The organism is Telluria sp. ZB4P34, assembly GCF_059686055.1.
In genome coordinates this window covers 1-110,641 of sequence record NZ_JCASIF010000005.1, presented here as the reverse complement: position 1 = coordinate 110,641, position 110,641 = coordinate 1, and the positions used below count along the sequence as shown (strand labels likewise).

At 65.5% G+C, this 110,641-nt stretch carries 111 protein-coding genes, 1 other RNA gene and 1 riboswitch (1 of these 113 cut by a window edge); of the genes, 65 read left to right on the top strand and 47 right to left on the bottom strand.

All coding sequences use genetic code 11. The annotated features are described in order from the left end of the window. Positions 1 to 662 carry the 3' portion of a glycoside hydrolase family 97 protein gene (locus tag AC56KL_RS11320; RefSeq protein ID WP_497180255.1) on the top strand. Its footprint begins 1,384 nt before the window's first position, so the window shows 662 of its 2,046 coding nt (coding positions 1,385–2,046); its start codon lies off the left edge, out of view; its stop codon occupies positions 660 to 662. A 131-nt stretch (positions 663 to 793) separates the two neighbouring features. On the opposite strand, the gene AC56KL_RS11315 is transcribed toward AC56KL_RS11320, so the two are convergent. Continuing rightward, the gene (locus AC56KL_RS11315; protein ID WP_497180254.1) at positions 794 to 1,276 is read right to left on the bottom strand and encodes a glutathione peroxidase; all 483 of its coding nucleotides are present in this window, start codon (positions 1,274 to 1,276) and stop codon (positions 794 to 796) included. Between the two features lie 158 nt (positions 1,277 to 1,434). On the opposite strand from AC56KL_RS11315, the gene AC56KL_RS11310 reads away from it, so the two are divergent. Then, on the top strand, positions 1,435 to 3,780 hold the full coding sequence (locus AC56KL_RS11310) for a TonB-dependent receptor domain-containing protein (protein ID WP_497180253.1): 2,346 nt from the start codon (positions 1,435 to 1,437) through the stop codon (positions 3,778 to 3,780). Positions 3,781 to 3,866: 86 nt separating this feature from the next. Here the strand turns inward: AC56KL_RS11310 and AC56KL_RS11305 are convergent, their stop codons facing one another. The 7 genes from AC56KL_RS11305 to AC56KL_RS11275 form a co-directional block, all read right to left on the bottom strand. Further along, positions 3,867 to 5,588, bottom strand: coding sequence for a methyl-accepting chemotaxis protein (locus tag AC56KL_RS11305; protein ID WP_497180252.1), 1,722 nt, complete (start codon positions 5,586 to 5,588; stop codon positions 3,867 to 3,869). A gap of 29 nt (positions 5,589 to 5,617) precedes the next feature. Next, complete coding sequence (locus tag AC56KL_RS11300) at positions 5,618 to 6,085, bottom strand: chemotaxis protein CheW (protein WP_497180251.1); 468 nt, start codon at positions 6,083 to 6,085, stop codon at positions 5,618 to 5,620. Positions 6,086 to 6,358: 273 nt separating this feature from the next. Then, positions 6,359 to 7,309: a MerR family transcriptional regulator gene (locus AC56KL_RS11295; protein ID WP_497180250.1), complete on the bottom strand. Its 951-nt coding sequence runs from the start codon at positions 7,307 to 7,309 to the stop codon at positions 6,359 to 6,361. A gap of 128 nt (positions 7,310 to 7,437) precedes the next feature. Next, a complete protein-coding gene (locus tag AC56KL_RS11290; RefSeq protein ID WP_497180249.1) occupies positions 7,438 to 9,147 on the bottom strand; it encodes a methyl-accepting chemotaxis protein in 1,710 nt (569 codons plus the stop codon). Positions 9,148 to 9,171: 24 nt separating this feature from the next. Next, positions 9,172 to 9,636: a chemotaxis protein CheW gene (locus AC56KL_RS11285; RefSeq protein WP_497180248.1), complete on the bottom strand. Its 465-nt coding sequence runs from the start codon at positions 9,634 to 9,636 to the stop codon at positions 9,172 to 9,174. A 412-nt stretch (positions 9,637 to 10,048) separates the two neighbouring features. Then, positions 10,049 to 11,185, bottom strand: a complete 1,137-nt coding sequence (locus AC56KL_RS11280; RefSeq protein ID WP_497180247.1) for a PilT/PilU family type 4a pilus ATPase — start codon at positions 11,183 to 11,185, stop codon at positions 10,049 to 10,051. A 23-nt stretch (positions 11,186 to 11,208) separates the two neighbouring features. Next, a complete protein-coding gene (locus AC56KL_RS11275; protein ID WP_497180246.1) occupies positions 11,209 to 12,252 on the bottom strand; it encodes a type IV pilus twitching motility protein PilT in 1,044 nt (347 codons plus the stop codon). Positions 12,253 to 12,328: 76 nt separating this feature from the next. Between AC56KL_RS11275 and AC56KL_RS11270 the strand changes: the two genes are divergently transcribed. Next, positions 12,329 to 13,033, top strand: coding sequence for a YggS family pyridoxal phosphate-dependent enzyme (locus AC56KL_RS11270; protein ID WP_497180245.1), 705 nt, complete (start codon positions 12,329 to 12,331; stop codon positions 13,031 to 13,033). A gap of 8 nt (positions 13,034 to 13,041) precedes the next feature. Beyond that, positions 13,042 to 13,860: a pyrroline-5-carboxylate reductase gene (gene proC, locus AC56KL_RS11265; protein WP_497180244.1), complete on the top strand. Its 819-nt coding sequence runs from the start codon at positions 13,042 to 13,044 to the stop codon at positions 13,858 to 13,860. A 101-nt stretch (positions 13,861 to 13,961) separates the two neighbouring features. On the opposite strand, the gene AC56KL_RS11260 is transcribed toward proC, so the two are convergent. From AC56KL_RS11260 to ubiA, 4 genes are read right to left on the bottom strand one after another with little or no spacing between them, the layout of a single operon-like run. After that, positions 13,962 to 14,264 carry a hypothetical protein gene (locus AC56KL_RS11260; RefSeq protein WP_497180243.1) on the bottom strand — a complete coding sequence of 101 codons (303 nt, stop codon included), beginning with the start codon at positions 14,262 to 14,264 and terminating at the stop codon, positions 13,962 to 13,964. Then, entirely contained in the window at positions 14,254 to 14,631 is a 378-nt protein-coding gene (locus tag AC56KL_RS11255; protein ID WP_497180242.1) for a phage holin family protein, read from the bottom strand. Before AC56KL_RS11255 ends, AC56KL_RS11260 begins: the two co-directional genes overlap by 11 nt. A 1-nt stretch (position 14,632) precedes the next feature. After that, the gene (locus AC56KL_RS11250) at positions 14,633 to 14,953 is read right to left on the bottom strand and encodes an ElaB/YgaM/YqjD family protein (protein WP_051933362.1); all 321 of its coding nucleotides are present in this window, start codon (positions 14,951 to 14,953) and stop codon (positions 14,633 to 14,635) included. A gap of 54 nt (positions 14,954 to 15,007) precedes the next feature. Continuing rightward, a complete protein-coding gene (ubiA, locus tag AC56KL_RS11245; protein ID WP_497180241.1) occupies positions 15,008 to 15,862 on the bottom strand; it encodes a 4-hydroxybenzoate octaprenyltransferase in 855 nt (284 codons plus the stop codon). 154 nt (positions 15,863 to 16,016) lie between these two features. Here ubiA and AC56KL_RS11240 point away from each other — a divergent pair, with 154 nt between their 5' ends. Together AC56KL_RS11240 and AC56KL_RS11235 are read left to right on the top strand one after the other, a co-directional pair. After that, complete coding sequence (locus tag AC56KL_RS11240) at positions 16,017 to 17,021, top strand: SMP-30/gluconolactonase/LRE family protein (protein ID WP_497180240.1); 1,005 nt, start codon at positions 16,017 to 16,019, stop codon at positions 17,019 to 17,021. Between the two features lie 25 nt (positions 17,022 to 17,046). Then, on the top strand, positions 17,047 to 17,496 hold the full coding sequence (locus AC56KL_RS11235) for a YaiI/YqxD family protein (protein WP_497180239.1): 450 nt from the start codon (positions 17,047 to 17,049) through the stop codon (positions 17,494 to 17,496). Between the two features lie 186 nt (positions 17,497 to 17,682). On the opposite strand, the gene AC56KL_RS11230 is transcribed toward AC56KL_RS11235, so the two are convergent. Next, a complete protein-coding gene (locus AC56KL_RS11230; protein WP_497180238.1) occupies positions 17,683 to 18,633 on the bottom strand; it encodes a hydrogen peroxide-inducible genes activator in 951 nt (316 codons plus the stop codon). 187 nt (positions 18,634 to 18,820) lie between these two features. Between AC56KL_RS11230 and AC56KL_RS11225 the strand changes: the two genes are divergently transcribed. Then, the gene (locus AC56KL_RS11225) at positions 18,821 to 20,011 is read left to right on the top strand and encodes a PilT/PilU family type 4a pilus ATPase (RefSeq protein ID WP_497180237.1); all 1,191 of its coding nucleotides are present in this window, start codon (positions 18,821 to 18,823) and stop codon (positions 20,009 to 20,011) included. 16 nt (positions 20,012 to 20,027) lie between these two features. Then, positions 20,028 to 20,501, top strand: coding sequence for an adenylyltransferase/cytidyltransferase family protein (locus tag AC56KL_RS11220; protein ID WP_497180236.1), 474 nt, complete (start codon positions 20,028 to 20,030; stop codon positions 20,499 to 20,501). An 83-nt stretch (positions 20,502 to 20,584) separates the two neighbouring features. On the opposite strand, the gene AC56KL_RS11215 is transcribed toward AC56KL_RS11220, so the two are convergent. Next, the gene (locus AC56KL_RS11215) at positions 20,585 to 21,289 is read right to left on the bottom strand and encodes a PEP-CTERM sorting domain-containing protein (RefSeq protein WP_497180235.1); all 705 of its coding nucleotides are present in this window, start codon (positions 21,287 to 21,289) and stop codon (positions 20,585 to 20,587) included. 401 nt (positions 21,290 to 21,690) lie between these two features. Next, a riboswitch (cyclic di-GMP riboswitch) is annotated at positions 21,691 to 21,776 on the top strand. An 88-nt stretch (positions 21,777 to 21,864) separates the two neighbouring features. On the opposite strand from AC56KL_RS11215, the gene AC56KL_RS11210 reads away from it, so the two are divergent. Further along, complete coding sequence (locus AC56KL_RS11210) at positions 21,865 to 23,670, top strand: S8 family serine peptidase (RefSeq protein WP_497180234.1); 1,806 nt, start codon at positions 21,865 to 21,867, stop codon at positions 23,668 to 23,670. 188 nt (positions 23,671 to 23,858) lie between these two features. Here AC56KL_RS11210 and AC56KL_RS11205 read toward each other — a convergent pair whose 3' ends face one another. The 3 genes from AC56KL_RS11205 to ggpS all read right to left on the bottom strand — a co-directional run bounded on the left by AC56KL_RS11205 (position 23,859) and on the right by ggpS (position 28,070). Continuing rightward, complete coding sequence (locus tag AC56KL_RS11205) at positions 23,859 to 24,308, bottom strand: ester cyclase (RefSeq protein WP_497180233.1); 450 nt, start codon at positions 24,306 to 24,308, stop codon at positions 23,859 to 23,861. Between the two features lie 307 nt (positions 24,309 to 24,615). Next, the gene (locus AC56KL_RS11200; RefSeq protein WP_497180232.1) at positions 24,616 to 25,731 is read right to left on the bottom strand and encodes a mechanosensitive ion channel family protein; all 1,116 of its coding nucleotides are present in this window, start codon (positions 25,729 to 25,731) and stop codon (positions 24,616 to 24,618) included. A gap of 29 nt (positions 25,732 to 25,760) precedes the next feature. After that, positions 25,761 to 28,070, bottom strand: coding sequence for a glucosylglycerol-phosphate synthase (ggpS, locus tag AC56KL_RS11195; RefSeq protein ID WP_497180231.1), 2,310 nt, complete (start codon positions 28,068 to 28,070; stop codon positions 25,761 to 25,763). Between the two features lie 296 nt (positions 28,071 to 28,366). On the opposite strand from ggpS, the gene AC56KL_RS11190 reads away from it, so the two are divergent. Beyond that, entirely contained in the window at positions 28,367 to 29,740 is a 1,374-nt protein-coding gene (locus tag AC56KL_RS11190) for a DUF389 domain-containing protein (RefSeq protein WP_497180230.1), read from the top strand. Between the two features lie 6 nt (positions 29,741 to 29,746). Here the strand turns inward: AC56KL_RS11190 and AC56KL_RS11185 are convergent, their stop codons facing one another. From AC56KL_RS11185 to AC56KL_RS11165, 5 genes are all read right to left on the bottom strand, one after another. Next, positions 29,747 to 30,445 carry a potassium channel family protein gene (locus AC56KL_RS11185; RefSeq protein WP_497180229.1) on the bottom strand — a complete coding sequence of 233 codons (699 nt, stop codon included), beginning with the start codon at positions 30,443 to 30,445 and terminating at the stop codon, positions 29,747 to 29,749. Continuing rightward, positions 30,435 to 31,763, bottom strand: coding sequence for a TrkH family potassium uptake protein (locus AC56KL_RS11180; RefSeq protein ID WP_497180228.1), 1,329 nt, complete (start codon positions 31,761 to 31,763; stop codon positions 30,435 to 30,437). The genes AC56KL_RS11185 and AC56KL_RS11180 overlap by 11 nt, the downstream gene beginning before the upstream one ends. A gap of 158 nt (positions 31,764 to 31,921) precedes the next feature. Beyond that, positions 31,922 to 32,494: a PEP-CTERM sorting domain-containing protein gene (locus tag AC56KL_RS11175; RefSeq protein WP_497180227.1), complete on the bottom strand. Its 573-nt coding sequence runs from the start codon at positions 32,492 to 32,494 to the stop codon at positions 31,922 to 31,924. Positions 32,495 to 32,693: 199 nt separating this feature from the next. Next, positions 32,694 to 33,164, bottom strand: coding sequence for a tRNA (uridine(34)/cytosine(34)/5-carboxymethylaminomethyluridine(34)-2'-O)-methyltransferase TrmL (gene trmL, locus AC56KL_RS11170; RefSeq protein ID WP_497180226.1), 471 nt, complete (start codon positions 33,162 to 33,164; stop codon positions 32,694 to 32,696). Positions 33,165 to 33,188: 24 nt separating this feature from the next. Then, complete coding sequence (locus AC56KL_RS11165) at positions 33,189 to 33,956, bottom strand: phosphoribosyltransferase family protein (RefSeq protein ID WP_497180225.1); 768 nt, start codon at positions 33,954 to 33,956, stop codon at positions 33,189 to 33,191. A 117-nt stretch (positions 33,957 to 34,073) separates the two neighbouring features. On the opposite strand from AC56KL_RS11165, the gene AC56KL_RS11160 reads away from it, so the two are divergent. The 7 genes from AC56KL_RS11160 to AC56KL_RS11130 all read left to right on the top strand — a co-directional run bounded on the left by AC56KL_RS11160 (position 34,074) and on the right by AC56KL_RS11130 (position 39,994). After that, positions 34,074 to 34,964, top strand: coding sequence for a methyltransferase domain-containing protein (locus tag AC56KL_RS11160; protein WP_497180224.1), 891 nt, complete (start codon positions 34,074 to 34,076; stop codon positions 34,962 to 34,964). A 322-nt stretch (positions 34,965 to 35,286) separates the two neighbouring features. Beyond that, positions 35,287 to 36,477 carry a cytochrome c oxidase subunit II gene (coxB, locus tag AC56KL_RS11155; RefSeq protein ID WP_497180223.1) on the top strand — a complete coding sequence of 397 codons (1,191 nt, stop codon included), beginning with the start codon at positions 35,287 to 35,289 and terminating at the stop codon, positions 36,475 to 36,477. Between the two features lie 40 nt (positions 36,478 to 36,517). Continuing rightward, entirely contained in the window at positions 36,518 to 38,122 is a 1,605-nt protein-coding gene (gene ctaD / locus AC56KL_RS11150) for a cytochrome c oxidase subunit I (RefSeq protein WP_497180222.1), read from the top strand. A gap of 2 nt (positions 38,123 to 38,124) precedes the next feature. Next, entirely contained in the window at positions 38,125 to 38,235 is a 111-nt protein-coding gene (locus AC56KL_RS11145) for a cytochrome oxidase small assembly protein (protein ID WP_497180221.1), read from the top strand. A gap of 1 nt (position 38,236) precedes the next feature. Beyond that, a complete protein-coding gene (locus tag AC56KL_RS11140; protein WP_497180220.1) occupies positions 38,237 to 38,815 on the top strand; it encodes a cytochrome c oxidase assembly protein in 579 nt (192 codons plus the stop codon). Further along, entirely contained in the window at positions 38,816 to 39,037 is a 222-nt protein-coding gene (locus AC56KL_RS11135) for a DUF2970 domain-containing protein (protein WP_497180219.1), read from the top strand. Positions 39,038 to 39,136: 99 nt separating this feature from the next. Beyond that, the gene (locus tag AC56KL_RS11130; RefSeq protein WP_497180218.1) at positions 39,137 to 39,994 is read left to right on the top strand and encodes a cytochrome c oxidase subunit 3; all 858 of its coding nucleotides are present in this window, start codon (positions 39,137 to 39,139) and stop codon (positions 39,992 to 39,994) included. Between the two features lie 195 nt (positions 39,995 to 40,189). Here AC56KL_RS11130 and AC56KL_RS11125 read toward each other — a convergent pair whose 3' ends face one another. Beyond that, positions 40,190 to 40,390, bottom strand: coding sequence for a twin transmembrane helix small protein (locus tag AC56KL_RS11125; protein ID WP_497180217.1), 201 nt, complete (start codon positions 40,388 to 40,390; stop codon positions 40,190 to 40,192). Positions 40,391 to 40,483: 93 nt separating this feature from the next. On the opposite strand from AC56KL_RS11125, the gene AC56KL_RS11120 reads away from it, so the two are divergent. The 8 genes from AC56KL_RS11120 to map all read left to right on the top strand — a co-directional run bounded on the left by AC56KL_RS11120 (position 40,484) and on the right by map (position 46,958). Then, the gene (locus tag AC56KL_RS11120) at positions 40,484 to 41,188 is read left to right on the top strand and encodes an SURF1 family protein (RefSeq protein WP_497180216.1); all 705 of its coding nucleotides are present in this window, start codon (positions 40,484 to 40,486) and stop codon (positions 41,186 to 41,188) included. Then, entirely contained in the window at positions 41,151 to 41,774 is a 624-nt protein-coding gene (locus tag AC56KL_RS11115) for an SCO family protein (RefSeq protein ID WP_497180215.1), read from the top strand. Before AC56KL_RS11120 ends, AC56KL_RS11115 begins: the two co-directional genes overlap by 38 nt. Positions 41,775 to 41,796: 22 nt before the next feature. Further along, positions 41,797 to 42,957 (top strand): COX15/CtaA family protein, encoded by a 1,161-nt coding sequence (locus AC56KL_RS11110; RefSeq protein ID WP_497180214.1) that lies wholly within the window; start codon positions 41,797 to 41,799, stop codon positions 42,955 to 42,957. Between the two features lie 89 nt (positions 42,958 to 43,046). After that, complete coding sequence (cyoE, locus tag AC56KL_RS11105; RefSeq protein ID WP_497180416.1) at positions 43,047 to 43,940, top strand: heme o synthase; 894 nt, start codon at positions 43,047 to 43,049, stop codon at positions 43,938 to 43,940. Positions 43,941 to 43,943: 3 nt separating this feature from the next. Continuing rightward, positions 43,944 to 44,546, top strand: a complete 603-nt coding sequence (locus tag AC56KL_RS11100; protein WP_497180213.1) for an SCO family protein — start codon at positions 43,944 to 43,946, stop codon at positions 44,544 to 44,546. Between the two features lie 67 nt (positions 44,547 to 44,613). Further along, complete coding sequence (locus tag AC56KL_RS11095) at positions 44,614 to 45,681, top strand: AI-2E family transporter (protein ID WP_497180212.1); 1,068 nt, start codon at positions 44,614 to 44,616, stop codon at positions 45,679 to 45,681. Positions 45,682 to 45,951: 270 nt separating this feature from the next. Continuing rightward, positions 45,952 to 46,194: a ParD-like family protein gene (locus AC56KL_RS11090; protein WP_497180211.1), complete on the top strand. Its 243-nt coding sequence runs from the start codon at positions 45,952 to 45,954 to the stop codon at positions 46,192 to 46,194. Continuing rightward, positions 46,191 to 46,958 carry a type I methionyl aminopeptidase gene (gene map, locus AC56KL_RS11085; RefSeq protein ID WP_497180210.1) on the top strand — a complete coding sequence of 256 codons (768 nt, stop codon included), beginning with the start codon at positions 46,191 to 46,193 and terminating at the stop codon, positions 46,956 to 46,958. The genes AC56KL_RS11090 and map overlap by 4 nt, the downstream gene beginning before the upstream one ends. 11 nt (positions 46,959 to 46,969) lie before the next feature. Here map and AC56KL_RS11080 read toward each other — a convergent pair whose 3' ends face one another. The 4 genes from AC56KL_RS11080 to nhaR all read right to left on the bottom strand — a co-directional run bounded on the left by AC56KL_RS11080 (position 46,970) and on the right by nhaR (position 51,268). Then, a complete protein-coding gene (locus AC56KL_RS11080) occupies positions 46,970 to 47,950 on the bottom strand; it encodes a hypothetical protein (RefSeq protein ID WP_497180209.1) in 981 nt (326 codons plus the stop codon). Positions 47,951 to 48,045: 95 nt separating this feature from the next. Beyond that, a complete protein-coding gene (locus AC56KL_RS11075) occupies positions 48,046 to 48,804 on the bottom strand; it encodes a TerC family protein (RefSeq protein WP_497180415.1) in 759 nt (252 codons plus the stop codon). Between the two features lie 140 nt (positions 48,805 to 48,944). Then, the gene (locus AC56KL_RS11070; protein WP_497180208.1) at positions 48,945 to 50,291 is read right to left on the bottom strand and encodes a hemolysin family protein; all 1,347 of its coding nucleotides are present in this window, start codon (positions 50,289 to 50,291) and stop codon (positions 48,945 to 48,947) included. 68 nt (positions 50,292 to 50,359) lie between these two features. After that, positions 50,360 to 51,268 (bottom strand): transcriptional activator NhaR, encoded by a 909-nt coding sequence (gene nhaR, locus AC56KL_RS11065; protein ID WP_497180207.1) that lies wholly within the window; start codon positions 51,266 to 51,268, stop codon positions 50,360 to 50,362. 146 nt (positions 51,269 to 51,414) lie between these two features. On the opposite strand from nhaR, the gene AC56KL_RS11060 reads away from it, so the two are divergent. The 4 genes from AC56KL_RS11060 (at position 51,415) to AC56KL_RS11045 (ending at position 54,493) form a co-directional block, all read left to right on the top strand. Further along, positions 51,415 to 52,461, top strand: coding sequence for a DUF475 domain-containing protein (locus AC56KL_RS11060; protein WP_497180206.1), 1,047 nt, complete (start codon positions 51,415 to 51,417; stop codon positions 52,459 to 52,461). Between the two features lie 124 nt (positions 52,462 to 52,585). Beyond that, the gene (locus tag AC56KL_RS11055) at positions 52,586 to 53,161 is read left to right on the top strand and encodes a TerD family protein (protein WP_497180205.1); all 576 of its coding nucleotides are present in this window, start codon (positions 52,586 to 52,588) and stop codon (positions 53,159 to 53,161) included. Positions 53,162 to 53,187: 26 nt separating this feature from the next. Beyond that, positions 53,188 to 53,883 carry a TIGR00266 family protein gene (locus AC56KL_RS11050; RefSeq protein ID WP_497180204.1) on the top strand — a complete coding sequence of 232 codons (696 nt, stop codon included), beginning with the start codon at positions 53,188 to 53,190 and terminating at the stop codon, positions 53,881 to 53,883. A gap of 25 nt (positions 53,884 to 53,908) precedes the next feature. Further along, positions 53,909 to 54,493, top strand: a complete 585-nt coding sequence (locus tag AC56KL_RS11045; protein ID WP_497180203.1) for a TerD family protein — start codon at positions 53,909 to 53,911, stop codon at positions 54,491 to 54,493. Positions 54,494 to 54,548: 55 nt separating this feature from the next. Here AC56KL_RS11045 and AC56KL_RS11040 read toward each other — a convergent pair whose 3' ends face one another. From AC56KL_RS11040 to AC56KL_RS11030, 3 genes are all read right to left on the bottom strand, one after another. After that, positions 54,549 to 54,764: a helix-turn-helix transcriptional regulator gene (locus tag AC56KL_RS11040; RefSeq protein WP_497180202.1), complete on the bottom strand. Its 216-nt coding sequence runs from the start codon at positions 54,762 to 54,764 to the stop codon at positions 54,549 to 54,551. 3 nt (positions 54,765 to 54,767) lie between these two features. Next, positions 54,768 to 55,199 (bottom strand): hypothetical protein, encoded by a 432-nt coding sequence (locus AC56KL_RS11035; RefSeq protein ID WP_497180201.1) that lies wholly within the window; start codon positions 55,197 to 55,199, stop codon positions 54,768 to 54,770. 103 nt (positions 55,200 to 55,302) lie between these two features. After that, a complete protein-coding gene (locus tag AC56KL_RS11030) occupies positions 55,303 to 57,378 on the bottom strand; it encodes a PAS domain-containing sensor histidine kinase (protein WP_497180200.1) in 2,076 nt (691 codons plus the stop codon). 226 nt (positions 57,379 to 57,604) lie between these two features. Between AC56KL_RS11030 and AC56KL_RS11025 the strand changes: the two genes are divergently transcribed. The 3 genes from AC56KL_RS11025 to AC56KL_RS11015 are packed head-to-tail and all read left to right on the top strand — an operon-like array spanning position 57,605 to position 60,182. Continuing rightward, complete coding sequence (locus AC56KL_RS11025; RefSeq protein ID WP_497180199.1) at positions 57,605 to 58,012, top strand: GntR family transcriptional regulator; 408 nt, start codon at positions 57,605 to 57,607, stop codon at positions 58,010 to 58,012. Next, positions 58,009 to 58,758 carry an ABC transporter ATP-binding protein gene (locus AC56KL_RS11020; protein ID WP_497180198.1) on the top strand — a complete coding sequence of 250 codons (750 nt, stop codon included), beginning with the start codon at positions 58,009 to 58,011 and terminating at the stop codon, positions 58,756 to 58,758. The genes AC56KL_RS11025 and AC56KL_RS11020 overlap by 4 nt, the downstream gene beginning before the upstream one ends. After that, complete coding sequence (locus AC56KL_RS11015; protein WP_497180197.1) at positions 58,755 to 60,182, top strand: TMEM134/230 family protein; 1,428 nt, start codon at positions 58,755 to 58,757, stop codon at positions 60,180 to 60,182. The genes AC56KL_RS11020 and AC56KL_RS11015 overlap by 4 nt, the downstream gene beginning before the upstream one ends. Positions 60,183 to 60,184: 2 nt before the next feature. Here AC56KL_RS11015 and AC56KL_RS11010 read toward each other — a convergent pair whose 3' ends face one another. From AC56KL_RS11010 to AC56KL_RS10995, 4 genes are all read right to left on the bottom strand, one after another. Next, positions 60,185 to 61,075 (bottom strand): bile acid:sodium symporter family protein, encoded by an 891-nt coding sequence (locus tag AC56KL_RS11010; RefSeq protein ID WP_497180196.1) that lies wholly within the window; start codon positions 61,073 to 61,075, stop codon positions 60,185 to 60,187. A gap of 132 nt (positions 61,076 to 61,207) precedes the next feature. Further along, positions 61,208 to 62,482 carry a GGDEF domain-containing protein gene (locus AC56KL_RS11005; RefSeq protein ID WP_497180195.1) on the bottom strand — a complete coding sequence of 425 codons (1,275 nt, stop codon included), beginning with the start codon at positions 62,480 to 62,482 and terminating at the stop codon, positions 61,208 to 61,210. 165 nt (positions 62,483 to 62,647) lie between these two features. Then, positions 62,648 to 64,393 carry a gamma-glutamyltransferase gene (gene ggt / locus AC56KL_RS11000; protein WP_497180194.1) on the bottom strand — a complete coding sequence of 582 codons (1,746 nt, stop codon included), beginning with the start codon at positions 64,391 to 64,393 and terminating at the stop codon, positions 62,648 to 62,650. Positions 64,394 to 64,415: 22 nt separating this feature from the next. After that, complete coding sequence (locus AC56KL_RS10995; RefSeq protein WP_497180193.1) at positions 64,416 to 64,817, bottom strand: hypothetical protein; 402 nt, start codon at positions 64,815 to 64,817, stop codon at positions 64,416 to 64,418. A 209-nt stretch (positions 64,818 to 65,026) separates the two neighbouring features. Between AC56KL_RS10995 and AC56KL_RS10990 the strand changes: the two genes are divergently transcribed. The 5 genes from AC56KL_RS10990 (at position 65,027) to AC56KL_RS10970 (ending at position 68,355) form a co-directional block, all read left to right on the top strand. Then, positions 65,027 to 65,551 (top strand): arsenate reductase ArsC, encoded by a 525-nt coding sequence (locus AC56KL_RS10990; protein WP_497180192.1) that lies wholly within the window; start codon positions 65,027 to 65,029, stop codon positions 65,549 to 65,551. Between the two features lie 10 nt (positions 65,552 to 65,561). After that, positions 65,562 to 66,071 (top strand): arsenate reductase ArsC, encoded by a 510-nt coding sequence (locus AC56KL_RS10985; protein WP_497180191.1) that lies wholly within the window; start codon positions 65,562 to 65,564, stop codon positions 66,069 to 66,071. 89 nt (positions 66,072 to 66,160) lie between these two features. After that, positions 66,161 to 66,493, top strand: coding sequence for a helix-turn-helix domain-containing protein (locus AC56KL_RS10980; protein ID WP_497180190.1), 333 nt, complete (start codon positions 66,161 to 66,163; stop codon positions 66,491 to 66,493). Positions 66,494 to 66,551: 58 nt separating this feature from the next. Next, positions 66,552 to 67,580 carry a phosphate ABC transporter substrate-binding protein PstS gene (gene pstS / locus AC56KL_RS10975; protein ID WP_497180189.1) on the top strand — a complete coding sequence of 343 codons (1,029 nt, stop codon included), beginning with the start codon at positions 66,552 to 66,554 and terminating at the stop codon, positions 67,578 to 67,580. 130 nt (positions 67,581 to 67,710) lie between these two features. Continuing rightward, positions 67,711 to 68,355 (top strand): winged helix-turn-helix transcriptional regulator, encoded by a 645-nt coding sequence (locus AC56KL_RS10970; RefSeq protein WP_497180188.1) that lies wholly within the window; start codon positions 67,711 to 67,713, stop codon positions 68,353 to 68,355. A gap of 6 nt (positions 68,356 to 68,361) precedes the next feature. Here the strand turns inward: AC56KL_RS10970 and AC56KL_RS10965 are convergent, their stop codons facing one another. Next, positions 68,362 to 69,867, bottom strand: a complete 1,506-nt coding sequence (locus tag AC56KL_RS10965; RefSeq protein ID WP_497180187.1) for a dienelactone hydrolase family protein — start codon at positions 69,865 to 69,867, stop codon at positions 68,362 to 68,364. 146 nt (positions 69,868 to 70,013) lie between these two features. Here AC56KL_RS10965 and AC56KL_RS10960 point away from each other — a divergent pair, with 146 nt between their 5' ends. Both AC56KL_RS10960 and AC56KL_RS10955 read left to right on the top strand, forming a co-directional pair. Continuing rightward, positions 70,014 to 72,746 carry a bifunctional diguanylate cyclase/phosphodiesterase gene (locus AC56KL_RS10960; RefSeq protein WP_497180186.1) on the top strand — a complete coding sequence of 911 codons (2,733 nt, stop codon included), beginning with the start codon at positions 70,014 to 70,016 and terminating at the stop codon, positions 72,744 to 72,746. 61 nt (positions 72,747 to 72,807) lie between these two features. Beyond that, on the top strand, positions 72,808 to 73,371 hold the full coding sequence (locus AC56KL_RS10955) for a manganese efflux pump MntP (protein ID WP_497180185.1): 564 nt from the start codon (positions 72,808 to 72,810) through the stop codon (positions 73,369 to 73,371). 6 nt (positions 73,372 to 73,377) lie between these two features. Here the strand turns inward: AC56KL_RS10955 and AC56KL_RS10950 are convergent, their stop codons facing one another. Continuing rightward, positions 73,378 to 74,196: a helix-turn-helix domain-containing protein gene (locus AC56KL_RS10950; RefSeq protein ID WP_497180184.1), complete on the bottom strand. Its 819-nt coding sequence runs from the start codon at positions 74,194 to 74,196 to the stop codon at positions 73,378 to 73,380. A gap of 135 nt (positions 74,197 to 74,331) precedes the next feature. On the opposite strand from AC56KL_RS10950, the gene AC56KL_RS10945 reads away from it, so the two are divergent. Then, positions 74,332 to 75,102 carry an isocitrate lyase/PEP mutase family protein gene (locus AC56KL_RS10945; RefSeq protein WP_497180183.1) on the top strand — a complete coding sequence of 257 codons (771 nt, stop codon included), beginning with the start codon at positions 74,332 to 74,334 and terminating at the stop codon, positions 75,100 to 75,102. 50 nt (positions 75,103 to 75,152) lie between these two features. On the opposite strand, the gene AC56KL_RS10940 is transcribed toward AC56KL_RS10945, so the two are convergent. The 4 genes from AC56KL_RS10940 to yghU form a co-directional block, all read right to left on the bottom strand. After that, entirely contained in the window at positions 75,153 to 75,368 is a 216-nt protein-coding gene (locus tag AC56KL_RS10940; protein WP_497180182.1) for a hypothetical protein, read from the bottom strand. A gap of 198 nt (positions 75,369 to 75,566) precedes the next feature. Further along, the gene (locus tag AC56KL_RS10935) at positions 75,567 to 76,202 is read right to left on the bottom strand and encodes an exopolysaccharide biosynthesis protein (RefSeq protein ID WP_497180181.1); all 636 of its coding nucleotides are present in this window, start codon (positions 76,200 to 76,202) and stop codon (positions 75,567 to 75,569) included. 167 nt (positions 76,203 to 76,369) lie between these two features. Beyond that, the gene (locus AC56KL_RS10930) at positions 76,370 to 76,849 is read right to left on the bottom strand and encodes a VOC family protein (RefSeq protein WP_497180180.1); all 480 of its coding nucleotides are present in this window, start codon (positions 76,847 to 76,849) and stop codon (positions 76,370 to 76,372) included. A 121-nt stretch (positions 76,850 to 76,970) separates the two neighbouring features. Beyond that, positions 76,971 to 77,807 (bottom strand): glutathione-dependent disulfide-bond oxidoreductase, encoded by an 837-nt coding sequence (gene yghU, locus AC56KL_RS10925; RefSeq protein WP_497180179.1) that lies wholly within the window; start codon positions 77,805 to 77,807, stop codon positions 76,971 to 76,973. A 186-nt stretch (positions 77,808 to 77,993) separates the two neighbouring features. Between yghU and AC56KL_RS10920 the strand changes: the two genes are divergently transcribed. Together AC56KL_RS10920 and AC56KL_RS10915 are read left to right on the top strand one after the other, a co-directional pair. Continuing rightward, positions 77,994 to 78,752, top strand: a complete 759-nt coding sequence (locus AC56KL_RS10920) for a hypothetical protein (RefSeq protein WP_497180178.1) — start codon at positions 77,994 to 77,996, stop codon at positions 78,750 to 78,752. A gap of 114 nt (positions 78,753 to 78,866) precedes the next feature. Then, complete coding sequence (locus AC56KL_RS10915) at positions 78,867 to 79,406, top strand: DUF1993 domain-containing protein (protein ID WP_497180177.1); 540 nt, start codon at positions 78,867 to 78,869, stop codon at positions 79,404 to 79,406. 112 nt (positions 79,407 to 79,518) lie between these two features. Here AC56KL_RS10915 and AC56KL_RS10910 read toward each other — a convergent pair whose 3' ends face one another. Then, on the bottom strand, positions 79,519 to 80,094 hold the full coding sequence (locus tag AC56KL_RS10910) for a hypothetical protein (RefSeq protein WP_497180176.1): 576 nt from the start codon (positions 80,092 to 80,094) through the stop codon (positions 79,519 to 79,521). A 548-nt stretch (positions 80,095 to 80,642) separates the two neighbouring features. Between AC56KL_RS10910 and AC56KL_RS10905 the strand changes: the two genes are divergently transcribed. After that, the gene (locus tag AC56KL_RS10905; RefSeq protein WP_497180175.1) at positions 80,643 to 81,170 is read left to right on the top strand and encodes a GNAT family N-acetyltransferase; all 528 of its coding nucleotides are present in this window, start codon (positions 80,643 to 80,645) and stop codon (positions 81,168 to 81,170) included. Between the two features lie 95 nt (positions 81,171 to 81,265). On the opposite strand, the gene rpoH is transcribed toward AC56KL_RS10905, so the two are convergent. The 4 genes from rpoH to ftsY all read right to left on the bottom strand — a co-directional run bounded on the left by rpoH (position 81,266) and on the right by ftsY (position 85,203). Next, positions 81,266 to 82,156 (bottom strand): RNA polymerase sigma factor RpoH, encoded by an 891-nt coding sequence (gene rpoH / locus AC56KL_RS10900; RefSeq protein ID WP_497180174.1) that lies wholly within the window; start codon positions 82,154 to 82,156, stop codon positions 81,266 to 81,268. A 473-nt stretch (positions 82,157 to 82,629) separates the two neighbouring features. Further along, positions 82,630 to 83,553 (bottom strand): permease-like cell division protein FtsX, encoded by a 924-nt coding sequence (gene ftsX, locus AC56KL_RS10895; RefSeq protein WP_497180173.1) that lies wholly within the window; start codon positions 83,551 to 83,553, stop codon positions 82,630 to 82,632. Then, positions 83,550 to 84,227: a cell division ATP-binding protein FtsE gene (locus AC56KL_RS10890; protein WP_497180414.1), complete on the bottom strand. Its 678-nt coding sequence runs from the start codon at positions 84,225 to 84,227 to the stop codon at positions 83,550 to 83,552. Before AC56KL_RS10890 ends, ftsX begins: the two co-directional genes overlap by 4 nt. Before the next feature lie 25 nt (positions 84,228 to 84,252). Continuing rightward, complete coding sequence (gene ftsY, locus AC56KL_RS10885; RefSeq protein WP_497180172.1) at positions 84,253 to 85,203, bottom strand: signal recognition particle-docking protein FtsY; 951 nt, start codon at positions 85,201 to 85,203, stop codon at positions 84,253 to 84,255. Between ftsY and AC56KL_RS10880 the strand changes: the two genes are divergently transcribed. Beyond that, positions 85,202 to 85,612 (top strand): hypothetical protein, encoded by a 411-nt coding sequence (locus tag AC56KL_RS10880; protein ID WP_497180171.1) that lies wholly within the window; start codon positions 85,202 to 85,204, stop codon positions 85,610 to 85,612. The two genes, ftsY and AC56KL_RS10880, sit on opposite strands and share 2 nt — an antisense overlap. Positions 85,613 to 85,629: 17 nt before the next feature. Next, positions 85,630 to 85,821, top strand: coding sequence for a hypothetical protein (locus AC56KL_RS10875; protein WP_497180170.1), 192 nt, complete (start codon positions 85,630 to 85,632; stop codon positions 85,819 to 85,821). 130 nt (positions 85,822 to 85,951) lie between these two features. Here the strand turns inward: AC56KL_RS10875 and AC56KL_RS10870 are convergent, their stop codons facing one another. Further along, positions 85,952 to 87,655 (bottom strand): thiamine pyrophosphate-binding protein, encoded by a 1,704-nt coding sequence (locus AC56KL_RS10870; RefSeq protein ID WP_497180169.1) that lies wholly within the window; start codon positions 87,653 to 87,655, stop codon positions 85,952 to 85,954. Positions 87,656 to 87,817: 162 nt separating this feature from the next. On the opposite strand from AC56KL_RS10870, the gene AC56KL_RS10865 reads away from it, so the two are divergent. The 5 genes from AC56KL_RS10865 to AC56KL_RS10845 all read left to right on the top strand — a co-directional run bounded on the left by AC56KL_RS10865 (position 87,818) and on the right by AC56KL_RS10845 (position 91,848). Next, complete coding sequence (locus AC56KL_RS10865; protein WP_497180168.1) at positions 87,818 to 88,924, top strand: S41 family peptidase; 1,107 nt, start codon at positions 87,818 to 87,820, stop codon at positions 88,922 to 88,924. Positions 88,925 to 89,003: 79 nt separating this feature from the next. Beyond that, positions 89,004 to 89,342: RNase P RNA component class A (gene rnpB / locus AC56KL_RS10860), an RNA gene on the top strand. 54 nt (positions 89,343 to 89,396) lie between these two features. Beyond that, positions 89,397 to 90,884 (top strand): glycerol kinase GlpK, encoded by a 1,488-nt coding sequence (gene glpK, locus AC56KL_RS10855; protein ID WP_497180167.1) that lies wholly within the window; start codon positions 89,397 to 89,399, stop codon positions 90,882 to 90,884. Positions 90,885 to 91,032: 148 nt separating this feature from the next. Then, positions 91,033 to 91,551, top strand: coding sequence for a DUF6622 family protein (locus AC56KL_RS10850; protein WP_497180166.1), 519 nt, complete (start codon positions 91,033 to 91,035; stop codon positions 91,549 to 91,551). Positions 91,552 to 91,587: 36 nt separating this feature from the next. After that, a complete protein-coding gene (locus AC56KL_RS10845; protein ID WP_497180165.1) occupies positions 91,588 to 91,848 on the top strand; it encodes a hypothetical protein in 261 nt (86 codons plus the stop codon). 12 nt (positions 91,849 to 91,860) lie between these two features. Here AC56KL_RS10845 and AC56KL_RS10840 read toward each other — a convergent pair whose 3' ends face one another. Further along, entirely contained in the window at positions 91,861 to 92,811 is a 951-nt protein-coding gene (locus AC56KL_RS10840) for an AAA family ATPase (RefSeq protein WP_497180164.1), read from the bottom strand. A gap of 471 nt (positions 92,812 to 93,282) precedes the next feature. Between AC56KL_RS10840 and mraZ the strand changes: the two genes are divergently transcribed. The 15 genes from mraZ to ftsZ all read left to right on the top strand — a co-directional run bounded on the left by mraZ (position 93,283) and on the right by ftsZ (position 110,470). Next, positions 93,283 to 93,711, top strand: coding sequence for a division/cell wall cluster transcriptional repressor MraZ (gene mraZ, locus AC56KL_RS10835; protein WP_497180163.1), 429 nt, complete (start codon positions 93,283 to 93,285; stop codon positions 93,709 to 93,711). Then, positions 93,698 to 94,705 (top strand): 16S rRNA (cytosine(1402)-N(4))-methyltransferase RsmH, encoded by a 1,008-nt coding sequence (gene rsmH, locus AC56KL_RS10830; RefSeq protein WP_497180413.1) that lies wholly within the window; start codon positions 93,698 to 93,700, stop codon positions 94,703 to 94,705. Before mraZ ends, rsmH begins: the two co-directional genes overlap by 14 nt. Further along, a complete protein-coding gene (gene ftsL / locus AC56KL_RS10825) occupies positions 94,702 to 94,974 on the top strand; it encodes a cell division protein FtsL (RefSeq protein ID WP_497180162.1) in 273 nt (90 codons plus the stop codon). The genes rsmH and ftsL overlap by 4 nt, the downstream gene beginning before the upstream one ends. Beyond that, positions 94,971 to 96,758, top strand: coding sequence for a peptidoglycan D,D-transpeptidase FtsI family protein (locus tag AC56KL_RS10820; protein ID WP_497180161.1), 1,788 nt, complete (start codon positions 94,971 to 94,973; stop codon positions 96,756 to 96,758). The genes ftsL and AC56KL_RS10820 overlap by 4 nt, the downstream gene beginning before the upstream one ends. Further along, positions 96,758 to 98,290 carry a UDP-N-acetylmuramoyl-L-alanyl-D-glutamate--2,6-diaminopimelate ligase gene (locus AC56KL_RS10815; protein ID WP_497180412.1) on the top strand — a complete coding sequence of 511 codons (1,533 nt, stop codon included), beginning with the start codon at positions 96,758 to 96,760 and terminating at the stop codon, positions 98,288 to 98,290. The genes AC56KL_RS10820 and AC56KL_RS10815 overlap by 1 nt, the downstream gene beginning before the upstream one ends. Continuing rightward, entirely contained in the window at positions 98,291 to 99,658 is a 1,368-nt protein-coding gene (locus AC56KL_RS10810) for a UDP-N-acetylmuramoyl-tripeptide--D-alanyl-D-alanine ligase (protein ID WP_497180160.1), read from the top strand. 1 nt (position 99,659) lies between these two features. Next, positions 99,660 to 100,829: a phospho-N-acetylmuramoyl-pentapeptide-transferase gene (gene mraY / locus AC56KL_RS10805; protein ID WP_497180159.1), complete on the top strand. Its 1,170-nt coding sequence runs from the start codon at positions 99,660 to 99,662 to the stop codon at positions 100,827 to 100,829. 16 nt (positions 100,830 to 100,845) lie between these two features. Beyond that, positions 100,846 to 102,345 carry a UDP-N-acetylmuramoyl-L-alanine--D-glutamate ligase gene (gene murD, locus AC56KL_RS10800; RefSeq protein WP_497180158.1) on the top strand — a complete coding sequence of 500 codons (1,500 nt, stop codon included), beginning with the start codon at positions 100,846 to 100,848 and terminating at the stop codon, positions 102,343 to 102,345. After that, entirely contained in the window at positions 102,345 to 103,562 is a 1,218-nt protein-coding gene (ftsW, locus tag AC56KL_RS10795) for a putative lipid II flippase FtsW (protein ID WP_497180157.1), read from the top strand. The genes murD and ftsW overlap by 1 nt, the downstream gene beginning before the upstream one ends. Next, positions 103,559 to 104,641 carry an undecaprenyldiphospho-muramoylpentapeptide beta-N-acetylglucosaminyltransferase gene (murG, locus tag AC56KL_RS10790; protein ID WP_497180156.1) on the top strand — a complete coding sequence of 361 codons (1,083 nt, stop codon included), beginning with the start codon at positions 103,559 to 103,561 and terminating at the stop codon, positions 104,639 to 104,641. Before ftsW ends, murG begins: the two co-directional genes overlap by 4 nt. A 10-nt stretch (positions 104,642 to 104,651) precedes the next feature. Next, a complete protein-coding gene (gene murC, locus AC56KL_RS10785; RefSeq protein ID WP_497180155.1) occupies positions 104,652 to 106,040 on the top strand; it encodes a UDP-N-acetylmuramate--L-alanine ligase in 1,389 nt (462 codons plus the stop codon). A 4-nt stretch (positions 106,041 to 106,044) separates the two neighbouring features. Beyond that, positions 106,045 to 107,031, top strand: coding sequence for a D-alanine--D-alanine ligase (locus AC56KL_RS10780; RefSeq protein WP_497180154.1), 987 nt, complete (start codon positions 106,045 to 106,047; stop codon positions 107,029 to 107,031). Between the two features lie 6 nt (positions 107,032 to 107,037). Next, complete coding sequence (locus AC56KL_RS10775) at positions 107,038 to 107,862, top strand: cell division protein FtsQ/DivIB (RefSeq protein ID WP_497180153.1); 825 nt, start codon at positions 107,038 to 107,040, stop codon at positions 107,860 to 107,862. A gap of 13 nt (positions 107,863 to 107,875) precedes the next feature. Next, the gene (ftsA, locus tag AC56KL_RS10770; protein ID WP_497180152.1) at positions 107,876 to 109,108 is read left to right on the top strand and encodes a cell division protein FtsA; all 1,233 of its coding nucleotides are present in this window, start codon (positions 107,876 to 107,878) and stop codon (positions 109,106 to 109,108) included. A gap of 171 nt (positions 109,109 to 109,279) precedes the next feature. Next, positions 109,280 to 110,470 (top strand): cell division protein FtsZ, encoded by a 1,191-nt coding sequence (gene ftsZ / locus AC56KL_RS10765; RefSeq protein WP_497180151.1) that lies wholly within the window; start codon positions 109,280 to 109,282, stop codon positions 110,468 to 110,470. Positions 110,471 to 110,641: the final 171 nt, after the last annotated feature.

Genomic DNA, 110,641 nt, shown 5'->3' with positions numbered 1-110,641 from the left:
CCCACGAACCGGTGAAGGACACCGGCCTGCGCCGCACCTATCCGAACTGGCTCACGCGCGAAGGCGCGCGCGGGGTCGAGTATAACGCCTGGGGCAATCCGCCCAACGGCGTGGACCACGAGGCCAAGCTGGTGTTTACGCGCATGCTGAGCGGGCCGATGGACTACACCCCGGGCATCCTGAGCCTGGTGGGCGCGGACGGCAAGGCCTTCAACTCGACCCAGGCCAAGCAGCTGGCGAATTTTGTCGTCATCTATTCGCCGATCCAGATGGCGGCCGACCTGCCGGAGAACTACGAAAAGTATCCGGCTGCGTTCAAGTTCATCCGCGACGTGCCGACCGACTGGGCCGAGACCCGCGTCATCCATGGCGAAGTGGGGCAGTACTCGACGATCGCGCGCAAGGACCGCAACAGCCAGGACTGGTACGTCGGCGCCGTGACCGACAGCGAGGCCCGCACGCTGCCGCTGCCGCTGGAGTTCCTCGACAAGGGCAGGCGCTACCTGGCCGAGATCTACCGCGACGGCGACGCGGCCGACTACCGTAGCGAACGCCGCTTCGACCTGGCGACGGAAACCAGGACCGTCACTGCCGCCGATACGCTGCAGCTGCGCCTGGCGCCCGGCGGCGGCCAGGCGATCCGCTTCGTTCCGCAGCAGTAAGCCAGGAAATAGGGTGGTCGGCTTGTCCGACCGCGCGTTCAACGCAACGATGCGTCGTGGCTGAGCATGCTCTGGCTGGACGCGCGGTCGGCAGAGCCGACCACCCTACAGAGGCAGCGGCCAGCGCGTTTTTATTGCGCCAGCAGCTGCTCGATGTCCCCGGCGATCTCGTCCGGGGTGGTCTGCGGTGCGTAGCGCCTGACCACTTCGCCGTCGCGCCCCACCAGGAACTTGGTGAAGTTCCACTTGATGGCTTCGGTACCGAGCACGCCGGGCTTCTCGCCCTTCAGGTGCCTGAACAGCGGATGCGCATCCTCGCCGTTGACGTCGACCTTGGCGAACATCGGAAAGCTCACCCCATAGTTCTTTTCGCAGAAGGCGCCGATCTCGGCCTCGCTGCCCGGTTCCTGCTTGCCGAACTGGTTGCAGGGAAAACCCATCACCACCAGACCGCGCTCGCCGTACTGGCGGTGCAGCGCTTCCAGTCCCTTGTACTGCGGCGTGAAGCCGCAGGCGCTGGCGGTGTTCACGATGAGCAGCACCTTGCCGCGGTAAGTCGCCAGCTCGACCGGCTTGCCGTCCAGCGTAGTCGCACTGAAATCGAATACGTTCATGTTCGCGATCCCCGTTTGAAAACCGGAAGTGTATGTCATCCCGATACAACACGTATGCATGCACAAATCGACCGATTGTCTGCTTGTTATCTTTTGTTACAAACATCGAGAAGTTGGCATGCGACAATCGCAATCGCCCAAACTGTCGAGCAGCCTTCATGTCCAAGATTCTTCCTGTCGTACCTTCTTCGCTTCACCCACGCCGTTCCCTGATCGCCCACCTTGTTGCAGGTACCCTGCTGGCCCCGTTTGCCGCCAGCGCGCAGCAGGCGCCGGCCGCGCAGGCGCCCGTCAAGCAGGAAGCTGCGAAGCCCGCAGCGGCGGCCGCCGTCCAGGCGCAGCCGGCCCAGGCGCCCGCAGCAGCCCCGGTCCAGGCCCCCGCCGTCGAGTCCACCGTGACTGTCAGCGCCGCCCGCACCCAGAACCGCATCGACCGCCAGAGTTATGACGTCAAGGCCGATCCGGCCACCTCGAACGACACCGTCGCCGACACCCTGAACAAGGTGCCGTCGGTAGGCGTCGATGCGGACGGCAACGTCACGCTGCGCGGCCGCAACAACGTACAGATCCTGGTGGACGGCAAGCCGGCCGCGATGTTCCAGGGCGAGAACCGCGCCGCCGCACTCAATGCGCTGCCGGCCGCCGACCTGGAATCGGTGGAAGTCATCAACAACCCCGGCGCGCAATTCGGCAACGAAGGCGGCGGCGGACCGGCTATCAACCTGGTGATGCGGCGCGAGCGCAGCCCCGGCGGTTTCGCCGTGGTGAACGGGAACGCCGGTACCGAAGGGCGCTACAACACCTCGGCCTTCGGCAGCTATACCAAGGGCCGCTACAGCCTGCAGGGCGCGCTGTTCCGCCGCCAGGACAAGCGTGAATCCACGGGCGAGACCCGCCGCGAGCGCATCGACCCGGTTACCGGCGCGGTGGCGCGCAGCACCCAGGACACGGACGGGGTCAACCGCATGCAGGCGACCGGTTTCAATGGCGGCGCCACCTACAACCTCGGCGACAAGGACGTGGTCGGCGCTACCCTGAACTATTCGGAAACCTCGAACGAGAGCGAATCGTCGCAGCGCTACCGCAGCACCACGGCCGCCGGCATCGTCGACAACCAATACCTGCGCACCGGCCTGAGCGAATCGAAGAACCGCAACTACGGCCTGGGCGCGCGCCTCGACCACAAGGGCGAGGCCCCGGGCGAAGTCTTCAAGCTCGACCTGCGCCTGTCCGGCACCGACATGGATGGCGCCTCGCGCTTCAACAACGCCTATGCCGTGCGTCCGCCTGGCGCCAGCGCGGCCAACAGCCGCCAGGCCAACCTGACCGACACGCGCATCGCCGACTTCACCGGCGACTACGAGCTGCCGGGCGAGCGCGGCGTGCTGAAGCTGGGCTACAAGGTGGCGCGCAACAGCAGCGCCTTCGACAATGCCTACTTCGACATCAACGGCTCCGGCCTTGAAAGCGTGAACCGCAACCGCACCAACCGTTTCGAACTGACCGACGTCACCTACGCGCTGTACGGCACCTACCAGTGGCGCATCGACGAGAAGTGGGGCGTGCTGGGCGGCCTGCGCGCCGAGTATGCGGATCTCGACATGAACCAGGTCACCACCGGCCAGCGCGCCAGCAACCATTATTTCGATGCGATCCCGAGCGCCTTCGTCACCTATGGCCTGTCCGACGACACCACGCTGCGCCTGAGCTACGCGCACCGCATCCGCCGGCCGGGCGCTGGCGACCTGAACCCCTTCGTGGTCTACCGCGACGAGCTGAACGTCTCGTCGGGCAATCCGAACCTGCAGCCGGCCAGTACCGACTCGCTGGAACTGGGCATCGAGACCAAGCTGGGCAAGGTCGACACCAACGTGCGCCTGTACATGCGCCACGAGAGCGACCTGATTTCCGAGCGCCGCTTCCTGCAGGCCAACGACGTGCTCCTGACCACGCGCGAGAATGCCGGCAGCAGCCGCTCGGGCGGCGTCGAATTCAACTTCAGCGGCCGCGCCACGCCGAAGCTGATGGTCAACGTGAACGGCAACGTCGGCTATACCGAGCAGACCGTGCTGGGCAGCGCGCTCGACGACAAGCGCAGCGCGACCTCGGTGAGCGGACGCGCGCGCTTCATGTACCAGCTGAACCCGGCCAACACCTTCATGCTGATGCTGAACGCCCAGGGCAAGACCCTGTTCGGCGAAGGCTACCGCCAGCCGCAGCGCACGGCCGACCTGAACTACCGCCACAACCTCACGCCGGCCCTGACCCTGACCGTCAACATCAACGACCTGTTCGATTCGCAGAAGATGGAGATGATCACGGAAACCGACCGCCTGCGCGAGTACAGCGTCCGCCGCGTCGGCGGCCGCATGGCCTTCGTCGGCCTGTCCTACCGCTTCGGCAGCTTCGGCAACGCCGGCAACCGCCGTCCGATGTTCATGGGACCGGGCGGTCCGGGTGGCCCGGGTGCAGGCAGGCCGGTGTTCATTGGTCCGGGCCACTGATACGCGGGGTCGAATGAAAAGGCGTGGCGGGACGCTCTGCCTGGCGTCCTGCCGGAAGTCCGGTCAGCGCCCGCCGGCGCCCGGGCTCAGAAGGTTTCCCATTCCTCTTCGCGCGCTGCGGCCTTGCGCGGAGCTGGGCGCATGGTATCGCGGGCCGCTGCTGCCGGCGGCGCTGCCAGGCGCGTCGCTGGCTTGGCGTGCGTGGTGCGCGCAGCCGCGGCCGCTGGCCTGGCCAAGCCCGGCGCCGCTGTATCGAGCTTGAACACCGATACCAGATCGGCCAGCTTGCCAGCCTGTTCCTGCAGCGACTCGGCCGCGGCGGCCGCTTCTTCCACCAGCGAGGCGTTCTGCTGCGTGACCTGATCCATCTGGGTGATGGCCACGTTGATCTGCTCGATTCCCGACGTCTGCTCCACGCTGGCGGAGCTGATCTCGCCCATGATGTCGGTGACGCGGCGCACGCTGTCGACAATCTCGGTCATCGTAGCGCCCGCATGGTCCACCAGCTTGGCGCCGGCGTCGACTTTCGACACCGAATCGTCGATCAGCGACTTGATTTCCTTGGCAGCCGCCGCCGAGCGCTGGGCGAGAGTGCGCACTTCCGACGCCACCACCGCGAAGCCGCGGCCCTGTTCGCCGGCGCGCGCCGCTTCCACGGCGGCGTTCAGCGCCAGGATATTGGTCTGGAAGGCGATGCTGTCGATGACCCCGATGATGTCGACGATCTTCTTCGACGACGTGTTGATCGAGGCCATGGTGTCCACCACCTGCGACACCACTGCGCCGCCGCGCGCCGCCACTTCCGAGGCCGAGCTTGCCAGACCATTGGCCTGGCGCGCATTCTCCGCGTTCTGTTGCACGGTGGAGGTCAGTTCTTCCATCGACGACGCGGTTTCTTCGAGCGAGCTGGCCTGTTCCTCGGTGCGCGAGGAGAGGTCGAGGTTGCCGCTGGCGATCTGGGCGGAAGCCGAAGCGATCGCATCGGTACCATGGCGTACCTGGCCGACGATCTGGCCCAGACTGTCGCGCATGGTCTTCATCGCAAACAGCAGGCTCGACTTGTCGCCCGCACGCAGCGCCACATCGGTACTGAGATCGCCCGCGGCGATGCGCCCGGCGATCTCGCCGGCATAGGCAGGTTCGCCGCCCAGCTGACGGGTCAGGCCGCGAGTGATCAGGGCGCCCAGGCCAATGCCGAAAGCAGCGCTGCCCAGCACCAGCACGAACATCAGGGTACGGCTGGATTCGTACAGCGCGGTCGCATCGCTTGCGGCGGCCTGTGCATTCTGTTCCTTCTGGCGGGTGAGTTCGGTCAGCCGGTTGTCGACCTCGTTGGCGGTCGGCGCCATGGTAGTGAACAGGTAGTCCACCGAGCTGCGGGATTCCTGCAGCGAATCGGCCAAGGCGAGCTTGGTCGCCTCGGCGATATGCGCCTCATAGCTGCGCAGGTGCTGGTCGAGTTCGCCGAACATGCGCTTGCCACTCTCCGTGACGAACAGCGGACGGGCCTTGTCGAGGTTCGCCTTGAGCTGGGTGCGTGCGGTCTCGACATTGGCGATTGCTGCCTGGCGGTCCTTGTCGGCAGAAGCCAGCAGGACGTTGCGCAGCGCGCGGCCGACATAGATCAGGTTGATGTTCGCTTCCTTGACGTAGGAGATGCCGAGCAGCTCGCGATCGTACAGCCTGTCGTTGGCCTCGTTGATGCGCGACATATTGAAGATGCCGATGCCGGCCACGATGGCGCCGAGCAGGGCCAGGGCAAGGAAGCCTGCGATCAGGCGGGTACCGACCTTCATTCGATTGAGCATGGGGAGTTTCCGGTTGGGGTTGATGGAGTTCAGGCGGCGAGGCGCGCGATGAGGCCGAGTTCCTCGGACGACATCAGGCGCTCGATGTCGAGCAGGATCAGCATGCGCTCGTCGATGGTGCCGAGCCCGAGGAGGAAATCGGTGTCGAACGCCGTGCCCATGGCCGGCGCCGAGCGGATATCCTCGGGGCCGAGCTGGATCACGTCGGAGACGCTGTCGACCACCATCCCGATGATGCGCCCGCCGATGTTCAGCACGATGACGACGGATAGCTGTTCGGTTGCGGAGCAGTCGATACCGAAGCGAAGGCGCAGGTCGATGATGGGCACGATGATGCCGCGCAGGTTGACGACGCCCTTGATGAAGTCAGGTGCGTTGGCAATCCGGGTGATCGGGTCGTGACCGCGGATTTCCTGCACCTTCAGGATATCGACACCGTATTCTTCGGCGCCGAGTCTGAAGGCGAGGGCTTCCAGGCTTGTTTCTTTGATGCTCATGATGGTGTCCAGAAATGCGCTGTAAGGGAGTACAGCGTTGCAGCCGAACCATATCAGCACACTCATCTGGTTCCAAGCGGCAATATTTTATGTCCACGCCTGAAAAGTTATTCCAGGTTTATCGTTGTGTTGCACAACTCAGGATGAGCTGATCGCTTTCGATAATTCCGACAGTTGAGCAGTCATTTGTGCAGGACAAGTTCTACCAGCACCGTCCTGGCTTTTTTCGGGTGCTGTTTCAGCCGCACAACAAACTGATGTCAAACGCACTGATCAGGGATGCAGCCGGCGCTGTGCTGCGTGCACAATATGGGAAGCCTGCCAGCGACGCAGGGCTGGCTCGATGGCGTCGAGCGAATGGAAAGTGTCGATCCCTGTTTCCAGGTTCGCAGCGCGTACGCCACCGCCGCCGAGCCACAGGGCGCACGCCCCCGGCAGGGCGGCGCGCAGGCTTGCTGCCTGCCGTACCATGCTTCTGCGTGGGAAATGCGAACTGAACGACAGGGCGACGATGTCGGCACAGGTCTCGCCTGCAGCTGCAGCCACTTCGGCCGGGGGCATTTCGCTGCCGAGCTGCACGCAGTTCACCCCGAGGGAGGTCATGATTGCTTCGGCCATCAGGATGCCCAGCACATGGGTTTCACCGGGCAGGGTCGCCAGCACGACCCTGGGGCGGCCATCGCCCGCCGCTCGCACGGCCGCCTGCTTCGCATGCAGGGTGGCGGTCGCCAGCTGCGAAAACAGGTGCTCGCAGCGCACCGGCAATTCACCCCGGTTCCATGCCAGGCCGACCTCGGTGACCAGCGGGGCCAGGAATTCGATGACGAAGCGGCGCAGCCCGAGGTCCAGCAAGCGGTGCTGGAACAGCCCGTGCAATTCGCTTACCCGATAGTCGCGCAGCAGGCTGAAGACAGGGCGGTAGTGTTCGGGAACGCCTGCGGACACCGGAAGGATGGCCTGGAGTGCCGGTGCGCCGGACGCCACCGCGCCGGCAAGGATCTTGCCGGGACGCAGACCCTGATCGATGAGACGGCGCACGGCGTGCAGGCGCTCGACCTGGCCGGGTGGGTAGACCCGGTTGCCATTGCGGTCGCGCAGGGGCTGCGGGAAGCCGTAACGTGTTTCCCACATCCGCAATGTGGCCTGGCGGATGCCGGTTTGCCGTTCGACTTCATTAATTGGAATCAGGTCGTCGATGGACGGCGGATCGCCACTGGTACGCATGCTGGCAGCCTCCATTCTGTTGGAGTCTACCTTAACGGAAACGGGAGGGTACCGGCGCACGGCGGCCCATCCCGTCGGCGCAGCCGGCGAGGCAGGCGCCGCCGCGCATCGTCCGGTCGTTCAGGGCCTCAGAAGGTTTCCCACTCTTCCTCGCGCACGGGCGCAGCCGCTGCCGGGCGCGTTGCGGGACGCGCCACCGACCGGCCGGCCGGTGCAGCCAGGCGTGTCGCGCCCGTGCTGCGCGCGGCAGGGGCGGGCGCGGGGCGCGCCTGGGCCTGTGCGTCGAGCTTGAACACGGCGACGAGCCCGGACAGCTTGCCGGCCTGGTCCTGCAGCGATTCGGCCGCTGCCGCCGCTTCTTCCACCAGCGAGGCGTTCTGCTGGGTCACCTGGTCCATCTGGCTGATGGCCATGTTGATCTGCTCGATGCCCGACGTCTGCTCCATGCTGGCCGAGCTGATCTCGCCCATGATGTCGGTGACGCGGCGCACGCTGTCGACGATTTCGTCCATCGTGGCGCCGGCATGGTTCACCAGCCTGGCGCCGGTGTCGACCTTGGCTACCGAATCGTCGATCAAGAGCTTGATTTCCTTGGCCGCCGCAGCCGAGCGCTGGGCCAGGGTGCGCACTTCCGACGCCACCACGGCGAAACCACGGCCCTGTTCGCCGGCGCGCGCCGCTTCCACGGCCGCATTCAGCGCCAGGATGTTGGTCTGGAACGCGATGCCGTCGATGACGGCGATGATGTCCACGATCTTCCTGGACGATTCGTTGATCGAGGCCATGGTATCGACCACCTGCGACACCACGGCGCCGCCGCGCCCGGCGACTTCCGAAGCCGAGGTGGCCAGCCCGTTGGCCTGGCGGGCATTGTCGGCGTTCTGCTGGACGGTCGAGGTCAGTTCTTCCATCGACGACGCGGTTTCTTCCAGCGAGCTGGCCTGTTCTTCGGTGCGCGAGGACAGGTCCATGTTGCCGCTGGCGATCTGGCGCGATGCCGAGGCGATGGCGTCGGTGCCGTTGCGGACTTCGCCGACGATCTGCGCCAGGCTGTCGCGCATGGTCTTCATGGCGTACAACAGGCTCGAGCGGTCATCCTGGCGCAGCGCCACGTCGACGCTGAGGTCGCCCGCGGCGATGCGGCCGGCGATCTCGCTGGCATAGGCCGGTTCGCCGCCCAACTGGCGCGTCAGGCTGCGGGTGATCAGCACGCCCAGGCCGATGCCGGCGGCGGCGCTGCCGAGCACCAGCATCAGCATCATCGTGCGGCTCGACTCGTACAGGGCGGCTGCCTCGCTCGCCGCTTCCTGCGCATTGCGTTCCTTGATGCGGGTGATGTCGGTCATGCGACCATCGAGCTCGTTGGCCTTGGGCGCAACGGTGATCAGCAGGAAGTCGACCGACGCGCGGTTCTGCTGCAGACCTTCGGCCAGGGCACGGCGCGTGGTCTCTTCCACCAGCGCTTCGTACTCGCGCGTGCCGCTGTCCAGCTCGGCGAAGCTGCGCTTGCCCTGTTCGGAGAAGAACAGGCTACGCGCCTTGTCGAGGTTGGCGTTCAGCTGGGTGCGGGCGGTGGCGATCCCGGCGACGGCCGCGTCGCGGTCCTTCTCGGTCCCGGCCAGGAGCAGGCTGCGCACGGCGCGTCCCATGTAGACCAGGTTGATGTTGGCCTCCTTGACGTAGGAGATGCCGAGCAGCTCGCGTTCGTAGAGGCGATGGGTGCGCTCGTTCATCTGCGCCATGTTGAAAATGCCGACCGCGGCCACGCCTGCGCCGAGCAGGGTCAGGATGAGGAAGCCTGCGATGAGGCGGGTGCCGACCTTCATTTGCTTGAACATGGTGATTCCGTAGTAAATTAAGGGTTATGCCGCGAGGCGGTCGATCAGGCCGAGTTCGGTGGACGACATCATGGCTTCGATGTCGAGCAGGATCAGCATGCGTTCGTCGATGGTGCCGAGGCCGAGCAGGAAGTCGGCGCCGAACGTGTTGCCCAGATCCGGCGCGGGGCGGATGTCCGCCGGGCCGAGACGGACCACGTCTGAGACGGCATCCACGACCATGCCGATGACGCTCCCCAGCACGTTCAGGATGACGACGACCCTGGGCTGCCCCTCGACAGCTGCAATGCCGAAGCGCAGGCGCAGGTCGACGATGGGCACGATGTTGCCGCGCAGGTTGACGATGCCTTCGATAAAGTCGGGTGCATTGGCGATGTGGGTGACGTGATCGTGCCCGCGGATCTCCTGCACCTTCAGGATATCGACGCCGTACTCTTCCTGGCCGAGCCGAAAGGCGAGTACCTCGATGCCGGTGTTTTCTGTGGTCATGCAATAGCTCCCTCAAGCGCGCGAATGGCTTGAAACAGATGGAATGTCTTCTTTGAAAATCGCGGCAGATTCCATGACACCAGCAAATAGTTACATTTACTTTAAACTAAGTTGCTTATTGGAATGATTGCCAGACGGCATTATCCATCATATTTGTCATTTATCACAGAGGAATTCAATTACTTTGACGATTTGATTGTTTCTACATGCATAGTTTTGTTACGTAAAGATACATGGCAAAGCAAGCCTGCGGTCGGGGCAGGCAAGGGCATACGCACCGGGGCAATTCGCTGCCGGCGAGGCGTCAATTTCTGCGCAGGAGAGTGATCCGCCGCCGGCGGAGTCGGGAGGGAAGGCAGGTGGACAAAAGGGACGGCATCGATGCCGTCCCGCCAGGGCAATACGGGCGCGCTCAGACGATCCCGAGGTGGTCCATCCCGGTCGAGAAATCGCGATTCTTCGCGTGCTTGCTGTTGAGCTTGATGTTCAGGCGCAGGTCGTTCACCGAGTCGGCGTTGCGCAGCGCATCCTCGTAGCTGATCTTGTCCGCCTCGTACAGGTCGAACAGGGCCTGGTCGAAGGTCTGCATGCCCAGCTCGCGCGACTTCTTCATGATCTCCTTGATCTCGTGGACATCGCCCTTGAAGATCAGGTCGGAGATGAGCGGGGAGTTCAGCAGGATCTCCATCGCCACCACGCGGCCCTTGGTTTCCTTCTTCGGCACCAGGCGCTGCGAGATCAGGCCCTTCATGTTGAGCGACAGGTCCATCAGGAGCTGCTGGCGGCGCTCTTCCGGGAAGAAGTTGATGATGCGGTCGAGCGCCTGGTTCGAGCTGTTGGCGTGCAGGGTGGCCAGGCACAGGTGGCCGGTCTCGGCGAAGGCGATCGCGTGTTCCATGGTTTCGCGGTCGCGGATCTCGCCGATCTGGATCACGTCCGGGGCCTGGCGCAGCGAATTCTTCAGGGCCGCTTCGAAGCTGTCGGTGTCCACGCCCACTTCGCGCTGGGTGATCACGCAGTTCCTGTGCGGGTGGACGAATTCGACTGGATCCTCGATGGTGATGATGTGGCCGTAGCTGTTCTCGTTGCGGTAGCCGACCATGGCCGCCAGCGTGGTCGACTTGCCGGAACCCGTCGCGCCGACCATGATGACCAGGCCGCGCTTGGTCATGATCACGTCCTTCAGCACCGGCGGCAGGTCGAGGTCCTCGAAACGCGGGATGGTGGTGGTGATCACGCGCAGCACCATGCCGACGCAGCCCATCTGCATGAAGGCCGAGACGCGGAAGCGTCCCAGGTCGCCCGGGCTGATCGCGAAGTTCGATTCCTTGGTCAGTTCGAAGCCGGCGGCCTGCTTGTCGTTCATGATGGCGCGCGCCAGGTCGGCCGTGTGGTTGCCGGTCAGGGGCTGGCTCGACACCGGCGTCATCTTGCCGTCGATCTTGATCGCCGGCGGGAAGCCGGCCGTGATGAACAGGTCCGAGCCGCCTTTGCTGGTCATCAGGCGCAGCAGGTCGAACATGAACTTGGATGCCTGGTCGCGTTCCATCGTTGCTCCTCGCTTTTCTCTTATTAACCCGGGAAATTCTCGGGAATCTTCGCGGCCGAGCGGGCAGCGGCGCTGGTGATCACGTTGCGGCGCACCAGGTCGGTCAGGTTCTGGTCGAGCGTCTGCATGCCGACGCTGCTGCCGGTCTGGATGCTGGAATACATCTGCGCGATCTTCGCTTCGCGGATCAGGTTGCGGATCGCCGGGGTGCCGATCATGATCTCGTGCGCCGCCACGCGGCCTGCGCCGTCCCTGGTCTTGAGCAGGGTCTGCGAGATGACGGCCTGCAGCGACTCCGACAGCATCGCGCGCACCATTTCCTTTTCTTCGGCCGGGAACACGTCGACGATACGGTCGATGGTCTTGGCGGCCGAGGAGGTGTGCAGGGTGCCGAACACCAGGTGGCCGGTTTCCGCCGCCGACAGGGCCAGGCGGATGGTTTCCAGGTCGCGCAGCTCGCCCACCAGGATGCAGTCCGGGTCTTCGCGCAGCGCCGAGCGCAGCGCGTTGTTGAAGGACAGGGTGTGCGGGCCGACTTCGCGCTGGTTGATCAGGCACTTCTTCGATTCGTGCACGAATTCGATCGGGTCCTCGATGGTGAGGATGTGGCCGTACTCATTCTCGTTGAGGTGGTTGACCATGGCCGCCAGCGTGGTCGATTTACCCGAGCCGGTCGGGCCGGTCACCAGCACCAGGCCGCGCGGCTTGAGGGCCAGCTCGCTGAAGATCTTCGGCGCGTTCAGTTCTTCCAGCGACAGGATCTTGGACGGAATGGTGCGCAGCACCGCGGAGGCGCCGCGCTCCTGGTTGAAGGCATTGACGCGAAAGCGCGCCAGGCCGGGAATCTCGAACGAGAAGTCGCACTCCAGCACTTCCTCGTACTGCTTGCGCTGGCCGTCGTTCATGATGTCGTAGATCATCCCGTGCACGTCCTTGTGCTCGAGCGGCGGCAGGTTGATGCGGCGGACGTCGCCGTGCACGCGGATCATCGGCGGCAGGCCGGCCGAGAGGTGCAGGTCCGAGGCCTTGTTCTTGACCGAGAAGGCGAGTAATTCAGAAATGTCCATTTATAATCCCTGTGCCGTGAGTAGAGCCAGGCGATGCGCCGATCTCGACCCAAAATATTTCCTATAGAAAATCATTATGTCCATAATCGCTGAGAACTTGCAAGCTGTCGAAGCGACAATCGGGGCCGCCTGCGCCACGGCCGGAAGGGCCAGGAGCGAGGTTCGATTGCTGGCCGTTTCCAAGACCTTCCCTGCGGAAGCCGTGGTCGACGCGATGGCGGCGGGGCAGCGCACCTTCGGCGAAAACTACCTGCAGGAGGCGCTCGACAAGATGCAGGAAGTGGCGCGCCTGCAACCTCAAGCGCCCGTGGAATGGCATTTCATCGGCCCGATCCAGAGCAACAAGACGCGTCCGATCGCCGCCAGCTTCCAGTGGGTGCATACCGTGGAGCGCCTGAAGATCGCCCAGCGCCTGTCCGAACAGCGCCCGCCCGAGCTTGGACCGCTCGACATCTGCCTGCAGGTGAACATCAGCGGCGAGGCCAGCAAGAGCGGCGCCAGTGAAGCGGAACTGCCGGAGCTGGCGCGCCAGGTGGCGGCCCTGCCGAACCTGCGCCTGCGCGGACTGATGGCGATTCCCGCGGCGAGCAACGACCCTGTGCAGCAGCGCGCCGCGTTCGCGCGCCTGCGCAGCCTGCTCGAGGCCCTGCGCGCGGGCGGCCTGCCGCTCGACACCCTGTCGATGGGCATGTCGGGCGACCTCGAAGCCGCCATCGCGGAAGGCGCCACGACCGTGCGCATCGGCAGCGCCATCTTCGGCGCCCGCCATTACGAGCAATAAAGGAAAACATGAAGATTGCATTCATCGGCGGCGGCAACATGGCCATGGCCCTGATCGCCGGCCTGGCCGGACAACTCACGGGCGCCGGCAGCCTGCACGTGGTGGATCCGAGCCCGGAAGCGCTCGAGCGCCTGGCCAGCCAGTACGGCGTCAGCACGGCGGCCTCCATCGACGTGCAGGTGGGCGCCGCCGACATCGTCGTGCTGGCCGTGAAGCCGCAGCAGATGCGCGAGGTCGCCGCCAGCCTCGAGCCGCTGCTCGGCGCGCAGCCGCTGGTGCTGTCGATCGCGGCGGGCATCCGCATTGCCGACCTGTCGCGCTGGCTGGGCGGCTATAAGCGCATCGTGCGCTCGATGCCGAACACGCCGGCCCTGATCGCCATGGGCATCACCGGCATGGTGGCGGGAAGCGAGGTGGGGACGGCCCAACGCGCGGCGGCCGACAAGGTCATGCGCGCGGTCGGGCAGACCGTATGGCTGGACGACGAACACCTGATCGACCCGGTGACGGCGGTGTCGGGCAGCGGCCCGGCCTACGTCTTCTACTTCCTCGAGGCGATGCAGCAGGCGGCGCGCGAGATGGGCCTGGACGCGGAGCAGGGCAGGCAGCTGGCGCTGGCCACTTTCACCGGCGCAGCCCAGCTGGCGGCGCAATCGAGCGACCCGGTCGAGGTGCTGCGCCAGCGCGTGACCTCGAAGGGCGGCACCACGCATGCGGCGATCAGCAGCATGGAGGAGGCGGGGGTGAAGGAAGCGATCGTCGCGGCCATGAAGGCGGCCGCCGCGCGCGGACGCGAGCTCGGGGACGAGCTGGGGAAGGATTCGTAGGGTGGTCGGCTTCGCCGACCGCGCGTCCCACTCACGGATGCCATGCCGCGACGCGTCTACCGTTTGAACGCGCGGTCGGCAGAGCCGGCCACCCTACCGGTCTAGTGAACCTCGAAGCCCCGCCACCTGAGCACCGGCAGCAGCCTCTGGGCGAACTTGTAGGCGGAGACGGCAGCCGTGACGCTGCCCACCGCCCATTTCGGCTTCGTGATGAACAGGCCAGCCGCGATGCCGCCGACGATCAGCGCCGTCTTCCTGTGGCGGATCGCATAGGCCGGAATCAGGCCCAGCGTCTGCGGCGAAGAGAGCATGGCCACTTGCTGCGCCACCTGTGCGCGCTGGTCGGCGCACCTGGACACCAGCGCCTCGCGGCGGGCGGCCAGTTCCGTGGAGTTAGATGCCATCTGCCTGCCCTCCCTTGAGCGCCTCGGCGTCCTTGCGCAGTTCCGCCAGGGTGGCCGGCAGCATTGGCGGACGCTGGGCCAGGCCGGCGCGCAGCTTCGCCACCGCGAACAGGGTGCCGACGATGAACAGCACGGCCATGCCGCCGACCGCCGCCAGGCGGTGGGTGTCCCAGAACAGCACCAGTACGAACAGGATGACCAGGCCCATCGCGAACAGCCCCAGCACCGCGGCCGCGATGGCCCACGCGAGGTAGCCGAACAGGCGGTGCGCGCCTTCCTGCAGTTCGATGGCGGCCAGCTCGAGGCGCGTGCGCGCCAGGTCGAGCACGTTGGCCGCAATCCGTCCAACCGCCGCCGTGATGCTCATGTTAGCGGCGGGCGATCAGCATGCCGATCACGACGCCGACGGCGGCGCCCAGGCCCACGGACTTCCATGGGTTCTCGTGCACGTACTCGTCGGTGACGCGCGCCGCTTCCTTGGTCTTCTCGACCACGGTGTGCTGGTACTCGCCCAGGCTTTCCTTGGCGACCGACAGGGTCTGCTCGAACTTCGCCTTGGCCGCCTTCAGCTCGTCGCCAGTCAGTTGCCCGCCGTTGCGCAGCCAGGCTTCGGCGTCCTGGATCACGGTCTTCAGGTCCGACATCAGTTGCTCGCGGGTGCCGGTTTGGGTAGGGATCTTTTCCATCATGGTGGGCCTCGTCAAAGGTGGAACAAATAAGGGTGAAATGCTTTTTGTGCAATATTACCTGAATGCATAGTCTAGCGCGACACCAATGAACAGTGCGGCGCCCAGCCAGTTGTTGTGCCGGAAAGCCTTGAAGCAGGCCATGCGCTCGCGGTGGCGGATCAGGGTGTAGTGGTAGAGCGCAATGCCGGCCGCGACCACGATGCCGCCGACGAACCACCAGCGCAGGCCCAGGTACCAGCCGCACACCAGGTCGATCGCCAGCGCGGCGCCGTAGCACAGCATGACGGCGGCCACGTCGAAGCGCCCGAAGGTGATGGCCGAGGTGCGGATGCCGATCTTGAGGTCGTCGTCGCGGTCGACCATCGCGTATTCGGTATCGTAGGCAACGGCCCAGAACACGTTCGCCACCAGCAGCCACCAGGCCACGGCCGGCACCGTGTCCTGCACGGCGGCGAAGGCCATCGGGATGCCGAAGCCGAAGGCGATGCCGAGATAAGCCTGCGGGATGGCAAAGAAACGCTTGAAGTAGGGATAGGTGCCGGCCACGACCAGGGCCGCCACCGACAGCTGCTTGGTGAGCGCGTTCAGCGGCAGGATCAGGAGAAACGAGACCAGCGAGAGCACGGCCGCCACCATCACCGCTTCCCAGCCGCGGATCTTGCCGCTGGTGAGCGGGCGGTCGACGGTGCGCTTGACGTGCTTGTCGAAGTCGCGGTCGGCGTAATCGTTGATGGCGCAGCCGGCGGAACGCATCAGGGCCGTGCCGAGCACGAAGATGGCCAGCACCTCCGGTTCCGGCACGCCGCCCGAGGCCATCCACAGCGCCCATAGGGTGGGCCACAGCAGCAGCAGGATGCCGATCGGCTTATCGGCCCGGATCAGGCGGAAGTAGAGGGCCAGCTTGTTCATGAATCGTCGTGTCTTGTCTTGCAAGAACTGTTGAGCAGAAGAAGGGATTCTAAAGCTTTGTCGCTATCGGTGTGAGCGATTGGTGACCCGGATCGCAGTGGCGCTGGCCGAAAAATCACAGGCCCGATCCGGACTTCTCTATTACCATATAGGCATGCCTACTCAACCATTCAATATTCCTGTCGCCAGCATCCGCCCGTCCGTGCAGCAATCGCATCCTGTGCATGGACGAGCCTTGCCGGCCCGCGCAGTCCGCCTGGGCTGCGCCGCCCTTGCCCTGGCGGCGACAAAGGCCCTTGCCGCGTCCTGCGGCGCTCCGCCCTCGGGCGAACTGAAGGCCGAGCGCATTGCCGCGGTCGCGGCCTCGCGCGCCGGCCCTGGCTTGTACGAGGGGCCGGTGTGGATCAAGGATGCGCTCTACTTCTCCGACTTCGGTTTCGACAAGGGTTTTCCGTCCCGGGTGCGCAAGCTGGAGGAAAACGGCACGGTCGGCACCGCCATCGAGGACAGCGGCAGCAATGGGCTCGCCGTGGACGCCGGCGGCCGCCTGATCGCAGCGAGCCACAAGGACAAGGCGCTCGTACGCCACGACCGGGACGGCAAGCGCGTGGTGCTGGCCGCCGGTTTCAAGGGCAAGGTATTCAACTCGCCGAACGACATCGCCATTGCGCGTGACGGCACGATCTACTTTACCGATCCCGACTGGCAAAAGGCGGCCGCGCCCGGCGGACAACCTGTCACGGGCATCTACCGTGTCGCTACGGATGGCAAGGTGACGCTCGTGGACGGCACGCGTCCCAACCCCAACGGGATCGCACTGTCGCCTGCCGGCGACGTCCTGTACGTGAACGCCAGCGACAAGCTGTTGATGGCCTATCCCATCGTCAAGGGCGTGCCGCAGGCCGGGCGGGCGCTGGTGAGCGGGGTGGAGGAACCGGACGGCATGACGCTCGATTGCCACGGCAACCTGTACGTGACCGAGCATGGGTCGCAACGGGTGCGCGTGTTTTCGCCGCAAGGCAAGCAGCTGGCGACCATTCGGGTGGACGCCAACATCACCAATGTGGCCTTTGGCGGCAAGGACGGCAAGACCTTGTACATGACCGGCGCGGGCGCACTGTGGCGTCTGCCGCTCGACGTGAGCGGCATGCCTTATTGAGTTTCCACTTCGGGTCCGATCACACATGCACATCTGGGTCGATGCGGACGCCTGCCCGGGCGTCATCAAGGACATCCTGTTCCGCGTTGCGGAGCGCTTGCAGCTGAACCTCACGCTGGTCGCCAACCAGCTGATCAAGGTGCCCGGCTCGCGCGTCATCCGCGCGCTGCAGGTGCCCGCGGGCGCGGACGCGGCCGACGCCGAGATCGTGGCGCGCGTGCAGGCCGGCGACATCGTCGTGACGGGCGACATTCCGCTGGCGGCACAGGTGCTGGACAAGGGCGGGTTGCCGCTCAATCCGCGCGGCGAGTGGTACACGAAGGACACCATCGCCCAGCAGCTGACGATGCGCGCCTTCATGGAAGAGCTGCGCGGCAGCGGCGTCGATACGGGCGGGCCGGCGGCCTTCAGCCAGGCCGACAGCCGGAATTTCGCGAATGCGCTGGACCGGCAATTGGCGCGCTCACGCTCGTAGGGTGGGCGGCTCCACCCGGCAGCATGATCTAACTGCGCCTTCAATGCCGGCCGCGCGTTCAACTACACGATGAGCAGACGCAGGGGCCATTCTCGCGCTGCTTGAACGCGCGGCCGGCATCCCATGCGCAGGCGGATCACAGTGCAGGGTAGAGCCGCCCACCCTACGAAAGCCAAAGCGCCTTGATCAGGCTGCCGCTTCGAGACTTACCATCTCCACACCCGGCAGGGGGCATTCACCCACCGCGTGCGCCACCGCGTCGATCGCCGCTCGGCGCGTAAAACTCTTGCGCCAGACGAGGACGACCCGGCGCGAGGGCGCCGGCGTGGCGAAGGGCACGTAGGTCAGCAGGCCGTTGGGGTCGTGCATGTCGGCCACCGAGGCGCGCGGCAGCACGGTCAGGCCGATCCCGCTCGCCACCATGTGGCGGATGGTCTCCAGCGAGGAGCCTTCGAAGGTGCGCTGCATGCCCCCATGTCCCATCGCGGGAGCTGAATAGCGCGCCATCTCCGGGCACACTTCCAGCACCTGGTCGCGGAAGCAGTGTCCCGCGCCCAGCAGCAGCATGGTCTCCAGCTTCAGGTCGTCGGCCGGGATTTCCTCGCGCCCGGCCCAGGGGTGCGAGCGCGGCATCGCGACCACGAAGGGTTCGTCGTACAGGGTCTGGATCGACATGCCGTGCTCGGGCAGCGGCAGCGCCACGATGGCGGCGTCGAGCTCGCCCTGGCGCAGCAGTTCGAGCAGCTTGTGGGTGTAGTTCTCCTGCAGCACCAGCGGCATTTGCGGCACCGTGTCGATCAGGCGCTTTACCAGTGGCGGCAGGAGGTAGGGCCCGATGGTGTAGATCACGCCCAGGCGCAGCGGCCCGGCCAGCGGATCCTTGTTCTGCCTGGCGAGCTCCTTGATGGCGGCGGTCTGCTCCAGCACGCGCTCGGCCTGGGCCACGATCTGCGCGCCCAGCGGCGTGACCGACACTTCGGAACCGCCGCGTTCGAACAGGGTCACCCCCAGCTCGTCCTCGAGCTTCTTGATGGCGACGGACAGGGTGGGCTGCGCAACGAAGCAGGCTTCGGCCGCATGGCCGAAGTGTCTGGCGCGCGCGACGGCGACGATGTATTTCAGCTCGGTCAGTGTCATAGGCTTTCCGGTCCCAGGATGCCGCGGCTGTCACGGTGGTGATCGCGCTCATCCTGACGCAATGTTGGCTTTTAGTCAGCCGGGATTCCCTATTCTATCGAAATCAGGGAGGAGTCACCTTGGCCGGGCTTCCGAGTCGATATAATTGCCGGGCAGGATGTCATTCCTGCGCTCTTGAGAGGCCCGCATGTCTTCGACCTTCGGCCCGGCGGAAGCCCAGGCCTATATCCACAAGCTGCTGACGGTGATGCACCACCAGGGCGGCTCCGACCTGTTCATCTCCAGCGACTTCCCGCCCAGCATGAAGCACCAGGGCGCCATGAAGGCCCTGAGCCAGCAGCGCCTGTCCGGCGAGGTCACGCGCGCGCTGGCCCTGTCCCTGATGAACGAGCGCCAGCGTCTTGAATTCGAGGCCGAGATGGAGTGCAACTTCGCGATCTCGCTGCCCGGCGTGTGCCGCTTCCGCGTGAACGTCTTCGTGCAGCAGCAGAGCGTGGGCATGGTGGTGCGCACGATCGCCTCCGAGATCCCGAACTTCGAGAAGCTCGAGCTGCCGGAGGTGCTGAAGGACGTGGTGATGACCAAGCGTGGCCTGGTGCTGGTGGTCGGCGGCACCGGCTCCGGCAAGTCCACCACGCTGGCGGCGATGATCGACTACCGCAACAGCCATTCGGCCGGCCATATCATCACCGTGGAAGACCCGGTCGAGTACGTCCACAAGAACAAGAACTGCCTGGTCACGCACCGGGAGGTGGGCGTGGACACGCATTCCTGGCACAACGCCCTGAAGAACACGCTGCGCCAGGCGCCGGACGTGATCCTGATCGGCGAAATCCGGGACACCGAAACCATGGAACACGCGATCGCCTTCGCCGAGACCGGCCACCTGTGCCTGGGCACGCTGCACGCGAACAATGCCAACCAGACCCTGGACCGCATCATCAACTTCTTCCCGGAAGAGCGCCGCAACCAGCTGCTGATGGACCTGTCGTCGAACCTGCGTGCCGTGGTGTCGCAGCGCCTGGTGCGCACGGAGGATGGCAAGGGGCGCAAGGCGGCCATCGAGATCCTGCTGAATACGCCGACCATCGGCGAGATGATCCTGAAAGGGAACTTCCAGAACATCAAGGAGATCATGCACAAGTCGCGCGAGCTCGGCATGTGCACCTTCGACCAGGCCTTGTACGAGCTGTACAACAAGGGCTACATCGGCTACGACGAAGCGATCCGCAACGCCGACTCGGCCAACGGCTTGCGCCTGCAGATCAAGCTGTCGGGCGAGCGCAAGGGGCCGGGCGACGACGCCGGCCGCGCGAGCGCGCTGTCGATGGCGATCGAAGAAGACGCGCCGGAAGACGACGCACCCACCAACACCTGAATCTGCAGACAAGCGTATGCCAGCATTTGAAAACAAGATCTGCACGCGCGCCGAACTGGCGCAGCGTATCGCCGCACTGCCCAAGCCGGTGGTGCTCACCAACGGCGTGTTCGACATCCTGCACCGCGGTCACGTGACCTATCTCGCGCAGGCGCGCGAGCTGGGGGCGTCGCTGGTGGTGGCGGCCAATACCGACGCCTCGGTCAGGCGCCTGGGCAAGGGCGACGACCGCCCGCACAATACCCTGGCCGACCGCATGGCGGTGCTGGCCGCGCTGGAATCGGTCAGCCTGGTGGTGGACTTCGACGAGGACACCGCCCTCGAGGTGGTGCTGGAAAGCCGGCCCGAGGTCTATGCCAAGGGCGGCGACTACGACATGACGGCGATTCCGGAAGGGCAGGCCGTGCTGGGCTACGGCGGGCGTGCGGTCGCCATCGACTTCGCGCACGACCGGTCGACCACCAAGCTGGTGGCCAGGATCAGGGGCTAGCCCGGGGCGGCAGCGCGACAAAGCCCGCCTGCCCTTGCACAGGCGGGCTCCGGCTCACGGCGCTTGGCACGCCGTTGCCCCGTTTATGCCTTGCGGCGGCGGCGCAGCACAGTCAGGCCGGCAATGCCAAGGCCGAGCAGGGCGACGCTGCCCGGTTCCGGCACTTCTTCCTCTCCGCCGCCGCCTTCGTCCAGCCCCACTACATAGAAGCTGTCAGGACCGCCCGTGGCGCCCGACAGGGAAGCCGACAGGCCGATCCGGTTGCTGGCGCTGACATACTGTTGTGCGGCTGCAGCCTGGGCAGCATCCAGGCTGAACGCGAAGCCGGATTTGCCCTGGCCGCTCTGCGTCGACGGGAAGGTGTACGACTTGTCCAGGTCAGCGAAGAACAGCGCCGGTCCGCCTGTGTTCGAGAAGATCGACAACCTCAGCGAATTGAGCGTGATGCCGTTGGCATTGGCATTCCCTGGCTCGTTGGCATTGAAAATGATAACCAGCTCGCTTGCGTCCGTGATATTCAGAAAATCAAACGAGAACGTGGCGTTATGGGTGGCGGAATTGCCATTCGACTGAACATTGCCGGAGGTTTGGTCAGCACTTCCTGAGCGGAACACCGAACCCGACGTCTGGCCATTGCCGTTGTTCTTCAGGGTAAGCACCGTGTTGACCTTGCCGAATCCGCTGCCTGTATCGGTAATGGTGCCGGTATTGATCAGCGAGGCATGGCTTGCGGCGGAGGCCGTGAACAGGGCTGCAAGTGCGAGCAGCTTGAATTTTCCAAGTTTCATATATTTCCTTTCAGAGACACAAATTTCTAAAGTAAAACTTGATAGAAGAAAATCTTGCAACTCATTGAAATAAAAAGAATTTATTAGTCGCAAGGCTTATTCAAACCAGCTTAGTAATGCAGGATTTATGCCAAGGAAAATAAGGCCTTAATAATCAGCGATTTAATTTTATTGATGAGCAGCTGTATTTACGGTGATGTTAAATTTATCGACAATATCGATTCATCAACTTTTCTATCAATAAATAAATGTTTTTAATCTTTATGGAAACTAATTGAGATTCTCATAAGGGCTATTTAATATTATGCAATATTGCATATCTAATCCGGATTTTCTGAAACGAAAATATCCTGTGCGCAATAAATGTCTTGCGCTGGATAATTGCTTTGGCTAATATTTATTCCTGAAAAAGGCAAACCGCACGAAAGCGCGGGACGCAAAGTCACGGTCTACCGGGCAGATGCCCCATGACGGCAGGACTGCCAGATGCAAGTCACGCTTCCCCCGGATGATGGTCTGTTGGGAAGGTGCGTGGTGTTGCGGCAGTCCTGTCAATCACTAACAGGAAAAATGCAATGACCACTCCCCACTACGCCCTGGCACTGCGTGTCTTGACCCTGGCCGTCCTCGGCGCCAGCTCTTCCGTCGCCACCGCCGCGCCGCAATCGGGTGACGAGTTGCTCGTCAAGGGGCGCATGCTGGTCGAGGTCCGCGATGGCGTGACGACTGATGCGCTCGGCAAGATGATCGAGACTCCCGGCCATAAGCGCTACAAGCTCGGCCAGAGTGGCATCTATATCGTCGATCTGCCTGCACAGGCGTCCGAGCGCGCTGTGCTGGCCCGCCTGAAGCACAATCCGCACGTCAAGTCTGCCGAACAGGATCGCCTGGTGCCGAGCGCACTTGCAGTGAACGATCCCTACATCGGCAGCGCGTGGCACATTGGCAAGATCGGGGTCCCGGGCGCCTGGGACCTGACCGAGGGCAGCGGCGTCACCATCGCGATCCTGGATTCGGGCATCGATGCAGCGCATCCGGATCTGGCCGCCAACCTCGTGGCCGGCTACAACGTGTATGACAGCAACACAAACGTGGCCGACGTATGCGGCCACGGCACCTCGGTGGCGGGCGCCGCCGCGGCATTGAACAACAATGCCCTGGGCGTAGCCGGGGTGGCGGGACGGTCGCGCATCATGCCGGTGCGCGTCGCTTACAAGAAAACCGACGGCACTTGCTATGCCGCTTACAGCACCGTTGCACGCGGCGTGATTTATGCCGCGGACAACGGCGCCCGTATCGCCAACGTCAGTTATGCCGGCATCATGACCAGTTCCACCGTGACCAGCGCAGCGAACTACATGAAATCGAAAGGCGGCCTGGTGTTCGTTTCGTCAGGCAATACCGGCACCGATCAGGGATATGCAGCGAACAGCGCCATGATCGTGGTGAGCGCGACGGATAGCAGTGACCGGCGCGCCAGCTGGTCCAGCCACGGCAGCTCCGTGACGCTCGCCGCGCCCGGCAGCGGCATCTGGACCACCCGGATGGGCAACGCCTATGCCGCCGTGAACGGCACCTCGTACGCGAGCCCGGTGGCGGCCGGTGTCGCCGCCCTGATGATGGCCGCCGCCCCGGGCCTCAGCAACAGCCGCATCGAAAGCCTGCTGGTCGCGACGGCGGTCGATCTCGGCACGGCGGGACGTGACAACTACTTCGGCCATGGCCGCGTCAATGCGGCTGCCGCGGTCCAGGCCGCGCGCGCAGCCGCCGCGCCGGTCGTCGACAGCACGGCGCCGGCTGCCGCGATCCAGGCGCCGCTGGGCAGCAGCACGGTGTCCGGCCTGGCGGCGGTCGATGTCGCCGCCAGCGACAACATCGGCGTTGTCCGGGTCGAATTGCAGGTCAACGGCACCACGGTCGCCAGCGACACCACGGCGCCCTATGCCTTCAGCTGGGACTCGACCGGTGTGGCGAACGGGATGGCCAACCTGGTTGCTGTCGCCTACGACAATGCCGGCAACGCAGGCCGCTCGACGACCGTCGCCGTCAACGTCGCCAACGCCACCACGACCACGACCACGACTACGACTACGACCAGGGACACCATCGTGCCGACCGTCCGTATCGTCAACCCGGTCTCGGGCGCGGTGTCGGGCATCGTCAACGTCAGCATCACTGCGACCGACAACCTGCCCGCATCCGCGTTGAGCCAGGAGCTGGTGATCGATAACGTGACCGTGGCACGCGGCACCGGCGGCACCCTGGCGTACAGCTGGGACACCACCAAGACCCCGACCGGCAGTCGCCAGGTCCGGGTCATGGTGCGTGATGCCGCCGGCAATACCGGCCGCGCGAGCGTGAACGTATCGGTGCGGCGCTAAGCACCCCCTGTGACGCGTTTCCCGAACGCCCGGTGCGCCGCATCGGGCGTTTTTCATGGAGCGCCTGCTGGCCGGGATCGAAGGGAAGCAGCTGCATGCCGATCGCACCAGGCGCCGACCCGTATGCAGATCCAGGCCTCAAGCCACCAGCCGCCGGTGGCTGAGGCGCCGGCCGGGGCGGGGAGGCCTTAAATCGGCCGCGCCGCGCGGCTGTCGACGAAGGAGGGCGGCAGCGCGCCGATCTGCTGCAGCACGCCCAGGCGGTCCGCCTGCAGCCAGGCCCGCACGATCAGGCCGTCGCGCACCTGGTAGATGACGTTGCCTTCCTGGGTGACGACCGCATGCGTCGGCGGCAGCCCGGCGAAGCGGCCCGCATGCGGCGCGCGGAAGGTCCAGCGCACCGCCACCCGGTCGTCTTCGCCGAACACTTCGTGCAGCTCGAAGCGCACTTCCGGGAAGCCGGTCAGCACGGCGGCGATCGAGGCCCGGAATTCGGCCGGTCCGTGTTCGCCGCGCGGACCCGTGAAATCGGGCGCGACCAGCGCCTGCAGCGCATCCAGTTTCCTCGCATTGATGCAGTCGTACAGGGTGCGGACCAGCTTCTTGTTGTACTCCACGACCGTCATTGCAGCAATCATCGTCTTCTCCCGGGGTAGTCAAACGGTGCTGCACAGCGTAAGAGTTCAAGCCGACTTGAAGTCAAGGGAAATTTACGGCGGGGCGCGGTATCGCGAGGCGCTGCTGGTGCGAGCTCGACGCTGTCGGCCGGTACTGCGGGACGCGCAAGCTGGCCGCCGACCTTGCCGCGCAGGCGCCAGGCTCACCGTCGGGCTCGGCGCCGGGCAAGCCTGTGCGCGCCGGCGCCCGCCCGCTGCGAAGCGGTCGATCTTCGCGGGGCCGGACGCGGTCGACATCATCAGGTGGGCAGAAGTTGCGGGCGCAGCGTCAGCCTTGCGTCCCGGGCAGCGGGTAGGAGGACGCTGAGGTGTCGAGACCCGCTTCCGTACGCGCCAGCCGGATCTCCGGATTGGCCAGGTGCAGGGTCTGGGTCGGATAGGCGAAGCCGATGCCTTCCTGCTCGAAGCGCTCGAACAGGAAGATATTGATCGCCTGCTGCACGTCCATGTAGGTGGCGTAGTCCGGGGTCTGCACGATGTAAACGATCTCGAAGTCGAGCGACGAGGCGCCGTAGGACTTGAAGTGGGCGCGGTCGAACTTCGCCTGCGGCTGCGCATCCACCGCTTCGCGCAGGATGCCCGGGATGGCCAGCAACTGCTGCTTCGTGATCTCGTAGACGACGCCGATGCTGAACACGATGCGGCGGGTCTGCATCCGCTTGAAGTTGCGGATCCGGCTCTGGAGCAGGTCGCTGTTGGAGAACACGATCTGCTCGCCGCCGAGACCGCGGATGCGGGTGGTCTTCAGGCCGACGTATTCCACATTGCCCGAGAGGTCGTCGACGGTGATGAAGTCGCCCACCACGAAGGGTTTGTCCAGCACGATCGAGAGCGACGAAAACAGGTCGCCCAGAATATTCTGCATGGCCAGCGCAACGGCAACCCCGCCGATGCCGAGGCTCGCCACCAGGGTCGTGATGTTCACGCCGAAGTTGTCGAGGATCATCAGGATGATCACGGCCCAGATGAAGGTGCGCGCCACGAAGCCCAGCGCCGCGGTCGACGTGGTGGCCGCCGCATCCTGGCCGCTGCGGCGGGTGCGGTAGATCTGCAGCCAGCCGTGCACGCCGACGTCGCCCCAGCGCGCCATCTGCAGCAGCAGGGCGGTCACGACCACGTGCGACAGCAGGGTCGCGGTCTTTGGCGGCAGGGTGAGCCAATGCGAGCCGACGTACAACCCGACCACGAGCATGAACACCGGATGGGTAGCGGCGAGCACACGGGCGGCCAGGTCGTCGACCCAGGTGCTGGTATGGGTGGCAAAGGCCTCGATGCGCCGCACCAGGAGGGCGCGGGCAGCGTGCAGCACGATATACGTGGCAATGGCGATGCCGGCGGCAATCGTCCATGTGAACAAGTCATTATTCCAAATCAGATAATTCATCGTCATCCGTTTTCCTTCGATACACCCGCTTAGGCTGCCATGCGCTGGACCATGTGCGGCGCACGGCTGGCCTCGACTGCAGCCAGGAAATCCTCGCCCCAGCGCACCACGTCGTGCTCGCGGGCGATCATCGCCATGCGCCCGGTGCGATAGGCGCGTTCGTCTTCTCCCATGGTAAGGGCCTGGTGCAAGGCGGCGGTCATCGCGTTGCTGTCATACGGGTTGGTAAGGAGGGCGCCATGCAGTTCGACCGCTGCCCCGGCGAACTCGGACAGGATCAACACGCCCGACTTTCCCGCTGCTTTTTTCGCCGCGACGAATTCCTTTGCCACCAGGTTCAGGCCGTCGCGCAGCGGGGTGATCCAGGCAATATCGCAGGCCGCATAGTGGGCGATGACCTCGTCGAAGGGCAGCGAGCGGTAGAAATAGCGCACCGGCACCCAGTTCAGGGTCGAAAAGCGGCCGTTGATGCGGCCGACCGTGCGGTCGACCTCGATGCGCAGGCTTTCGTAGATCTCCATGCCAGGCGCAGCCGGGGTGATGATGTTCAACAGGGTCGTCTTGCCGATGTGTTCCGGATGCGTTTCAAGCAGGCGTTCGAAAGCCTGCAGCTTTTCCAGGGTGCCTTTGACGTAGTCGAGCCGTTCGATCGAGACGATGCCGGTGGCGCCGCCCAGGTAGTCGCGGATGGCCTGGGTCTGCTGCGCCACCGGCGCGCTGCCGACCAGGCCTTCGATCATGGCCACGTCGGTGCCCACCGGGTGTGCGCCCAGGCCGATGCGGCGCCCGCCCGCTGCGATCGCAGTGGTGGTGGTGTCGACACCCAGGGCGCAGCCGTAGGTCAGGAAGCGGGGGGCGCAGGGCGCCGTGCCGAGCACGTCGACCGGCGCGAACGAGCGCACCGCGTCGACGAAGTTCTCGACGTAGCGCGGGATGTGGAAACCTATGTAGTCGCATTGCAGCAGGCTGCCGATGATGTCGCGGCGCCATGGCACGATGTTGAACACGTCGCTCGACGGGAAGGCGGTGTGGTGGAAGAAGGCGATCCGCAGGTCGGGACGCAGCGGGCGCAGGAAAGCCGGCACCATCCACAGGTTGTAGTCATGCACCCAGGCCACTGCGCCGGGCGCCGCCTCGCGCGCCACCTGCTCGGCGAACAGGCGGTTGACCTCGAGGAAGCGCTCCCAGTGATCCTGGCGGAATTCCGCCTTGTCCGGGAAGGAAAAGATGATTGGCCAGAACGCTTCCTTGGAAAACTTCTTGTAGAAGATGTCGATATCCTCGCCGGTCAGGGGGATGCGCGCCGCCTGCAGCTGCGGATAGCGCTCGGCATCGACCGCGACATGGGTCTCGAAATCTTGCGGTGTACGGCTGGGCTGCTGCGACCAGGCCACCCAGGAGCCGGTCCGCTCGCCGGCGAAGAAGCGCAGCAGGGTCGGCATGATGCCGTTCGGGCTCTTCGGACGCCGGCGTACGGGTTCGCCATCCACCATCGCCTCGTCGTAGGGCAGGCGGTGGTACACCATCACCAGCCCGGCGCGCCCGGCGGCAGGCTGGACCACGGCCGCGTGCGCGCCGTCGTCGAGCGCGCCATGGTGGCGCAGGCCTTCGAGGATGCCGTCGCAGCCTTCGCCGCCGGCCACGTAGGCCAAGGGATGCTTGCGCACGCTTTCGACCAGGGCCGGTTCAGCGTGGCCGACCACGACGCCGTGCAGGCCGGTAGCGAACATCGACAGGTCGTTCAGGGTGTCGCCGGCGACCACGATGCAGGAGGGATCGACGCCGATCGCTTCCGCCAGGCGCAGCACGGCCGGACCCTTGCCGACGCCGCGCGGCAGCACGTCGAGATAGCAGCCGGCCGACAGCAGCAGGTCGCAGCCGAGCGCATCGACGGCAGCACGCAGCGCCGGCGTCACGTCGCTCTCGCCGACCAGGAAGGAGCAGCGCCGTTCCTGCGGCACGCTCTGGCGCTGCAGGCCGGGAAAGCCGGCCAGCGCCTTGAGCACCGCCTGCGAACCGGGCCAGCGCGCGGCGATCTCCTGCTGCAGATCGCCGACCGGACGCAGTTCGCGGTCGACGATGGTGGCGCCGACGTCGGCAATGATGTAGTCGGGGGCTGGAATGGTGGGGTCGCTCAGCAGGGGCAGGATCGATTCGAGCCCGCGTCCGGTCACGAACACGAGGAGGGCGCCGGGCGCCCGGGTGGCGCCGAACAGTTCGCGCACGCGGCGGCGCGCTTCCTGGCTGCCGGCCAGCAGGGTGCCGTCGAGGTCGGTGGCCAGTACGAAGTGTGCGGGAGTGGGGCCGGGGCCGGGGTGTCGGGGGACTGCAAACGTCATCGTCTTCATCCTTTCAGGGCGATGTGTTCGGCGCGGGGCGCCGACCTGGTGGACGTGCGGCGCGGCTGCACGAGGCGAACGCAATCGCGCGCAGGGAGCGGCGATTGCCAGGGAAATGGTGTGGCACGGGTGTGCCGGACGACGCCAGCAAGGGCGTCAGTCCGTTAATGTAACAGAAACAATACATTTGGACAAATGCAAATCCCTCGCAGGAATTGAATTCGGGGCTTTTGGGCGCAGGCGCGCTGGTATCATGGCGGGCTGCGCCGCTGGCGCGATCCGACCAGACCGATGACATGAGCGAAACCGAAAAATTCTTTGCCCCCCAGAGCGAAGGGCCCATTACCCACCGTTTCAGCCTGCTGCTCGACAAGGCGGACGACGACGTGATCGATTCGAGCCTGCGTTCCGGCATCGAGCTGCGCGGGGCCACGCCATGGATCCTGATGTTCGCGATCCTGGTGGCGTCGATCGGCCTGAACATCAATTCGCCGGCGGTGATCATCGGCGCCATGCTGATCTCGCCGCTGATGGGGCCGATCGTGGGCATCGGCTACGGCATCGGGATCTACGATTTCGCGCTGATTCGCCGTTCGCTTGCCAACCTCGGCATCGCCGCCGTGATCAGCCTGGCCACCTCGACCCTGTACTTCCTCGTCACGCCACTCGACGAGGCGCAGTCGGAACTGCTGGCGCGCACCACGCCGACCTTGTGGGATGTCCTGATCGCGCTGGCCGGCGGCCTGGCCGGCATCATCGGCATGACCCGGCGCGAAAAATCGAACGTGATTCCGGGCGTGGCGATCGCGACCGCACTGATGCCGCCGCTGTGCACGGCAGGCTACGGGCTCGCCAACGGCAACTGGGCCGTGTTCGGCGGCGCGTTCTACCTGTTCTCGATCAACTGCGTATTCATTGCGGTCTCCACCGTGATCGTCATCGAATACCTGCGCCTGCCGCACCGCAAATTCGTCGATCAGCGGGTCGAGCGCCGGGTCAAGCGCACCCTGTTCACGGTCGTACTGCTGACCGCGTTGCCCAGTATCTACCTGGCGATCCAGCTGGTGGACAACGAAGTGTTCGGCCACCGTGCGCGCGCCTTCGTGCGCCAGGAATTCAGCGGCGGGAGCGCCCATGTGGTCGACATCCAGCTCAATCCCGTGCAGCGGCGAATCGAACTGACCCTGATCGGCAGCCGCATGCCGGCCGCGGCGATTGCGGCGATCGAGAAGAAGCTGCCCCAGGCCGGCCTGGAGAGCGCATTGCTGGTGGTTAACCAGGCCGAGGACAGCCGGGTCGATGTCGGCGTGCTGAAGGCCGATATCCTGGCCGAGATCTACCGCGATACCCAGCAGGGCCTGCGCGAACGCGACGCTACCATCGCGCAGCTGCGCCAGGCCCTGGCGCAACGCGACGCCTGGCGCCAGACCGCTGCCGACATCGGCGCCGAATTCGTCGCCCAGTATCCTCGCTGCGCCGACGTGCTGATGGGTGTGGCGCTGGACGCGGCGGCCGAGGGGCAGGCTGCCGCCGAAGTGCCGACCCTGACCGCACGCTGCGCGCGCGCGCTAGCGCCTGCAGACCTGCAGCGGGCCCAGGCCTGGCTGGTGGCGCGCACCAAGTCCCCGGGGGCGCGCCTGTTCCTGGCGCCGCCGCAGCGCCGGCGCTGATCCCGCCTACTTGCGCTTGCGGCCGGCGGCGAACAGCTCGATGTTCTTGGTCGGGCCGGACACGATCAGCAGATCGTTGGGGAGGATGCGGGTCTCCGGCTGGGCATGCTGGAAATCCTCGTTGGCGCGCTTGACGCCGACCACCGTCACGCCATGGCGCGAGCGCACGTGCGACTCCGCCAGGGTCTGGTGATGGGTGTCGGGCGGCGCATGGATCTTGGCGATGGCGAAACCGTCCTCGAATTCGATGAAGTCCATCATGCGCCCGGTGATCAGGTGCGCCACCCGCGCGCCCATGTCCGCCTCGGGGAAGATCACGTGGTGGGCGCCGATGCGCTGGGCGATCTGGCCATGCTCGGGCGTCTGCGCCTTCACCCAGATGTCCTTGATGCCGAGCTCGGTGAGCACCATCAGCGTCATCAGGCTGGCGGCCAGGTTCGAACCGATCGCGACGATGGCGTGCGAGAAATCGGCCACGCCCAGCTGCAGCATGATGTTTTCGTTGGTGGAGTCGGCCTGCACCGCATGGGTCAGCCGGTCGCCCCAGAATTGAACCAGGTCTTCCTTCTGGTCGATGCCCATGACGTCGTGGCCCAGGCGCATCAGCGACTGGGCCACGGCGCCGCCAAAGCGTCCGAGGCCGATGACGACGACGCTGTCGCTCGTCGAAAAGGCGAACTGTTCTGTAAAAATCCTACCCAACAATTGGATGTTCCTCCGGATAACGATAAGGCATGCGCCGTTCGCCCAGCACGAGCGAGGTGGCGAGCGTGATGGTGCCGACCCGGCCGATGAACATCAAGAGGGCCAGCAGCAGCTGGCCCGCGGGCGGCAGGTCGTCGGTAATGCCGGTCGACAGCCCCGCGCTGCCGAAGGCGGCGATCACCTCGAAGATGATCTGGTCGGTCGGGAAGTGCGTCAGCCGCAGCAGGATCACGGTACCGACGGCGACGATGATGCTGCCGAGGACCAGCACCGTGATGGCCTGGCGCTGGGCCGAGGCGCCGACCCGGCGCCCGAAGGCTTCGGTATCCGGGTGTCCCTTGGCTTCGGCAATGACCAGCAGGGCCAGGATGACGATGGTGCCCACCTTGACCCCGCCCGCCGTGCCGCCGCTGCCGCCGCCGATGAACATCAGGAAGTAATGGACGGCCCAGGTTTCGGGCGTGAGCGCGCCGATGTCCACCGTATTGAATCCGGCGGTGCGGGCCGCCACGGACATGAACATGCTGTTCAGGAGTTTGTCCGCCACCGAGAAGGAACCCATCGTGCGCGCGTTGTTCCATTCCAGCAGCAGCACTGCAAGGAATCCGCCCACCAGCAGGATGAGCGAGCCGGTGAGCGTCAGCTTGGTATGCAGGGACCAGTGCCGCGGGTCGCGGAAACGGAAGCGCAGGTCGTGCAGCACCGGGAAGCCGATGCCGCCGATGACGATGGCGATCATGATCGGCGCCAGCACCAGGGCGTCGCCCGCGTAGCGCACCAGTCCGTCCGCATGGGTCGAAAAGCCGGCATTGTTGAACGCCGATGCGGCGTGGAACAGCCCGCTCCAGGCGGCATCTTCCCACGCGAGGCCATGGCCGAGGTGCAGCCTGAGCGTGAGCAGCACGAACAGCAGCAGCTGGCAGGCCACGGCAACCTTGAACACGATCTTTGCCACACTCGAAATGTCGCCGAGTCCGAGCAGGCGGGTTTCGGTCTGGGTCATCATGCGGGTGCGCAGCCTGGGTGAACGGTTGACCATCAGCCCGAGCAGCGTGGCGGCCGTCATCAGGCCGAATCCGCCGAGCTGGAACAGGAACATGATGAGGGCTTGCCCGAAGCCGGACCAGTACGTGCCCGTGTCCACGATGGCCATGCCGGTCACGCACACCGCAGACACGGAGGTGAAGAAGGCGACCACGAAGGGCGCCGGCAGGCCGTCGGCGCGCGCCGCCGGCAGCATGAGCAGCAGCGTGCCGGCCAGGATCGCCAGCAGGAAGCCCAGGGCGACCGCCCGTGCGGGATGGATGAGGGTTTTCATGCGCGCATCCGCTGGAAGGCGCGAAGTAGGGCGGTATCGATTCGGGAGTCCATGGTCTCGGGGCCTGGCCGGTCCTTACCGGCACTCATTGCCTTGCGTCACCCGAACCCTAGCACATCGCCGGGAGCGGTGCCGCAAAAACCGCTCCCGGCGTGATCCTACCGGGGCCGGTTGCGACGGGCGCGCCAGCCCACGCCGAGCAGGCCGGCGGCCAGCATCGCCCAGGTATGCGGTTCGGGCGCCTGCGACATGATGGTCAGCCGGGTATCGCTGGTCCAGTACAGGTGGCGCTCGGTGGTCAGGCTGGGGTTGAAATCGTAGGCATAGTGCTGGTCGCCGGTGGTGATCAGGCGGCCGCCGCCCACCCAGCCTTCGGGGTCCTGGCCGTAGCTGCCGACGCTGAAGCTCAGGCCGGCATCCTGTGAAAACGAGAAGCTGGTGGCGCCGCACTGGTAGTTCGCGTTACTGGCGGCGGCACAGGCAACGTAGTCGAGCTCGCCGACCACGAGCGACAGCAGCTCGTCCTTTTCCAGCAGGCCGTCGCTGTCGAGGTCATGGCCCTTGAACGAGCCGGAGATGACTTCCTCGGGCAGGAAACTGTTCGACACGCTGTCGAAGAAACCGTTGAAGGAAAACCCCCACGAGATGGTAGCGGCAGGGGCGGCGTGGGCGACGTCCGCATACGCGGCAGTGCAGAGGAGCAGGGCGCCGGTGGAAAGAAACTTTTTCATGTAAAACCTCGAGCAATAACAGGGGGCGCCGGTGGACGAATTCATGGATTCAGCGTACTCCTGTTACCCCCATACTGTCGCGCTACCTTAAGTCTATTTCTACATTGTGTCGCAGGCGCGCGACAATAAGTAACATTGCCATCAGGAATGTCAGGGAGATGGGTGGCGCGAAAGCGCGGCGCGCGGCGTCGGCGGTTCCTTATACTCCGCCGGCGTAGCCGTTCTGGCGCCAGGCCTCGTAGACGACCACGGCCACCGTATTGGACAGGTTGAGGCTGCGGTTGCCGGGTTGCATCGGCAGGCGGATGCGCTGGGCCGGTGGAAAGCTCTCGCGCAGCGCCGGGTCGAGGCCGCGCGACTCGGCGCCGAACACGAACACGTCGCCCGGCCGGAAATGGGCGTCGGCGAACGGCGAGGAGCCGTGCGTCGTCAGGGCGAACATGCGCGCCGGGTCCGGCCTTGCCTCGCGCAGGTAGGCCTCCCAGTCCTTGTGCACTTTCATGCTCGCGTAATCGTGGTAATCCAGTCCCGCCCGCCGCATCTTGGCATCGTCCAGGGGGAAACCGAGCGGCTCGATCAGGTGCAGCTGCACGCCGGTGTTGGCGCACAGGCGGATGACGTTGCCGGTATTCGGCGGGATTTCCGGTTCGACCAGGACGACGTGAAACAAGGTGTTCTCCTTCGATAGGGCAGTTCAGTGGGGCGGCGTGCGGGCGAACACCAGGTTCGTCACGCGCGTCGCGCCGGCGCGCTTGAGCACGCCGGCCAGTTCATCGAGTGTATGGCCGCTGGTCATGACGTCGTCGACCACGCCGACGTGCCGGCCCTGCAGCGCCGGCGCCGACGCGGGACTGTCGGCAAGCGCAAAGGCGCCGCGCACGTTGCGGCGCCGTTCGCCCGGCGCCACGCCCGACTGGGCCGCGGTCTCTACCAGCCGTTGCGCCAGCCGCGGCGCCAGCGGGATCGTGAGCGCCGCCGCAAGCGGCTTCGCCACCTCGAGCGCCTGGTTGTAGCCGCGCTCGACCAGGCGGAGCGGCCCCAGCGGCACCGGGCACAGCACGTCGGGCAAGGGCGCGTCGCCGTGCGTGCGCAGCGCATCGCGCAGGCGGCGCGCCATCCACGGCGCCAGGGCCAGGCGGGCGCCGAACTTCAGCTGCAGCACCAGCCGGTCGACCGGATCGGCGTAGTCGCAGGCCGCCACGGTGGCATCGAAAGCGGGCGGCCCGGCCAGGCAGGCGCCGCAGCGGCGTCCGGCCTCGTGCGCGCCGACCGGATTGGCGCAGCACGGGCAGCGTGCCTGCGCCGCGCCGGCGCAGGCCGTCCAGCAGCCCGGGCAGACCGGCTCGGCGCCCAGCGCGCCGCACAGCACGCAGCTGCACGGCAGCAGCTTGTCGCACAGGGCGGCGGACAGGTTGGCGAACCAGGTTCCGGGCCAGCGAGACAGGTGGGAAAGCAGGGGCATCGGCTCCGTCCGGGCGCAGGCAGGGGCAAGCTCGGGTAAAACGGCGCAAGCATGTACACTGCCGCCATTATCTCATTTGTCCGCACCACCACCATGGCTTCACCGCAACCTTCCCGCATGAGCGCGCCGATCGACCTGGACCGCGTCCGCTCCCTGTTCGCCCAACCCGGCCGCATCGCGGCGTCCGACTTCCTGCGCCGCGAAATCGCGGTGCGCATGCACGAGCGCCTGCAGCTCGTGAAAATCGTGCCCAGGCAGGTGCTCGACGCCGGCTGCGGGAACGGGGCCGACCTGGCCCTGCTGCAAAAAACCTATCCGGCGGCCCAGATCCTCGGCATCGATGCCGTGCCTGCCATGGCTGCGGCCGCCAAGGCGCCGGCCCCGGGCACGCGCTCGCTGAACCAGATGCTCAGCCGCCTGCTGCCGGCCAAGGCCGGCGTGGACATCGCGTGCGGCGACTTCGGCAGCCTGCCCTTCGGCGCGAACTCGCTCGACCTGCTGTGGTCGAACCTGGCGCTGCACTGGCATCCGCAGCCGGACCGCGTGTTCGCCGAGTGGCGCCGCGCCCTGCGGGTCGATGGCCTGCTGATGTTCTCGACCTTCGGCCCGGATACCTTCTCCGAGCTGCGCGCCGCCTTTGCCGCCGTGGACGAAACGCCACACACGCTGCCCTTCGTCGACATGCACGATTTCGGCGACCAGCTGGTGGAAGCGGGTTTTTCCACCCCGGTCATGGACATGGAACGCATCACCGTCACCTACGACACGGCCGCCAGCCTGCTGCGCGACGTCCGCGCCTTCGGCGGTAACCCGCTGGCCACGCGCCGGCGCTCGCTCATCGGGCGCGCCGCCTGGGGACGCCTCCTCGAGGCCTTCGAGGCGGGGCGCCGTCCCGACGGCAAGCTCGGACTCAGCTTCGAGGTCATCTACGGGCATGCCTTCCGGCCGGCGCCGCGGACGACGGCGGCAGGCGAGGCCATCGTGCGTTTCCAGCCGCGCAAGCCCTGATAACCCACGGCAACATCTGAGGCAACAGCGTCGCCCGATTTTCCTTGAATAAAAATTACTGGTTTGATTATAATCAGTGGCTATTTTTGTCGTCTGTACGAGGAAAGCGCTGAAAAAAGCAGCAGGACAGGCGCAAAAGAGAAATGAATTGCAGCATCAGCAGAACCGCAGGGAACCCTCTGCGGCAGGTAGCCCACCGTTCCGCAGCGCACTACGCGGTCTGGAGTAACACCGTTTCTGTGAACTTGTTTCGGAGCGGCGGCAGTTCGTTCATGGAGCTGCCGACCGTGAAAATATTTTATTTTGGGTGGTTGGGGACAACATGACATACGCAACGCGACTTGGGGCCTGGATGTTCGGCCTTGCAGCAACGGCCAGCATCCCAGCATGGGCAGCCGATCCGAACATTACCGGCCGGCCGCAAGAACACCAGTTGAACATGCAGACCCCGGTGAACGCTGTCGGCGCCGACATCTACGACCTGCACAACTGGATGATGATCGTCTGCCTGGTCATCTTCGTCGGCGTGTTCGGCGTCATGTTCTATTCGGTGTTCAAGCACCGCAAGTCGCTCGGCCACAAGCCCGCCACCTTCCACGAATCGACCGCCGTCGAGATCGCGTGGACCATCGTTCCCTTCCTGATCGTCATCGGCATGGCCCTGCCGGCCACCAAGACCGTCATCGCGCTGAAGGACACCTCGAATGCCGACATCACCATCAAGGCTACCGGCATGCAGTGGAAGTGGGGCTATGACTACCTGAACGGCGAAGGCGCCGGCATTTCCTTCCTGTCGAACCTGGCCACTCCGCGCGCCCAGATCGGCCTGCCAGGCGAGGAAGCCACCCAGCAGAAAAGTGAAAACTACCTGATGGAAGTGGACAACGAGATGGTTGTCCCGGTCGGCAAGAAGATCCGCATGGTGTTCACCGCCAACGACGTGATCCACGCCTGGACCATCCCGGCCTTCGCCATCAAGCAGGACGCCATCCCGGGCTTCGTGCGCGACGGCTGGTTCACCGCCGACAAGATCGGCGTCTACCGCGGCAATTGCGTCGAGCTGTGCGGCAAGGACCACGCCTTCATGCCGATCGTGGTGCGCGTTGTCTCCGCCGAGGACTATACTGCCTGGGTCGCCGGCGAGAAGAAGAAAATGGCCGCCCTGGCCGACGACCCGAACAAGGTCTGGACCATCGATGAACTGAAGACCCGCGGCGAGCAGGTCTACGCCGCCAACTGCGTGGCCTGCCACCAGGCCAACGGCAAGGGCGTGCCGAACGCCTTCGCCGCGCTGGACGGCTCGCAGGTGGTGAACGGCGCCAAGGCGCACAACATCGATGTGCTGCTCAACGGCCTGGATACCCCGGCCTATCCGGCGGCGATGCCGGCCTGGAAGCAGCTCTCGGATACCGAGATCGCCGCCGTCATCACCTATACCCGCAACACCTGGTCGAACAAGGCTGCGGAAAACATCGTTCAACCGGCGGAAGTGCTGGCTGCACGCAGCAAATAAGTTAGCAACTGAGTAGCTATTTAGCTTCAGGGAAATCGACATGACTACCAGCACCATCGATCACGCACACGACGGCCACGCGCATGACCATGATCACGCGCACGACCATCCGCACGGCTACCGCCGCTGGCTGTTCGCCACCAACCACAAGGACATCGGCACCCTGTACCTGTGGTTCTCCTTCATCATGCTGCTCTCGGGCGGCGTGCTGGCGCTGATGATCCGCACCGAGCTGTACCAGCCGGGCCTGCAGTTCTTCCGCCCCGAGTTCTTCAACCAGCTGACCACCATGCACGGCCTGGTGATGGTGTTCGGCGCGATCATGCCGGCCTTCGTGGGCTTCGCCAACTGGATGATCCCGCTGCAGGTGGGCGCCTCGGACATGGCCTTCGCCCGCATGAACAACTTCTCGTTCTGGCTGCTGCCGCCGGCGGCGATCCTGCTGGCAGGCTCGTTCTTCTCGCCGGGCGGCGCCACCGCTGCCGGCTGGACGCTGTATGCGCCGCTGTCGACCCAGATGGGCCCGGGCATGGACATGGCGATCTTCGCCATGCACATCATGGGCGCTTCGTCGATCATGGGCTCGATCAACATCATCGTCACCATCCTGAACATGCGCGCTCCCGGCATGACCCTGATGAAGATGCCGATGTTCTGCTGGACCTGGCTGATCACCGCCTTCCTGCTGATCGCCGTGATGCCGGTGCTGGCCGGCGCCATCACCATGACCCTGACCGACCGCCACTTCGGCACCTCGTTCTTCAACGCGGCCGGCGGTGGTGATCCGGTGATGTACCAGCACATCTTCTGGTTCTTCGGCCACCCCGAGGTCTACATCATGATCCTGCCGGCCTTCGGCATCGTGTCGCAGATCATCCCGGCCTTCGCCCGCAAGCCGCTGTTCGGCTACGCCTCGATGGTGTACGCGACCGCGTCGATCGCGATCCTGTCCTTCATCGTGTGGGCGCACCACATGTTCACCACCGGCATGCCGGTGACCTCGCAGCTGTTCTTCATGTACGCCACCATGCTCATCTCCGTGCCGACCGGCGTGAAGGTGTTCAACTGGGTCGCCACCATGTGGAAGGGCTCGATGACCTTCGAGACCCCGATGCTGTTCGCGGTCGGCTTCATCTTCGTGTTCACCATGGGCGGCTTTACCGGCCTGATCCTGGCCGTGACCCCGATCGACATCATCGTCCACGACACCTACTACGTGGTCGCGCACTTCCACTACGTGCTGGTGGCCGGTTCGCTGTTCGCGCTGTTCGCCGGCTTCTACTACTGGGCGCCGAAGTGGACCGGCCACATGTATCCGGAAGGCCGCGGCAAGTGGCACTTCTGGCTGTCGCTGGTGACCTTCAACATCACCTTCTTCCCGATGCACTTCCTGGGCCTGGCCGGCATGCCGCGCCGCTATGCGGACTACGCCACCCAGTTCACCGACTTCAACATGATCATCTCGATCGGCGCCTTCGGCTTCGGCCTGTCGCAGGTCTACTTCCTGTTCGCAGTGGTGCTGCCGACCATCCGCGGCGGCAAGAAGGCGGAAGCCAAGCCATGGGAAGGCGCGGAAGGCCTGGAATGGACCGTGCCGAGCCCGGCGCCGTTCCACACCTTCGAAACCCCGCCGCAGGTGAAGTGATCATGACGCGCGACCAGCACAAGAAGAGCAACCTGAAGACCGCCCTGGTGCTGGGCGCGATCGCGCTGTTCTTCTTTGCCAGCGTGATCGTCAAGTTCCTGCTGATGGACTGACATGACGACCCTCAGCAGCAGGATTCGCCGGCTGAACCGCTCCACCCTGGGAAAACTGGTGGTGGTGGCGGTGATGATGTTCGGTTTCGGGTATGCGCTGGTGCCGGTGTACCGCCAGATCTGCGAAGTGCTCGGCATTAACGTGCTGACCCAGCAGGGCGAGTTCGTCGAGGCGCCGGTCAACACCCAGATCGACAAGTCGCGCAAGATCGTCGTCGAGCTGGATGGGAATTCGCAGGGACCGTGGCGCTTCCGCCCGGTCCAGCGCAGCATCGAAGTGCACCCGGGCGAGCTGGCCACCGTCACCTACGAGGTGGTCAATACGCAAGGCAGGGCGGTCAAGGCGCAGGCGATCCCGAGCTACGCGCCGCAGAGCGCCACGCCGCACTTCATGAAAGTGGAATGCTTCTGCTTCAAGGAACAGACGCTTGCCGCCAACGAGGCGCGCCAGATGCCGGTGGTGTTCTTCATCGATCCGAAGCTGCCGCGCGAGGTGAAGAACATTACCTTGTCGTACACCTTCTTCGAGATTGGCGGCGCGGTGCAGACGGCGTCGGCGAAGACGGCGGTAGTACAGTAAATGGACGAAAAACCGCAGCAGAAGGTGCACAAGAGGCCGGCCAGTTTCCTGGCGACGATGAAAGCGGTGTTCTGGTCATTCTTCGGCGTGCGCAAGCGCCGCGACTATGAGCACGACGCCGCCAACCTGAACCCGGTCCACGTGATCATTGCCGGACTGATCGGGGCGGCAATCTTCATCGGGCTGCTGGTGCTGGCAGTACGGTTCGCGGTATCGCAGTAATCGGTAACGCCGGGCGGGTACGCCGGACAAGCGCATCACGACAGAATCAGCGACAAAAGAATCACCCGAAAATTAAAGAATCAGCTTGAGGAGATGAAAATGAGTTCGCCACACACCGCGCCATACTATTTCGTGCCAGGCCCGTCCCGCTGGCCGATGTTCGCCGGCATTTCACTGCTGGTGACCATGATCGGCGCCTCCGCATGGGTCAACAGTACGCCGTGGGGCGCGGCCGTGTGCCTGGCCGGCATCGCCGCCACCCTGGTGGTGCTGTACTTCTGGTTCGGCGACGCCATCAAGGAATCCGAGTCGGGCATGTACGGCAGGCGCATCGACGTGTCCTACCGCTGGTCGATGGGCTGGTTCATCTTCTCGGAAGTGATGTTCTTCGGCGCCTTCTTCGGTGCGCTGTTCTATGCCCGCGTCATTTCGATGCCCTGGCTGTCCGACCTCGACCACAAGGTCCTGTGGCCGGATTTCGCACCGACCTGGGGCAACACCGGCCCGGCCGGCGTGGTCGACAACTTCCAGACCATGGGCCCGTTCCCGCTCCCGACCATCAACACCGCCTTGCTGCTGCTGTCGGGCGTCACCCTGACCATCTCGCACCACGCGCTGCGCGCCGGCAACCGCTCGAAGACGGCCCTGTGGCTGTTCGCCACCATCCTGCTGGGCGCCATCTTCATGGGCGTCCAGGTGTACGAATACATGCACGCCTATGCCGACCTGAACCTGAAGTTGACCTCGGGCATCTACGGTTCGACCTTCTTCATGCTGACCGGCTTCCACGGCTTCCACGTGACAATCGGCGCCATCATGCTATCGGTGGTCCTGTACCGCGTACTCAAGGGCCACTTCACGGCCGACAACCACTTCGGCTTCGAAGGCGCGGCCTGGTACTGGCACTTCGTCGACGTCGTGTGGCTGGGCCTGTACGTCGTGGTGTACTGGCTGTAAGATCTGAGTAGTACGTAGGGTGGGCGGCTCGTAATTCGGGCCACCGGCCCGAATCACCCCGCGCGTTCAAGCAGCCCATGAGCAGCTTCGGAGCGGGCCGGGATACGTGATTTGAACGCGTGGGCGGTTTGTCATTTCTGGCACTGCCAGAAATGACCCCGCCCACGCTACGCTTGTAAGGTGCGCGTGTTTGCTTCAGCGAATCCCCGTCGGCGCAATCCATCCCATCTTGTACGCGCCGAGCAGGCACAGGAACAGCGTGATCGACAGGCCGACCCGCATCGCCAGCGCATGCACTGTCCGATTGCTTTGGCCTTTGTCGCGCATCAGGAAGAAGAATGCCGATGCGAGGCTGGCAAGGATGAGGATGAAGGCAATCGCAACGAAGAGTTTCATGGTTGGCCCGGTAAAGGTTGAGGCATCATTGTAATGCGGTTCCCCTTCCATTTTCGTCCTGTTCCCTTCATCGCCGCACTTGCCCTTGCCCTTTTGGGTATTGCACTTGGTAACTGGCAGCAGGGCAGGGCAGCCCACAAGGCGGCCGTGCAGGACAAACTGGCCGCCCTTGCCGTCGAGCCCCCCGTGGCCCTCGGCCCCGCCCTCACGCCTGCCGCCGCCCTCGAATACCGCCGTGTCACCGCCACCGGCGAGTTCGTTGCCGGCTGGCCGCTGTTCCTGGCCAACCGCCCGATGGCCGGGCGGCCTGGCTACTACCTCGTGATGCCGTTTAAAATCGCGGGTTCGCACACACATGTGCTCGTAATGCGCGGCTGGCTGCCGCGCGAGGCCGAGTACGGCAGGCTGCCGGCCTTCGCCACGCCGGCCGGTACGGTCACCATCGAGGGCATCGCCGTCGCTTCCGCCGGGCAGGTCATGAACCTGGGGGAAGCCGCGCCGCTGGCGCCGAAGGCCATCGTCCAGAACATCGATCCTGCCCTGGCGGCCAAGGCCACCGGACTAAGGCTGCAGCCCTTCTTCGTGCAGCAGACCGGTCCGGACCAGCCGAACCCGGACGACGTGCTGCTGCGCGTCTGGCCCTCGCCCTCGAGCGGGATCGACAAGCACCGCGGCTACGCCTTCCAGTGGTACGCACTGGCGGCCATGGCCGTCCTCTTCTTTGTGATAACGGGATTCCGAAGTGGATCAAGAAAAGCTGATGCAGGAAAAAGTGAAACACGAGCAGGCGAGCGCTGATCCTGCCACGGCAAAACGCAGGGGACGCTGGAAGCTGTTCGCGGTGCTGCTGGTCTGCGCCGCGCCGATGATCCTGTCCTACCTGACCTATTACGTCATCAAGCCGGCCGGCCGAACCAACTACGGCACCCTGATCGATCCGCGCACCCGGCCGATCCCGGCCATGGCCAGCTCGACCCTCGACGGCCGCCCCCAGACCCTGGAAGACTTCAAGGGCAAGTGGATCATGCTGAAGGTGGGCGGCGGCGAATGCCTGGAAGCCTGCCAGAAACAGCTGTTCGCGATGCGCCAATGGCGCCTGATGCAGGGCAAGAACATGAACCGCATCGAACGCGTGTGGCTGGTGACCGACGCGCAGCCGCTCGACACGATGACGATTCGCCAGTACGACGGCATGCACCTGCTGCGCGCGCCTCGGGACACCGTCAATACCTGGCTGCCGGCCGGGGAGGGCACGCAGCCTGCCGACCACATCTACCTGATCGACCCGCTGGGCAACCTGATGATGCGCTTCCCGCTCGATCCGGACGTGCGCAAGGTCTATAAGGACATTGCCAAGCTGCTCAAGGCATCTGCAATCGGTTAAGCCGACGGAGCAAGAATTCATCATGCAAGCTTCGTCCCTGTTACAACTGGCCCTGATGGGCCTGCTCGTGGCCTTGCTGCCGCTGTCGATGGTATGGATGTCGTCGAGCGCCAACAAGTTCCGCAAGCTGGTCTGGGTGGCCGTGTTCCTGACCTTCGACATCATCGTGTTCGGCGCCTTCACCCGCCTGACCGACTCCGGGCTCGGCTGCCCGGACTGGCCGGGCTGCTACGGCATGGCGAACCCGTTCCTGGCGCACGAGCAGATCGCCGCCGCCGAGGCGGCCATGCCGACCGGCCCCGTCACGGTGGCCAAGGCCTGGATCGAGATGATCCACCGCTACCTGGCGATGGGCATCGGCGTGATCATCATGGCCCTGCTCATCACCGCGACCGTGCAGTGGCGCAAGACGAAGATGCAGGCCTTCAAGCCGGGCATCCCGCTTGCCCTGTTCGTGTTCGTCTGCATCCAGGGCGCTTTCGGCGCCTGGACCGTCACCCTCAAGCTGCAGCCGGTCATCGTCACCATCCACCTGCTGCTGGGCATGGGCCTGCTGGCGCTGCTGGCCTGGCTCGGCGGGCGCGAAGACTACCTGATGCATCCGCCTGCGCCCAGCGCGCGCAATGGCACCGATCGGGGCGCCGATCTGGGCGCCGATCGGGGCGCCGTCGATGCCGCGCTGTGCGGCGTGCGTACCCTGGCCATCCTCGCCGCCGTGGTCGTCACGATGCAGATCGCGCTGGGCGGCTGGGTGAGCACCAACTACGCGACCCTCGCCTGCGACGAGTTCCCGCTGTGCGACGGCCAGGTGCTGCCCCAGATGGACTTCGAGCACGGTTTCCACCTGTGGCGCGAGCTGGGCAAGACGGCGGCGGGCAACTACCTGCCGTTCCCGGCGCTGGTCGCCATCCATTGGGTGCACCGTAACTTCGCCATCGTCGTCGTTGCCGTGCTCGGCCTCCTGGCATGGCGTGCGCGACGCCACGCCTACCTGGCGAAACACGCGCGCTGGCTGGCCATTCTCTTGTTCGTGCAATTGCTGACCGGTATCGCGACCGTCTACCTGGACTTCCCGCTCGCCATCGCCGTATTGCATAACGCGGGGGCGGCCCTGATGGTCCTGCTGGTGACCATGTTAAACTACCGGGTGAAACAGCAACTTGAAGTGAACCGCGCAGCATGAGCGATGTTAGCCATGATGCAAGCCGCGACCTGGTCGCCGTAGCCCAGGCCGCGGCGCTGCCGCGATTCGAGCCAGCCAGCACCCCATCGATGACGACCCAGACCGCCCTCCACAAACCGCCGAGCCGCGTTGCCCAGTACTGGGCCCTGACCAAACCACGCGTCACGCAGCTGGCCGTGTTCTGCGCGGTGATCGGGATGTTCCTCGCCACCGACGGTTTCCCTGGCTGGCAGGTGCTGGTCGCCGGCACCGCCGGCATCTGGCTGCTGGCGGGCGCCGCCTTTGCCGTGAACTGCCTGGTGGAGGCCAAGATCGACGCGCGCATGGCGCGCACGGCGCGGCGCGCCACCGCCATGGGCGAGCTCACCAGCACCCAGACGATCGTGTTCTCGGCCGTCATCGGCGGCCTGGGCATGTACATCCTGTACGCCTTCGTCAATCCGCTCACCATGTGGCTGACCTTCGTTACCTTCGTCGGCTACGCCTTCATCTATACCATGCTGCTCAAGCCGGCCACGCCGCAGAACATCGTGATCGGCGGCCTGTCGGGCGCCATGCCGCCGGCCCTGGGCTGGGCCGCCGTTGCCGGCGAGGTGCCGATGCAGGCCTGGCTGCTGGTGCTGATCATCTTCGTCTGGACCCCGCCGCACTTCTGGGTGCTGGCGATGTACCGGCGCGAGGACTACGCCCGTTCCGGCCTGCCGATGTTGCCGATTACTCACGGCATGCAGTACACCGGCCTGCAAGTATGGCTATATACCATCGCGCTGGCGGCAACCACCTTGCTGCCCTTCGCCGTCGGCATGAGCGGCCTGATCTACCTGGCAGCGGCCGTCGTACTCAACCTCGTCTTCCTGCGCCACTCCTGGCGCGTGCACAAGAACTACAGCGACATGGCCGCGCGCAATGCCTTTACCTGGTCCATCGTCTATCTCTCGCTGCTGTTCGCGGCACTGCTGGTCGACCATTACTTCAAATTCTGAGCCATGAAAACACTCCTGAGCGTGCTGATGCTGAGCGCAGCGGTACTGGTGGCCGGCTGCGACAAGCTGTCGACCAAATTATCGACAAAAAGCGCCGCCTTCAATAACACCGACGTGACCGGCCTCGATTACGCCAAGGGCTTCTCCTTGCTCGACCACACCGGCAAGCCGCGCACGCTGCAGGATTTCAAGGGCAAGCTGGTGGTGCTGTTCTTCGGCTATACCCAGTGCCCGGACGTGTGCCCGACCACGATGGCCGAGATGGCCGCCGTGATGAAGGAACTGGGCCCGGCCTCCAAGGACGTGCAGGTGCTGTTCGTCACGCTCGATCCCGAGCGCGACACCCGCGAACTGCTCGCCGCCTACGTACCGGCCTTCCATCCGAGCTTTATTGGCCTGTACGGCGACAAGGAAGCCACCGCGCGCACGGCCAAGGAGTTCAAGGTGTTCTACTCCAAGACCCCGTCCGGCGACGATCCGGCGAACTACACGGTGGACCATATGGCCGGCAGCTACGTCTTCGACCGCGAGGGCAAGCTGCGCCTGTTCGTGCGCCACAACGCCGGCCCGGCGCCAATTGCCGCTGACCTGCGCCAGCTGCTGTAAGCAGCATCTAAGTCAGCCGTTTTCGGTCCCTGTTATGATGGTGTAAACACCATCGAACAGGGACGGCATGGAACAACGCGCAGGCAGGAACTACACTCGCATCGCCATTGTCGTCCTGCTGACGCTGGGCTGCCTCTACGTCCTCAAGCCTTTCCTGGCCGCGATCCTGTTCGCGGCCTGCGTCGTGATCTCTTCCTGGCCCCTGTACCTGCGCCTGCAGGACGCCATGCGCGGCCACCGCACCCTGGCGGCGCTCACCATGACGCTGACGCTCACGCTGCTCGTCATCATTCCGCTGGCGATGGTGGCCTACAACCTGGTCGACGACGTTGCCCACGGCTTCACCGAACTGCGCGCCGCGATCGAGCACCGCGAGCTGATGCCGCCCCCCTGGGTGCGCGAGATCCCGCTGGTGGGCGAGTCGCTCGATACCTACCTGCGCCAGTTGGTGGCCAGCCGCGAGCAGATGATTGCGCTGGCCCAGCGCATGCTGGAGCCGGCGCGCCGCTACCTGCTGGCCGGCGGCCTGATGCTCGGCACCGGCGTCGTCCAGCTCAGCCTGGCCGCTTTCGTCAGCTTCTTCTTCTACCGCGACGGCAGGGCCCTGCTCGAGGTGGTTGCCGTGACCATGCGCCGGGTGATGGGCGAGGGCGCCGAATCGGTCTCGCACACGGTCAGCCAGACGGTGCGCGGTGTCATGTACGGCCTGCTCGGCACGGCGCTGGCGCAGGCCGTCGTGGCCGCGATCGGTTTCACCATCGCCGGCGTGCCGGCGGTGCCGCTGCTGTCGGTGATGGTTTTCATCTCCTCCCTGATCCCGGTCGGCCCGCCCATCATCTGGGGCGGCGCGGCGTTCTGGCTGTTCCTGCAGCACGAGACCGGCTGGGCGATCTTCATGGTGATCTGGGGCGCCGTCCTGATCAGCGGCGTCGACAACATCGTACGGCCCATGCTGATCAGCCGCGGCAGCAGCCTGCCTTTCCTGCTCACCCTGCTGGGCGTGCTGGGAGGCGTCATCGCCTTCGGCTTCGTCGGCATGTTCATCGGCCCCACCCTGCTGGCGGTGGGCTACTCCCTGATGACGGAATGGACCGGTACGCCCGACCGGGTGATCCGCCAGGATACCAAGGCCTGAACCGGGGGGCGCAGCCGAACGCTCCTTCCCGGCGCGTCATCCAGTGGTATTTCCGCTCGTCCGAACCTGCCGGACTTCCCGACTCCGTCAACGTTGGAGCTGGACTCCGGTTCGCGGATCGGGCGGTATCCAGGTGATCCGCCCGTACCACAACCGACTCGTACTGCATTGTCGTACGGGCGCGGTAGCAGGGCTGCAGCCGAGCCCGCATGTTGCATTGATTCCAGTTTCGTATACAATCCATATACGGAACATATATGGAGTGTACACATGGGTATTGTTAACATCGACGACGAGGTGCATGACCAGATCCGCAAGGCCAGCGGCGTGTCCTGCCGTTCGATCAACGCGCAGGCCGCGTTCTGGATCAAGATCGGCATGCTGTGCGAGATGAACCCGACGCTGAGCTTCAACGAGATCATCGCCGCTGAGCTGAAGGCCGCCGGGGTGGCGCCCGAGGCGCTCAAGCTGGCAGGGGGACCATTGGGCGCCGTGAAGGCATCCGCGGCATGATCAAGCGGCCGGAAGAAATCGCGCTCATGGCCGAGTCGGGCCGGCTGCTGGCGGGCGTGTTCGCCCATCTCGACAGCCTGAGCCTGATCGGCATGTCGACCATGACGGTCAATGACCTGGTCGACCGTTTCATCGTCGATGCGCTCGGCGCGCGCCCGGCCAGCAAGGGCCAGTATGGTTATGCCTACGCCTTGAATTCCTCGCGCAACCAGGTGGTCTGCCACGGCGTTCCGTCGGATGCCGAGATCCTGCAGGATGGGGACATCGTCAACCTCGATATCACGCTCGAGAAGAACGGCTATATCGCCGATTCCAGCAAGACCTACCTGGTCGGCGACGTCTCGCCGGCTGCCAGGCGGCTGGTAAACGTGACCTACGAGGCGATGTGGAAGGGCATCCGGGCCGTCCGTCCCGGCGCCCGCCTGGGCGACGTCGGCCACGCCATCGAGCGCCACGCGCGCAGGCATGGCTATTCGGTGGTGCGCGACTACTGCGGCCACGGCATCGGACGCGAGATGCATGAGCCGCCCCAGGTGCTGCACTGGGGCCGGCCGCAGACCGGCATGGTGCTGCGCGAAGGGATGACCTTCACCATCGAACCGATGCTCAACCAGGGACGGCATGCCGTGCGCACCGAGGACGACGGCTGGACCGTCGTCACCTGCGACGGCCTGCTGTCCGCCCAGTTCGAGCATACCGTTGCCGTGACCCGGCATGGCGTAAAGGTGCTGACCATGCGCCCCGGCGAGCGCATGCCCCACTGAAGCGCCAGGCCTCAGCGCAGCAGCGGTGTGAGGTCCTCGCCGAGCATCTCCCTGGCGAGGGGGACGATCCGGGCGGCGTCCTTGCCGTCCAATACCGCACGGACCCAGGCTTGCACGGCTGCGCGTCCGTGCCGCTGCTCGAGGCCGCCGAACAGGGCCAGTGCGGCGCCGTAGCGGCCCTCTTCGTCGCCGTCATCCTCGACGAAATCGCCCGGCTTGAAACTGAAGGGACCCTTCGGCTGATAGGAAGGATCCCTGGCCCGGCGCTCCCGGTCTTCCGCGCTCAACTGTCTTTCGATGGCTTCCGGCCTGACCCGCACGCCGCCCCAGGCGCCGAGACGCGCCTTGCCGAGCCTGGCGAAGGCCTCGGCGTAGCGGGCGCGGCCGCTGCTGGCCAGGTCCGGCCGGACCATCCCGGTAACCTGCAGGCTCGCCCACTCGGCATGGCCTTCCGAGAACCAGCGCGGCAGCTTGAACTCCTCGCCCTGGGCGAAATGCACCTCCTCGTGCGGCATCGTATCGATCAGGAAGGCAAGGGTCTTCGCATCCCAGGCGCCGGAGCTGAACACGTTCACCCAGCGCAGTTCACCGTCGCGTTTCGGCGGGATGTAGTTCGCCTGGCGCGTAATGACCATGGGCGACCATGCGACATTGCGGCGCCTGTCCGCCAGCGCGGCCGGCAACAGGTCGAGCAGGCCCATGAAGCAGGAGATCTTCGCTGCCGCGGCATCGGCGAGTTCCGGATCGTGATAGATCCGCACGCTCGAGCCGGTCAGGCGCGAGCGCGCTTCGACGTAGGGCAGGTCGCCGGGGCTGGCCGCGACGGCGCGCGACTGCACGTGGGCGAGCGGGGCGCCCGGTTTCGCATCGAGCTTGCAGGCATCCTGCAGTTCCCGCAGCGCAGCCGCGTCGGCGGGAGCGGTCATCGCCTGCGCGCCCTGGGCCGCCGCGCAGGCGGCGCCCAGCATGAAGGCCAGGATTGTCCGGACCATGCGTGCTCCTTTCCGTGAATGAAGAGGGAAAGATAGCACGCGCGGCCGGCGGAAAAATCCACCCAATCCCACCGCAGCCCCACCCGAGCGGCCGGCTAGATCCTCGGCAGCAAGGCCTTGCGCTTGGCGCGCGCGCGGATGTTGAGCGCTTCCACCGCCAGCGAGAAGGCCATGGCGGCGTAGATATAGCCTTTCGGGATATCGGCATCGAAGGCTTCGGCCGTCAGCGCCATGCCGACCATGACCAGGAAGGCCAGCGCCAGCACCTTGACCGAGGGATGGCGGTCCACGAAGTCGCCGATCGGCTTGGCCGCGACCAGCATCACCAGCACCGAGAAGATCACGGCCGCGACCATCACGCTGATCTGGTCCACCATGCCCACCGCGGTGATGACCGAATCGAGCGAGAACACGATGTCGATCACGGCAATCTGGCCGATGATGCTCCAGAACAGCTTGTTCGTTGCCGCAGCCGCAGCGGTGCTGCCCGCGACGTCCTGCGGTCCGGCCTCGTCCTTGGCCTCCACCTCGACGAAGATTTCATGCGAGGCCTTGTAGAGCAGGAACAGACCGCCGAACAGCAGCACCAGGTCGCGTCCGCTGATGCCCTGGCCGAATACGTTGAACAAGTCCGCCGTCAGTCCCATCACCCAGCTGAGCGAGAACAGCAGCAGCAGGCGCGACACCATGGCGAAACCCAGGCCCAGGCGCCTTGCCTTGTCGCGCATTTCCGGCGGCAGGCGGCCCACCAGGATTGAAATGAAAATGATATTGTCGATGCCGAGCACGATCTCGAGGGCGCTCAGCATGAAGAAGGCAATCCAGACATTCGGGTCCGCCAGCAGTTCCATAATTGCTCCATTGTAAAAAACATCATGGTAACAGCCACCGGCCCTGCCGGGCACATCAGTGCAGGTGCTGACCCGGTCAATGCACCGGGTGCAGATTGTCCGTTCGCTCGTCCCGGACAGCACGCGCCATAGGAGCGTGAGGCTCAGTCGTGCTCGACGTCCCCGTCCGCGCGCGCCGCGTGCGGGTAGACCTTCACCAGCAGGATGCGCGGCCCGTTCATCTTCTTGACCACCACATCGAAGTGCGGGAAGCCGATGCGCTGGCCCTGCTTCGGGATGTCGCCCAGCTTGGCCATCAGGAGGCCGCCCACCGATTCGACGTCGTCCAGGCCCATCTCCTCGTTGTCGATGTCGATCCCGAGCAGGCGCTCGAGCGAGAAGATCGGCAGGCTGGCCTTGCCGATATAGGTGCCGTCGGGCTGGGACATCCAGTCGTTCTCGTTCATGCGGAACTCGTCGCGGATCTCGCCCACCATCGCGCCCAGCAGGTTGTCGAGGGTGATGAAGCCGACCGGGCGCTTGCCCTTTTCGCCGATCAGCGCGAAATGCGGAGCGCCGCTTTTGAAGCGGCGGAAGATGTCCTGCGCCTTGGTGCGCGCCGAGATGGTCTCGACCGGGCGCAGGTGCTGGGTCAGGTCGGTGATGGTGCGGCCGGCCTGCTGGGCGAAGAACAGGTCCTTCAGGTGGATCACGCCCAGCACTTCCTCGCCTTCCTCGTCGAAATAGGGGTAGCGCGAGAAGCGGTTGCGGCGCACCGTCTCCATGTTTTCCTCGAGCGAGCGGCTGGCGTACAGCGCGCTGACCTCGTTGATCGGCCGCATCAGGTCGGACACGGTGAGCTGGCTGAAGTCGAGCGACTGCGCCAGGATGTTGCGCTCGTCGGTCGTGAACTTCGATCCCGTCGTGCTGGTGTTGGTGCGCAGGATCAGCTTGAGCTCGTCGGTCGAGTAATGGGTTTCGTGTCCGCCGCTGCCTGCCAGGCCGGCGATGCGCAGCACCATGTTGGCGCTGGCGTTGAGCAGGGCGATCGCCGGGTACATCGCCCAGTAGAAGGCATACAGCGGGATGGCGGTCCACAGCGCCACCTCCTCGGGCAGGCGGATCGCCAGCGTCTTGGGCGCCAGTTCGCCGACCACGATGTGGAGGAAGGAGATGACCGAGAAGGCCACCACGAAGGATACGCCGTGGATCAGCTCGGGCGAGGTGACGCCCAGCAAGGCGAACACCGGTTCGAGCAGGCTGGCGAAGGCCGGTTCGCCGACCCAGCCCAGGCCGAGCGAGGCCAGGGTGATGCCCAGCTGGCAGGCGGAAAGGTAGGCGTCGAGCTGGCCGTGGACCTTGCCCAGGATGCGTCCGCGCAGGCCGCTGGTCTTGGCGATGGCGTGGACGCGGGTCTTGCGCAACGTGACGATACTGAATTCAGCCGCCACGTAGAAGCCGTTCAGCGCCACCAGGAACAGGGCGAGAACGACAAATAAAAAGTTATCCATTGAAAGTGTTGAGTTAAAAAATGGCAATAGCCGATGGCATTGTACCGCTCATGCTCCCACAGCTCCGCTTAGGTGCCGGCCAGCACGCCCTTGTGGACCGCCGACAGGATCGCTTCCACGGCCGGATGCTTGATCTTGCGCTCGTTCGACACGGCATAGAAGTGCTCGCGCACCTGCGGCACGCGCCCGACCAGCACGGCGTTGAACTGTTCCTCGATGTCGTGGGCCAGGGCCGCCGGGGCGAAGAACAGGCCCAGGCCGCGCCGGCCGAAGGTGGTAAGCAGGGCGTTGTCCTCGAATTCGCCGACCACGTCGGGGCGCACGTCCTGCATCTCGAACCATTCGTCGATCTTGCCGCGCAGGGCATTGTTGCGCGTTGGGAGCAGGAAAGGCGCGCCGTTCAGTGAACGCGGGAAATCCATGCCCCAGTCCTTCACCAGCGGCGGCGAGCCGGCCACGATGGTTTCGCTGTCGCTCAGCAGGTGGCTGAACACGCGCAGCGTCGTGCCCGAGCGCACCGCGCGGTCGGTCAGCACCACGTCGAGCTTGTGCAGGGCCAGGTCGGCCAGCAATTCGTCGAATTCCCCTTCGTAGCACACGAGGCGCACCGGGCGCGGCAGCCGGGTGGCGATCTCGAGCAGGCGGTAGGCGGTCAGCTTGGGCAGCGAATCGGAAATCCCGACCGTCAGGCGGGTGCGCGCGCTGTCCGATTCCGCCAGCGCTTCCTGCATCTGCTCGCCGAGCAGGAAAATCTGGTCGGCGTAGGATAGGGCCAGCCGGCCCGCCTCGGTCAGGTTCAGGCGCCGGCCCTGCTGGGTGAACAGGGACTTGCCCATGGCGAGTTCCAGCTGGGCCAGCTGGGTGCTGACAGTCTGGATCGCCAGGCCCAGCCGTTCGGCGGCGCGCGTGATGCTGCCTTCCTTGGCGACGACCCAAAAATAATAGAGGTGGCGGAAATTCGGTGGGGAATGATTCATCTCTTCTGTTTTTACGAAGTAACGCTTCGATTATCTTCGCTTTTTCAAGATTGGTGCAAGCCCCATACTGCGCGGGTCGGTTGTATAAACTAATATCGTGTTGCGGTAATTGACAACACAACTCAACAACAAGGGGAAACAACAACATGAAGCACTTTACGTGGTCATTCATCGTGACCGCCGTCTGCCTGGCATTGGCAGGCTGGTGGGGTTACGACCATGGCGGCATCGCCGGCATGGTTACGGCGCTCGGTGTCTGCGCGATCCTGTCGGTAATGGAAGTCTCACTGTCTTTCGACAACGCGGTGGTCAACGCCTCGGTGCTGAAAGGCTGGAATGAATTCTGGCTCAAGCTGTTCCTGGGCCTGGGCATGATCATTGCCGTGTTCGGCATGCGCCTGGTGTTCCCGCTGGTGATCGTCGCCGTGGCGGCCGACCTCGGCATGACCGAAGTCTGGAACCTGGCGCTGACGAATCCGAAGGAGTTCTCCGGCCACCTGACCGAGCACCATGCGGAAGTGGCGGCCTTTGGCGGCATGTTCCTGCTGCTGGTCTTCCTGAATTTCATGCTGGATGACGAAAAGGAAGTGCACTGGCTGGGCAACATCGAGCGCAAGATCGGCTCGCTCGGCAAGGTGTCCTCGATCTCGGTGCTGGTGGCGCTGGGCGCCCTGATGTACTCGACGAGCTGGATCGCCGAAGGGCAGAAGATGATCGTGCTGGTCGCCGGCCTGTGGGGCATCCTGGTGTACATCGGCGTCGACATGATCTCCGGCCTGCTCGAGAAGAGCGAATCGGACGCGAACAGCGACGTCGGCGACATGGTCAAAAAGGGCGGTATCGGCGGCTTCCTGTACCTCGAGGTGCTGGATGCATCGTTCAGCTTCGACGGCGTGATCGGGGCATTCGCGATCACCAGCGACGTCGTGATCATCATGCTGGGCCTGGCGATCGGCGCGATGTTCGTGCGTTCGATGACGGTCTACCTGGTGCGCCAGGGCACGCTCGACGAGTTCGTCTACCTGGAGCACGGCGCGCACTACGCGATCGGCATCCTGGCCGTGATCATGCTGGTCAGCATGCACATGCACGTGCCCGAGCTGATCACCGGCGGCGTCGGCCTGGCCTTCATCCTGGCTTCGCTGTGGAGCTCGATCCAGCACAAGAAGAAGCACGCGGCAGTCGCAGCGTAATCGATGCAATCTCGTATCCCGAATATGGATGCGATGCAAGGACCGCACGGCGAGTGGCAGAACACCAGCTCGCTGTGCTACTACCCCCGGTGTTCAAGCAGTACTTTTTAGGAGAGTCACAATCATGGCAATCAGTCTGCAAAAAGGCGGCAACGTCAACCTGTCGAAAGAAGCTCCTGGCCTGACCAATCTGAAGGTCGGCCTCGGTTGGGACACCCGCGCCACCGACGGCGCAGCGTTCGACCTCGACGGCGCGGTGTTCCTGCTGAATTCGTCGGGCAAGGTGCGTTCGGATAGCGACTTCATCTTCTACAACAACCTGAAATCCGCGGACGGTTCGGTGGTCCACTCGGGCGACAACCTCACCGGCGAAGGCGAGGGCGACGACGAATCCGTGTCGATCGACCTGTCCAAGGTGCCGGCCGACGTCGACAAGGTCGTGCTGGGCGTGACCATCCACGACGCCGAGACCCGCCGCCAGAACTTCGGCATGGTCGGCAAGGCCTTCATCCGCTGCGTCAACGGCGCCAACAACGCCGAGATCGCGCGCTACGACCTGTCGGAAGACAGCTCCACCGAAGCGGCGATGATCTTCGGCGAGGTGTATCGCAACGGCGCCGAATGGAAGTTCCGCGCCGTCGGCCAGGGCTTCGCCGGCGGCCTCGGGCCGCTCGCCAAGAACTACGGCGTCAACGTCTAACCACAGGGTCGGGAAAGGAAGTCCACATGCCAGTATTTACCGTGACCGGGGATGTCGATCCCTTCCTGCACGTCTCGATGCGGCGCGGCGAAACCATCTATTGCGAATCGGATGCGATGGTGATGATGGAGTCGACGCTCGACCTGAAGGGCAAGATGAAGGGCGGCCTGGGCAGCGCGCTGATGCGCACCTTCGCCAACGGCGAGTCCTTCTTCCAGCAGCACATCGAAGCGACCCGCGGCGACGGCGACTGCCTGCTGTCGCCGACCCTGCCGGGTGCGATGCAGGCCATCGACTGCGGCCCGAACCACTACATCATCAGCGACGGCGCCTTTGTTGCCGCCACCTCGGGCGTGGACCTGAAGGTGCGTACCCAGAACATCGGCAACGCCCTGTTCGCGCAGAGCGGCGGCTTCTTCGTCACCGAGACGACGGGCAGCGGCCAGGTGGTGGTATCGGGCTTCGGGTCGATGTCGGTGCTGGACGTCGAGCCGGGCAAGGACGCGATCATCGACAACGCGCACGTCGTGTGCTGGGACAGCACGCTGCGCTACGAGATCTCGATCACGACCGGTACCAGCGGCGGTTTCCTGGGCAACCTGATCAACAGCCAGACCAGCGGCGAGGGCATGGTATTGCGCTTCTCGGGCAAAGGAAAGGTCTACGTATGTTCGCGCAACCGGAATGCATTCAAAGCCTGGATGCAGCAGCCGGCGCGCTGAACCTTCAAAATTTAGGGAGAATGACATGTCAGTAAATCTGAGCAAAGGCCAGAAGATCTCGCTGGACAAGGAAGCCGGCGGCGCACTGAGCCGCGTGACGATGGGCCTGGGCTGGGACGTGGCCAAGTCGAAGGGTTTCTTCGGCTTCGGCGGCGGCGCGGGCCAGGCAGTCGACCTGGATGCATCGGTCGTGATGTTCGACGAGGCGAACCGGCTGGTGGACACCGTCTGGTTCCGCCAGCTCAAGAGCAAGGACGGCAGCATCACCCATACCGGTGACAACCGCACCGGCGCCGGCGACGGCGACGACGAGCAGATCAGCGTCGAGCTGTCGCGCGTGCCCGCCAGCGTCAAGTCGCTGGTGTTCACCGTGAACAGCTTCACCGGCCAGAACTTCTCGACCGTGGAGAACGCCTACTGCCGCCTGATCAACGCCGGCAACAACCAGGAAGTGGCGCGCTTCAACCTGTCGGTGCAGGGCTCGCACACCGCGCAGATCATGGCCAAGCTGTACCGCCACAATGGCGAGTGGAAGATGCACGCGATCGGCGAAAACGGCTCGGGCCGCACCTTCGACGACCTGATGCCGCTGATTACGCCGCACCTGTAAGGGGAAGCTGCAAGGGAACCGGGGCGATGCCCCGGTTTTTTTTCGTTCCCTGCATTCAGGCCGCGACGTCCTCGAGGGAAAACAGTTCCTCGACGGCGACGCCGAGCGCACGCGCCAGCTTGAGCGCCAGGATCGTCGAAGGCACCATCGCCCCGGTCTCGATGGCGTTGATGGACTTGCGTGTGACACCGGCCCGTTCGGCGAGGGCGGCCTGGGTCAGGTCGAGCCTGGCGCGCTGCACCTTCATGGTGGTCTTCAACTGTTCCGTCATGGTTCAGCGGTCGTAATACAGCAGGCTGGCCAGGAACACGGTGACGCCGGTTGCGATCGTGAGGACAGCCATCAGGGCAAGCGGCGAGGGCGTAGCCAGCCAGGTGAGGGCGGGCGCCAGTACCAGCTGGGCTGCCAGCATCGCGAGGAAGCCGTTGCGGCTTGCCCGGTGCTGGCTCGCCTGCCGCAGTTCGTCGTTCACCAGGGCATGGACCTCGGCGCTGGCCGGGGCGCCGCGCGTCCTCAGCGCGGCGATACCCAGCACGATCGCTACCGGAAGGAGGCTGAACAGCCGGGCAGCGGCCGGCGCGCCCGGGAAGGCCAGCACGCCCGTTGCCGCGGCGGCGAGCACGAGTACCGCCAGCAGCGCAAACCACAGCTGGCGTCGCGAGAAGGCGATCAGTTTGTCCTGGGAGTGCTGAAGGCTCGTGTTCATGCAGCGTCTCCTTAAATAGTTGATGTGGAGTACTGTAACATGAAACGGACAAAAAGAAACCTATAAGTTACATAAAGACCCGTATAGGTTACTCAGGTACCCGTCAGGCCAGCGGCAGCCAGACGGTGAAGGTGCTGCCCTTGCCCGGCCCGTCGCTGTGCGCCTGCACCTCGCCGCCGTGCAGGGACACCATGGTGCGCACCAGCGCCAGCCCGATGCCCAGGCCGCCCTGCGAGCGGTCCGGCGTGCGCTCGGCCTGGGTGAACAGGTCGAATACGTGCGGCAGCAGGCCGGCGTCGATGCCGATGCCGTCGTCGACCACGCACAGGCAGGCGCGCGCGCCGTCGCGCCGGGCGCGCAGGGCGATGGCGCCGCCGTTCGGGGTGTACTTGGCGGCGTTGTTGAGCAGGTTGGTGACGACCTGCACCAGGCGGGTCAGGTCGCCGTGGATCCGCGCCGCAGCCAGCTCCGGCGCCACCTCGACATCAAGGGCATGCCCGCGCGCGGCCACCAGCGGGCGCGACTGCTCGACCGCGCTGGCCACCAATTGCTCGATGCCCACCAGCGACCGGTCGAGCTCGATCAGCCCGCGCGTCACGCGCGACACGTCGAGCAGGTCGTTCACCAGCGAAGTCATGTGCCGCACCTGGCGGCCGATCACCTCGCTCGATGCGCGGATGCGCTCCGGACTGGTGGCGATCTTCAGCAGTTCGGCGGCGGAAGCGATCGGCGCCAGCGGGTTGCGCAGCTCGTGGGCGAGCATCGCCAGGAATTCGTCCTTGCGGCGGTCCTGTTCGCGCAGCGATCCGTACAGCCGGGCATTCTCGAAGCCGTTGGCCGCGATCGATGCCAGCTGCACCAGGATGGCCTCGTCCTGCTCGGTAAAGTCGCCCTCGGCCTTGTCCGACACCTGGATCAGCCCGATGTTATGGCCTTTGCGGTTGATGAGCGGGACCGCCAGCCAGCCGCGCATGGCCGGATGGCTGGCGGCATGCCTGCCGAAGCCCTTCCAGGCCGGATGGGCCTCCAGCTCGGCCTGGGTGAGGCGCATCGGCGTGTTGGTGCGGCACACTTCGGCATAGATGCCGCTGCCGTCGGTGCGGGCGTCGAAGGCGCCGAACCCCGCGTATTTTTCCGACAGCGACACCGCATTGATGGCCTGCGCCCAGTTGTCGCCTTCGGTCAGGGAGACGACGGCCTGGTGGACGTCGAGGATCGCGCGGACTTCCTGCACCAGCACCTCGGCGATGTCGGGCACCGACAGCACCGTGTGCAGCGTGCGCGACGCGCTGGCCACCTTGGCCAGCAGGGCCGACTGGCGCTGCTCGCGGTCGAGCCGCCGGGCCAGGCCCTCCTGCGCCGTGACGATGTCGTGGATGTCGCGGTTGGCGCCGACCCATTCGCGCACGCCGCCGTGCCCGTCGAGGATGGGAATGCCCTTGACCGCGGTCCAGCGGTACACGCCGTCGGCGCGGCGCAAGCGGTATTCGGTCTCGTAGACCGAGCGGCTGGCGACGCACTCGATCCATACCTGGTAGGCGCGCTCCCGGTCGTCCGGATGGACGGCGTCGAGCCAGCCGAAGTCCTTCCACTCCTCGTAGGTCTGTCCGGTGAAGGCGCGCCAGGAGGGCGAGTCGTCGAGCACGCGGCCGTCCGAGGTGTTGGTCCAGACGATCTGCGAGCTGGCCATCGCCAGCGTACGGAAGCGTTCTTCGCGTTCGCGCAGCGCCGTCTCGGCCGCGATGCGCTCGGTGATGTCTTCATGCATCAGCATGACCTCGACCACCCGTCCCTCGCCATCCTTGATGGGGTGGGCGCGCGCGGTGACCCAGCGCGACCTTCCGGGCACGCCGATGGCGGTCGTGTCGTAGTGGATCGCCGGGATGGTGACCGACTCGCCGTCCAGGGCGCGCTGCAGGTAGGGCGTGACGCCCGCCTCGATCACCTGGGGATCGCGCAGCACGTTGTACTCCCTGCTCAGCACGTGGCGTTTCACCTCGCTGCCTTCGTAGATGTGCCACAAGGCTTCCCACGCCTTGTTCACGCGAATGGTGTAGCCCTCCCGATCCAGCAGCTGGACGCTGCCTGGACCCTGCTCGAACAGCTCGCGGAACCGGATTTCCAGGTCGGCATGGAAGTCGGTATCGGAACGATCGGGCGGGTCTGAACTGGGCGGCATGTCGTGAATGCGTTGTCTGGGTAAGAAGGCCGGCTGCCTGGCCAGGCGGCCTGCACCGGGTGCGCGCGGTCTGCGTAACCACGCATGATGTCACATCTTTGTGCCCTCCGTGCAGTTCGTTCGTGCATGCGCGCGGCGGCAGGAGGCGGGCCAGCCATGCGCTCGGCGATTGACAAGCCGGACAATTGAGTCTACTGTATTAATTAACTAATACACATAGACAGTGATGACGGCCCTTGCCCCCCAATTATTTTCGATCACCCCCGGCTCGACCGAGCCGATCTACCGCCAGCTCGTCGAGCAGGTGCGGCGCCTCGTGGCCGGCGGCCAGATGGCGCCGGGCGACGAACTGCCCTCGGTGCGGGAGATGGCCCAGGCGCTGGCCGTCAATCCCATGACCGTTTCCAAGGCCTATGGCCTGCTCGAAGCCGAGGGCCTGCTGGCGCGCCGGCGCGGGCTGGGGATGGTGGTGGCCGAGCGGCCCGCCGGACGATACGGCCTGCGCAGCGCGGCCGAGCGGGCCGCGCTGCTGCGCCCGACGCTGGAACGCGCCGCGCGCGAAGCACGCGAACTCGAACTCGACCCCGACACCGTCCTTTCCCTTTTCACCCACATCCTGAAGGAAGCATCGTGACCCCACCCATCATCCAGATGCGCGACGTGGCCAAGTACTACGGCAGCGAAATCGTCCTGAGCGCCCTGAACTGGGACGTCTCGCAAGGCCAGGTGGTCGGCCTGCTGGGCCGCAACGGCGCCGGCAAGTCGACCCTGATCGAATGCCTGCTCGGGCTGCGCGAGCCGGATGGCGGCAGCGTGCGCCTGTTCGGCGAGGACGTCGCGGCGCTGTCGGACACGACCCGCGCCCGCATCGGCTACGTGCCGCAGAAGCACGGCCTGTTCGAGTGGATGACGGCGCTGCAGATGCTGGACTACTTCAGGGCCATGTACCCGCGCTGGAATGCGGTCAAGGTCGATGCGCTGCTGGAGCGCTGGGGCTTCGACGCCCTCATGTTGAACAAGCCGATCGGCCGCCTGTCCGGCGGCGAGCAGCAGCGCCTGTCGATCATCCGCGCGCTGGCGCACGATCCGGAGCTGCTGGTACTGGACGAACCGGTCTCGGCCCTTGACCCGGCCGGACGCCGCGCCTTCCTCGCCGAGCTGGTCGACGGCGTGATCGAGCGCGGCACCACGGTGGTGTTCTCGACCCACATCCTGACCGACCTGGAGCGGGTGGCGCTCGACGTCGCCTTCCTGAAGGGCGGCCGCATCGCGCTGCAGGGACCGCTTGACGAGCTGCTGGGAGGAGCGCGCAACACGGCGGGCGGGCGGCGCGCCGAGCCGGTCAGCCTGGAAGACCTGTTCATCGAGGTGACCGAATGAATGCGAGCCTGCATGCGCGCGTGCGCGACTACCGGATGCTGTGGGGCGCCGCGGTCACGCACGCCAATCCGCGGCTGTCCCGCATCCTGTCCTGGGGCGTGGCCTTGCTGGTGATCGTGATCGGCGCCGGGCTGAGCGCAAAACAGGGCCCGCGCGCCGGCCTGGCCTGGTTCTGGTGCGCGGCTTCCGTCGTCCTGCTGCTGCACTGGGCCTGGCGCTTCGTGCCGGGCGCGGTGAAGCTGAACGCGCCGGCCTACGCGAAACTGGTGCCGCAGATGCGCCGGCGCCTGGTCGAGCTGTCGGTCCTGGTGTGCTGCCTAGGCATCGCCGGCATCGCCAGTGCGCCGTATCCCGACGCCAGGCAGCTGGGCGCCTGGCTGTTCTGGACCGTCGTCATGACAGTCCTGATCGGTCTTGCCCACGCGGGCCACCGCATGGCAAGCACGCTGATCGTGGTGGCCAGCTTCAGCTGGATCTTCGTCGACCAGCTGCCGGCCGCGCTCGTCGCGCTGGTGTCCCATCCACTGGCGGTGGTGCTGGCGCTGCCGCTGTACGCCGGCGTGATCGTCGCCGCGGCGCGCGCCATGCTCCCGGAGGCGGGCGAGCGGCACTGGGCCATGCTGGCCTGGCGCGCCCGCTGGGCATCGGCGGCCGGCAAGCCGGATCCGCTGGTCGCGCAACTGGCCGGCGCGCAGGCCAGGGGCACCTATGCCAAGGCGCTGCGGGGCGCCATCCTCCGCCGCGACGGCAGGCAGCTGGTGCTGCATGCGCTCGGCCCGGCCCACCACGTCGGCGAGAGCGTGCTCGTGCTGGGCATCCTGGCCCTGGTCCTGCTGGGCGTCGGCATCGCGGCCACGCTGCACATCGATCCCGAGGTGGTGCCCGGCCTGGCCTGGCTGTTCGCCTCCATCCTGCTGTTCGTGCCCGGCGCCTATGCCGTCCGCCTGGGGCAGTCGTCCGGCGAGCACGCCACGGAACAGGCCCTGGTGCGCATGGCGCCGGCGATGCCCGCCGCAGCAGGCGCCTTCAACGCCGCACTCGGACGCGCGATGCTGCGGCAAACCCTGGTGTCATGGCTGGCCACGACCATTGTCGCCATGCTGCTGGTGGCGCTCAGCGGGGCCGGAGGCGCCGCGCTGCTCGGCATGGGCAGCCTGTGCTGCATGGTGCTGCCGATGATGGCGGTCCCCTTGCGCGACTACAGCAGACGTCACCGGCACGTGGCCGTCGGCGCGGTGCTGCTTCTGCTGGCGTCGGCCGCAAGCAGCGTACTGGCCGGCATCGCCGCGAAAGGCCTGTTTTCCCTGCCGGTGCTCCCGGTGGCGGCCCTGGCCAGCATCGGCGCCGCCGCCTTCCTGGCCATGCGTGGGCTGCGCACGATGGAAGGCGCGCCCTGCGCCTTCCCGGCAGGGCGGATGGACTAGGTTCAGTGCGTAGCCGGCGCCGCGGCGCCGGCCGCAGCCTTCCTGCCCAGGACCAGCAGGCCGAAGGCGGTGGCGAACACGTACATGCTCACCGAGTAGATCGCGGCCGGCAGCATCAGCTGGAAGTCGCCCAGCACCGATACCGCGACAAAGATCGCCAGCGTCGAATTGTGGATGCCGATCTCGTAGCCGATGGCGATCGCGTTCGGCTTGTCCAGGCCGAGCAGGCGCGGCACGTAATAGCCCAGCCCCAGGCTGAGGATGTTGAAGAGGATGACGGCGAGGCCGATCGAGGCGAAGGACGCCGTGATCGCCGTCCATTCCTTGGCGATGGCGATGATGGCGAGCAGGGCCAGCACGGCCATCGAGAAGCGCTTCATCGGCTTGTCCATGCGCACGGCAAAGCCGGGCGAGCGGCTCTTGACCAGCATCCCGATCGCCACCGGGATCAGCACGATGAGGATCACTTCGATCACCTTACCGGTCTGCATCGGCACCACCTGGCCGCTCCTGGCGAAGGCGTCGATGGCGAAGTTAGCGATCAGGGGCAGGCTGACGATCGACAGCACGGTGTTGATCGCGGTGAGCGAGATGTTCATCGCCACGTTGCCGCCGAACAGGTGGCTGAACAGGTTGGCCGACACGCCGCCGGGCGAGGCCGCCAGCAGCATCAGGCCCACCGCGTACACCGGCGCCACGTCGAGCCCGACGATCAGTCCGTAGCAGATCGCCGGCAGCACCGCCGCCTGCAGCACCAGGGCGAGCACCACCGCCTTGGGATGCCCGAGCAGGCGGCGGAAGTCGCCGATGGTGAGGGAAAGGCCGAGCCCGAACATGATCAGCGCGAGCGCGCCGATCAGGAGGGTGGGCAGCAGGGTGATGAAGTTGCTCATGCGTGGTCTCCGTTATTGTTGTCATGCGGCCGCGTGGCCCGGCGATCGGCCGGGCGCGCCGTTACGACAGTGTAGTGCCAGGATGCGCTGCCGGCGCGGGAAAGTGGCGGAAAGATCGCGGGCGGACGCCGCCTAGCATGCCGCTTCCGCGGCCGGTGCGGACGGCGCTGCGCCGGGAGCGTTGGCGGCGGGCGCGCCGAAGCTGTCGAACGCGCCGGCCGGCGCCGCTGGTTCGTTGCGCGCGAAGCTCAGGATGCCGCGTCCGCCGTGCTTGGACGCATACAGCGCGCCATCGGCGGCCTCCATCACGCCTTCCAGGTCGGTGCCGTTGATGGGAAAGGCGGCGGCGCCGATGCTGGCCCCGACCGCGTTGTCGGCCATGCCCGGATGCAGCGACGGCGCCAGGCATCCGATCAGGCGCCTGGCGATGCCGGCGACCTCGTTGCGCGAGAACTCGCCTTCCATCAGCACGACGAATTCGTCGCCGCCCATGCGCGCCAGGAATTCGCCGCCGCGCAGGACCCCCTGGAAACGCGCCGCGACTTCCCTCAGCACCTCGTCGCCCACGGCGTGACCGTGGGTATCGTTGACTTCCTTGAAGCGGTCGAGGTCGAGCGCAAGCACGGTGAAGGCCTTGCCGGTGCGCTGGCTGCGCGTGGCCAGCCGGCGCCCCCAGCGGTCGAAGAAACGGCGGTTCGGCAGGCCGGTCAGGGCGTCGTGCGAGGCTTCCTGGGCCAGGCGCACGGCCAGTTGGTTATTGCGGCGCGCCGCCGCCGACAGCGAGCGCCAGGCATGCATGGCCATGGCGACGACGGTCGACAGCAGCAGGATCAGGATTCCCCCGGCGTGCAGCAGACGCTCGTTGAAGGCATCCATGATGGCGTTCCTGGCCATGCGCAGCCGGATGACTTCGCCCTGGATCAGGGCGCGCGCCTCGCTCATCTTTTCCTTGCCGAATCCTTCGCGCACGATGGCGGCGGCCGCGTCGTCCTCGCCGCCTTGCTTCAGCTGCACGGTACGCTCGATCTCCTCCAGCTTGCTCTCCGTGATCAGGGCAAGCTTGTGGACGTTGGCCAGGAATTGCGGGTCGCGGTAACCGGACTGCTCGGCCCGCTGCAGGCTGTCGCGGACGCTGTTGCGTCCCACGTAGTAGGGGGCCAGGTAGGACGGATCGCCGGTGAGCAGGTAGCCGCGCTGTCCCGTTTCGGCGTTCAGCAGCTGCATCAGCACGTTGCGGACCTCGATGCGCGCCGTGTCGTTCTGGCGCAGCTCCCCCATCGCGTTGCGCAGGTCGACGACCTCGCGCACGAAGAAGAGGCTCATTGCCGTGATGAGGGCAAGCGCCAGCACGAGCGTAATGGCGCTCCGGCGCAGGGGCAGGGCAGGCACGACGTAGGATGTGGGCATGACATGGTCCGACATGGCTGATCGGCATATGTTAGCCCAATGCAAGATCAGCCCGCGATTTACTTAACTTTCAGTTAAGAAGGAATTTGAACATGTGCCAAATGCCCAACAGCCATCGGGTTCCGGTATGCGGCGTGCATGGAAACGCTTCCCGCCTCGGCCCCTTCAATGGCCGCGGCGCTGCACCAGCGCCGTGCCGACCCCGTGGCGTTTGCCTTCGCTGACTGCGGTGACGCTGCCGTCCGGGTTGAACACCAGCGCATTGGCCGCGCCGATCTCCTCGGGCGCCGCCTCCCAGCGGTGGCCGAGGGCTTCCAGCGCGCGCGCCTGCGCGCTGCCGGCAAAGCCCGGTTCGATCGAGCTGGCCTCGCCATTGCGCTCGGAGATGCGCGGCGCGTCCAGCGCCGCGTCCATCGGCATGCCGAGGTCGACGTAGTTGAAGATGGTCTGCAGCACCGTCGTGATGATGGTCGCGCCGCCCGGGCTGCCGATGGTGAAGGCCGGCTTGCCGTCCTTGAGGGCGATGGTGGGCGCCATGCTCGAGCGCGGGCGCTTGCCGGCTTCCGGCACGTTCGGGTGCGGGCCGCTGAAGTCGAAGTCGGTGAGCTCGTTGTTCAGCAGGAAGCCGTAGCCCGGCACCGTGATGCCGCTGCCGCCCCAGGATTCGATGGTGAAGGTGTAGGACACCACGTTGCCGTCCTTGTCCGACACGGTCAGGTGGGTGGTATGGGCGTTTTCCTGCTGCAGCCGGGCCGACTGCGGCCTGAGCGGGACACTCTGGTCGTGCTGGTAGCCGTACGGGTCGCCGGCCGCCACGCTGCGCGCGGCCCGTGCGCCGATGAGCGTGCGCCGCTGCGCCGCGTAATCCTTCGACAGGATGCCGGCCAGCGGTGCGTCGATGTATTCGGGATCGGCCAGGTAGGCGTTGCGATCGGCAAAGGCGAGGCGGCTGGCCTCGAGGTACAGGTGCTCGGCCCGGGCGCGCGGCAGCATGCCGAGCTCGTAGCCTTCCAGGATGTTGAGGGCCGCGGCGACGGTGGCGCCGCCGCTGCTGGGCAGCGGCATGCCGTAGATGTCGTAACCGCGATAGCGCGTGCGCAGCGGCGGGCGGATGCGCGCTTCGTAGTTTGCCAGGTCCGCCATCGTCATGCGCCCCGGGCGCGCGCGCTTGCCCGGCGCCAGCGGCGGCTTGTTGACGGCGTCGACGATGGCGCGCGCGATCGGTCCTTCATAGAACGCCTTCACGCCGCCCGCGGCGATCTCGCGGTAGGCCCGGGCCATGCCCGGGTTGCGGATCAGCGTGCCCGGCTGGACGGCCTTGCCCTTGCGCAGGTAGAGGGCGCTGGTCGGTGCGTAGAGCTGAAATTTTCTTTCATTTTGGGCCGTCAGATGACTGAATATTTCAGTCACGGTGTAGCCCTTGTCGGCCACCTCGATGGCCGGCGCCAGCACCTGCCTGAAGCCCATCGTGCCGTAGCGCGCGAGCGCTTCGTGCCAGCCGCGCACGGTGCCGGGTACGCCCACCGCGGCGCCGCTGGCGACGGCCGTGTCGAAATCGACCGGCGTGCCGTTCTCGAGGAAGGCATGCGGCGTGAAGGCGGCCGGCGCCGTTTCGCGATGGTCGATGGTGATGACGCGCCTGTCCTTGGCCAGGTAGATCACCATGAAGCCGCCGCCGCCGATGCCGCAGCTGAACGGGTCGGTCACGCCCAGGGTCGCGGCGGCGGCCACCGCCGCATCGATGGCGTTGCCGCCGCGGTTCAGGATCGCCAGCGCCGAGTGCGAAGCCTGCTCGCTGATGGTGGCGACGGCGCCGCCGGTGCCGGTGGCCACCGGCGTCTTCGCGAGCAGCGGGCCCGGGTGCAGGATGATGGACAAGCCGAGTGCGCAAGCGAGCAGGGTCGCTTTCATGGAATCGGACTCCTTCGGACGCTTATTGCGCGTACATGTTGAAGGTGACCGGATAGGACACCGGTGCGGCGCCCGCCATGCCGCGCGGCGGCAGCGGAGTCAGGTGGTCGAGTTCGATGCGCGAGCCGCGCAGCGCGGGCGACATGTAGCCGGGCCGGCCCTGCACCAGGTAGAAGCCCTGGGCCACGCCGCCGATGCGCATCGTGAAGCGGTAGGCCAGCTGGCCCGGCCAGATGCAGCGCGCATTGTCCGGGCAGCGGCTGTCTTCCGCCCCTTCGTAGGTGATGCTGAGGCGCTCGCCCAGCGGCAGCACCTGGCGCTCGGCCAGGGTGTAGCGGGCTTCCGGCAAGCGGTCGTGGGAAGTGGCGCAGCCGCCGAGGAGGGTGGCGCCGCCGAGGGCGAGGACACGGAGCAGGGAGTGCATGCGATGTCGTCCAGTTGTTTTTTTGGAATGCCCATCATAGCAAACCTGCCGCACGCGGTCGCGCACGTGCTGGTGGAGAGAATGTCAAGAACCATTCCTGTGCATCCATGCGTCGCTGGATGCTGCAATACGCCATGTCATCAAACGGTCAAGATACTTCGATATATTTCGAATAGTCGTATGAACAACCCATCTGGCTGGAGGCCGCGATGACTGACCACCACACATTCAACGTGCTTTTTCTTTGTACCGGGAACTCGTCGCGCAGCATCATCGCCGAGGCAATCCTTCATGCCATTGGCGCCGGCCGATTCCGTGCGTACAGCGCAGGAAGCCATCCGACCGGCGCTGTTCACCCGCTGGCAATGGAGGCGGTCGAGCGTCTTGGCTTTCCGCTTGACGGCCTGCGTAGCAAGAGCTGGGATGAATTCGCCGCCGCCGACGCCCCTCACATGCATTTTGTGATCACGGTGTGCGACAGGGCTGCCGGCGAGGTTTGCCCGCGTTGGCCCGGACATCCGGTCACGGCCCACTGGAGCTTCGAAGATCCTGCGACATGTGCAGGGGGCGAGCACGAGCACCGGCAGTTGTTCGGCAAAGTGTGCCGTGAGATCAAAAACCGTCTGGATATCTTTTCGATGCTGCCCTTTGAGAAGCTTTCACGCATGGCGATCGAGGAAGAGCTGGGCGCAATTGCCCGGCTGGATGCGAGTACCGAGAACGCCGCGCGTTGACGGACAGACGATGACAGGCGAGATCTACAAGGTTCTCTTTCTTTGTACGGGCAATTCGTCGCGCAGCATCATGTCGGAGGCGCTGTTGACTGTGCTGGGCAGGGGACGCTTCGAAGCCTATTCGGCAGGAAGCCGCCCGGCAGGCGTCGTCAACCCACTGGCAATCGAACAGATCAGGCGGTTCGACCCGGGCTTTCCGGTAGCGCAGATGCACAGCAAAGGCTGGCTGGAATTCGCCCAACCCGGCGCGCCGCAGATGGACTTCATCATCACCGTGTGCGACAGCGCGGCCGGGGAGGCCTGTCCCCATTGGCCGGGGCGTCCGACAACGGCGCATTGGGGCTATCCCGATCCGGCGCAGGTGTCCAGCAACGACAGGGAAAAGCAGGAAGCGTTCAGGCAGGTCTTCCTGCAGATCAGGAAACGGGTCGAACAGTTCGTTTCCTTGCCCCTGGAGTGGCTGGAGGACGACGCGGTGCGCTGCGAGGCCGTCCGGGCGATCGCCGAGAGAGAGCTATGACGCCATGTCCGCTCCGCCGCGGGTGGCATTCCTCGCTGGAACGACATCAATACCCATATGCTGGAAATATGAACAGAAGGATAGATTCGATGGACGCCAAACCAGCAATTGCTGCCCTGGCTGCACTAGCCCAGGAATCGCGGCTCGCCCCCTACCGCCTGCTGGTTCAGGCCGGCCCAGGCGGGCTGGCGGCGACCAGGATCGCCGAGGCCCTCGATGTGCCGCCATCCTCGCTTTCCTTCCACCTCAAGGAACCCTGTGTGCGCTGGCCGTTCGCCTGGGCTGAAGTCGCTGCCATGCCGGCCGACGATGAGCCTGTCATGAGGAAGCCATCTGCCGGATTGTCGAGCGATGTCGATGTCATCCGCGTGTTATGCATGGGTTCGCGAGGCGGTCACATTGCGGTCACATTGTCGGATTAGACTTTGCCGCGTAGTACAGAACACACCTCCATCAACCAGGAATAGGAATAACAAGCCAATGTTCAAGAAGATCCTCGCCGGCGCCGCAGCCGCACTCGTGATGTCGACCTCGTTCGCCGCTGATATTACCGGTGCCGGCGCGACCTTCCCGTACCCGATCTACGCCAAGTGGGCCGAGATGTACAAGACGACTACCGGCAATTCCATGAACTACCAGTCGGTAGGCTCGGGCGCCGGCATCAAGCAGATCAAGGCCAAGACCGTCGACTTCGGCGCTTCCGACATGCCGCTGCCTGTGGCCGATCTGGAAGAAAGTGGTCTGATGCAGTTCCCGGCGATCATGGGCGGTGTGGTGCCGGTACTGAATCTCGAAGGCGTCACGCCGGGTCAGGTCAAGCTGACCGGCCCGGTGGTTGCCGATATCTACCTGGGCAAGATCACCAAGTGGAATGCACCGGCGATCGCCGCGCTGAACCCGGGCGTCAAGCTGCCGGACGCCGACATCACCGTCGTCCATCGCGCAGACAGTTCGGGCACCACGTTCCTGTTCACGGATTACCTGTCGAAGGTGAGCCCGGACTGGAAGAGCGCGGTTGGCGCGGGCACGGCCGTGAAGTGGGCAACCGGCGTCGGCGGCAAGGGCAATGAGGGTGTGGCCGCCAACGTGCAGCGTATCAAGGGCGCCATCGGCTATGTCGAGTGGGCATATGCCAAGAAGAACAAGCTGTCGCACACGCAACTGCAGAACAAGGACGGTCAGTTCCTGCAGCCTGACGACGCCTTCTTCAAGGCAGCGGCCGCCGGCGCCGACTGGAAAAATGCTCCCGGCTTCGGTCTGGTCCTGACCAACCAGGCGGGCAAACAGAGCTGGCCGATCACCGGCGCGTCCTACATCATGATGCACAAGAGCCAGGCAAATGCCGACAAGGCCGAGGAAGTGCTGAAGTTCTTCGAGTGGTCGTTCAAGAACGGCGATGCCGCTGCAGCGGAACTCGACTACGTGCCGATGCCGCCGGCTGTCGTGCAGCAGATCCAGACCGCGTGGAAGACCCAGCTGAAGGATGCATCGGGCAAGTCGATCTACTGATCGTCCGGTGATGCCTGCTGGCGTAGGGTGGTCGGCTCTGCCGACCGCGCGTTCAACGCACGTCAGCAGGCCGCACATCCCTTCATGCTCTGTTTGAACGCGTGCTCGGTCAAGCCGGGCACCCTACATTATGACTACCGCTAACACGATCGTCCTGGTCGTAGACGACAAGCCGGCCATCGCCGAGCTGCTCAAGTATTCGCTGCACGAAGACGAGTGGATCTGGCACAGCGTGCCGAGCCTGGCGCATGCCTGGGATTTCATCGGGCGCGAGCGTCCCGGCCTGCTGCTGCAGGACTCGATGCTGCGCGAGGAAGGCGGCATGCGCCTGCTGGCGCGCCTGCGCGGCGCGAGAGGCCTGCGCGAAAAGCCGGTGATCCTGCTCGCCGCGCAATGCTCGGAGAGCGAGCGCGCGGCGCCGCCCCCTGAACCGGTCCCCGAGTTCATTCCCCAGCCGCCGCCCGAGGATGCACCCGACGAGCGCCTGCTCCGTTCCGGCCGGCTGGTGCTGGATCCCTTGAACTGCAGCGTCCGTGTGGGCAACCACAAGGTCGAGGTGCGCCACGCCGAGTACCGGCTGCTGCGCTTCCTGCTGTGCCACCCGGGCCAGGTGTTCTCGCGCGCCCAGCTGCTCGAGCACCTGTGGGACTCGCACGACACGCTCGACCAGCGCACCGTGGACGTCCATGTGCTGCGCCTGCGCAAGGCGCTGGGACGCGCGAAGTCCCTGATCAAGACCGTGCGCGGGGCCGGTTACATGCTGTCGCCGGCCTAGCCCAACTTAGTTGCCGGCGCGCAGGGCCTCGATGCGCGCGGCCGCGTTCAGCTGATTCTTGTCCACGGCGACCGCCTTCTCGTAGGCCTTGATCGCCTGCTCCCTCTCGCCCAGCGCCTCCCAGGCCTCGCCTTCGCTGTCCCATGCTCCGCCGAATCCCGGTTCGATGTGGGTCGCCAGCTTGAACAGCTCGACCGCGCCGCGCGCATTCTTCGCACGCAGCAGCTGGTAGCCCAGCCTGTTGAGGGTGAGGGGATGGAGCTGGAAGTCCGCGGCATCGTTCTTCATGCGCGTATAGATCGCCTCCGCATCGCGGAAGCCGCCGTTGGCAAAGGCGCGCAGGAAGCCGGCTTCGCTCGGCGCCGTCGCCAGGGCCGGACGGACGTCCATCGCCATCAGCTGCGGCGCGATGCCGTTTTTCGACGGCGATTGCCGCAGGAAGGACATCGCCTTGTCGTCCCCCTTCAGGTAGGCGTCGAGGAAGCGGTGCACGTACAGTACCACGGCGCGGTGGGCCTGCACCACGTCGGCGCGCCGGTAGTCGCCGAAATCGCCGTCGCCGGCGAAACGCAGGTGCAAGGAGCTGAAGTGCCGGTGCTGCATCGGGTGCATGGTGCCGAAGTAGACGTCCGAATACTTCATGGTGTTGAGATAGCTCGGGCCCAGCTTGTCCTTGCGTTCGAGTTCCTCGGCCGGCGGCGCCCAGGCGCCCAGGGACATCATCGGCACCGCGGTGCGCACCGGCCGCACGTAGCTGGCCGCACCCCAGATCTTCGGGTGGAAGCGGATCGAGCCGTCCAGGCTCACCAGCGCCTTGATGCGGCTCGACCGCGCGGCGGCGAACACGTTGGCGAGGCCGCCCCAGCTGAAGCCCGCCACCGCAAGCTTGTCCATGTCGGCCTGGGGCAGGCTGCGCGCATGGTTGACCAGGAAGGCAATGTCCGCCGCCTGCGCTTCCACGCCTTCGACGTCGTCGGTCATCGTGGCCGAGCGCGCACCCAGGCTGCGGCTGGCGATGACCACGTAACCCTGGCTGGCGAGGTACTCGCACAGGTCCAGGTTCTCGTGCGCCTGTGCGGCGAAACTCGGCGCGTAGATCACGACCGGGTAGGTGCCGGCAGCGGGCGCCGCGTCGCGCACGGCAAGGGTCGCGGCATCGTGCTGCGCTTTCTGCGGACCGGCCATCCAGGCGGCCTGCTGCTTCGCAGCCTCGCTTGCGGGCAGGGCGAAGTCGACGTCCGACAGGCCGATCCGGCGGTAGTCCGCGACCCGCATCGGCGCAGCGTTCGACCGCTTCGCCGGATACCAGACCAGCATCTGGATCGGACGCGCGGGCGGCGTGGCGACCGGCTTGCCGAAGGCGTCAAGCTGTTCGTCCATCGCACGGCTGTAGTCGTACTGCTGCACGATCCGTAGGCCGACGGCATGCGGTCCGGTGTCGGGCGTCAGGGCGGCAGCGCAGGCGTGAACATGGAAGCCGGCGGCGACCACGAGGATGGCAAGGAATTTCATCGAGTCTTGTGGCAGATGGAGGGACGCTCATCCTACGACAAGTCCGGTGCTGAAAATGCACGGTTTGTCACACCGGGGGAGGTGTCACAAGGATGACATGTTTGCTGCGTAGACTGCCTGCACCTTGCCAAAATGAAATACTCTGCATGAACAAGTATCCCGGCCTTGCCGCCTCCCGCACCAACCGCTACCTCGTCGTCGTGTGGCCGGTCCTGGCGCTGCTGCTGTGCTGTGCGCTGTGGATCGCCACGGTGCTGCGCGCCGACGCCGAGCACGAGCACGCGCAAAGCCAGGTGCGCAAGGATGCCGGCGCCTACGCCGAAGCCTACGAACAGGTCATCACGCGCTCGGTGGGCCAGATGGACCAGATCACCATGCAGCTGAAATTCAGCTGGGAGAAAGGGCGCGCGCATGGGGACAACCATGGCCTGCTCGACGAACTGCGGCGCGACGGCATGTTTACCGACAGCGCCTTCCGCATCGTCGCGATCGTCGACCGCGCCGGCATCGTGCGCGCCTCGACCCGCCCGGCCCTGATCGGCAGCGACCTGTCCGGCGGGCCGTATTTCGTCCAGCACCGCAACCACATCTCGACCGCGCTGCGCATCGGCGCCGCGCCGCCGCGCTTCCATGCCGAGGGCGGAGAAGGCGAGCTGGTGCTGTTCACGCGCCGTCTCGACACCCCGGACGACGAATTCGACGGCATCGTGCTGATGGCCGTGGAGGCCCGCTATTTCACCTCCTTCGTCAGCCCGGCGACGCTGGGCGCCGGCGGAGTGGTGGCGCTGGCCGGCAGCGAAGGACGCCTGCGCGTGGAACAGCGCAGCGACGGCGCCGAGTTCCTCGAGGGCGGCGCGCCCGTGCTGCCGCCGCGCGCGCTGTGGTCGAGCGAGCGCGGGGTGCGGCAGGTAGAGGGCAGGGGGCCGGTCGACAATGGCTTCGCCGACGGCCGGACGCGCGTGCTCGGCTGGCGCCATTCGAACGCCTATCCACTGGTGGCCCTGGTCGGGCTGTCGCATGCCGCCGCCCTCGATGGCGCCGCGACCTACTGGCGCGAGAGCCGCGACCGCGCCATCGTCGCCTCGCTCGGCCTGCTGTTGCTGGGCGTGGGCGGCGCCGTGCTGGCGCGCCGCTCGGTGCGGCGCGAGCGTGAGCAGCAGGAAGTTCAGCGCGCCTACCGCACCGCCACCGAAAGCGGCAACGACGGCTTCTACATGGCTGCGGCGGTGCGCAACCGCGAGGGCGACATCCTCGACTTCCGCATCGTCGACTGCAACGAGCGCGGCGCCTTCTTCTACGGGATGACGCGCGCCCAGCTGGTGGGCAACAGCCTGTCGCAGATCGACAGCGGCCTGTTCGGCGAGGCCCTGCTCGACACCTACCGCAAGGCGATGGAGACGGGCTTCCACGAGGACGACCGCCGCATGCCGCTGGATAACCGCCTGAACATCAGCTGGGGACGACGGCGCCTGGTGCGGGTCGGGAACGGGCTGGCGGTGACCCTGCAGGACATCAGCGAGCGCAAGGCCCACGAGAACCAGCTCGAGCGCCTGGCCAACGAGGACGCGCTGACCGGCCTGGCTACCCGCCACGCCTTCCTGGCCGCGATGCCGGGCATCCTGGCGCAGGCGCGCCACAACGATGCCGCGGGGACCAGCCTGGCGCTGCTGTTCATCGACCTGGACGATTTCAAGCACGTCAACGACACCCACGGCCACGCGACCGGCGACCAGCTCCTGAAGTCGGCCGCGGGTCGCCTGCTGTCGCTGCTGCGCCCGAGCGACGTGGTGGCGCGTTTCGGCGGCGACGAATTCCTGGTGCTGCTGCACCCCTGCGACGGCGAACGCCAGGCCGCCTCGGTGGCGGCGCGCATCGTCGACGCCTTCGGCGTGCCCTTCCTGATCGGCGACGAGCTGCACGCGGTGGGCGCCTCGATCGGCATCAGCATGTTCCCGCGCGACGGACAGGACGCCGCCACCCTGGTGCGCAACGGCGACATCGCGATGTACGCCGGGAAGAACGAAGGCAAGGGCCAGTACCGCTTCTTCGATCCGGCCCTGTCGAACGGCGTGAATGCGCGCGCGCGCCTGAAGCAGCGCCTCGTGGCGGCGATCGAGTGCGACCAGTTCGCCCTGGTCTACCAGCCGCGCGTGGACGCCCATAGCGGCGAGCTGCTGAGCATGGAAGCGCTGCTGCGCTGGCAGCATCCGGAGCTCGGCGTGGTGTCGCCTGCCGACTTCATTCCGCTGGCCGAAAGCACGGGCCTGATCCGCCGCATCGGCGAACTGGTGATCGACAAGGCCTGCGCCCAGCTGGCCGCCTGGCGCGAGGCCGGCGCGCAGCTGGTGCCGGTATCGATCAACGTCTCGCCCAAGCAGTTCCTGGGCGGCGCCGTAGCGCGCCACCTGGAGGCCGCCATGGCGCGCCACCGCGTGCCGGCCAGCCTGATCGAGGTGGAGATCACCGAGTCGGCCATGATGGGCGACCACGACGAGATCCTGGCCGAACTGGCCGCGCTGCGTGCGCTCGGCGTCAAGCTCCACGTGGACGACTTCGGCACCGGCTATTCCTCGCTGTCGCAGCTGCAGCGCCTCAGGATGGACGTGCTGAAGGTCGACCGCGCCTTCACCACGGAGCTGGGCAACTCGAAGGAAGGCAAGGTGTTCTTCCAGGCGATCGTGTCGATGGCCCACGCGCTCGGCATGTCGGTGGTGGCAGAAGGCGTCGAGACGGCGGAACAGCTCGACATCCTGCGCGCGCTGGACTGCAACGAAGTGCAGGGCTATTACATCGCGCGCCCGGCGCCCCCGGACGAGATGCTGGGCATGATGTGGCGCCGCTTCCTGCTGGCGCCGGCCGCCGAGGAGCAGGAAGCCTAGGCCGGGCTGGGAAGCCGGGCAGCGGGTGTGCTATTGTCTCGCGCTCGACCGGAAGCCACGCATGACCTTCACCGCCCTCGTTTTCCTCGCCCTTGCCATGTCGACCGACGCCTTCGCCGCGGCGATCGCCAAGGGCGCCGCCCTGCGCAACCCCGGCTTGCCCCAGGCACTGCGCATCGGCCTGCTGTTCGGCTGCATCGAAACCATCACCCCGCTGGTCGGCTGGGGTCTCGGCTCGCTGGCCGCCGACGCCATCCGCCAGTGGGACCACTGGATCGCCTTCGTCCTGCTGCTGGGCCTGGGCGGGCGCATGATCTGGCTCTCGTTCGGCGCGGACGACGAAGAGGCGGAAGAGGGCGGTTCGCACAACCTGCTGGTGCTGGTCCTGACCGCGCTGGCGACCAGCATCGATGCGATGGCGGTGGGCGTGGGCCTGGCCTTCGTGGACGTCTCGATCGTGCACGCGGCGGTGGCGATCGGCATCGCCACCACGGTCATGGTCACCGTCGGCGTGCTGCTCGGCCGACGACTGGGCGCCGCCGTGGGGCGCAACGCTGAACGGATCGGCGGCGTGGTGCTGGTGCTGGTGGGCACGACCATCCTGATCGAGCACCTGTCGCACTGAGAAAGGCTATCCGGCCTGCAGCTTGCGGCAAAAGGCTTCCGTCGCTGCATCCATCGGGAAGCAGGATTCGATGTGCAGTTCTTCCAGCGTCAGGTCGCGCGGCGTACCGAAGGTGGTGATCGTCGAGAAAAAGCTGATCCGCACGCCATCGCGGTGGAAGCAGGCGCTCAGCACCGGCGCCGGCGCGGCGCCGATGTCGCGCTGGCGCCAGTGGGTAGGCACGCCGGGATAGGCGAGCACTTCCTGCAGCAGCGCCGCCGCCTTCGCGTCGGCGCGCGAGGCCGCCACTTCGTTGTGGAGGTGGCGCAGCATGGCGCCCGCGATCTCCTCCCAGTTCTCCAGCGAAGCGCGCAAGTCGCCGTGGTCGAAGACCTGGCGCAGCATATTGGTGTGCCTGCTGTCGCGGCCGCCGAGCATGAAGCGGTTCACCCTGGTGGCGGCTTCGTTCTCCATCAGGATGTCCCAGTGCCTGTTCAGCAGGAACGCGGGATAGGGCTCCTGCTGCGCCAGGATCGCTTCGACGGCGTAGCGCATCTTGGCCAGCCGCGGCGCCTCCAGGCCGGTTTCGGCATACTGCGGCGCGAACCCCCCGGCAGTGAACAGGACATTGCGTTCGCGCAGCGGCACCGCAAGCGATTCGGACAGGCGCGCGATCATGTCGCGGCTCGGACTGGCCCTGCCGTTTTCCACGTAACTCAGGTGGCGCGCCGAGATCCCGGCCTGCAGCGCCAGGTCGAGCTGGCTCAGGCGCCTGGCCACCCGCCACTCGCGCAGCAAGGCGCCGACCGTGGCGGATGCTCCGGTAGCGGTGAGATCGTTTTTCATCCGCCCATTCTACTGAAGAGCAGGACCGCCTTCCATAACCTCGGAGGTCATGGCGCAGCGACCTGCGAGGGCATTGCGGGGTCCCGCGCGAAGCCGGAAGATGCCATCGACTTCATTCACCAACGAGGAGACATCATGGTTCGACAACAGGAAGCCGCCCTTCGCCTGGCCGCGCTGCACGTCAAGGGACGCCCGCTCGTCCTGTACAACGCCTGGGATGCGGGCAGCGCCAGGGCAATCGCCGGCGCCGGAGCGGCGGCGATCGGCACCAGCAGCTGGGCCGCCGCCGCCGCCCAGGGGTATGGCGACGGCGAAGCCATTCCGCTGGCGCTGCTGGTGCAGATCGCCGGCCGGATCGTACAGACCGTCGACTTGCCGGTGACAGTGGACGTCGAGGGCGCCTACAGTACGGAGCCGGACCTTGGCGCAGGCAATGTCGGCCTGCTGCTCGACCACGGCATTGCCGGCATCAACCTCGAGGACCGCATCGTGGCGGGCAGCGGCCTGCACGCCATCGACGTCCAGTGCGCGCGCATCGCGGCGATCCGCGACATGGCGGCAAGGCGCGCCGCGCCGCTCTTCATCAATGCGCGCACCGACCTGTTCTTTGCCGAGGGCGTGCGCCCCAGGGACGTGCTGGACGAAGCAATCGCGCGCGCGGCCGCGTACGCGAAGGCGGGCGCGTCCGGGCTCTTCGTGCCGGGCTTGCAGGACATCGAGGTGATTGCCGAACTGGCGGCAGCGACCAATCTGCCCGTAAACGTGATGCTGGGGGCAGGAGCGCCGCCCTTTGGCCGGCTGGCCGCGGCAGGGGTGGCCCGCATCAGTGTCGGTCCCATGCCCTACCTGCAAGCGATGGAGGCGACGCGGGAGGCGGCACAGACGGTATTCAGCGGGCCAGCCTAGTTCCCGGTCACAGTCGCAGGAGTGCCGGGCCGCTGGCGTGACCGGCACGCTTACCTGGCAGGCCGGGGCTTCCTGCGGCGGTCGCGCTGGCGGAAGTGGTCTGGCGAGCACAGCACCCTGAGCGCCACCGGGCGCGGCACCCCGACCTGTTCCATGAACAGCAGGGCGGGATGCACCCCATACCGCGAACAGAGTTTCAGCCCCTCATCGACCTGCTGGGCGGTGACGACATCCGTGCGTGCATCGTTCCTGCGTTGCTCAGCCATGTGCTTCCTCCATGCGAGCGAAGGATGCTAGCAGAGGCATCAATACACTTAAAGTGAATTCTTAAGAGTTCACCTCAAGTGCATGAATTGGTGGCTTTTGTGCAAAAATTTCCAGTCTGATATTGCGTGCTGTTGAGACTATGGTTAATGCTGGACCGCATGCCTGGTGCAGGCCGCAGCATGCGTCCGGCGCCGTGTTCAGCCGGTCATGCGCTGGAACACCTCGCGCACCGCCAGGCCGCCGCCGCCGATCAACAGGGCGAAATACAGGATCGTGACGACGTTGCTGATGTGACCCAGCAGCACGCTCACGCCGTCGCGCTGCAGCAGGCCGATCGCCAGGAACAGCAGGGCGACTGCGGGGAAGGTGTTGCTGAATGGAATCAGGCCAAAGGGCATCATCAAGAGCACGGCGCCCAGGATCAGGCCGGCATTATTGATGTGCTGGATGGGCCCGTTTGCCACCAGCCACTGGATGCGGTTGGGCTTGCACACGCGCTCGATACGGTACAGCCAGGGCAGGGCCTTGCGCAGCGCCGGGCGCAGCTTGCTGGTGGAGATGGTCCGATGCTTCAGTTTGGCCGGGACCCAGAGTTCGCGGCCGAACAGGCGGCTGATGCCGATCAGGAGGATCGCCGCGCCGAAGACGGTGCTCACGCCCGGAATCGACACCGGGATCAGGAACACCAGGGTGAGCAGCGCCGTGAGGATCAGCAGGCCTTCGTTGCCGACGCGATGGATCAGCTCGCTCAGGGTGATACCGCCAGGCGGCAAGGAGCGGACCATTGCGCGCAACTTCTTGAAGATCGGTTCACCTTGCATGGATTCTTTCATCTTGCTTCCCGTGGTTCCTGGATGGGCAGGCAGCGTCTTGCTGCCTGGCCGAAAGGCAAGAGTATAGTGCAGGTCGCCGTGCTTCCGTGCCGCGCTGGATGGAAATGCGCGAAATGCACAAGCCGCTTTCCGTTTCCGGCCGCGCCCGTTCGCTGCCTGGCAAGCCGTCAGCCGCGCCGCGCCGCCTCGATCGCCGCCACGTCGATCTTACGCATCGTCATCATGGCGTCGAAGACGCGCTTCGCCACGGCCGGATCGGGGTCGGCGATGCCTGCGGTGAGCACGCGCGGCGTGATCTGCCACGACAGGCCCCATTTGTCCTTGCACCAGCCGCAGGCGCTTTCCTGGCCGCCGTTATCGACGATGGCGTTCCACAGGCGGTCGGTTTCTTGCTGGTCGTCGGTCGCGATCTGGAACGAGAATGCTTCGGTGTGGGGAAAGGCGGGGCCGCCGTTCAGGCCGATGCAGGGGATGCCCGCCACCGTGAAGGCCACGGTCAGCACATCGCCCTGCTTGCCGGCAGGATAGTCGCCCGGCGCACGGAAAACCTCGCCGACCGCGCTGTCGGGGAGTGTCGCCGCATAGAACTGCGCCGCTTCCAGCGCCGTCCCGTTGAACCAGAGGCAAATCGTGTTCTTGCTTACCATGGCATCTCCCATTGTTGGCACATCGTTCACAGGTCGCGCGCCAGCATACCGCAATCGCGCGGTACGCCGCCGATTGCCGGGATCCTGCTTAAGGAAGATCAGCCACGGTTTGCTGGAGGCCTCAGTCGAGGTCGCTGGGAGCGTGGCGTTCCGGCACCTGCTCGTCGGGATTGCCGCGCACGCGGTTGACCTTGCGGCCGCGGATCACGGCCGGGCGGGCCGCGATCTCGTCGGCCCAGCGGCGCACGTTCCTGTACTCATGCACGGAGAGGAACTCGCCGGCCTCGTAGAGTTCCCCCCGCACCATGCCGCCGTACCATGGCCAGATCGCCATGTCGGCAATCGTGTACGCATCGCCGGCCACGTACTGCTTGCCGGCGAGCTCGCGCTCGAGCACGTCGAGCTGGCGCTTGGTTTCCATCGCATAGCGGTCGATCGGGTATGGCAGCTTTTCCGGCGCATAGGCATAGAAGTGGCCGAAGCCGCCGCCCACGAAGGGCGCCGAACCCATCTGCCAGAACAGCCAGTTCATGGTCTCGGCGCGCGCCGGGCCGCTCCTGGCAAGGAAGGCGCCGAACTTTTCGGCCAGGTAAACGAGAATGGCGCCGGATTCGAACACGCGTACCGGCTGCTCGCCGCTGCGATCGACCAGGGCCGGGATCTTCGAATTCGGATTGATCTCGACGAAACCGCTCGAGAACTGGGCGCCTTCGTTGATCTTGATGAGCCAGGCGTCATACTCGGCCTGGACGTAGCCGAGCGCCAGCAGCTCCTCCAGCATGATGGTCACCTTCACGCCGTTCGGCGTCGCAAGCGAATACAGCTGCAGAGGATGCTCGCCGACCGGGAGTTGCGCGTCGTGGGTGGGGCCGGCGACCGGGCGGTTGATGTTGGCGAAGGCGCCGCCGCTCGATACGGGCGGGGTCCAGACTTTCGGTGGAACGTACTGGTCGGTCATCAAGCTCTCCTTGGGCATCCCTGGTCAAAACGATCATTCTAGCCGCGACGGCGGGAACATGTTTTCACGCCTGAAAACGCGGGAGCGCCCCGGCAGAATGCAGCTTGCATGGAGTGAGGGACCGATGGGAGCGCAGCCTGGATTGCATGCTAGAGTTTGTCCCCCAGGAATAGCGACGGAGACATCATGGAGGCAGGTGCGGCAAACGTGGAGGCAGAGCCATTGCCGGTAGAGACTGTGCCGACCAAGGCTCGTTCCTTCAAGCAGTTCGCTGGGGAATATGTCATGATCGTTCTCAGTATCGTCACCGCGCTGGCCCTGGAAAGCGGTGTGCGCCAGTTCAACCAGGCGCGTGAGGCACGCGAAGCGGCGCGCAACCTGGACGCGGAGATTGCCGTGAACCTGGCCGAGATGCGCTCGGTGATCGCACACAGCGATGCCGAGGTGAAGCGCCTGCGGAGGCTGCAACAGATCCTGCTGGCGGATATCAAGGCAGGTGTCGGCGACGCGAAGGCCATCAAGCACGTGATGCACGAGTCCGGCGACCGTTTCACCGTCAGCCTGCGCACCCCATCACTGCAGCGCGAAGCCTGGGATGTGGCGGTGGCCAACCAGGCGCTGAGCTTCATGCCGCAGGAACAGCTCCAGCGCTATGCAAGACAGTACGCCAACATGCGCGACATCCAGGCGATGGTGCTGGGCGCAGGCGGTTCCTTCATCGACCGGCCTCAGTTGGCCAATGTGATGAGCAACCTGGAAATAAACGACATTACGGCGCGCGAGCTGTACCGCGTTTTTGCGCAGATGAGTTTGGTGCATGAGTCGAACAGCAAGAACATGCGGACGCTCGAGAAGCTGCTGGTAGACGAACAGGGACGTATCCTGAAGCCCAACGGCCGGGTTCTGCCAAGTAAGAGCGCTTCAGCAGCCGGTCCTTATGGATAGTCAGCTGTGGCACGTCGATCCAAGCCGAATTCTGGGAGGGCCGTGCAGCGTTCGGCGACAGGACCGATGCACCATGGATGCCTGGTAACTTAATTTTCTTGCTTCGTTCAAGCTTTGGATTCGCTCACCATGCCATCGTTTCTTTACAGCGCCTCGGTTCCTGTGCTCCTGCACTACCTGGACCGCTTGCGCGCGCTTGTCGACCTCGCTGAAAAACATACTGAAACTCATCGGCAGGCTGCTGAAGAGGTTCTTGACGCTCGTTTATCGGATGACATGTTCCCGTTTGGGCTCCAGGTGCAAATCGCCGCCAACTTTGCCCTGCGCGCCAGCTTCCCCCTGGCCGGGAAAACGGTCCCTCCTTACGGAGAATTTCCAGCATCGTTCGCTGGATTGCGGTCGCGAATTTCACGCAATGCGTCGCTTGTCCGGGAGCTGCAATGCAGTGATTTCGACGATGCTGCGTCTCGTACGCTCCAGGATGGAGCAGGGCAAGCGGTGGTATCCCTACCGGCGCCGGAATTCCTCCTGCATTACGCTTTGCCGAACTTCTTTTTCCATATATCGGTTGCGTATGCCATTCTCAGAAGATCAGGTATCGCCGTAGGAAAGCAGGACTTTGACGGCTTTCACTCCTACCCGCATAAGGGCTGAACCCGCAGCAGGGCGTCTTCGGCGACGGAGCCTGCGCGAATCCCGACAAATAGTGTGCATTGGTCAGCCGGATCGACGCACTGACCGGACCGCGCACTTGCCTTGTCATGAGCTACCGAGAGATACCCGACGGGTCAAGTCGCTGCCAGTGCATGATCCAGTTCTCGCTCCAGGTACGGCCGTTATCGCTCGAGCGCATCTGCATCCAGCGGCAGGAGTGGGGCGTGACCTGATCCCAGATGCCACGTGTGATGATGCCGGCATCCTGCGTGTCCCAGCAGCCTGCGCCGTCAACAAAGCTGCCCCATCCGGGCGCATTATCCATGAGGCCGTTCTTGTTGCTGATCCAGTAGTCAGCCCACAAGCCGCGCTCGACATCGAGCAAACGTACACCCATGCCACTGATATTGCGTGCGGGGATGCATAGCTCTTCCACACTCGCCACGCCACCCAAGAGCCCGAAGACGGTTGCCTCACCCTCGAACTCATCCCACTGCTTGTCTACCAGCCGGCGGTTGGCTATTTTCCAGTGTCCAGTCAAGAAATCGAAATCACCGGGCTTGCCGTTCGCCTTGGGCACGGCGGCTGAAATGGCAGCATTGGCGCTACCTGGTCGTGAAGCCGTCGCAAGCCCAGCAATAGCCTGCAGCAGCGCTCCGTGCTGCAAACCGGTTCCTTGATCGCTCATCCATATTCTCCTTGTGTATGCAAAAGGCCTAATGCCGATACGTAGAATAGGAGATAAACAGGACAGAATCGGCCCTATTTCATGAATAATGTGGACGCACTGTCGTGACCGGTAACTCAGAACGGCAATGGCATCGCTCCGGGCCTTGGACTCACCCTCGAGCTGCTTCTCGCTGCGAAATCGGAGCATGGCGCCGCTTTTCGGGTTCCAAGAAAATGCGGGTCGCCACCTCGGACGAAAGGGGGCGTTCAGCGAGCCCGCTTGCCGCGTGTTCGCGGACGCCCGAGCTGACCGAGTAGATGCTTGCATCGATCAGAAGGGCAGTTTTATAGTCGCGGCGTCGGTTCATCGTTTGTCCTCTGGTCTATAAGCAAGGTATATCCAGTATAGTCATTCAAGCCTGAATAGCGCGCTCAGCAGTCGAGCAAGCGTGTCGAGCTCGACGAGCGTGTGGCCTGGATGATGTCCGCTTGTCGGTTTCGAACCGTTCCGCTGTCGGCGGTAACGGGCCTTCGCAAAAAGCGCTCACAACCTGACTATTTCTTGCAATGACTCAGTTCATTACTTCGGTTCCCTGCCTTCACACAGAGCGACTCACGCTTCGAGAATATCGCCGCGAAGACTTCGACGCATTCGCAGCGCATTGCGCCGACCCGGTCAGCTCAACCCACCTGGGCCTGGCTGACCGCCATGCTGCATGGCGCATCTTCTGTTCACAAGCGGGACTGTGGCTCCTGCATGGCGCCGGATGGTGGGCCGTCGAGGAAAAGGAAACCGGTCGAGTGGTCGGGAACGTCGGCGCGTTCTTTCGCGAGGAATCCACCGTGATGGAGCTTGGCTGGAATACCTATCGCGCCTTCTGGGGCCGGGGATTCGCGCACGAAGCGGCGGCGGCGGCCTTGACCCATGCGCTCGAGATCCGAGGAGAGCCAACAGTGCGGGCGCTCATCGATGCAGGCAATGACTCATCGCTGCGCGTTGCCAGGCGCCTTGGCTTGGCTTATCAATCGGAAACGGAGGTGTACGGCAAAGCGGTCGGTGTGTATACGCGTGAGCGGGAAAGCCCGGTCGTCTAGACCGACAGGAATGCCCTCAGAGCTGTCCGCCAGGTTTGCAGCCCCCAAAGAAAAACCCCGCCGCAGCGGGGTTTCTGGTTGAGGGGTGCAGGGGCTCAGACGTAAGCCGCCAGCGCACCCTTCATCTTCTTCAGCGCCGCCGATTCGATCTGCCGGATACGCTCGGCCGACACGCCGAACTCCTCGGCCAGCGTGTGCAGCGTGGCGCCCGAACCGTCGTCGTTGGCCAGCCAGCGCGCTTCGATAATGCGGCGCGAACGCGGGTCCAGCTTCGACAGGGCCGTCTCGAGGCCTTCCGACTGCAGGCGGTCGACCTGCTCGGCTTCCAGCACGCGGGTCGGCTCCTGCCGCTCCGACGACAGGTAGGCGATCGGGGCGAACTTGTCGTCTTCGTCGTCGGTCGGCGATTCGAGGGCGATGTCGCGGCCCGACAGGCGGGTTTCCATCTCGATCACTTCTTCGCGCTTGACGTCGAGCATCTTCGCCAGCTCGTCGACCTGGCTCGGGGTCATGGTGTCCAGACCCACTTTATTGCTGCGCAGGTTGAAGAACAGCTTGCGCTGGGCCTTGGTCGTTGCGACCTTCACCAGACGCCAGTTCTTCAGGATGTATTCGTGCATCTCGGCCTTGATCCAGTGCATCGCGTACGAGACGAGACGCACGCCCTGGTTCGGGTCGAAGCGCTTGACCGCCTTCATGAGGCCGATGTTGCCTTCCTGGATCAGGTCAGCATGCGGCAGGCCGTAGCCGAGGTAGCCGCGTGCGATCGACACGACCAGGCGCAGGTGCGACAGCACCAGCTTTTGCGCGGCGTCGAGGTCGTTCTGGTCCCGCAGCGACTTCGCCAGCGAGACCTCTTCCTCGTGGGTCAGCATCGGCAGGCGGTTGACGGCAGAAATATAGGCATCGATGTTGCCCAGATTGCCAGTGAAACCCAGTCCCAGAGCACGACTGCCGGCCGGAACCAATGCGGATTGTGCGGACATGTTTATTTTCCTCGTAGTGAACTTCTGCATCCAAATGTGCCACCGACCCATGTCGCGCAACACCAGCGTTACTGCTTGTTACTGGATGCCTTCCTTGATTTTCGCTGTTTTCGAGACATATATTAGCACTCTACAAGTATGAGTGCTAGGCAGGGATCGGTTTGTCAAAATTGATTAAGTTTGGCTAAAGTATTGCCTATAAGGATCAATTTCGCGTCGATTTAACTGTAGGGCAGGTGACTTGAATTTTGTTGATTCGGCTCAAAAGTGAGCAGGAACCAGCTGGAAAACACGTTAAGGACAGGTTAAAGGCCATAGGAAGGCCCTTCTGTTGAATGGCGCACCTTCGGCAAGCAAGCCCTGTAGGAATAGGGCTCGCCTTAACGTAGGGGTGGACGCAGGGCCTTTCAGGTGATGATTTCGGCAAATTTGAACATGCGTCCGGCAGGCCGTCCGCGTGTTCACGGATTGCCTCAGCGCACCCGCGCCAGGTGGCGCTGCACCGACAACATCGCGCCGATCAGGCCCAGGCCCGCGCTGATCGCCAGCACGCCGGCCGTCTCGAGGCCGCCAAGCGGCGCCAGCTGGAACTCGGACGCGTACAGCCGCGCGAACTGCGCGATCGACTCGTTCAGCGGCACCAGGGCCAGCATCACCGCGCCGAGCGCCACCGCGCCGGCGCACAGGCCGAGCAGGGCGCCCGTGTAATAGAAGGGGCGGTGGATGAAGTTGTCCGTCGCGCCCAGCAGCTTCGACACGGCGATCTCTTCCTTCTGGGTCAGCACCTGCAGGCGGATGGTGTTGAACACCACGGCGATCACCACGATGCCGAGCGTGACCGCCAGCAGCAGCAGGGCCAGGCGCAGGATCGCCAGCATGGCGGCCAGCCGCTTCACCCAGGCCGAGTCGACCTGCACCACGTCCACGCCCGGCAGCGCGCGCAGCTGCTCGACCATCGCATCGACCTGGCTGGCGGCGCCGCTGCCGTCCAGGCGCATGCGGAAGCTGTCCGGCAGCGGGTTGTCGCCCAGTGTCTCGATCACCTCGCCCAGGCCGCTCCTGTCCTTCATGGCGGCCAGGGCCTTCTCGCGCGGCACGAACTCGAGGTTCGCCGCATTCGCCTTGCCGCCGGTGGCGAGGATGGCGCGGATGCGCGGCTGCAGGGCGGAGGCATCCTCGCGCGTAGCCTCCAGGCGCATGAATACGCTGATCTCGGGATCGACCGAGAGCTGTTCGGAAAGCGGACGCACGTTGTCGAGCAGGGTGATGCCGGCAAAGGGCAGCATCAGCGCAAAGGCGACCACGAGCACGTTGAACAGGAAGCTGCCCGGCGCCTTGCCCACGGTGGACATGGCCGCACCGAGCGCGAAGCGGTGCTGGCGCAGCCACGGGCTCATGCTGCACCTCCGGGATGGCCGCTGCCAATCAGCTGGCCATGTTCGAGGCGGATCACGCGCGCCTGCGCACTGTCGAGCACCTGGTCGTCGTGGGTCGAGATCACGCAGGTGACGCCAGCGGCGTGGAAGGCGCGTAGCGCGTCGAGCACGCGGTCGGCCGCGGCGCGGTCGAGGTTGGCGGTGGGCTCGTCGGCCAGGATGATCTGCGGGCGGTTGACGATGGCGCGGGCCACGGCCACGCGCTGCTGCTCGCCGCCGGACAGTTCCAGTGGCATTGCCTTGGCGCGGTCGAGCAGGCCGACCTTGTCGAGCGCGGCGCGGGCGCGTCCCTCGGCCTGGCCCTTGGGCGCGCCGGTAACGAGCAGCGGCAGCATCACGTTGCCGAGGATGCTGCGGTCGTTGAGCAGGCGCTGGTGCTGGAAGATCAGGCCCAGGTTACGGCGCAGGAAGGGGATGCTGGCCTTCCCGATGCGGCCGATGTCCTGGCCGTTGACGGTGACCACGCCGCTGGTGGGGCGCTCGACGGCGGCCACCATCTTCATGAGGGTCGACTTGCCTGCGCCGGACGGGCCGGCCAGGTAGACCAGCTCGCCCCTGGCGATGTCGAGGGACAGGTCGCGCAGCGCGTAGGCGTCGGGAGAATACTGTTTGGAGACGGACTGGAATGCGATCATCGGTGCGCTGTTCAAGGTCATTCCATCAGCCCAGCAGGGCTTCGACGAATTCTTCGGCGTTGAAGGGCTGCAGGTCGTCCAGCTTTTCGCCCACGCCGATGAAGTACACGGGCACCGGACGGGTGCGCGCGATGGCGGCCAGCACGCCGCCCTTGGCGGTGCCGTCCAGCTTGGTGATCACGAGGCCGGTCAGCTGCAGCGCGTCATCAAAAGCCTTTACCTGCGCCAGCGCGTTCTGGCCGGTGTTACCGTCGATGACCAGCAGGGTCTCGTGCGGGGCGCCTTCCATGCCCTTGCCGATGACGCGCTTGATCTTCTTGAGTTCTTCCATCAGGTGCAACTGGGTCGGCAGGCGGCCGGCGGTGTCGACCATCACCACGTCCATGCCCTTCGCCTTGCCCGACTGGACCGCATCGAAGGCGACGGCGGCCGGGTCGCCCGAGGCCTGCGAGATCACGGTGACGTTGTTGCGCTGGCCCCAGACCATCAGCTGCTCGCGCGCGGCGGCGCGGAAGGTGTCGCCGGCGGCCAGCAGCACCGACTGGTCGAAGCGCTGCATGTGCTTGGCCAGCTTGCCGATGGTGGTGGTCTTGCCGGCGCCGTTGACGCCCGAGATCATCATCACGAGCGGTTCGTGGCGTCCCAGCTCCAGGGGTTTCTGCAGCGGCGCCAGCAGTTCGATCATCAGCGCCTTCAGCGCGCTCTTCACCTGGGCGGCGTCCAGCAGCTTGTCTTCCTTGACCTTGCGGCGCAGGGCGTCCAGCAGGTGCTGGGTGGCGTCCATGCCGGCGTCCGACATCAGCAATGCGGATTCGAGTTCCTCGTACAGGTCCTCGTCGATGCGCGCGCCGACGAACAGCAGCGACAGGTTGTTCGACGTCTTGGACAGGCCGGCTTTCAGGCGCGCCATCCAGGAGGTTTTCTGGTCGGCTTCGCTGGTCGGGCGTTCCGCGGTTTCCGGGAACAGCTCGCCCATGCCGGATTCCACCGATCGGGCGGCCGGTGCAGGCGCCGGCACGGGCGCCGGAGCGGGGGCGACCGGTGCGTCCAGCCTGCCGGGGACGAACATCGGCGCCGATGCCGTGTCGGGAACGGCTTGGCTCGGCTCCGGGACCTCGGTCTCAGGCTTCTTTCTCTTGAAGAAACTAAACATAGTGTGGGGGGCGGATCCTGCGCAGGTGCCGGCTGGACTGCCGGCGAAGAAAAAAGTAGCGAATATTTTACCAGAGCAGCAAGATGCTTCCCTCTGCACGGCGTCGACACTTGAACATGCGTCGAAGGAACTGTTTGTTGTGTTATTGATGAAACCGACTGGCTACTCAACAGTGCGCTTCTGGAAAACGATGGCGAGTTGCGTTAAATTGAATACAGAGAGAAAACCATAAACATAACGGGGCACACCGTGAAGATCACTAATTTCCTGAAGCGTCTCATCCATGGCGACAACGCCACGGATGGCGGCGCTGCGAACATGCGCAACATTATCGTGTGGGCGTTCATCGCCCTCGTCGCATTGTTCCTGACCAATCCGGAGCAGGTCAGTTTCTTCGACCAGCCGATTCCGTTGCCGGCCGAACTGGGGCTGGGACAGTAGGGGTGATCTGGTCCAGTGGACCAGATCACGCTATGCCGACCGCGCGTTCAAACATGGCGTGAGCCTACGTCACGCCTGTTCCCACACCGGTTGAACGCGCGGTCGGCGAAGCCGACCACCCTACATAGCATCACCGATTCGCCTGGGCCGCTTCCGCCGTCTTGCGAATCGTCTCGAGCGTCGCATTCGGCGTGATCAGGTTGCCGTCGTAGCGCAGTTCGATCACGGCCGGCAAGTTCCGTTCGTTCGCATGCGCCAGGGCGCGCTGCAGGGCGGGCGCGAATTCCCCGGTCTTCTCGACCACCTCGCCATGGCCGCCGTAGGCGCGCGCCAAGGCGGCGAAATCCGGATTGTGCAAGCTTGTGCCCGACACGCGGCCCGGGTAGTCGCGTTCCTGGTGCATGCGAATGGTGCCGAACATATTGTTGTTGAACACCAGGATGATCACGCCGGCGCCATATTGCACGGCGGTGGCCAGTTCCTGGCCCGTCATCATGAATTCGCCGTCGCCGGCAAAGGTGACCACGGTGCGCTGCGGATCGATGATCTTGGCCGCCACCCCGGCCGGCACCGCATAGCCCATGGCGCCATTGGTCGGCGCCAGCTGGGTGCGCTTGCCGCCATAGCGGTAGAAGCGGTGCGCCCAGGTGGCGTAGTTGCCGGCGCCGTTGGTGATGATGGTGTCGCGCGGCGCCTGCCGCATGAGTTCCTGCACCACCTGCCACAGGTCGAGCGGGGCACCGCCCCCGGCGAAGATCGGCGGCTGCGCCTGCCAGGCGGCCAGGTCGGCCTTTGCTTCTTCCACCGTCCCCGCCCAGGCGGACGGATCCACCGGCTCCATCGCCGCCAGCATGGCGCACACCTGCGGGGCGCCGCTGGCGATCATCAGGTCGGCCTGGTACACGCTGCCCAGTTCTTCCGGGTCCGCATGGATGTGGACCAGGCGCTGGCGCGGCACGGGTGAAGACAGCAGCGAGTAGCCGCTGGTGGTCATCTCGCCCAGGCGCGGGCCGATGGCGATCACCAGGTCGGCTTCCTTCACGCGCGCGGCCAGCTTCGGATTGATGCCGATGCCGACGTCGCCCGCGTAGTTCGGATGGGCGTTGTCCATCAGGTCCTGGAAGCGGAAGGTGCAGCCCACCGGCAGGCGGTTGGCTTCGGCGAAGCGCGCCAGGTCGGCGCAGGCCGCGTCGTTCCACGAGCCGCCGCCCAGCAGCACGATCGGGCGCTTCGCTTCCGCCAGCATGGAACGCAGCTGTGCGACCTGTTCTTGCGAGGGCGCGGCCTGCACCGGCTGGTAGCGGCGCGCGTCAGGCACTTCGGCTTTCTTGATCAGCATGTCTTCCGGCAGGGCCAGCACCACCGGACCGGGACGGCCGCTGGTGGCCACCTGGAAGGCGCGCGCGATGTATTCGGGGATGCGGTCGGCGCGGTCGATCTGGGTCACCCATTTCGCCATCTGGCCGAACATGCGGCGGTAGTCGATTTCCTGGAAGGCTTCGCGGTCGATGAAGTCGCTGCCGACCTGGCCGATGAACAGGATCATCGGGGTCGAGTCCTGGAAGGCCGTGTGCACGCCGATCGAGGCATTGGTGGCGCCGGGGCCGCGGGTGACGAAGCAGATGCCGGGCTTGCCGGTCATCTTGCCATAGGCCTCGGCCATGAACGCCGCGCCGCCTTCCTGCCGGTTGATCACGAAGCGGATGTCCGAATCGTGGAGCGCGTCCAGCACGTCGAGGTAGCTTTCGCCGGGCACGCCGAAAGCGGTGTCCACGCCGTGGGTATGGAGCGCGTCGACCAGGATCTGGCCGCCGGTGCGGGAAGGGTGGGTCATGGTTCGGTCATCCTTGCAGGTTTGGTATCGAGTGATTTTATGCGAGGCCATCCGTCGAGGCTTTTGAAATGGCGACACAAAATTTCAGAAAAGACAGCCTTTCAAGCCCGGCTGCAGGCTATGATTTGCCGTTAATCCTTTCGCAATGGTCTTCGATCCACAATGCATAAGTACCTGATCCGCTTGGTGTTTCCGCTCCTGCTATCGGCCCAGCCGGCCATGGCCGCGCAGGCCGCGCCCGCTGCGGCCTGCCAGGCCGACCTGGAAGAGATCGCCGCCTTCCTTCCCGTGAACGACGCCGGCGCGCGCGACCACCTGGCCAGCCATGGCGACACTATCGGCCGGGCGCTGCGCAAGGCGCGTGCGGACGCCGCCGGCGCCGGCAGCGCGGCCACGTGCGATGCCGTGCTGGACGCCTACCTGATGGCATGGCGGCCGGGGCACCTGAGCGTGACGGCGCTCGGCGCCACCGGCAGCACCGCCGCGCCGCCATACCGGACCGGTACGGGGGGCGACCCGCGCATGCCTTCCTTCAAGGTGCTGGGCAAGCGCACCGTGCTGCTGGTGTTCCCCAGCTTCAAGGATGCCTATGCCGCGGCCGTACGCAAGCTGATGGAGGAACACCGCGCGCAACTGGCCTCGCACCGGAACTGGATCATCGACGTACGCGACAACGGCGGCGGCGCTGACCTGAGCTATGCGCCCTTGCTGCCATGGCTGCTGGACGGCGGATACCCGGTGCACCGCGCCGAGTTCCTGGTGACGCCGGCCAACCTCAAGGCGCAGGAAGACATCTGCAGGCAGACCAGCGAGCAGCAGGCCTGTGCGGACATGATCGCGCCGATCGTGAACAGGATGCGCGCCGCCCCGCATGGCAGCATGGTGCTGGGCGGCGATGCGCGCGTGGGCTTCGTCGACACCGTCAAGCCCGAGCCTGGTGCACCGGCGCGCGTCGCGGTGCTGGTCGACCGCGGCTGCGGCAGCACCTGCGAGCAGTTCCTGCTGACGGTGCGCACGGGTTTCCGTGTGAAACTGGTCGGCCGTCCCAGCGCCGGCGTGATCGATATCGCAAACATGCGCCCGCACGCATTGCCGTCCGGCCGGGTGTTGAAGTACGGGACGAGCCGCTCGACGCGCGCGTCCGACATGCGCATCGACACCATCGGCATCGGGCCGGACATCCTGCTGCCGCGTCCCCTGGACGAGGCGGGCAGGGAGGCGGAAGTGGTGCAGGTGCAGCGCTGGCTCGAGACCGGGACCTGGAAATAAGCCGGCGGGCGTCGTCAAAATGGCACGGCCTGCCCGGCAATGGGGGAACAAGCCCGCGTATCGGTTACAATGCCCCCGTGAAGCAGGCCAGACAGCCGCTGGCTCCCATCTTCGGACGGGAGCGGGAGGAAGGTCCGGACTCCATAGAGCAGGGTGACGGTTAACGGCCGTCCGCTGAAAGCCGCAAGGTATAAGGCGAGGAATAGGGCCACAGAGACGAGCGTATTCAGTTACGGTGAAACGCGGTAACCTCCACTCGGAGCAATTCCAAATAGGCACGCGTTGATGTTGCTCGCGGAGCGTGCGGGTAGGAAGCTTGAGCGCTGGAGTAATCCAGCGCCTAGAGGAATGGCTGTCATAGGGGCGTCCTGCAAGGGAAACCACTACACAGAATCCGGCCTATCGGCCTGCTTTACATGAATTCCACGGGGTCCTGAAAGACCTCGGCCGCGCGGCCCTGGAGACGACATCGATGCAGCAATACATCCTTGCCCTCGACCAGGGCACGACCAGTTCGCGCGCGATTCTATTCGACCGCGCCGGCCTGCCCATCGCCAGCAGCCAGCACGAATACACCCAGCACTTTCCCCAGCCCGGATGGGTCGAGCACGACGCCCTCGACATCTGGCACAGCCAGCTCGCCTGCGCGCGCGAGGCGCTGGCCCGGGCCGGCGTCTCGGCCGCGCAGATCGCCGCCATCGGCATCGCCAACCAGCGCGAAACCACGGTGCTGTGGGACCGTGCCACCGGCGAGCCGGTCGCCCGCGCCATCGTCTGGCAGGACCGCCGCACCGCCGCCATGTGCGACCGCCTGCGCGAACAGGGCAGGGCGGACGACATCCGCCGGCGCACCGGTCTCGAAGTCGACGCCTATTTTTCCGCCACCAAGCTGCAATGGCTGCTCGAGCACGTCCCCGGTGCGCGCGCCCGCGCCGAGCGCGGCGAACTGGCCTTCGGCACGGTCGACAGCTGGCTCGTATACCGCCTGTGCGGACGCCACGTCACCGACGCCGGCAATGCGGCACGCACCATGCTCTTCAATATCCACACCCTGCGCTGGGACGAGGAGCTGCTGGCCCTGTTCGAGATCCCGGCGGCCCTGCTGCCGGACCTCGTCGCCAGTTCGGAGGTGGTGGGCCTGGCGGCGGAGGAGTGGTTCGGCGCCGCGGTGCCGATTGCCGGCATCGCCGGCGACCAGCAGGCGGCCACCTTCGGCCAGGCCTGTCACCGCCCGGGCCTGGTCAAGAATACCTATGGCACCGGCTGCTTCATGCTGATGCACGCCGGCGCCACGGCCCCCGGCTCGCACAATCGCCTGCTGGCGACGGTCGGCTGGACCGTGAAGGGCGCCACCGACTACTTGCTGGAAGGCAGCGTCTTCATGGGCGGCGCCACCGTGCAATGGCTGCGCGACGGCCTCGGCATCATCAAGGCGTCGCAGGAGGTCGAAGCCCTGGCCCTGAGCGTGCCGGACAGCGGCGGCGTGATGCTGGTGCCGGCGTTTACCGGCCTGGGCGCCCCGCACTGGGACCAGTATGCGCGCGGGACCATCGTCGGCATGAGCCGCGGGACGACCGGCGCCCATATCGCCCGCGCCGCAGTCGAGGCGATCGCCTACCAGAGCGCCGAACTGCTGGTGGCGATGCAGAAGGACGCCGACTGCGCGGTGCCCGAGATGCGCGCCGACGGCGGCGCGGCCCGCAACGACCTGCTCATGCAATTCCAGGCCGACCTGCTCGGCATCCCGGTGCTGCGCCCGCGCGTGCTCGAGACCACGGCCCTGGGCGCGGCCTACCTGGCCGGGCTGGCGGTGGGCTACTGGGAGAGCGTGGACGAGATCGCGCGCCAGTGGCAGGTCGAGCGGCGCTTCGAACCGGCGATGGATGCCGGCCGCCGGGCCGAACTGATGGCGCGCTGGGGCAGGGCGGTGGAACACGCGAAAGGCTGGGCGCAGACCTAACCAGGTGCCGCCGGCAAGCGGGGAGCCGTTCGACTCGCGCCCGTTCGCAGCCGGTTCGCGCCGGCTGTGCGCCTCTTCATCGCAATCCTTCCCGCCGTGCGCATGCCCTGCCTACAGTGGCGTCATCATCACGCCACCGGAGCGCGCCATGCTGGTCCAGATTCTTTTCCATACCCCCGTCTATGTGTGGGCCATCCTTGCTTTCCTGCTCTACCGCGGGGTGCTCGCGGCGCGCGACCGCGACATCACCCCCACCCGCATGACGGTCATTCCGCTGCTCATGCTGGCGCTGGGCTTGCAGTCCCTCGTCGCGCAGTTCGGCGCCGCCTCGGCGGCGACGGCGGCCTGGCTCGGCGGGACCATCCTCGTCGGCTGGCAGCGCTGGGCCTTCGGCGCCAGCCGCGTCAGCCCTGTCGCCGACGGCAGGCTGCGTATCCGCGGGAGCTGGACGCCGCTGCTGCTGATGCTGACCATCTTCGCAATCAAGTATGTGACGGGCGTGCTGCAGGCCATCCGGCCCGACCTGGCGGGAAGTGCGGCCGTCGCGCTGCCGGCCAGCGCCGTGCTCGGACTGTGCAACGGCTACTTCCTCGGCCAGCTGGCCTGCGACTGCGCTGCCGCCCGCGAGCGGCAAGCGTGTTCCGCGTCCCGGCCCCATCCCGTATGATCGGGACGTGAAAATCGCTTCGCGAGGAGGTGCAGCATGCTCAAACTGGGAGACACGGATCCGCGCCTGATCGACAAGCTCGGCACGCTCGCGGCCCGGGTGGTCGAAGATTCCCTGGCCTCGGGCCTGAGCTGGGACCAGGCCGTGGTGGCGCTCGGCATCGCGGCGAAGGCCATGTCGGCCCAGGCCGCCACGCAGGGTGGCGCCGTGCCCGCCGACTATGCCTTGCATGCGGAAAAACGACTGAAGGAAGGCATGGACCGCAGCGCCGCGGTTCTCAAGGCCTATCTCTCCTGAGTCTTTCCTTGTTCAGAACCCGATCCGCCCCTTGCCCGGCGTCGGCTTGAGGCGGATGTCGTCCACGATCACGTGCACGCGCCCGGCCGCCACCGCATGGCCCAGCCCGTCGAGCAGGGTCTTGCGCAGGTCACGCGGCGACACCCCCGCCAGCCGATCCAGCACCACGTCGCCCAACCGCGGGTCGAAGGCCGCCAGGTTCAGTTCGTCCAGCAGCCCGGCATACATGCGCTGGGCAATCCCGGCCGCCTGTTCCACGGTCGGCGCCGGTACTTCGTAGACCGCCATCCGGTTGAGCAGCGGGTGGGGAATGCCCTCGGTAGAATTGGCGGTGAGCACCCAGAAGATCTGCGAGGCGTCGATCTCGACGTCGATGAATTCGTCGCGGAAAGCGCTGGCCGTCTCCGGCTCGAGCAGTTGATACAGGGCGGCCAGCGGGTCCGATTGCGAAGAGCCGCTCGCTTTTTCCACTTCGTCGAGCACGATCACCGGATTGGCGTACTGCCCGCGCACCAGGCGTTCGGCGACCTTGCCGCATTTCGCGCCGCGCCAGCTGGCGGAACTGCCGGTGATGACGAAGCCGGCCGACAGGGCGTTCATGCTGATCAGCTCGCAGTCGGTCTGCATCACCCGCGCCAGGCGGCGCGCGAAGTGGGTCTTGCCCACGCCGGGGCCGCCCAGCAGCAGGATCGGCATGACATTGAAACCCCGGTCGCCTGCATGCGCCAGCGCCAGGTAGCGGGCCAGGTCGTCCAGGACTTCCTCGAAATTGGGACACTCTTCGAACAAGGGGGCAAGGGCGTCGATCGACGAGGGTTTGGTGACGAAGCGGTCGGCCCCGGTCTCCAGCATGCGCTCGTAGAACGCTTCGAGTTCCGGGGAGCGGCCGCGGCTGCGGTCGAGCGCTTCCTGAACTTCGCTCAGGTCGTAGACCGCGCAGGTACGGGCAAGTGTGATGCTCACGGCTGTCTCCAGTACATGCCCGCTCCCGTCCGGCTCTCCCATCCTGCCGAGCGGGCCGTAAGCGGATGGGTCTTTGCCTTGCTCCGATCCTAACGCTTCCAGCAGAGTACCGCCAATACCTCAGCGACCAATTCCGCAAAGAAAGTTTTGTTTCCACACGAAAATACATCATCCACACATGACGTTGATCAAACAGAAAGATTGTCTTTACAACTGAGGTCCAACCTTCACTGTGTTTCCTAAGTGACTGATTTAGGAGACATTTTACGTTGACACAGCCTCAAGAGCTGGTGCTAAGTCCTTGGTTTCATTAGACAAATTCGGATTTGCCAAGCGTGAATTCGCTTGACCACCAACATTGATTCCAATAAAGTGGGAAACAGTGTGAAAAAGTGTCGAATTGTGGGGGGTTTCCGGAACCCCAAGCGGCCAAAAAATTCTAAATTGCTAATTCTCCAAGCTAGGTAAACCGTGTTCCAGGGCGCGTCAGCGATCAATCTCGATGCTAAAGGAAGGATGTCGATTCCGGCAAAGCATCGTGACGCCCTCGCGGTCCAGTGCGAAGGCCGCATGACGCTGACCAAGCACCCGCATGGCTGCCTGTTGTTCTTTCCCCGTCCGGTGTGGGAACAGCACCGCGAGCAGATCGCCTCCTGGCCGATGTCGGCCAGGGCGTGGCAGCGCATTTTCCTTGGTAACGCATGCGATGTCGAGTTGGACAGTGCAGGCCGGGTGCTGATTTCGCCCGAACTGCGCATCGCCGTGGGTTTGGAGAAAGAAGTCATGATGTTGGGCATGGGCTCCCACTTCGAAATCTGGGATGCCGCCAAGTATGCCGAGAGCGAAGCCGAGGCCGTGGCCGGCGGCATGCCCGATGTCCTTTCCAATTTCTCCTTCTGAGGCGCCGATGACGGAAACATTGACGGTGCCCGGCGCATTGGCATCTGACTACCAGCATCGCACCGTATTGCTGGACGAAGCAGTGGACGCGCTCGCGCTGGAAGGCGAGCGCGCCGACGGTACTTATATAGATGGCACGTTCGGCCGTGGTGGCCATAGCCGCCTGATCCTGTCCCGCCTCGGCCCCCAGGGGCGCCTGGTGGTGTTCGACAAGGATCCGCAGGCGATCGCCACCGCGGAAGGGATCGACGACCCCCGCTTCACGATCGTGCACGACAGTTTTGCCACGATGTCCGACGCGCTGGCCGCGCGCGGCATCGGCCAGGTGGACGGCATCCTGCTGGACCTTGGTATTTCGTCGCCCCAGGTGGACGACGCCACGCGCGGATTCAGTTTCCGCCAGGATGGCCCGCTCGACATGCGCATGGATACCACGCGCGGGATGTCGGCGGCCGACTGGCTGGCCACCGCGCCGGAACAACAATTGGAAAAGGTTATAAGAGATTATGGAGAAGAGCGGTTTGCTTTCCAGATTGCAAAGGCGATTGTTGCTCGCCGCGCAATCCAGCCAATTTCGACCACACGAGAGCTTGCCGCAATCGTGGCAAACGCGGTCAAGACCCGGGAAAAAGGCAAAGATCCGGCAACCCGGACCTTTCAGGCTGTCCGGATTTTCATCAATAAAGAGCTTGAAGACCTTGAAGCAGGTCTGAACGCCGCCTACGCCATGCTGGCGCCGGGCGCACGCATGTCGGTGATCAGCTTCCACTCGCTGGAAGACCGCATGGTCAAGCAGTTCTTCGCATCCAAGGCGATGGTCGCGCAGCCGGACCGCCGGCTGCCGATCCGCGCGGTCGACCTGCCGCAGCCTTTGATGAAGCTGATCGCCAAGATCAAGCCGTCCGACCACGAAGTGAGCGCCAACCCGCGCGCCCGCTCGGCGGTGCTGCGCGTGGCCGAGCGCCTTGCAGGCGGCCCGGGAGGCGCGGCATGAGCGTGAAGCTGAACATCGTGCTGACGGCGGCCGTGGTCGGCTGCGCGCTGTCGGTGGTGAACGCGCGCTACCAGTCGCGCCACCTCCTGATCGAACTCGAGCGTCTGAACCAGCATGCGCGCCAGCTCGACATCGACTGGGCCCAGCTCCAGCTCGACCAGTCCACGCTCGGCAAGAACGAACGCATCGAGCAGATCGCCCGCACCAGCCTGAACATGGCCCCGCTGAGCCCGGCCCGTACCCAGTACCTGACGGAAGGCACCAAATGAGCAGCGCGACCAGCCGTCCAGAGCGACGCGGCACCTCGCGCGTCGCCGCCTCCAAGGGCGTGGCTTTCTCGAAGAGCCCGGTCCTGGCCGTGAACGTGCCGAACTGGCGCTCGCGGCTGGTGCTGTTCGTGCTGTTCATGGCCTTCGCCGCGCTCGCCGTGCGCGCACTCTGGCTGCAGGGCGTGTCCACCCAGTTCCTGCAAAAGCAGGGCAAGAGCCGCTACGAGCGCCTGGTGGAACTGCCGGCCGCGCGCGGCAAGATCATGGACCGCAACGGCCAGGTGCTGGCTTCCTCGCTGCCGGTGAAGGCGGTGGCCGCGTTTCCGAAGGAAGTGCTCAAGGAGCCGGGCGACAAGCTGGCCGAACTGGCGCGCCTGCTCGAGATGCCGCAAGCCGAGCTGCGCGCCAAGCTCGACCCGAAGAAGAGCTACGTCTACCTCAAGCGCCAGGTGGAGATGGACAAGGTCGAGCAGATCGAGAAGCTCAAGATCGATGGCATCGACACCCGCAAGGAATACAAGCGCTACTACCCGCAGGGCGAGGTGATGACCCACATGGTGGGCTTCACCAACGTCGAGGACCGCGGCCAGGAAGGCATGGAGCTGTTCCACCAGAAGGCCCTGATGGGCGTGCCGGGCAGCCGCCGCGTCATCCGCGACCGCCTCGGCCACATCGCCGAAGACCTGGGCATGTTCCGCGAGCCGCACCACGGCAAGGACCTGACCCTGTCGGTGGACAGCAAGCTGCAGTACATCGCCTTCACCAGCGTGAAGAACGCGGTCGAGAAGTTCAACGCCCAGGCCGGCGGCGCGGTGGTGCTGGACGTGCAGACCGGAGAAGTGCTGGCAATGGCCAACTACCCGACCTACAACCCGAACGACCGGGCCAGGCTGACCGGCGCCCAGCTGCGCAACCGCGTGATCACCGACACCTTCGAGCCGGGTTCGACCCTCAAGCCCATGACCGTGGCGCTCGGCCTGGAAAAGAAGAGGATTACCCCGGACACCGTGTTCGACACCTCGGGGGGACGCATCGTCGTGGGCGGCCGCCCGATCCGCGACATGCATCCGAAGGACGCCCTGACGGTGAGCGGCATCATCCAGAAATCCTCGAACGTGGGCACCGTCAAGATCGCCCAGATGCTCGAAGAGAAAGACATGTGGGAGCTGTACACGAAACTGGGCTACGGCCAGGCGCCGCGCTTCGGCTTCCCGGGCGCCGTCGCCGGCCGCGTGCGCCCATGGAAATCGTGGAAGCCGATCGAATATGCCAACATGTCCTTCGGCCACGGCCTGTCGGTGTCGCTGCTGCAGCTGGCGCGCTCGTACATGGTGTTCGCGCGCGATGGCGACATCATTCCGCTCTCCTTTTTGAAGGTGGACGAACAGCCGGTCGGCCAGCAGGTGATCTCGCCGAAGACGGCCGCCCAGGTGCGCACCATGCTCGAATCCGTGGTCGGCCCGGAAGGTACGGCGTCGAAGGCCCAGGTGGCCGGCTACCGCGTGGGCGGCAAGACCGGCACCGCCGAGAAGATCGTCAACGGCCGCTACTCGAAGACCGACAACATCGGCTACTTCGTCGGCATCGCGCCGATGTCCAGGCCGCGCTTCGTGATCGCGGTCATGATCGACAACCCGCGAGGGGCGCTGCGAACGGGCGGCAGCGTCGCCGCGCCGACCGCCGCCGACCTCGCATCGAATGCCTTGCGGGCGGCGAACGTGCCGCCCGACTCCTCGGTGACCGACATCATCATTCCGGAAACCCCCATCGAGGAGAGCATGTGATGGCCATGAGCCTGAACGAGATCTGCCTTTGGATCCGTGCCGCCGCCCCAGGCGGCCGGCTCGTTTCCGACTCGCGCCGCGTGGCGCGCGGGGACGTGTTTTTCGCGTATCCGGGCGACGCCGCCGACGGGCGCCGTTTCATTGCCGCCGCCATCGCGGCCGGCGCGGCCGCCGTCGTGTATGAGGAAGCCGGATTCGACTGGGATGCCGCACACGCGCTTGATCATCCAGTCGCGCACCTGGGCGTGGCCGGGCTGAAAAAGAACGCGGGGCCGATCGCCCACGGCGTCCTTCAGCATCCCGACGCCGGCATGTTCACCGTCGGCGTCACTGGCACCAACGGCAAGACTTCCTGCGCAGTCTGGACCGCGCAGGCCCTCGCGCGCCTCGGCGAGACCGCCGCCGTGATCGGCACCCTGGGCGTGGGCATCGTGAAGAAGGACGCCGAACCCGAATTCGACGCCACCGGCTACACCACCCCGGACGCCGTGCTGCTGGCGCAGACGCTTGGCGAGCTGCGCGCGCGCGAAGCCACGGCGCTGGCCATCGAAGTCTCGTCCATCGGCCTGGTGCAGGAGCGTACAGCCGGCATGCACTTCGACGTCGCGATCTTCACCAACCTGACCCGCGACCACCTCGACTTCCACGGCACGATGGAGAACTACGAGGCGGCCAAGGTCCGGCTGTTCGCATGGGAAGGCCTCGGGAATGCCGTGGTCAACCTGGACGACCCGGCCGGCCTGCGTCTGGCGGCGCACCTGCGCAAGAACCGTGCGGCGCTCCCGGTCACCGGCTATACGCTCAAGGACAAGGCCGGGCAGCCGGCGCTCGAGGGCGTGGACATCCTGCGTGCCTCGAACCTGCGCAGCCGCCATGCGGGCACGGAATTCACGGTCGATACCCCGGCCGGAAACGCGCACGTGAAGACCCGGCTGGTCGGCCACTTCAACGTCAGCAACGCGCTGGCCGTGCTGGGCGCGCTGCTGGCCAAGGGCATCCCGCTCAAAAACGCGGTGGAGGCCATCGAAGCCCTGGCGCCGGCCCCGGGCCGCATGCAGCAGATCGGCGGCCAGGACGCGCCGATGGTCGTGATCGACTACGCGCATACCCCGGACGCCCTGGAAAAGACCCTGGAGGCGCTGCGCCAGGTGGCCCGGGAGCGCGGCGGCCAGTTGTGGTGCGTGTTCGGCTGCGGCGGCGACCGCGATCCGGGCAAGCGCCCGCAGATGGGCGCCGTCGCCCAGATCGCCGACCACATCCTGGTCACCAGCGACAACCCGCGCAGCGAAGATCCGGCCGCCATCATCGCGCAGATCGTGGCGGGCATCGACAAAGCGTACCAGGCGGTCGAGGACCGGGCGAGCGCGATCCTGCTGGCCGTGAAGAACGCCGGCAAGCAGGACGTGATCCTGCTGGCAGGGAAGGGCCATGAGCCCTACCAGGAAATCAAGGGCAAGAAGATGCCATTCTCCGATGCCGACCATGCTTCGCTGGCATTGACCGCGCGGCTCACCATGATGAGGGCCCACTAGATGCGCGCTACGCTCGCACAACTGGTCGCCGCAATCCCTGGCGCACGCCTGGAGGGCGGCGACGTTGCCTTCCAGGGCGTGTCGACCGACAGCCGCACGGCGCCCGCCGGCGCGCTGTTCGTCGCGCTGAAGGGCGAGACCTTCGACGCGCACGCCTTCCTCGACCAGATCGCTGCGCGCGGCGTGGCCGCGGTCGTGGTGCACCAGCTGCCGGACGGCTGGACGCTGCCGGCCATCGTGGTGCCGGACACCCTGGCGGCGCTGGGCCGCATCGCGAACTCCTGGCGCGCGCAATTCGGGATTCCCGTGATCGGCGTGACCGGTTCGAACGGCAAGACCACGGTCAAGGAAATGATCGCCTCGATCCTGGCAGCTGCCTTCGGCGAGGACGCGCGCCTGGCCACACAGGGCAACCTGAACAACGAGATCGGCGTGCCGCTTACCCTGTTTCGCCTGTCAGCGGCGCATCGGGCCGCCGTGATCGAGATGGGCATGAACCATCCGGGCGAAATCGCCCGCCTGGCCGCCATCGCGGCGCCGACCGTCGCCATGGTGAACAACGCCCAGCGCGAGCACCAGGAATTCATGCATACCGTGGAAGCGGTGGCGCGCGAGAACGGCTCCGTCCTCGCAGCACTGCCACTCGACGGTGTGGCCGTGTTCCCGGGGGACGACGAATATACGGAGCTGTGGCGCGGCCTGGCGCCGTGCCCGGCGCTGACCTTCGGCCTGGCCGAGGAATGCGACGTGCGCGCGAGCTATACGGCGAATGGCTTCGGCAACGACCTGCAGGTGACTGCGCGCGGAGGGCAGTTCGCCATCCAGTTGGCCGCCGCGGGCGATCACAACGTGCGCAATGCGCTGGCGGCGATCGCCAGCACCCTGGCCGCCGGCATCCCGGTCGACGCCATCGTGCGCGGCCTGGAGTGCTTCGCCCCGGTCGGCGGCCGCCTGCAGCGCAAGCAGGCCGCGATCGGCGCGACCGTCATCGACGACACCTACAACGCGAATCCCGACTCGATGCGCGCCGCGATCGACGTGCTGGCCGCCTATCCGGCGCCGCGCATCCTGGTGGTGGGCGACATGGGCGAAGTCGGCACGCAGGGAAAAGAGTTTCACGCAGAAGTCGGTGCCTACGCGCAGCAGCGTGGCATCGAACACGTGCTCGCCACTGGCGACCTCGCGCGCGCCATGTGCGCCTCGGGAGCACGGCACTACGAGCAGTTCGACGCATTATTGGCAGCACTGGATTCAACACTGGGCGGCAATAGCAATTCGACTGTGCTGGTGAAGGGCTCGCGCTTCATGAAGATGGAACGCGTGGTCCAGCACCTGACCGGACAAACCACCATGAAAGACGCCCACTGACATGCTTCTCTGGCTCGCCCAATACTTCCAGGACTATCTCGGTCCGCTGCGCGTGTTCAACTACATCACGTTCCGCGCCGTCTTCGCCACCATCACGGCGATCACCATCGGCCTGATCTGCGGCCCGGCCGTGATCCGCAAGCTCACCGCCATGAAGGTCGGCCAGGCCGTGCGCACCTACGGTCCGCAGACCCACCTGGCCAAGCACGGCACCCCGACCATGGGCGGCGTGCTGGTCCTGATCTCGATCGGCATCTCGACCCTGCTGTGGTGCGACCTGTCGAACCGCCTGATCTGGCCGGTGCTGGTCGTGACCATGGGCTTCGGCGCGGTCGGCTGGGTCGACGATTACCGCAAGGTGGTCTACAAGGACCCGGAAGGCATGCGTTCGGGCGAGAAGTATTTCTGGATGTCGCTGATCGGCATCACCTCGGCGCTGTACCTGGCGTTCTCGGTCTCGGCCGCGAATCCATGGGAAGTGCTGCAGCTGTTCTACGCCTGGGTGCAGTCGGGCTTCTCGATGACCCTGCCGCCCAAGGCCGACCTGATCGTCCCCTTCTTCAAGTCGATCAGCTATCCGCTGGGCGTGTGGGGCTTCATCGCGCTGACCTACTGCGTCATCGTGGGTTCCTCGAACGCGGTCAATTTCACCGACGGCCTCGACGGCCTGGCGATCATGCCGACCGTGATGGTCGGCGGCGCCCTCGGCCTGTTCGCGTACCTGACCGGCAGCGTGACCTTTGCCAAATACCTGTTCATCCCCTACATCCCGGGCGCGGGCGAGCTGCTGATCTTCTGCGGCGCGATGGCGGGCGCGGGCCTGGCCTTCCTGTGGTTCAACGCACACCCGGCGCAGATGTTCATGGGCGACGTCGGCGCACTGGCGCTGGGCGGCGCGCTCGGCACCATCGCCGTCATCGTGCGCCAGGAAATCGTCCTGTTCATCATGGGCGGCGTGTTCGTGGCCGAGACCCTGTCGGTGATCATCCAGGTGTCCTGGTTCAAGTACACCAAGAAGCGCTACGGCGCCGGCCGCCGCGTGTTCCTGATGGCGCCGCTGCACCACCATTTCGAACAAAAGGGCTGGAAAGAGACCAAGGTCGTGGTCCGCTTCTGGATCGTGACGATGGTGCTGGTCCTGATCGGCCTGTCCACCTTGAAACTGCGTTGAAGCTGCGTTGATACGAATGACATACGAAGGCAAATCCGCACTGGTACTGGGGCTCGGGGAATCCGGGCTGGCGATGGCGCAATGGCTGGCGCGCTGCGGCGCGCGCGTGCGCGTCGCCGACACGCGCACCGAGCCGCAGCGCCTGTTCGCCCTGCGCCAGGCGGTGCCGACTGCGGAATTCGTCGGCGGCGAATTCGGAGCAAGCCTGCTCGACGGCATGGACTTCGTCGCAGTGAGCCCGGGCCTGGCCCCTGGCCGCGAACTCGCGCACATTTCCCCCGCGGCGCGCGAGCGCGACATCCCCGTCTGGGGCGAGATCGAACTGTTCGCGCAGGCGCTCGCGCAACTGCGCCAGGAAAGCGGCTACGCGCCGAAGATCATCGCCATCACCGGCACCAACGGCAAGACCACGGTGACCAGCCTGACCGGCCTGCTGTGCCGCCGCGCCGGATTGACGACCCGCGTGGCCGGCAACATCAGCCCGGCCGCGCTCGACGTGCTGCGCGAATGCCTGGATGCCCAGGACCTGCCGCAGGCCTGGGTGCTCGAGCTGTCGAGCTTCCAGCTGCACACCACCTTCAGCCTGCAGGCCGACGCCGCCACCGTCCTGAACCTGAGCCAGGACCACCTCGACTGGCACGGCAGCATGGAAGCCTATGCGGCCGACAAGGCGCGCATCTTCGGTAGCGGCACGGTGCGCGTGCTGAACCGGAACGACGCCATCGTGATGCGCATGGCGGCAGCCGGCACGCCGGCGTTCACCTTCGGTACCGACGAGCCGATGGAGCCGGACAGTTTCGGCCTGGTGGGCGAGCGCGGCGTGCTGTGGCTTGCCAATGCCGTCGCGCTGCACGATGAGCCGCAGAAAAAGCTGAAAAAAGGGGAGGTGGCGCCGCCCGTGGAGGTGAGCGTCAGCCGCCTGATGCCGGCCGACGCGCTCAAGATCCGCGGCCTGCACAACGCCTCGAATGCCCTGGTCGCGCTGGCCCTGTGCCGCGCCTGCGGCCTGCCGCTGGCGCCCTTGCTGCACGGCCTGCGCGAATACGCGGGCGAGCCGCACCGCGTCGAACTGGTGGCGAACATCGACGGCGTCGATTACTACGACGACAGCAAGGGCACCAACGTGGGCGCCACCGTCGCCGCGCTGGAAGGCCTGGGCAAGGCTTTCGCGGGCGAAGACCAGCAGATCCTGCTGGTCGCCGGCGGCGACGGCAAGGGCCAGGATTTTGCCCCGCTCGCCGAGCCTGTTTCACGCTATGTGCGCGCCGTGCTGCTGATCGGCCGCGATGCGCCGAGCGTGCGCGCCGCGATCGAGCCGACCGGCGTGCCGGTGTTCGACTTCGCCAGCCTGCCGGAGGCGGTGCGCAGGGCGAGCGGCCTGGCCCGTCCGGGCGATGCGGTGCTGCTGTCGCCGGCCTGCGCCAGCCTCGACATGTTCACCAATTACGCGCACCGCGCGCAGGTGTTCGTCGACGCGGTGCGCGACATCGCGCTCGATAAGGGGCAGGAGCTCTGATGGCCTTCCAGATTCCATTCAAATTTTCCGGATCCAGCAGCGACGCGACCATCGCGGCGCGCAGCCGTCCGTCGAAGATGATGGACTACGACCAGCCGCTGGTCTGGGTCACCGTGCTCCTGATGATGTTCGGCCTGGTGATGGTGTATTCGGCCTCGATCGCGCTGCCGGATTCGCCCAAGTTCGCCTACCTGAACGACAAGAACGAATACTTCCTGTTCCGCCAGATGGCCTATATCGCCGTCTCGATGACGGCCGCCGCCGTCGTGTTCCAGGTGCCCGTGGCCGTGTGGCAGAAATGGGCGCCGATGATGTTCATTGCCACCCTGGTGCTGCTGGTGATCGTGCTGATCCCCGGCATCGGCCACACGGTCAACGGCGCGCGCCGCTGGATCCCGCTGAAGATCATGCTGCTGCAGCCGTCGGAGATCATGAAGATCGCGGTGGTGCTGTACGCGGCCGACTTCACGGTGCGCAAGCAGGAATACATGCACAAGCTGACCAAGGGCTTCCTGCCGATGATGCTGGCGATCGGCCTGGTCGGCATGCTGCTGCTGCTCGAGCCCGACCTGGGCGCCTTCGGCGTGATCGTCTGCATCGCCATGGGCATCCTGTTCCTGGGCGGGATCAACATCGTCTGGTTCGGTGGCATCGGCGCACTGCTGGTGCTGATCTTCAGTGCGATCATCGCGCTCTCGCCGTTCCGCCGCGCCCGCATGTTCGCCTACCTCGACCCGTGGGCCGACGGCCACGCGCTGGACAAGGCCTACCAGCTGACGCACTCGCTGATCGCGTTCGGGCGCGGCGAGTTCTTCGGCGTGGGCCTGGGCGGCAGCGTCGAGAAGCTGTTCTACCTGCCGGAAGCGCATACCGACTTCATCATGGCCGTGATCGGCGAAGAACTCGGCCTGGTTGGCGTGCTGGTCGTGATCGCCATGTTCTACTGGCTGGTCAAGCGCGCCTTCGACATCGGCCGCCAGGCCATCGCCCTGGACCAGATCTTCGCCGGCCTGGCCGCCAAGGGCATCGGCATCTGGATCGGCGCCCAGACCTTCATCAACATGGGCGTGAACCTGGGCCTGCTGCCGACCAAGGGCCTGACCCTGCCGCTGATGAGCTTTGGCGGCTCGGGCGTGATGTTCAACTGCATCGGCCTGGCCATCCTGCTGCGGATCGACTACGAGAACCGGGTACGCATGCGGGGAGGGCGCACATGAGTACGCAAATGAAGAAGCTGATGATCATGGCGGCCGGCACCGGCGGCCACATCTTCCCCGGCATCGCGATCGCGCAGACCATGCGCGCGCGCGGCTGGGAAGTCTCGTGGCTGGGCACCGCCCACGGCATGGAAACCGAGCTGGTACCGAAAGCCGGCATCCCGATGGACAGCATCGACTTCGCCGGCCTGCGCGGCAAGGGCCTGGGCCACACCATCAAGGGCGCCTTCAAGATGCTGGGCGCGTTTGTCGCTTGCCGCCGCTATCTCGGCCAGCGCAAGCCGGACGTGGTGCTGGGCATGGGCGGCTACGTGACCGTGCCGGGCGGGATGATGGCGAAGACGCGCAACATTCCGCTGGCACTGGTGAACGCCGACGCGGCCCTGCTGTTGTCGAACCAGACCCTGGCACCGATCGCCAGCCGGGTGCTGTTCGGCTTCCCGGCCGATTTCGGCAAGGCGGCCGGCAAGGCGGTCGTCACCGGCAACCCGGTGCGCCAGCAGATCCTCGACCTGGCGGCGCCCGGCAAACGTTTCACGGGCCGCAGCGGCCCGCTGCGCGTGCTGGTCGTCGGCGGCAGCCTGGGCGCCAAGGTGCTCAACGACAGCGTGCCGGCCGCCCTGGCGCAGATCGACCCGGCGACGCGCCCGGTCGTAACCCACCAGTCCGGCAAGAAAAACATCGACGCGCTGCGCGCCGCCTATGCGGCAGCAGGCGTCGAAGCGAACGTGGTCGACTTCATCGACGACATGGCGGCCGCCTATGCCAATGCCGACCTGGTGATCTGCCGCGCCGGCGCGATCACCGTGTCGGAGCTGACCGCAGCAGGCGTGGCCAGCGTGCTGGTGCCCTTTGTGGCCAGCACCACCAGCCACCAGCGCGACAACGCGGCCTGGATGCACGCACAACAGGCGGCGATCCACCTGCCGCAGGGCGAACTGAACCCGCAGCGGCTGGCAGGCCTGCTGCAAACATTGAGCCGTGAAGACTGCCTCGCGATGGCGCAGGCGGCACATGGCGTGGGCAAGCGCGACGCCAACGAGGCGATCGCGCGGGAACTCGAACGACTGGCCGGATGAGCGAACAAGAATGAAACACAAGATCAAGAACATCCATTTCGTCGGTATCGGCGGCAGCGGCATGAGCGGCATCGCGGAAGTGCTGCTCAACCTCGGCTACAACGTATCCGGCTCCGACCTGTCCAGCAACGCCGCCAGCCAGCGCCTGGCGGAACTCGGCGCGCGCGTCCATACGGGCCACTCGAGCGAGCATGTGATCGGCGCGAACGTGGTCGTGACCTCGACCGCCGTCAACGAAGCCAATCCGGAAGTGGTGGCCGCCCGCGCCGCCAAGGTGCCGGTGGTGCCGCGCGCCATCATGCTCGGTGAACTGATGCGCCTGAAGCGCGGCATCGCGATCGCCGGCACCCATGGCAAGACCACCACCACCAGCCTGGTGGCCTCGGTGCTGGCCCAGGGCGGGCTGGATCCGACCTTCGTCATCGGCGGAAAACTCACCGCGGCCGGCGCCAACGCCAAGCTGGGTTCGGGCGACTACATCGTGGCCGAGGCCGACGAGTCGGACGCCTCCTTCCTGAACCTGTCGCCGATGATCGAGGTGATCACCAACATCGACGCCGACCACATGGACACCTACGAACACGACTTCGAGAAGCTGAAGGCCGCGTTCGTGAATTTCACCCACCGCCTGCCGTTCTACGGCCGCGCCATGATGTGCATCGACGACCCGCACGTGCGCGCCATCCTGCCGCAGGTGACCAAGCCGGTGACGACCTACGGCTTCTCGCTTGACGCGGAAGTGCGCGCGCTGGATGCGTACGCGGACGGCGTGCAGATGCACTTCACCGTGCGCCAGCAGGGCTACCCGGACACGAAGTTCGTGCTGAACCAGCCCGGCATGCACAACGTGCTCAACGCCTGCTCGGCCATCGCGATCGCGCGCGAGATCGGCCTCGACGACGCCTCGACCAACCTGGGCCTGCAGAATTTCAGCGGCGTCGGCCGTCGCTTCACCCGCTATGGCGAGGTGGCGATTCCCGGCGGCGGCAGCTTCACCCTGGTGGACGACTTCGGCCACCACCCGGTCGAAACCGAGGTGACCCTGGCCGCGGCGCGCGCCGCCTATCCGGGCCGCCGCCTGGTGCTGGCCTTCCAGCCGCACCGCTTCAGCCGCACGCGCGACCTGTTCGAAGATTTCGTCAAGGTCCTGTCGACCCCGGACGTGCTGCTGCTGGCCGACGTCTACGCCGCCGGCGAGGCGCCGATCGTGGCCGCCGACGGCCGCGCGCTGGCGCGTGCGCTGCGTACCGGCGGCAAGCTGGAACCGATTTTCGTGGAGGCGATCGCCGACATGCCCGCCGCCATCATGAACGTGGCGCGCGACGGCGACGTCGTCCTCACCATGGGCGCCGGCTCGATCAGCGGCGTCCCGCACCAACTGACCACTGCAAAGGCCTGATTCCGTGAACGCTACCACTTCCACTTTTGACCCGGCATCCTTCGGCAAAGTCGGCGTGCTGTTCGGCGGACGCTCCGCCGAACGCGACGTGTCGATCATGTCCGGCACCGGCGTCCTGGAGGCCCTCAAGTCGCGCGGCGTCGATGCCCACTCCTTCGATCCGGGCACCCAGAGCCTGGCCGAACTGGCCGCACAGAAGTTTGACCGCGTCTTCATCGCGCTGCACGGCCGCTACGGCGAGGACGGCAGCCTGCAGGGCGCCCTCGAGCAGCTGGGCATTCCCTATACCGGCAGCGGCGTGATGGCCTCGAGCGTCGGCATGGACAAGATCACGACGAAAAAGATCTGGAAGATGGACGAAATCCCGACGCCGGACTACATGATCATCGACCCGTCCACCGACCTCGACGAAGTCCTGGTCGCGCTCGGCCTGCCGATGATCGTCAAGCCGCCGCTCGAAGGCTCGACCATCGGCATCAGCCGGGTGAACAAGGCCGAGGAACTGAAGACTGCCGTCGACCTCGCCATGGGCTTCGACCCGGTGGTGCTGGCCGAGGAATTCGTCACCGGCCGCGAGTTCACCGTGGCCGTGCTGGGCACCGGTAAAACCGCCCGCGCCCTGCCGATCGTCGAGATCGTGGCCCCGGAAGGCAACTACGACTACCAGAACAAATACTTCACGGACGACACCCGGTACCACTGCCCGGCGCCGCTCGACCTGCACCTGACCGAGGAGATCCAGCGCCACGCCGTGAACGCCTACCGCGCGCTCGGCTGCGAAGGCTGGGGCCGGATCGACGTGCTGGTACGCCAGGAAGACATGCGTCCCTTCCTGCTGGAAGTGAACACCTCGCCGGGCATGACCTCGCACTCGCTGGTGCCGATGGCCGCGCGCGCGGTGGGCATCAGCTACGAGGACCTGTGCCTGGAAATCCTGGCCTCGGCCCGGCTGAAGATGGCGAATTCGTCCAAATCCCTGGCAAAGGAATAACACGGCATGTGGCATGACGTCCGCGCCCTGAACGCGACCGCCAGCAGCCTGGTGGCGCTGGTGGTGCTCGCCTGCATCGGGACCGGCGTGTGGTGGCTGTCGCAGCGCCCCATGTTCCTGCTGCGCGCGGTGACGGTGGAAAGCATGTACCAGCTGCCGCTGCGCCACGTGAACGAGCTCACGGTGCGCAACGGCGTGATCGGCAAGATCCGCGGGAACTTCTTCACCACGGACCTGGAGCAGGTGCGCGCGACGTTTGAAACCGTGCCCTGGGTGCGGCGCGCCACGGTGCGCCGCGAGTGGCCCAACCAGCTCATCGTCGAGGTGGAAGAGCACGAGGCGCTCGGCACCTGGGGCGAGGACGGCCGCCTGCTGTCGGTCAAGGGCGACGTGTTCACCGCCAACCTGGCCGAGGCCGACGATGACCACGCGCTGCCGGCCTTCGAGGGGCCGAAGGGCAGCGAGAAGGAAGTGCTGGCCCGCTTCACCGAGCTGCGCTCGCTGTTTGCGAAGGTAGAGCTGGCCCCGATGGCCCTGTCGCTGTCCGAGCGCTACGCCTGGACGGTGAAGCTGGACAACGGCATGAGCGTGGCATTGGGGCGCGAGCAGGACAAGGACACGCTGAAAAAGCGCGTGCAGCGGCTGGTGGGCGTCTACCCGCAGCTGGTCGCGCGGCTGCAGGAAGGGCGCATCGACACGATCGACATGCGCTACCCGAACGGCCTGGCGCTGTCCTCGGCAGCGCTGGCGGTGCCGCTGGACGCCACCAAGCCGGTGAAGCCGGTGAAGAAGAAACCGAATCAACCGAATAACACAACCAAGCAAACATAAGCAGGCAACAGCAATGACAAAAGACGCGAAGAACCTGATCGTCGGCCTCGACATCGGCACCTCGAAGGTGGTGGCGGTCGTGGCCGAAGTGATGTCCGATGGACGCCACGAGGTGATCGGCCTCGGTCAGCACGAGTCGAAAGGATTGAAGAAGGGCGTGGTCGTGAACATCGAAGCCACGGTCGAATCGATCCAGCGCGCGCTCGAGGAAGCGGAGCTGATGGCCGACTGCAAGATCCGCAACGTCTATGCTGGTATCGCCGGCAGCCATATCCGCTCGTTCAACTCGAGCGGCATGGTTGCGATCAAGGACAAGGAAGTGACCGCCACCGACGTGGCGCGCGTAATCGAGACCGCCAAGGCGGTCAATATCCCGACCGACCAGCAATTGCTGCATACCGTCCCGCAGGAATTCATCGTCGACAACCAGGAAGACGTGCGCGAGCCGATCGGCATGAGCGGCATCCGCCTGGAAGTGCGCGTACACATCGTCACCGGTGCGGTATCCGCGGTCCAGAATATTGTAAAGTGCGTCCGCCGCTGCGGGCTCGAGGTCTCGGACCTGATCCTGCAGCCGATCGCCTCGGCCGACGCCGTATTGACCATTGACGAAAAAGAGCTGGGCGTGGTCCTGATCGACATCGGCGGCGGCACCACCGACATCGCGGTGTACTCGGATGGCGCGATCCGCCACACCGCCGTGCTGCCGATCGCCGGCGACCAGATCACCAGCGACATCGCCATGGCCCTGCGCACCCCGACCGGCGAAGCCGAGGACATCAAGATCCGCTACGGCGTGGCCAAGCAGGTGCTGGCCGATCCGGGCGAGACGCTCGAGGTGCCGGGGCTGGGCGACCGCGGTCCGCGCGCGCTGTCGCGCCAGGCGCTGGCGGCCGTGATCGAGCCGCGCGTCGAAGAACTGTTCGCGATGGTGCACACGGTGGTGCGCGAGTCGGGCTACGAGGGCGTGCTCTCGTCGGGCATCGTGCTCACCGGCGGCAGCTCGATCATGCCGGGCATGATCGAAATGGCCGAAGACATCTTCCTCAAACCGGCGCGCCTCGGCACGCCGGACTACCGCGGCCAGCTGGCCGACGTCGTGCGCAGCCCACGCTACGCCACGGTGCTCGGCCTGCTGCTGGAAGCGAAGAAGCAGTACCTGCGCGGGCACATCGTCACGCGTCAGGATGGTTCGGTGAAGGCAGTGTGGCAGCGCATGAAGGAATGGATAGCGGGGAATTTTTAAAGCACGGGTTGGCAGCACAGCAGGGCACGAAAATTTTAAGTACGGCAGCAACAAATCGTCCACGGGTAAAGATTTTTTAAATACAATCGCTTCTTCCGGTTTTGGAGCTCTGCCAGGGGCCTGGCACCAGTCCTGAAACGGAAGCAGCATCTTGAATATTGGGAGTTCGATATGGAGTTCGATATGGTCGATAACGCAGCACTGGGAACCGTTATCAAAGTCGTTGGCGTCGGCGGCGCCGGCGGCAACGCGGTTCAGCACATGATCAATAAAGGTGTGTCCGGTGTCGAGTTCATCGCCGCAAACACGGATGCGCAGGCGCTGGCCGTTTCGGGCGCCAACAACATCATCCAGATCGGTGAATCCGGCCTGGGCGCGGGCATGCGTCCGGAAGTCGGCCGCCAGCTGGCCGAGCAGTCGCGTTCGCGCATCGAAGACGCGCTGCGCGGCGCCCACATGGTGTTCATCGCCGCGGGCATGGGCGGCGGCACCGGCACCGGCGCCGCGCCGATCGTCGCCGAAGTGGCGAAGACCATGGGCGCGCTGACCGTGGCCGTGGTCTCGAAGCCGTTCTCCTACGAAGGCGACAAGTGCATGCAGGTGGCGGAAGCCGGCCTGGAAGAGCTGAGCAAGCACGTCGACTCGCTGATCGTGATCCTGAACGAGAAGCTGGAAGACATCTACGAAGACGAGTCGATGCTCGACTGGATGAAGCACGCCGACGACGTCCTGAACAACGCCGTTGCCGGTATCGCCGAGATCATCAACGTGCCGGGCCACATCAACGTCGACTTCAATGACGTGAAGACCATCATGAGCGAGCAGGGCAAGGCCATGATGGGCACCGCGACCGCTTCGGGCGTGGACCGCGCGCGCATCGCGGCCGAGCAGGCCGTGGCCTCGCCGCTGCTGGACGGTATCGACCTGTCGGGCGCCAAGGGCGTGCTGGTCAACGTGACCGCCAGCCGCGGCCTGAAAGGCAAGGAGATCAAGGAAGTCATGGCTGCCGTGCGCGCCTTCGCCGCACCGGACGCATCGATCGCACAGGGCATCGCCTACGACGACGAGATGGGCGACGAGCTGCGCGTGACCGTGGTCGCGACCGGCCTGGGCAAGAACAAGAAGATGCAGCTGGTGCAGCCGCAGCAGATGCTCAAGACCGGCACCTACAATGCGCCGGTGATGCAGGGCGCCCAGGGCATGACCGGCAACGTGACCATGGGCCAGACCGACGCCATGGGCGGCATGAAGCAGCCGGCCGTGTGGCGCCGCGAGCAGGCATCGGAGCAGGTGCAGGCGATGCAGCGCAACGGCGTCGAGACTTACGACATCCCGGCTTTCCTGCGCAAGCAGGCTGACTGAGCCGGTTTAATCGGAAGCGGCAAGGGCCAGCGCAAGCTGGCCTTTTTTATTTTTCGTAGGGTGTGTAAAGGCAAAGTTGAAATGTCCGCTTCTGGCAAAGTTGAAATGTCCGCTTGGTTGCCCAGGTTAGCGCGAGCTAACGCGCTTTTGAGCGGACATTTTCTTTGCTGC

Excerpts from the sequence above, each read along its gene's own strand:
- AC56KL_RS11315 (WP_497180254.1), bottom strand. The coding sequence starts at position 1,276 with ATGAACGTATTCGATTTCAGTGCGACTACGCTGGACGGCAAGCCGGTC.
- AC56KL_RS11310 (WP_497180253.1), top strand. The coding sequence starts at position 1,435 with ATGTCCAAGATTCTTCCTGTCGTACCTTCTTCGCTTCACCCACGCCGT.
- AC56KL_RS11305 (WP_497180252.1), bottom strand. The coding sequence starts at position 5,588 with ATGCTCAATCGAATGAAGGTCGGTACCCGCCTGATCGCAGGCTTCCTT.
- AC56KL_RS11300 (WP_497180251.1), bottom strand. The coding sequence starts at position 6,085 with ATGAGCATCAAAGAAACAAGCCTGGAAGCCCTCGCCTTCAGACTCGGC.
- AC56KL_RS11295 (WP_497180250.1), bottom strand. The coding sequence starts at position 7,309 with ATGCGTACCAGTGGCGATCCGCCGTCCATCGACGACCTGATTCCAATT.
- AC56KL_RS11290 (WP_497180249.1), bottom strand. The coding sequence starts at position 9,147 with ATGTTCAAGCAAATGAAGGTCGGCACCCGCCTCATCGCAGGCTTCCTC.
- AC56KL_RS11285 (WP_497180248.1), bottom strand. The coding sequence starts at position 9,636 with ATGACCACAGAAAACACCGGCATCGAGGTACTCGCCTTTCGGCTCGGC.
- AC56KL_RS11280 (WP_497180247.1), bottom strand. The coding sequence starts at position 11,185 with ATGGAACGCGACCAGGCATCCAAGTTCATGTTCGACCTGCTGCGCCTG.
- AC56KL_RS11275 (WP_497180246.1), bottom strand. The coding sequence starts at position 12,252 with ATGGACATTTCTGAATTACTCGCCTTCTCGGTCAAGAACAAGGCCTCG.
- AC56KL_RS11270 (WP_497180245.1), top strand. The coding sequence starts at position 12,329 with ATGTCCATAATCGCTGAGAACTTGCAAGCTGTCGAAGCGACAATCGGG.
- proC (WP_497180244.1), top strand. The coding sequence starts at position 13,042 with ATGAAGATTGCATTCATCGGCGGCGGCAACATGGCCATGGCCCTGATC.
- AC56KL_RS11260 (WP_497180243.1), bottom strand. The coding sequence starts at position 14,264 with ATGGCATCTAACTCCACGGAACTGGCCGCCCGCCGCGAGGCGCTGGTG.
- AC56KL_RS11255 (WP_497180242.1), bottom strand. The coding sequence starts at position 14,631 with ATGAGCATCACGGCGGCGGTTGGACGGATTGCGGCCAACGTGCTCGAC.
- AC56KL_RS11250 (WP_051933362.1), bottom strand. The coding sequence starts at position 14,953 with ATGATGGAAAAGATCCCTACCCAAACCGGCACCCGCGAGCAACTGATG.
- ubiA (WP_497180241.1), bottom strand. The coding sequence starts at position 15,862 with ATGAACAAGCTGGCCCTCTACTTCCGCCTGATCCGGGCCGATAAGCCG.
- AC56KL_RS11240 (WP_497180240.1), top strand. The coding sequence starts at position 16,017 with ATGCCTACTCAACCATTCAATATTCCTGTCGCCAGCATCCGCCCGTCC.
- AC56KL_RS11235 (WP_497180239.1), top strand. The coding sequence starts at position 17,047 with ATGCACATCTGGGTCGATGCGGACGCCTGCCCGGGCGTCATCAAGGAC.
- AC56KL_RS11230 (WP_497180238.1), bottom strand. The coding sequence starts at position 18,633 with ATGACACTGACCGAGCTGAAATACATCGTCGCCGTCGCGCGCGCCAGA.
- AC56KL_RS11225 (WP_497180237.1), top strand. The coding sequence starts at position 18,821 with ATGTCTTCGACCTTCGGCCCGGCGGAAGCCCAGGCCTATATCCACAAG.
- AC56KL_RS11220 (WP_497180236.1), top strand. The coding sequence starts at position 20,028 with ATGCCAGCATTTGAAAACAAGATCTGCACGCGCGCCGAACTGGCGCAG.
- AC56KL_RS11215 (WP_497180235.1), bottom strand. The coding sequence starts at position 21,289 with ATGAAACTTGGAAAATTCAAGCTGCTCGCACTTGCAGCCCTGTTCACG.
- AC56KL_RS11210 (WP_497180234.1), top strand. The coding sequence starts at position 21,865 with ATGACCACTCCCCACTACGCCCTGGCACTGCGTGTCTTGACCCTGGCC.
- AC56KL_RS11205 (WP_497180233.1), bottom strand. The coding sequence starts at position 24,308 with ATGATTGCTGCAATGACGGTCGTGGAGTACAACAAGAAGCTGGTCCGC.
- AC56KL_RS11200 (WP_497180232.1), bottom strand. The coding sequence starts at position 25,731 with ATGAATTATCTGATTTGGAATAATGACTTGTTCACATGGACGATTGCC.
- ggpS (WP_497180231.1), bottom strand. The coding sequence starts at position 28,070 with ATGACGTTTGCAGTCCCCCGACACCCCGGCCCCGGCCCCACTCCCGCA.
- AC56KL_RS11190 (WP_497180230.1), top strand. The coding sequence starts at position 28,367 with ATGAGCGAAACCGAAAAATTCTTTGCCCCCCAGAGCGAAGGGCCCATT.
- AC56KL_RS11180 (WP_497180228.1), bottom strand. The coding sequence starts at position 31,763 with ATGAAAACCCTCATCCATCCCGCACGGGCGGTCGCCCTGGGCTTCCTG.
- AC56KL_RS11175 (WP_497180227.1), bottom strand. The coding sequence starts at position 32,494 with ATGAAAAAGTTTCTTTCCACCGGCGCCCTGCTCCTCTGCACTGCCGCG.
- AC56KL_RS11165 (WP_497180225.1), bottom strand. The coding sequence starts at position 33,956 with ATGCCCCTGCTTTCCCACCTGTCTCGCTGGCCCGGAACCTGGTTCGCC.
- AC56KL_RS11160 (WP_497180224.1), top strand. The coding sequence starts at position 34,074 with ATGAGCGCGCCGATCGACCTGGACCGCGTCCGCTCCCTGTTCGCCCAA.
- coxB (WP_497180223.1), top strand. The coding sequence starts at position 35,287 with ATGACATACGCAACGCGACTTGGGGCCTGGATGTTCGGCCTTGCAGCA.
- ctaD (WP_497180222.1), top strand. The coding sequence starts at position 36,518 with ATGACTACCAGCACCATCGATCACGCACACGACGGCCACGCGCATGAC.
- AC56KL_RS11145 (WP_497180221.1), top strand. The coding sequence starts at position 38,125 with ATGACGCGCGACCAGCACAAGAAGAGCAACCTGAAGACCGCCCTGGTG.
- AC56KL_RS11140 (WP_497180220.1), top strand. The coding sequence starts at position 38,237 with ATGACGACCCTCAGCAGCAGGATTCGCCGGCTGAACCGCTCCACCCTG.
- AC56KL_RS11135 (WP_497180219.1), top strand. The coding sequence starts at position 38,816 with ATGGACGAAAAACCGCAGCAGAAGGTGCACAAGAGGCCGGCCAGTTTC.
- AC56KL_RS11130 (WP_497180218.1), top strand. The coding sequence starts at position 39,137 with ATGAGTTCGCCACACACCGCGCCATACTATTTCGTGCCAGGCCCGTCC.
- AC56KL_RS11125 (WP_497180217.1), bottom strand. The coding sequence starts at position 40,390 with ATGAAACTCTTCGTTGCGATTGCCTTCATCCTCATCCTTGCCAGCCTC.
- AC56KL_RS11115 (WP_497180215.1), top strand. The coding sequence starts at position 41,151 with ATGCAGGAAAAAGTGAAACACGAGCAGGCGAGCGCTGATCCTGCCACG.
- AC56KL_RS11110 (WP_497180214.1), top strand. The coding sequence starts at position 41,797 with ATGCAAGCTTCGTCCCTGTTACAACTGGCCCTGATGGGCCTGCTCGTG.
- cyoE (WP_497180416.1), top strand. The coding sequence starts at position 43,047 with ATGACGACCCAGACCGCCCTCCACAAACCGCCGAGCCGCGTTGCCCAG.
- AC56KL_RS11100 (WP_497180213.1), top strand. The coding sequence starts at position 43,944 with ATGAAAACACTCCTGAGCGTGCTGATGCTGAGCGCAGCGGTACTGGTG.
- AC56KL_RS11095 (WP_497180212.1), top strand. The coding sequence starts at position 44,614 with ATGGAACAACGCGCAGGCAGGAACTACACTCGCATCGCCATTGTCGTC.
- AC56KL_RS11090 (WP_497180211.1), top strand. The coding sequence starts at position 45,952 with ATGGGTATTGTTAACATCGACGACGAGGTGCATGACCAGATCCGCAAG.
- map (WP_497180210.1), top strand. The coding sequence starts at position 46,191 with ATGATCAAGCGGCCGGAAGAAATCGCGCTCATGGCCGAGTCGGGCCGG.
- AC56KL_RS11080 (WP_497180209.1), bottom strand. The coding sequence starts at position 47,950 with ATGGTCCGGACAATCCTGGCCTTCATGCTGGGCGCCGCCTGCGCGGCG.
- AC56KL_RS11070 (WP_497180208.1), bottom strand. The coding sequence starts at position 50,291 with ATGGATAACTTTTTATTTGTCGTTCTCGCCCTGTTCCTGGTGGCGCTG.
- nhaR (WP_497180207.1), bottom strand. The coding sequence starts at position 51,268 with ATGAATCATTCCCCACCGAATTTCCGCCACCTCTATTATTTTTGGGTC.
- AC56KL_RS11060 (WP_497180206.1), top strand. The coding sequence starts at position 51,415 with ATGAAGCACTTTACGTGGTCATTCATCGTGACCGCCGTCTGCCTGGCA.
- AC56KL_RS11055 (WP_497180205.1), top strand. The coding sequence starts at position 52,586 with ATGGCAATCAGTCTGCAAAAAGGCGGCAACGTCAACCTGTCGAAAGAA.
- AC56KL_RS11050 (WP_497180204.1), top strand. The coding sequence starts at position 53,188 with ATGCCAGTATTTACCGTGACCGGGGATGTCGATCCCTTCCTGCACGTC.
- AC56KL_RS11045 (WP_497180203.1), top strand. The coding sequence starts at position 53,909 with ATGTCAGTAAATCTGAGCAAAGGCCAGAAGATCTCGCTGGACAAGGAA.
- AC56KL_RS11040 (WP_497180202.1), bottom strand. The coding sequence starts at position 54,764 with ATGACGGAACAGTTGAAGACCACCATGAAGGTGCAGCGCGCCAGGCTC.
- AC56KL_RS11035 (WP_497180201.1), bottom strand. The coding sequence starts at position 55,199 with ATGAACACGAGCCTTCAGCACTCCCAGGACAAACTGATCGCCTTCTCG.
- AC56KL_RS11030 (WP_497180200.1), bottom strand. The coding sequence starts at position 57,378 with ATGCCGCCCAGTTCAGACCCGCCCGATCGTTCCGATACCGACTTCCAT.
- AC56KL_RS11025 (WP_497180199.1), top strand. The coding sequence starts at position 57,605 with ATGACGGCCCTTGCCCCCCAATTATTTTCGATCACCCCCGGCTCGACC.
- AC56KL_RS11015 (WP_497180197.1), top strand. The coding sequence starts at position 58,755 with ATGAATGCGAGCCTGCATGCGCGCGTGCGCGACTACCGGATGCTGTGG.
- AC56KL_RS11010 (WP_497180196.1), bottom strand. The coding sequence starts at position 61,075 with ATGAGCAACTTCATCACCCTGCTGCCCACCCTCCTGATCGGCGCGCTC.
- AC56KL_RS11005 (WP_497180195.1), bottom strand. The coding sequence starts at position 62,482 with ATGCCCACATCCTACGTCGTGCCTGCCCTGCCCCTGCGCCGGAGCGCC.
- ggt (WP_497180194.1), bottom strand. The coding sequence starts at position 64,393 with ATGAAAGCGACCCTGCTCGCTTGCGCACTCGGCTTGTCCATCATCCTG.
- AC56KL_RS10995 (WP_497180193.1), bottom strand. The coding sequence starts at position 64,817 with ATGCACTCCCTGCTCCGTGTCCTCGCCCTCGGCGGCGCCACCCTCCTC.
- AC56KL_RS10990 (WP_497180192.1), top strand. The coding sequence starts at position 65,027 with ATGACTGACCACCACACATTCAACGTGCTTTTTCTTTGTACCGGGAAC.
- AC56KL_RS10985 (WP_497180191.1), top strand. The coding sequence starts at position 65,562 with ATGACAGGCGAGATCTACAAGGTTCTCTTTCTTTGTACGGGCAATTCG.
- AC56KL_RS10980 (WP_497180190.1), top strand. The coding sequence starts at position 66,161 with ATGGACGCCAAACCAGCAATTGCTGCCCTGGCTGCACTAGCCCAGGAA.
- pstS (WP_497180189.1), top strand. The coding sequence starts at position 66,552 with ATGTTCAAGAAGATCCTCGCCGGCGCCGCAGCCGCACTCGTGATGTCG.
- AC56KL_RS10970 (WP_497180188.1), top strand. The coding sequence starts at position 67,711 with ATGACTACCGCTAACACGATCGTCCTGGTCGTAGACGACAAGCCGGCC.
- AC56KL_RS10965 (WP_497180187.1), bottom strand. The coding sequence starts at position 69,867 with ATGAAATTCCTTGCCATCCTCGTGGTCGCCGCCGGCTTCCATGTTCAC.
- AC56KL_RS10960 (WP_497180186.1), top strand. The coding sequence starts at position 70,014 with ATGAACAAGTATCCCGGCCTTGCCGCCTCCCGCACCAACCGCTACCTC.
- AC56KL_RS10955 (WP_497180185.1), top strand. The coding sequence starts at position 72,808 with ATGACCTTCACCGCCCTCGTTTTCCTCGCCCTTGCCATGTCGACCGAC.
- AC56KL_RS10950 (WP_497180184.1), bottom strand. The coding sequence starts at position 74,196 with ATGAAAAACGATCTCACCGCTACCGGAGCATCCGCCACGGTCGGCGCC.
- AC56KL_RS10945 (WP_497180183.1), top strand. The coding sequence starts at position 74,332 with ATGGTTCGACAACAGGAAGCCGCCCTTCGCCTGGCCGCGCTGCACGTC.
- AC56KL_RS10940 (WP_497180182.1), bottom strand. The coding sequence starts at position 75,368 with ATGGCTGAGCAACGCAGGAACGATGCACGCACGGATGTCGTCACCGCC.
- AC56KL_RS10935 (WP_497180181.1), bottom strand. The coding sequence starts at position 76,202 with ATGAAAGAATCCATGCAAGGTGAACCGATCTTCAAGAAGTTGCGCGCA.
- AC56KL_RS10930 (WP_497180180.1), bottom strand. The coding sequence starts at position 76,849 with ATGGTAAGCAAGAACACGATTTGCCTCTGGTTCAACGGGACGGCGCTG.
- yghU (WP_497180179.1), bottom strand. The coding sequence starts at position 77,807 with ATGACCGACCAGTACGTTCCACCGAAAGTCTGGACCCCGCCCGTATCG.
- AC56KL_RS10920 (WP_497180178.1), top strand. The coding sequence starts at position 77,994 with ATGGAGGCAGGTGCGGCAAACGTGGAGGCAGAGCCATTGCCGGTAGAG.
- AC56KL_RS10910 (WP_497180176.1), bottom strand. The coding sequence starts at position 80,094 with ATGAGCGATCAAGGAACCGGTTTGCAGCACGGAGCGCTGCTGCAGGCT.
- AC56KL_RS10905 (WP_497180175.1), top strand. The coding sequence starts at position 80,643 with ATGACTCAGTTCATTACTTCGGTTCCCTGCCTTCACACAGAGCGACTC.
- rpoH (WP_497180174.1), bottom strand. The coding sequence starts at position 82,156 with ATGTCCGCACAATCCGCATTGGTTCCGGCCGGCAGTCGTGCTCTGGGA.
- ftsX (WP_497180173.1), bottom strand. The coding sequence starts at position 83,553 with ATGAGCCCGTGGCTGCGCCAGCACCGCTTCGCGCTCGGTGCGGCCATG.
- AC56KL_RS10890 (WP_497180414.1), bottom strand. The coding sequence starts at position 84,227 with ATGATCGCATTCCAGTCCGTCTCCAAACAGTATTCTCCCGACGCCTAC.
- AC56KL_RS10880 (WP_497180171.1), top strand. The coding sequence starts at position 85,202 with ATGCCGGATTCCACCGATCGGGCGGCCGGTGCAGGCGCCGGCACGGGC.
- ftsY (WP_497180172.1), bottom strand. The coding sequence starts at position 85,203 with ATGGGCGAGCTGTTCCCGGAAACCGCGGAACGCCCGACCAGCGAAGCC.
- AC56KL_RS10870 (WP_497180169.1), bottom strand. The coding sequence starts at position 87,655 with ATGACCCACCCTTCCCGCACCGGCGGCCAGATCCTGGTCGACGCGCTC.
- AC56KL_RS10865 (WP_497180168.1), top strand. The coding sequence starts at position 87,818 with ATGCATAAGTACCTGATCCGCTTGGTGTTTCCGCTCCTGCTATCGGCC.
- glpK (WP_497180167.1), top strand. The coding sequence starts at position 89,397 with ATGCAGCAATACATCCTTGCCCTCGACCAGGGCACGACCAGTTCGCGC.
- AC56KL_RS10850 (WP_497180166.1), top strand. The coding sequence starts at position 91,033 with ATGCTGGTCCAGATTCTTTTCCATACCCCCGTCTATGTGTGGGCCATC.
- AC56KL_RS10845 (WP_497180165.1), top strand. The coding sequence starts at position 91,588 with ATGCTCAAACTGGGAGACACGGATCCGCGCCTGATCGACAAGCTCGGC.
- ftsL (WP_497180162.1), top strand. The coding sequence starts at position 94,702 with ATGAGCGTGAAGCTGAACATCGTGCTGACGGCGGCCGTGGTCGGCTGC.
- AC56KL_RS10820 (WP_497180161.1), top strand. The coding sequence starts at position 94,971 with ATGAGCAGCGCGACCAGCCGTCCAGAGCGACGCGGCACCTCGCGCGTC.
- AC56KL_RS10815 (WP_497180412.1), top strand. The coding sequence starts at position 96,758 with ATGGCCATGAGCCTGAACGAGATCTGCCTTTGGATCCGTGCCGCCGCC.
- AC56KL_RS10810 (WP_497180160.1), top strand. The coding sequence starts at position 98,291 with ATGCGCGCTACGCTCGCACAACTGGTCGCCGCAATCCCTGGCGCACGC.
- mraY (WP_497180159.1), top strand. The coding sequence starts at position 99,660 with ATGCTTCTCTGGCTCGCCCAATACTTCCAGGACTATCTCGGTCCGCTG.
- murD (WP_497180158.1), top strand. The coding sequence starts at position 100,846 with ATGACATACGAAGGCAAATCCGCACTGGTACTGGGGCTCGGGGAATCC.
- ftsW (WP_497180157.1), top strand. The coding sequence starts at position 102,345 with ATGGCCTTCCAGATTCCATTCAAATTTTCCGGATCCAGCAGCGACGCG.
- murG (WP_497180156.1), top strand. The coding sequence starts at position 103,559 with ATGAGTACGCAAATGAAGAAGCTGATGATCATGGCGGCCGGCACCGGC.
- murC (WP_497180155.1), top strand. The coding sequence starts at position 104,652 with ATGAAACACAAGATCAAGAACATCCATTTCGTCGGTATCGGCGGCAGC.
- AC56KL_RS10775 (WP_497180153.1), top strand. The coding sequence starts at position 107,038 with ATGTGGCATGACGTCCGCGCCCTGAACGCGACCGCCAGCAGCCTGGTG.
- ftsA (WP_497180152.1), top strand. The coding sequence starts at position 107,876 with ATGACAAAAGACGCGAAGAACCTGATCGTCGGCCTCGACATCGGCACC.
- ftsZ (WP_497180151.1), top strand. The coding sequence starts at position 109,280 with ATGGAGTTCGATATGGTCGATAACGCAGCACTGGGAACCGTTATCAAA.